Genomic DNA, 115,343 nt, shown 5'->3' on the forward strand with positions numbered 1-115,343 from the left:
TGGAACCAGCCGTGGCTGCGCTACGGCGTCGCGAACGCGGCCGGCGTGCAGACCGTCGACACGGAGATCGCGTTGCCCGCGCCGTCGATGATGCACGACATCGCGATCACCGCGACGCACAGCATCGTGTTCGACCTGAACGTCGCGTATGACTTCTCGATGCTGTCGCGCGGCCACCGGATGCCGCTGCGCTGGCACGACGAGCGTCGCGCGCGCATCGGCGTCGTGCCGCGCCGCGGCGGCGACATGCGCTGGTTCGACATCGCGCCGTGCTTCATCCAGCACGTCGTCAACGCGTACGACATCGATTGCCCGGCGATCGTGCTCGACGTCGTCCGCTATCCGTGGTTCCTGCGCGTCGCGCGCGACGGCCGCGGGTTCGACGCCAATCCGGTTGGCGTGCTGTGGCGCTATACGATCGATCTCGTCGCGGGGACCGTCGCCGAGCAACCGCTCGACGACGCCGGCATCGAGCTGCCCCGGATCAACGAGAGCCGCACCGGCCGCCGCCACCGGTTCCTGTATGCGGCAGAACAGCCGACCCACGTCGAATTGCGCGGCGTCGTCCGCTATGACGTCGACGGCGGCTCGACGCAGCGCTACCGGGTGCCGCCCGGCGACCAGAACAGCGAGCCGGTGTTCGTCCCGCGCCCGGGCGCGATCGATGAGGACGACGGGTGGCTCCTCGCCTGCGTGTATCGCCATGCAACGGATACGAGCGACGTCGTGATCCTCGACGGCCGGTCGATCGACGACGGGCCAATCGCGACCGTGCACCTGCCGCGACGCATCCCGGCGGGTTTTCACGGCGCTTGGCTGCCGGGCAACGGCTGAGCGGGATCGATGCGGCGAACCCGCGCCGTTCGCCGCCTGCAATCTTCGCTTCACATTCATTCCAACAATTACTAGAATGTTGGCATGAGAGACGCCAAAGACCATCTGTACCTCCAGGTTTCGCGCATCGGCAAGGCGATGTCGAGCCCGAAGCGGCTCGAACTGATCGAGCTGCTGTGCCAGGGCGAAAAAACCGTCGAGATGCTCGCGTCGCAGGCCGACATCAGCGTGAAGCTCGCCAGCGCCCATCTGAAGGAGCTGCGTCAGGCGCGCATGGTGGACAGCCGCAAGGAAGGCAAATATGTGCTCTACCGCCTCGCCGGCGACAGCGTCGCGAACCTGTGGGTCGCGTTGCGCGCCGAGGCGGAAGAACGTCTCGTCGAGCTGCAAATGGCGCTCGGCGCGATCGTCGAGCATCGCGACGCACTGCACGGAATGAACCGGCGCGACATCCTGAAAAAGGCGGCGGCGGGCGAGATCGTCGTTCTCGACGTGCGCCCTTCGAGCGAGTACAGCGTGCGCCGCCTGCCTCACGCGCGCTCGCTTCCGCTCGCGGAGCTCAGGAAGCGGCTCGGCGAATTGCCGAAGGACGTGCCCGTCGTCGCGTACTGCCGGGGGCCGTTCTGCCTGATGGCCAAGGACGCGGTCGAACTGCTGCGCCGGCGCGGATACCAGGCGTTCCACTTGACCGACGGCGTCGCGGAATGGCGCGCCCGAGGCCTTCCCCTCGAAGAATGACGAGGATGCGATGAAGACCCTGCTGATTCTCAACGATGCCCCTTACGGCACCGAGCGCGCTTACAACGGCGTCCGGCTGGCGGGCGCGCTGTCGAGAGGCGGCCACGAAGTCAGGATCTTCCTCGTCGGAGACGCCGTCGCCGCCGCGCACAAAGGGCAAAAGGTGCCGGCGGGTTTCTACAACCTCGAAGTGATGCTGGGAGCCGTCATTCGAAGCGGCGGAGCCGTCGGCGTTTGCGGGACGTGCATGAATGCAAGGGGCCTGGCGGTCGACGACCTCGTCGCCGGAGCGCACCGAAGCTCGATGGACGAACTGGCCGAATGGTCCGTGTGGGCCGACAAGGCACTGGTGTTCTGAGCCTCGCGCAACGACGAAAACCGTCATCACCGAGCCCGGATCGCTCGGCCATCGTGATAACAGACATGGACAGCAAACAGCATTGGGAAGCGGTGTATCGCACGAAGGCGGCCGACGCGCTCAGTTGGTATCGCCCGCACCTGGACACCTCGCTCCGCTTGATCGACCGATTCGCCCCCGGCCTCGGCGCGAACATCATCGACGTGGGCGGCGGCGAGTCGACCCTGGTCGACGATGTGCTCGCGCGCGGCTACGAGCACGTGACGGTGGCCGACGTGTCGAGCGTCGCGCTCGACGTCGCGCGACGCCGGCTCGGCGACGCCGCGTCGCGCGTCCAGTGGATGGACGCCGACATCACGCAGGCGGATCTGCCAGCGAACGAATACGACGTATGGCACGACCGCGCCGTGTTCCACTTCCTCACCGAGCGCGCGGCGCGACGCGCATACGTCGAGCGGCTGTCGGCGTCGCTGAAATCCGGCGGCTGCGTCGTCATCGCCACGTTCGGGCCGGCGGGTCCCGCGCGCTGCAGCGGCCTCGACGTCGTCCGATACGGCCCGGACGAACTGTCGCGGGAATTGGGCGCCGGCTTCGCGTTGGTCGAAGCCTCGTACGAGACGCACCGCACGCCGGCCGACGCCGCCCAGCAGTTTCTCTATTGCGTGTTTCGCAAGGCCTGAAGACGGCCACGCCGCCGGCATCGTCACTCGACCGTCACCGACTTCGCGAGATTGCGGGGCTTGTCGATGTCGGTCCCCCGCGCGAGCGCCGCATGAAACGCCAGCAGTTGCATCGGGATCGCATGCAGGATCGGCGACAGCGGACCGTAGTACTCGGTGAGGCGAATCACGTCGATGCCCGGCGCGCTCGCGAGCCCGCAGTCGACGTCGGCGAACACGAAGAGCCTGCCGTTGCGCGCGCTCACCTCGTGCATGTTCGAGCGCAGCTTCTCGAGCAGCCGGTCGTTCGGCGCAACCGCGATGACGGGCATCTCGTCGCTCACGAGCGCGAGCGGGCCGTGCTTCAACTCTCCCGCCGCGTACGCCTCCGCGTGGATGTACGAAATCTCCTTCATCTTCAGCGCGCCTTCGAGCGCGATCGGATAGTGCATCCCGCGGCCGAGGAACAGCATGTTCTCGCGCCGCGCGAGCCGCTCGGACCACGCGATGATCTGCGGCTCGAGCGCGAGCACCTTGCTCATCGCATCGGGCAGATGGCGCAGCGCATGCAGGTGCCGCTTCTCGTCCTCGTCGGGCAACCGTGCGCGCACCTGCGCGAGCGCGAGCGTCAGCAGGAACAGCGCGACCAACTGCGTCGTGAACGCCTTCGTCGACGCGACGCCGACCTCGATGCCCGCCCGCGTGATGAAGCTCGACGCGCATTCGCGCACGAGCGCGCTCGTCGGCACGTTGCAGATCGCGAGCGTGTTCAGCATGTCGAGCCGCTTCGCCGCGTGCACCGCGCCGAGCACGTCGGCCGTCTCGCCGCTTTGCGACACCGCGACGACGAGCGTCTGCGGATTCGGCACGCAGTCGCGATAGCGGAACTCGCTCGCGATCTCGACGTTCGCCGGCAAGCCGGCGATGCTCTCGATCCAGTATTTCGCGGTGAGCGCCGCGTGGTAGCTGCCGCCGCACGCGAGCAGCAGCACCGAATCCGCCGCGTTCAGCGCGCGCCACGCGCGGTCGCCGAACAGCTCGGGCATGATCGACGTGACGTCGAGCAGCGTGTCGGCAACCGCGCGCGGCTGCTCGAAAATCTCCTTTTGCATGTAGCAGCGATAGCCGCCGAGATCCGCCGCCCCGCCGTGCGCGGCGATCGTGTGCACCGCCCGCTCGACGCGCTGCCCGCTCGCGTCGACGATCCAGTGGCGATGCAACTGGATGTCGGCGACGTCGCCGTTCTCGAGATACGCGATCCGGTCGGTGACGTTCGACAGCGCGATCGCGTCGGACGCGAGAAAGTGCTCGCCGTCGCCGATGCCGACGACAAGCGGCATCCCGTCGCGCGCGCCGACGATCCGGTGCGGCTCGTCGCGGCACATCACCGCGATCGCATAGCTGCCGCGCAGCCGCGCAACCGCGCGCCGCACAGCGTCGAACAGGTCGCCGTCGTACAGATGATCGACGAGATGCGCGATCGCCTCGCTGTCGGTCTGGCTCGCGAACGCGTAGCCGTGTTGCTCGAGATCCGCGCGCAGCGCTTCGTAGTTCTCGATGATGCCGTTGTGCGACAGCGCGATCCGCGCGCGGGTTTCGTCCGGCGCAGCGACGCCCGGCGAAGCGACGCCCGGCGCAGCGACGCCCGGCGAAAAATGCGGATGCGCGTTGGCGGTCACGGGCGCGCCGTGCGTCGCCCAGCGCGTGTGCGCGATGCCCGCATAGCCCGACAGCGCGCGGGCCGAGATCTCGCGCTGCAGCGTCGCGACGCGATCGACGCTGCGCGCCCGGACGAGCCGCCGGTCCTGATAGACGACCACGCCGCACGAATCGTAGCCGCGATATTCGAGCCGCTTCAAACCGTCCACCAGGTTGGGCACGACGTCGCGCCGCGCCACCGCGCCGACAATTCCACACATATCGCTCTCCGTAAAACGATCCGCTCGGGGATCGATGAACGCGATGGTAGAATCGCCTGAATGGAATTTAATTTCAAAAATTTTAGTGTTTTGAAATTTATATGGCATTAACCATTGATATGAAATTAAATTTCAGACCGACATCGCAGGAGAACCGCTTGGCCGCCGCCCATCTCGACGAACTGGACCTTCGCATCCTCGCCGCGCTGCAGGCCGACGCCTCGATCTCGAACGTGGAGCTCGCCGAACGCGCGTTGTCGTCGCCGCCCACCTGCATGCGGCGCGTGCGCAAGCTGACGGAGGCCGGGATCATCGAGCGCCGGATCGCCGTCCTCGATCGCGGCAAGATCGGCGCGACCGTCACCGCGATCATCGAGGTCGGCCTCGATCGGCAGACGGCCGAGGACTACGACGCGTTCGAGACGTACGTCTGCGCGCAGCCCGAAGTGACGCAGTGCTATCGCGTGTCGCCCGGACCCGACTTCGTCGTCGTCGCGGACCTCGCCGACATGCCCGCGTACGACGAATTCGCGCGCCGGCTGTTCACGCACGCGTCGAACGTCCGCAACGTGAGAACGTTCTTCTCGACGCATCGCGCGAAATTCGAGGCGAACGCGCCGGTGAGCGTCACGCTCGGCAAGCGGGCGGGCGGCTGACGGCGTCGATCGGACGGGGTCGCTCGCGCCGGCGGGCCGTCGCTCATCGACGATGCGGTTCTGCCGCGCGTCATCCCCGCCTTCGCCTTCAATCACGATCGCATCACAAACGGCCAGCCCCACGCGCCGAACGCATCGACGTCACGCTAACGGCGCCGCCCCGCCCGCGCGCGCGACGCCTCGCCGCCCGCCGCGGCAATCACCTCGGCAAGCCGCCGCGCCGCCGCATCCATCTGCTCGCGGCTGAATCCGCCGAAGCCGAGGACGAGGCCGGGGCGCGCCGTGCCCGGCGCGAACATCGGCGACACCGCGCGAACCGCGACGCCCGCCTGCGCGGCCATCGCCACGACGCGCAGGTCGTCGACGCCCGCCGCGAGCCAGAGCACCGCATGCATGCCCTGATCGCCCGGCTGCAGCCACGCGAGATCGTCGGGCAGCAGCCTGCCGACCGTATCGATCAGTTGCGCGCGATGCTCCGCATACACGCCTCGCACGCGGCGGATGTGGCGATCGAAATGCCCGTCGGCGATGAAGGCCGCGAGCACGTGCTGGTCCGCGGTCGGCGCGTGGCGATCCATCAGCACGCGCGCGCCGCGAAACGCGTCGACCAGTTCGTCCGGCGCGACCAGATAACCGAGCCGCAACGACGGAAACAGGATCTTGCTGAACGTGCCGAGATAGACGACGCGGTCCGGATCGAGCCCCTGGAGCGACGGAAACGGATAGCCCCCGAAGCGCAGTTCGCTGTCGTAATCGTCCTCGATCACCCATGCGCCGTCCGTGCGCGCCCACGCGAGCAGCGCGCTGCGCCGCGCCATGCTCATCGGCATGCCGAGCGGATACTGATGCGACGGCGTGACGAACGCGGCGCGCGCATCGCGCGCGAGCCGGATGCCCGCGTCGACGTCGATGCCCTCCGCGTCGACCGGCACGCGCACCATCGCATCGCGCCGCCCCGCGCATTCGAGAATCGCGGTAATGCCGCGATACGCGGGATTTTCGACCCACGCGCGATCGTGCGCGCCCAGCAGCACCTGGCACGCGAGAAAGAGCCCCTGCTGCGTGCCGCTCGTGACGATGATCTGATCGGGCTCGCAATGCACGGAGCGCGACTTGCGCACATAGTCGGCGATCGCTTCGCGCAGCGGCAGCACGCCCTGCGGCTCCGCATAGCCCATCGGCGCGGCGGCTCCCTTCGCCCGCAGGCGGTTGCCGAGGCGGCGCCACACGTCGTCGGGCGCCGTCGCGCCGACCGGCACCGAAATCGCGAACGGCACCGGCGGCAAGGGCTCGAACTCCCGCGCGACGCGCGCATACGCGGCAGCCGGCTGCGGCAGGGCCGAACGCGCCGCCGACGTCTCGCGGCGGCGCGCGGCGCGCGGCGCTTCGCGAGCGATTCGCGAATGCGACGGCTCGGCGAGCGCATGCGCGACGCGGGTCCCGACGCCGCCTTGCGACTCCAGAAACCCTTCCGCGATCAACTGCTCGTAGGCGTCGACCACCGTGCCGCGCGCGATCCGCAGCGACGCGGCGAGAAACCGCGTGGACGGCAGCGCGTCGCCCGGCTCGACCTCGCCGTCGCGAACGGCGTCCCGCAGCGCTTGCGCCAACTGCCGGCTCAGGTTGCCGGCCGCTCGGTCGAGCGTGCCGAGCGACGGAATCTCGATGATGCGGGCGCGTCTCGCCATAATTCCGGTTCACCAGAAACTGTTCAAACTGGCTCTACAGAATAAACCAGTTCGAGACGACAATGGCCGCATCGTTCAACCCCGACTTCAACCCCCGACTTCAACCCCGATACGCTGCGCGAACGCAGCCCGACCGTGGAGCCGCCATGTACGTCCCCGCCCATTTCGACGAACGCCGCACCGACGTCCTGCACGCGCTGATCGCGCGACACCCGCTCGGCATCCTGATCACGCACGGCGCCGGCGGACTCGACGCGAATCACATTCCGTTCGAGCTCGCGCCGGGCGACGGACCGCTCGGCGCGCTGCGCGCGCACGTCGCGCGCGCGAACCCCGTCTGGCAGCACGTGTCGAGCGGCGACGAGGTTCTCGTCGTGTTCCGCGCGGGCGACGCCTACATCTCGCCGAACTGGTATCCGAGCAAGCACGAATTCCACCGGCAGGTGCCGACGTGGAACTACGTTGTCGTCCATGCGCACGGACGGATCGCCGTTCGCGACGACGAGCCGTTCGTGCGCGGCGTGGTCGCGCGCCTCACGCGCACCCATGAGGCGACGCAGCCCGTGCCGTGGCAAATCGGCGACGCGCCGAAGGACTACATCGACACGATGCTGCAGTCGATTGTCGGCCTGCAGATCGACATCACGCGGCTCGTCGGCAAATGGAAGATCGGGCAGAACAAGGAGGCGCGCGACATCCGCGGCGCGGGCGAAGCGCTGAAGGCGTGCGGCAACGATACGATCGGCGACCTGATGCTCGCGAAGGCCGACGAGAAACCGGAATAGGCGCGACGACGGCGGCGACACCGGATTCGTTTCGTTCGGAATCCGGAACTCTGGCGTCGCGCGCGATGCCGGGATCGTCGTTTCCGGCAGACGAACCGTGCGCCGGCGATCCGGCGGCGCGCCGCGTCGATCGTCGGCAGCGGCTTCCCGAAATCGCAACAACGAGGGAACAGGTTCGAACGGGCATCGTAATCGACGCCCTCATGCTCGATCGGCGCCCACTCATCACCCACATCGCGATGCAAGTCGCTAATGACTGGTTCCATAACCTCGTACGGAACAATACTCCCGGTGCGATCCTGTATTTCATCGTTTGAATCGTAGGGACCACCCCAGACAAATACATATTCCTTGTCTTTGCCATCCCAAGGAGCTTGATTCGCAGTATCTTCGTAGCGATCGAAAAACCGACGCAGCATCGCCGCCTACTGCAGTTCCGGGGACGCGGAGGCAAACCACTCATCGCCTGGCTCGAAGTGACTTAGCTCAACGTTTTCGGCTTCCGGCGGGAGATCGAGATTTCGGTAGTCCATGTCCGTCTCATTCGTCCAGTCGGCCAGACTTACATTTCGTTGGCAATTAGTGTCCTCGATGGTAAGCATCGTGGTCTGTCCCATCGTGCTTCAAAAGGCTGGATATGCTTGTGATCGCGTGACCAAGTAACGGTCGCTCAACCTGATATCCACTCGATTGCACGACGAGGATCGGATAGAGGCGTGTACGCATCGCGTTCACGCGACGGCCACATCGCTTGGTCCAATGGAATCGTTCTCTGCCAGATACCGCGTCTGGTCGCAGTAAATCCCGCGCTGCTCGTAGAGCGCGCACGGCCACGACGTGAAAGCCGCGACCGAATCATGCACATATTCGGCCAACAGTTGATCGACAGCCGCCACCGGCGCGCCCGGCGCATCCCATGCCGAGAGGGTCATTTGCTCGTAGGGCGTCAAGGAGCGCGGCATCGGCGGATAGCTCTGGGGACCAGCGCGACGTTCAACCGGATGACGCAGGAATTCGATGTGCCGTATGAGTCGCTTCTGCTCGCGTAAAAGCTGCTTTGCTTGCTCTTCCGGGTCTTTCGGCACGTCGTAGACCCACTCGTTCGACTGGCAGGCGGGATGATCCGCGTCGGTTCCCGCTGGCACTGCCTTACAAAATGAATCGCTGAATTTCGCGTACCTATTCCCCAGCACGCGAGCATCCGCATTGTTATGAGCCAAGACGCCACGCCACCAAAAATTAAGGTAACGATGCGGCTGGATCAGCGCTTCGAGCGTGTCGCCGGATGCGGACGGCAGGGCGGCCATATAGTCACTGTACAGCTTTACGACTCGCGCGTCGTCACGCAAATCGAAGTCCGCCCTGAAATCTACCTTCATCTGATCAAGAGGCGTCAAAGGCACTCCCGCGCGCAAGGCTTCGGCGAACATATGGCGCAGTGGAATCAACGACAGATCTTGGTGCCGCCCCTGCTCATCTGGTCCATATCCGCCTCCGACATCGGAATGCACGCCGGGGTACACGACCTCCTCGCAATTATCGGGGTAAGTCTTGTCGACGCGCACCGAATCGAGCGGAAACGCCTGCCGCACCTCGTGCGCGGCAACATAATGCACACAACGCTCGACCTCTGCCGGAATCGCCAACTCCGACGCCCAGTCGAGATGCAAGGCCGGACCACCCACCGAAGCGACTGTATCGAATAGCCCGATAAAGTTGATGCGCAACGGCACACGCACGCCGCTCGGGGAGGTCCAATACAGCTTACCCCCGTCTTTCGTGCATTTTTCCTTGACGAATCGTCGAGCAAATGCACGCGCTTCTGTTGCTCCCCGAGAAAACCCAAAGACCGCCAAAGTGATTTCGCGCATGTGCGCCCATGATCCCGGTCCCCATATAACGTGCAATTGCCGAGAGAATTCCGCAAGCGCAAACTTGATGCGTAAATCACCGCCCACACCCAACCCTAGCCCAAGCGTTCCCCCGTCGTCATCTTTTAACTGGTCGGTATAGCCCACAACCTTGGGGAACCGGAACGGCGTTCCGACGCCCGGAATATAGACAGCAGCGGAATCTTGAGCCAAGGAGTTCTTTGTGACTTGAAAAAGCTTAACCACGTTCGTGTGCTTCTTGAGTGGAAGATCACGCTCCATGTTGTTGTTGGTGCCATCGAAGAAAAACGACAGCGCTGGATAAAGCCGGCATGCGATCGCGTCGTCACGATCGGCCGGACATTGCCGAACGGCGAGCCTCATGCCACCATCGATCGCCACACGTTTAAGCTCTTCGTTTGTAATAGGTGTAGCAGCTTGTCGAACCGACATGATTACTCCCCCTCAATTGACGTTACTTGGCAGCGCATGCTGGTGGGCTCGATGCAAATGCCAATATAACGGTATTGAGATCCCGCAGAATGACGCAGAGGTACGCATCGGTTTTGTACGGATCAGGATCTTGATGAGGCCCTCCAGATGGAAAGTGAATCTGAACACTATGTTTCTCCCGTTGCTGCGTGACGACCTTAGTCTTCGGGTCTTCTTCGGTTCCCCATTCCCAAGTCACAGTAACAGGTTTGCTCCAGTCTCCCCCACCCGGGAAACAGCAAACAGAATTCATCCCTCCCGAACGACTATCAACCACACCCGCCCAATATTTGTCAACAAATATATTTAATGCGTAGCGATCGGAATGATTGATCGGCACCATTGAAAGCGGCTGTCCTCGACCTGCAAACGGATCATCAGGCAAGAGGTTGGAACCAGCGCAGGCCGTTAGCGTAAAGACGGCGAAACCCGCAGCCAAAGCTGTGTGCCGAAACTTAGCAAAGGTCATCTTGTACGTCCCTGTCTACAAATGCCGTGATTATGCTTGCAGCCGATCGTTCGCAGCCGGCAACAACAACGTCAACAACGCAGCACCTTCAGACGTTGCGTCAAACGCTTCTCCATGCCGTGCGGCCAGTGCGCAGTATTCCATCCATGCGCCCGTTCCCTCAATGCCGCGCTGTCGAGCGCGATTGATCTGCCGACAGATAAACCCATATCGCTCACGCTCCGGCATGTCGGCAAGTAAACTCGGCGCACGTTCTGCAAAATGCAGCAACACGCCGTCCGGCACACTGGCATCAATCAAAGCATCCACCTGCCCCTGATCGAGCTTGAACGGCGGCTTGAGCGTCGCGGCGGAGGCCGGCATCCGATCCTGACGCCAGTCGATCTGACGCAGCGTGCCTTCGCGATCCCAATACGTCCACCTCAGGATCGGCGTGAGCCATGCCTGACGCTGCGCGTCGGACAACACCGGCCCCTTCACGAACAGCGTCTCGTCTTCCGCCGAACCGACCAGCGTCGCCAGTATCGCCGGATCCCAATACGCGAGCACGATCGGTTCGCCATCCGGCAAGCGCACGCGCAGAAACGACTTCAGATGCTCCGCGAGCGCTGCAAGCGGCAATGGCGATGCGAGCAGCGTCGCGCACGGCGATGACGGTCCATGTCGTTCCAGCCATGCGCGCGCCGATTCAAAGTTGCTTGGGGGGATATAGACGAGGTGCGGCGAAACGGCCCGCACGTCCGCTCCGCCGTCCATCAGGCACGCGACATGATCCGACCGGACCGACAATGCACCGGGCAGACTGCCGTTCTGCAACGGGTCGACGAGCACATATAGGTGCGCCCCTAACGAATCGGCCTCGCCGAACACGGTTTGCGTATCCATCAGCCCCCCGTCGACACGAACGCCGATCGCCCCGCCGCGCGTTTCATCATGCACGGCACGCACACCGCATCCGGCTGCGTCGGCATCGGATACGGCATGCCGGCCGGGCCCGAGAAGCTGTGCATGCTGCCCTTGATGTCTATCTTGCCCGGCGCATGGATCTGGATGTCCCCGTCCTTCAGGCGGATGTACGCCTGCCCCGACGTGATCAGTATCTCCTTGTCCGCCGCGATCTCGATGCGCTCCGTCGCCGACACGATCCGCACCGTCTTCTGGCCGATCAGATCGATCGTCTCGCGATGCGACTCGATTTGAACCGCGTCCTTCGCGAACAGCTTGATCCCGTCCTGCGCGAACACGCTCACCTTCTCGCCCGCGCTTGCCACGAACGACTTCCCCGTCGCGACGAACGCGTTTTGACCCGCGACGACGTTCACGTGCCGATCCGCCGACGTGTGCAGCGACTGAAACGTCGTCAGGCCCATGCCGCCCGCGCTGCCGAGCAGCATCGCCGGCACCTTGAAGCCGTTCGCGCTGCCCGTGCCGCCGCCCGACGTGCGCCCGCCGCTCAAGCCCGGCTCGACTGGCTGCCGCGTCGCGTCGGTCAGTTCCGTGAGCGCGTCGTGACCCGCTTTCAGACTCTCCGCGCGATGCTGCTCGCTCAGCGACGACTGCTGCGCGAGCACCTCGGCCGCGTCCTTCAGTTGATCGCGCGCCGCGTCCACGTCCAGTTGCTCGGCGTCATGGCGGGTCGAGTGCGTGCCGATGTACAGGCCGCGATTCGCGCGGACCGCGCCGTATTGGTCGGCATGCAACGTGAAGCCCGAGCCGAGATAGCGGCCGCGCGTATTGCCCCGCTGAACGATCCCGTAGCCGAGCGTCAGATGACTGTAGTCGCCCCGCGTCTTGCTCAGCAGACGCGCGCGCACCTGTCCGGTCGCATCGTCGAGCTGCATCTCGCTGTAACCGCCGCCGCCTCCGTATTCGCGCGACTGGAAGCCCGACAGCAGCCCGTCCGAATGCCACATCGGCGGCGTCGCCCCGCCCGGCGCGCGCGATACGATATACGGGCGGTCGCAGTCGCCGCCGACGAAATCGACATAGACGGTCTCGCCGCGACGCGGCACGTGTACGCCGCCGTACTGCTGCCCGGTGTCCGACTGCGCGACCAGCAACGGCGGCGACGTCTCGAACGCGTCGGGCGGACTCTGCCTGTCCCAATGGAATCGCGCGCGCACGCGGTTCAGCGGATCGGTCCAGACCTCCTCGCCGTTCGGCGTGACCACCGTCGCCATCTCGACCGACATGGACGGCTTGCGATGCTCGAACGGGCTGCGGTATTCGATGTCGGTGCGCTGCGCGTCCACTTCGATGACGTAGAGGCCCGTCGCGCCGTCCTGCGGATGCGGCGCAACCGCGAACGCCGGGCCCTCACCCGAGCGCGCCCGCTCGATGTCCGATTGCAGGCTGTACGGGAAATGCAGGCCCGAGCGGGCGATCGGCACGTTGTTCTCGATCGTCCAGCGGGCCGCGACGGCGACGAATTCCCGCTCCTTCGGATCGGCTTCGGCGTGCGCCGGATGATCGTTCAGCACGAACCGGCCGCCGACATCGACCCAGCGCGAGCCGCCGACGCCGGCGTACCGCCTCGAGCGCGACTCGTATTCCTCCGCTCGAATGCGCGCCCACGCAACGCCTCGATCCGAGTCCGGATACCGGTACGCACCCGCGCTATAGTCTTCGAGCGGCGGATACGGAATCGCCTTCTGCTCCTGCGTGCGCCAGTTCGTCTGCTCGACATAGCGGGTCGTTTGCACCGACTGCCGGACCTCGAAGGGCGTCGCCGGGCGCTGGTAGTCGCCGGAACGCGAGGCGACGTGCACGCTGTTCAACTGGCGCAGCGTTGCCCATTGCGTCAAGCCGTCGAACTCGTCGCCGGCATGGCCTCGATAGAAGTCGAGCGGCTTGGCGTCCGGCAGCGCCTCGACGCGATCGACGATCCTGAGCATCGTCTTCTGCTCGCGACCGTCGTGGGTCCAGTAGCCATAGAGCCCTTCGTCTTCCATGATCCGGTTGACGAAGTGCCAGTCGGTTTCGCTCTGCCGGCAATACGAACGCTTCGCGAGCGCCCCGCTCAGCGCGAACCGGAATGCGCCCTGAAGCTGCGGATAGCGATTGAATACGTCGGACAGGATGTCCTGCGCATCGCGGTCGAGCCAGAAATGCTCGTCGCGGCGATGCCGGAGAAAGTGCAGCGCCGACGAAAAGCCGATTTGCCACGACGTCAGGCCGCCGTCGGCCCCGAGCCGGCGCACGGTATGCACATAGCCGTGGATCGGCCGGTAGTCGGCATTCAGGTCGAGCACGCCGCGCGGCTGCTGGAGCCACAGCGTCACGGGCTGCGCGATCAGCGCGTCGGGATTCAGGTCGTCGCGCGTGGTCGCGGCGTCGATTGTCCACGTGTAATCGCGGCCGAGCCTGGCGTCGCCGACCGCGCGCAACGGAATCAGCGTGTTCGCGCCGAGCGGCGTGTCGAGCTTCAGCAGCCGCTCGCGCTGCAACAGCCCGCGATGAATCGCCTCGAAGACCGGCGCAAACGCCGCCTCCTGCGGCCCGCGTGGCCCCAACGTCATGGTTCAAATCCTTTTTTTTCTCAGGTTCGCCGGAATGGGGCGCGTCGCGCCCCTTGTTGTCAGGCGATCGAGCGCAGTATCGGTACCGGCGAACCGCCATCTTTGGCGAATAAGGATACCAAATCCGCTGGGGAAAACTTGAAAGCAGCCAGCCTCCGGCGCGCCGGCCAAGTCCGGCTAACCAAAATGGACAGATATTTTGCGAATATTCCTCTACTTTTCACGCTAGAAAGATTGATACGTCAGGTCTTTCCGATTTCATTGTCCGCCGCGTCACCCGGCTGCCGGCTTTCTTGACCGGACGAGCCGGGGCGCCGTGTCTCACATTGCGCCCAATCCCGCCGCGGCGATCGACGCCGCCCACCCGAGCAGCGCGACGCCGAGCGGCGCGCTCAGCCGCCGGCCGTGCGGCAGGTTCTTCTCGGCCGACATCGCCGCGCCGATCGCGAGCATCCAGCCGACGCTGCCCGCGCCCACCACAAACATCAGACACATCAGCATCCAGCAGCACCCGACGCAAAAGAGCCCGTGGCGCATGCCGAGCGCGAAGCTGTCCCGCCGCGGATGCCTGCCCCGCCACTGCTCGCTCACGAACATCAGCGGCGAGCGGCACTTGTCGAGGCAGCGATACTTGAGCGGGCTGAACTGATAGCCGCCCGCGAGCGTCAGCACGATCGCGCCGACGAGCCATCCATGCCACGCGAGCCACGGCGTGCGCCGTGCGAGCGCGTGCAGGCCGGCGTCGCCGGCATGGACGACGAGCCCGAACGCACTCCATGCCGCGAGATAGCCGAGCACGACGAGCAGCATCAGCCGGCTGCGGTCCACCCGCGCGGCCGTCAGGCGCTCGAACGTTCGCAGCAGCGGCAGCACGGTCGGCAGCATCATCGCGACGATCATCAGCAGCCACGCGGCGACGTGCAGCACTGCCGGCACGATCGCGCCCCCTGCCGGAATCAGCCGGCACAACCCGGCGAGATTCGTCGCGGACCAGTCGACAGGATGAAGAAAACGCGCATACGGGCTGCTGCCCCACATCCACAACGCGCCCCATGCCGCGACGATCGACGCGATCGCGAGCGGCACGAACACGCGGCGCGACGAAGTCGCGTTCATGACGATGCGCGCTTCGTGGATGCGCAACGGCGCTTCGCGCCGATACGCATTACGAATTGAACGTGAAGAAACCCTGGATCGCGTTCTGTCCGCTCAGGTCGAGATCGATGCCGAGCTTCTGTTCCTGCATGCGGAACGTGCTGGCCTTGCCGACGAACGCGGGCGATCCGGGGATCGTCGAGAAGATGCTCTCGACGAGCTTCGTCGGTTCGCCGGTCGGCCCCAGGTACGGTTCGAGCTCGGCGTAGGTGGTGTTGCCCACCTTCAGCGTGCCCCGGCCGTCGCGCACGTCGAAATCGATCTGCGCGCGCTCGATCGCGACGATGTCGCCGAAGAGCTTCGAGAAATCGGCGAGCGGCCCGCCGCGTTCGCCGCGATAGACGCTGGCGAGCGCATCGAATTGCGCATCGGTCGCGCGTTCGTCGATGAAGATGATCACCCGCCAGTTGCCCTGCAGGATGTTGCCCGGCACGAACGCGGCAAACGCGACCGTCAGCCCCGACACGTCGACGTCGTCGATCCTGCCCTTGTCGTAGTGGTAGGCGACCGTCGCCCGGCACGTGCCGTTGTCGGGGTCCTCGCCGATCCAGCACGGGCAAAGCACCTTGCAATCGCACACTTCGAGTATGCGTCCCTCCAGGCTGTAGCTCATGATGACCTCCACCGCGACGAACATACCGGATTCGAGCCGGTCCATCGGTTAACTATATTCACGCCGCCCCGGCGTGGCGGCCCCTTCGCGACCCATGAAAACCCTAGGGTCTTTTACATGCGAAACGCGGTTCGCCGCGTTTCCGTCGACGTGCGTCGAATGGTTGCGCGATCGAATGGCGCGCCGAAACGATGCGGCCGGCTGCTCGCGAATGTTTCATCACCAATTTCGCGGCCCGCCTGTGCTGCTCGCCGCTGCACAATCGGCCACGTCGGCTACCCGTCCGAGTGCATGAAACCGATCCGACCGTATTGTCAAACGAAAGGCGACGCCTATACTCACGTCAGACAACACACGACGCATAGCGAAACGAGGCGGCGCGAGACCCAACGCGCCAGACGGTTCACCGCCCGGCGCGCCGCCAATTTCCCACTTCGATCCAGACAGCGTTGCGGAGGCCACCGTGAGCACCGTCTACACAGCCCATGAATCGCCGCGTGCGATCGGCATAATCGCCCGGATCTACACCGCGTGCCTGCTGATCGGCTTCGCGCTCGTGCCCGCGTTCCTGATCGCCTACGTGCGATTCTTCGTCGATCCGCGGCTGATCTTCGAAAATCATCAGTTCCACGAACTGGCGATCGCCGCCGCGACGCTCGAGGGCCTGTTCGTCACCTACGTGACGTGGCGCTGCTATCTGTCGTCGGGCGAGCCGCTGCTGCGCTGGCTCACGCTCGGCTTCCTCGGCTTCGCGTTGATCTACTCGCTGCATGGCGCGTTCACCGGCATGGCGCACCGGAACATCTGGCTGTTCCTGCTGTACGGGCCCGCGTCGCGCCTCGTGATGTCGCTCCTGCTGCTCGTCGGGCAACTGTCGTACTTCCGGGACGCCGATCCGCCCGAGCAGCGCACGCGGTTCTCGACGTGGCTGCCGTGGATCGTCGGCTTCGTGCTCGTCTGCTTCGCGGTCGCCGCCATCTCGTACTCGCCGATCGCCGGCCATCCGTGGACGCGCACCTCGATGGAAGGCGGCGCGATGATCGTGTCGCTCATCAACGTCGCGCTGCTGCTCGCGCGGCGCATCCGCTCGCCGCTGATGCTCGTCTACGCCATCTCGGTGACGTCGTTCGCGCTGTCGTCGATCGCATTCATTCTCGGCAAGCCGTGGAATCATATGTGGTGGCTCGCGCATGCGATCTTCGCGGGCGGCTTCTTCATGCTGAGTTTCGGCGTCGTCCAGGCGCTGATGACGACTCGCTCGTTCGCGACCGTCTACAGCCAGCAGGATCTGATGGCGCGGCTCGCCGAATCGATGGCGCGCACCGAAGGCGCGCTGCAGGAGCTCAAGCGCACCAATCAGAAACTCGAGCACCTCGCGACCACCGATCCGCTGACGGGCGCGTCGAACCGGCGCAAGTTCATCGAGCAGATGCAGGCGGAAATCGCGCGCGCGAAGCGCGACGGCACCGCGTTCTCGCTGCTCGCGCTCGATCTCGACAACTTCAAGACGATCAACGACAACTACGGCCATCAGGTCGGCGACGTCGTGCTGCGCAATTTCGTGCGCCAATGCCTCGCGGCGATCCGCCCCTACGACCACATCGCGCGCGTCGGCGGCGAGGAGTTCATGGTGCTGCTGCCGCGCATGCTCGCCGACACGGCGAGCGGCATCGCGGAGCGCGTGCGGACCACGATCGCGAACGCGCCGTTCGGCATCGACGGCAAGCATACGCCCGTGACCGTGAGCATCGGCGTGTCGCAATACGGGCGCGACGGCGACACCGTCGACGAAATCCTGAGCGCCGCCGACAAGCTGCTCTATCGCGCGAAAAACGAGGGTCGCAATCGCGTGGTCTCGTCGTAGGCGGCAGGACGGACGCGAAGTACGCATCGTCGACGATTCGATCGGCAGCGTGCATGCCGACGCATCGCTCGCGCGCACCCGGCAACGCCGCGTGCGCACGTTCGAGTTCGTTTGAGCGGCGCGACAGCCGATTCCGGCCCAACTTCCGGGCGGCATCGCGCGCCGCCCACGTTGCGCACGCCACGCGGTTTGCGCGATTTTTTCATCGAACGAAGCACTCTATACGCCGAATCGTCGCGCCGCATTCCTGGAATGCCCGTCATGTTACAAACGAAGTCGCGCTCTGCGGCCTGCTCGACGCGAGCATCGCATACACGAACAACCAGTCGGGCAAGAGCGCATGAGCAGCACGCGCTCTATCGCTGCGCAGCCGTCATCGGAAATCTCCCATACCCCGCTTGCTTTTCCACTGGCGGCGCTTTCGTGTAACGCGGCTTCAGCGATGCGACCTTGATTTATCAAGGTTTTTTCGACCGATCGGGAATTTCGAGGAATAGTTGATGGTGCCGGGGACCGGACTCGAACCGGCAAGCCAGTTAAGGCGGCGGATTTTCGTCACACTGCTTCTTTCGAAGCCGGCGCCGCGCGGCGCCGTTCGTGCGCTGGACTATGCCTTCGCCATTGCGCGCGAGCCTTGCTGCCGCTCATGCGCGTTAGGCGCCCCCCGTCTAGTCTCTACACCTTCCCCGCCGCCGCGCTCTCGGCCGCTTCGGGGCTTGGCTCGGCGTTGCCTCGGCGCATCGCGCGCCAGGGGTTTCGCCGAATTTGAAGGGTTCTGCACCGGCCGTTTCCGGCCGGGCACTCAATCGTTTAAGTCCGCTATGTTTACCAATTTCATCACCCCGGCAAGGGCGGACGCGATTCTACCACTGCTCGCGCGCGCCCTTCCGATTTGCCCCTGAAAATGCAGCCCGAGCACGCTCGATCCGGCGTCGCCCGAAGCCGCCGCTCATTCTCCAGACATCGCCGCCGACGACCGCCATCGCCGCCGTCATCAGTTCTTCATCGACGCCCCCGATAATCCCGTCGACGAAAACGTTTACACGCATCCGCCTCCCGCCTCATGACGCCGACCATCAAAGACGTCGCCGCGCTCGCCGGCTTTTCGATCGCAACCGTGTCGCGTGCGATCAACGCGCCGCACACGGTCCATCCCGCGACGCTCGAAAAGATTCACGCGGCAATCGGCGCGCTGCGCTTCCGCCCGAATCCGCTCGGCCGGCAACTGCGCAGCGACCGCACGCAATTGATCGGCGTCGTGCTGCCGACGCTCGCGAATCCGGTGTTCGCCGAATGCCTGCAAGGCGTCGACGAGCTCGCGACGCAAGCCGGCTTCAAGCTGATCGTGATGTCGACCGAATACGACGCGGCGCGAGAGCGTCATGCGATCGAGACGCTGCGCGCGCAGCGCGTCGAAGGGCTGATGCTGACCGTCGCCGACGCCGACGCGCACCCGCTCCTCGACGAGCTCGACCGCGACGGCCCGCTCTACGTGCTGATGCACAACGACACGCCGCATCGTCCGTCGGTCGCGGTCGACAACCGCCGCGCCGCGTACGACGGCGTGCGGATGCTGATCGAGCGCGGCCATCGGCGCGTGCTGATGCTCGCGGGCTCGCTCGACGCGTCGGACCGCGCGCGCCTGCGCGTGCGCGGCTATGCGCAGGCGCTCGGCGAGCACGGGCTCGAACCGCTGCCCGCGCTCGAGCTCGATTTCAACGCGCCGGCGCTGCCGCACGCGATGCTCGCGCATCTGACCACGCGCGCATCGCGGCCGACCGCGCTCTTCTGCAGCAACGACTGGCTCGCGATGGTCGTGATCCGCGGGCTGCGCGACGCGCGCCTCGCGGTGCCCGACGACATGTCGGTGCTCGGCTTCGACGGCCTCGCGGTCGGCGAGCTGCTCGCGCCGCCGCTCGCGAGCGTCGCGACGCCGAATCGCGAGATCGGCCGCGCCGCATGGCGGCGTCTTGCCGAGCGCATCGCCGGCAAGCGCCATGCGCAACCCGCGCTGACCTTGCCGCACGCGGTGCGCGATGGCGCGACCGTCACGCCGCCGCGCGATGCTCACAGTGCGCGCGCGTCGCGCATCGCGTGAAACCCGCTTTCGCCCGCTTTTGCCCTCTTCGCCCCTTTCGCTTCGCCCATCCAAGGAGACCTGTCGTGACCGTCCGCCGTTCACCTCTGCCGCGCGCGCCGTTCGCCGCCGCGCGCCGCGCGTGCGCCGCCGTGCTGCTCCCCGTCGCGTCGCTCGCGCTGTCGCTCGGCGCATCCGCCGCGCACGCGGAAGACACCGCGATCTGCTACAACTGCCCGCCCGAATGGGCCGACTGGGCCGCGCAGATCGCGGCGATCAAGCAGAAGACCGGCATTCGCGTGCCGTTCGACAACAAGAACTCCGGCCAGGCAATCGCGCAGTTGATCGCCGAGCAGAAGAGCCCCGTCGCGGACGTCGTCTATCTCGGCGTGTCGTCGGCGTTCCAGGCGAAGGACAAGGGCGTCGTCGCGCCGTACAAGCCCGCGCACTGGAACGACATCCCGGCGAACCTGAAGGATGCGCAGGGCTACTGGTTCGCGATCCACTCTGGCACGCTCGGCTTCTTCGTCAACAAGGACGCGCTCGACGGCAAGCCTGTGCCGCGCTCGTGGGCCGATCTGCTGAAACCCGAGTACAAGGGGATGGTCGGCTATCTCGATCCGTCCAGCGCGTTCGTCGGCTACGCGGGCGCCATCGCGGTGAACCAGGCGCTCGGCGGAAGCTTCGACAATTTCCAGCCGGCGCTCGACTGGTTCCGCAAGCTGAAGGCGAACCAGCCGATCGTGCCGAAGCAGACCGCGTACGCGCGCGTGCTGTCCGGCGAAATTCCGATCCTGCTCGACTACGACTTCGACGCGTATCGCGCGAAGTACAAGGACCATGCGAACGTCGAATTCGTGATTCCGAAGGAAGGCACGATCGCGGTGCCGTACGTGATGAGCCTCGTGAAGGGCGCGCCGCACGACGCGAACGGCAAGAAGGTGCTCGACTTCGTGCTGTCCGACGAAGGCCAGAAGCTGTGGGCGAACGCGTATCTGCGGCCGGTGCGCGCGCAAACGCTTAGCGCCGACGTCGCCGCGAAGTTCCTGCCGGCGGGCGAATACGCGCGGGCGAAGAGCGTCGACTTCGGCAAGCTCGCGGCCGGCCAGCAGGCGTTCGGCAAGCAGTATCTGCAAGTGATGCAATAAGCCATGCGCCAGGCGGCGCGCGCTTCGCCGTTCGCCGCCCGTCATCCTCATCCGCACGAGTCGATCCCACGATGTCCGATCTCACGTTCCCGTCGCGCTGGCGCATCGCGCTCGTCGCGCCCGCGCTCGCCGTGTTCGTCGCGTTCTGGCTGCTGCCGATGGTCTCGCTCGTGCGGGTGTCGGCGAACGGCGCGTTCGTCGACACCTATCTCGCGCTGCTGTCGAACCCGCGCTACATGAAGAGCCTCGCGTCGACGGTCGCACTGTCCGCGGCCGTCACGCTCGCGACGCTCGCGCTGTCGACGATCGCGGGCCTCTTGCTCGCGCGCCGCACGTTCGCGGGCAAGCGCACGCTGATCGCGCTGCTCACGTTTCCGCTCGCGTTTCCGGGCGTCGTCGTCGGCTTCATGGTGATCATGCTCGCCGGGCGGCAGGGCTTGATCGGCATGCTGTCGCAAAAGCTCGCCGGCGATCGCTGGGTGTTCGCGTATTCGGTCGCGGGCCTGTTCGTCGGCTATCTGTATTTCTCGATTCCGCGCGTAATCGTCACCGTCATCGCGGCGGCGTCGAAGCTCGATCCGTCGCTCGAGGAGGCGGCGCGCTCGCTCGGCGCGTCGCGCTGGCACGTGCTGCGCGACATCGTGCTGCCCGCGCTCGCGCCGGGCCTCGTCGCCGCGGGCGCGATCTGCTTCGCGACCGCGATGGGCGCGTTCGGCACCGCGTTTACGCTCGCGACCGATCTCGACGTGCTGCCGATGACGATCTACACCGAGTTCACGCTGAACGCGAACATCGCGACGGCGGCCGGCTTGTCGATCGTGCTCGGGATCGTCACATGGGCGGTGCTGGCGCTCGCCCGGAACCTGACGGGCCAGGCGACGGCCGCATCCGCGTGAGCAGGACGCAACGACAGACGAATCGCCGCCGTTGCAAAGAAAAGGTCATCCGGCGCCCGGGCGAGACGCCGGAACCGCGCGCCTCGATCGCCCTCGCCGGCGCGGCGATTACTTCTTCGTCGACGACAACTGCCCCTTCGGGTTGGTCAGCCAGTTGTTCGCGTTGACGACGAGCGTATTGGCGTTGGTGAGCAGCGTGCCGAGCGCGCTGCTGTTGATCGTGAACGTGCCGCCCAACAGGTTGAACGTGCCGTCGATCAGGTTGTCGCCGCCGTGAATGCGCTTGCACTGCTCCATCGTTATCGTTTGCATCGATCACTCCCTCCTCGTAGACAACAAAAAAGAACGGGGCTGCCACTCTCGTTCCGTATGCAACCAGACCCTGGCCATCGACAATCGCCCCCGCAACGTGCCGCATGACGCGCCGTGTTCGAGCGTGCCGTCGTACGACGCGCGTGGCGTTCAGCCCGTTTGCCCGGACTCCTGAACACCATTCGGCGACTCAATATAGCGTAACGGCATGCGCGGCGACATCGGGAGAACCGGCGATTAGACGGATTGCTCGGCGCTCGGCGAGCGCGATGCGAACGACGGGACGCGCGCCCGCCGGAACGATTCCGCGCATCGCCATGCTTCGCGCCCCCGCCTGCGTGCCGCCGCGCCGTCATCAGTTCTTCATCGACACCGCCGATAATCCCGTCGACGAAAACGTTTACATCGCTTGCGCACGCCCATGACGCCCCCCCTGAAGGACGCAGCCCCGCTCGCCCGCCCCGCCGTCTCGGGCGGCTCCGACGAGCCGCCCGCGGTCCGCCGCCCGCGCCGCGCGCCGTTCGACTGGCTCGCCGCCGCGCAATGGGCAGTCACGCTCGCGCTGTGCGCGTTCCTGATCGTGCCCGTCGCGATGTCGGTGCTCGCCGGGCTCACGGTCAACTATTTCCGCGGGCCGTCGAGCGGGCTCACGCTGCGCTGGCTCGGCGAAGTGTGGGCGCAATATCACGGCTCGGTGTTCCTGTCGCTCGAAGTCGCGCTCGCGACGCTCGCCGTCACGCTCGTCGCGGGCGTGCCCGCCGGCTACGCGCTCGCGCGCAGCCGCAGCCGCGCCTCGCGCGTCATCGAAGAGGCGCTCGTGCTGCCCGTCGCGCTGCCGGGCCTCGCATCCGCGCTCGCGCTGCTCTCCGTCTACGGCGGCTTCGCCGCGTTGCGCACGAGCATGTGGTTCATCGTCGTCGGCCACGTGGTGTTCACGCTGCCGTTCATGGTCCGCGCGGTCGCGGCCGTCGCCGCGCGCGCCGATCTGCGCACGCTCGAAGAAGGCGCGGCGAGCCTCGGCGCATCGTTCGCCACGCGCTTTTCGACGATCGTGCTGCCGAACCTGCGCCCCGGCATCGTCGCGGGCGCGCTTGCGGTGCTCACGCTGTCGATCGGCGAATTCAACCTCACGTGGATGCTGCACACGCCCGACACGAAGACGCTGCCCGTCGGCCTCGCCGACACGTACGCGTCGCTGCGCCTCGAAATCGGCAGCGCGTACACGATCCTGTTCCTGCTGATGACGCTGCCGCTGCTCGTCGCGATGCAGCGGCTCGGCGTCGAGCCGGCCGGCGCGCGCGGCGACGCGCGCAAGCGCCGCTGATTTTCCGGCGACGTCGCGCTTTCGCCGTCTTTCGCCGCGCATTCGTTCCATCGCCGCCATTGTCGTTACCTTTATCGTTACCTTTTCCGCCGCCTCGCCGATGAAACTCGACTCCGTACCGATCACCCTGACCCGTTGCGCGAAGACCTTCCACGGCGCGCGAGTGCTGGAGCCGCTCGATCTCGCGATCCGCGCGGGCGAGACGCTCGTGCTGCTCGGCCCGTCCGGCTGCGGCAAGACGACGACGCTGCGCCTGATCGCCGGGCTCGACGTGCCCGATGCGGGCGGCGCGATCGCGTTCGGCGCCGACGACGTGACCGCGCTGCCGATCGAAAAGCGCGGCGTCGGCATGGTGTTCCAGAACTACGCGCTGTTTCCGAACCTGTCGGTGCGCGGCAATGTCGGCTATGGGCTGCGGATCCGCCGCACCGAGCCGCGCGTGCTGCGCGAGCGCGTCGACGAGTTGCTCGCGATGATGCGGCTCGCCGCGCACGCGGACAAGCCGGTCGACGCACTGTCGGGCGGCCAGCGCCAACGCGTGGCGCTTGCACGCGCGCTCGCGGCGCGCCCGCGCGTGCTGCTGCTCGACGAGCCGCTGACCGCGCTCGACGCGCAGTTGCGCGACGCGCTGCGCCGCGAGATGAACGCGCTCTTGCGCGCGCTCGGCGTGACGACGGTCTACGTGACGCACGACCAGGCCGAGGCGATGGAGCTCGGCGACCGGATCGTCGTGATGAGCGCGGGGAAGATCGAGCAGATCGGCGCGCCGCGCGACGTCTACTATCGGCCGGCGTCCCGCACGGTCGCGCGCTTCATCGGCACGCTGAACCGGCTCGAAGGCGTGTGGCGCGACGGCGCGCTCGTGACGACGGGCGGCGCGCTCGCCGTCGCGTCGCCGGCAAACGAGCTATTCTTTCGACCGGAGGACGCGCGCCTCGTCGATCCGTCTGATGCGCCGCTGCGCGGGGCGGTCGCGAACTGCGCGTTCCTCGGCGAGCGCACGCGCGTGACGATCGAGCACGCGGCGCCCGACGCGCTCGTCATCGACGTGCCGGGCCGCGTCGATCTCGCGCGCGGCACCGCGGTCGGCGTCGCGATCGCGGCCGAGGGGCTCCTCGCGCTCGCGTGACGCGTCGCGCGCGATGCGCACCGCGCACCGTGCGACGGCGCGAATACACGACACGAACCCCATACGTTCACAACGAGGAACGACGATGCTGCTTGCCCACATCAGCGATCTGCACATCAAGCGGCCGGGCGCGCTCGCGTATCGGCGCGTCGACACGGCCGCGCATCTCGCGCGCTGCGTCGCGCGGCTGAACGCGCTCGAGCCGCGCCCGGACGCGGTGCTCGTCACGGGCGACCTGACCGACTTCGGCGACGACGACGAATACGCGCATCTGAAATCGCTGCTCGCGCCGCTCGCGATGCCGTACTACCTCATCGTCGGCAATCACGACGATCGCGCGGCGCTGCGGCGCGCGTTCCCCTGGCGCGCGGAGCTGCAGTCGGGCGCGTTCGTCCAGTACGCGCTCGATCTCGGGCCGCTGCGCGTGATCGCGCTCGATTCGCAGATTCCGGGCGCGAGCGGCGGCACGCTGTGCGACGCGCGGCTCGCGTGGCTCGCCGGCCAGCTCGACGCCGCGCGCGATCGCCCCGTGATCGTCGCGCTCCATCATCCTCCGTTCGCGTGCGGCATCGGCCACATGGATGCGATGCGGCTCGCCCCGGACGCGTCGAGCCGGCTCGATGCGCTGCTGCGCCGCTTTCCGAACGTCGAGCGCGTGCTGTGCGGGCACGTGCATCGAACGATGTTCGCGCGCTTCGGCGGCACGATCGCATCGGCCGTGCCCGCGCCCGCGCATCAGGTCACGTTCGATCTGCGCGACGGCGGGCCATCGTCGTTCTCGATGGAGCCGCCCGCGTTCGCCGTGCATCGCTATGCGCCGGGCGCCGGGCTCGCATCGCATCACGTGTACGTCGATGCGAGCGACGGGCCGCATCCGTTCTTCGAGCCGACGGGGGCGCTGATCGATTGATCGATCGGGAGGCTACACGACCGCGCGACGCCGCGCATCGCCCCGGTCGCGCGACACATGCTCGCGCGCCCCTCGCCCCCGTTCATCATCCAGGCGAACCGGTGCGGCGCGAGCCGTCCGCTTCACGCCGCATGTCGCGTTCAGCGCGCGCCGCTCGTCCGGTCGATGACCGCGAGCAAACCGGCGAGCGCCTGCTTGCACGCGCCGGCCTGCGGCCTGTCGGCGCGCAGCGCGGCGAGCGCGCGATCGATCGCGTCATCGACCGCATGCCAGTCGGCCGCCGCGCGCGGCTTGAGCGACGGCTCCGCATCGTCCCACGACGTTTCCAGATCCTTGATGCGCGCCTTCGCGCCGGCGAGATCGCCCTTGTCGACGAGCTTCGCGACGTCGGCGGCGATCGCGCGGAACGACGACAGATCGCCGAGCTTCGAGACGGTCGCGGCTTCGGCCACGCTCGGCGCGACGCCCGCCGGCGACACGGCGCCGATGCCGAATGCGGCGGCCGCCAGCGCGGGCGCGACGGCGAATGCAATGAGCTTGCGCTTGATCATGTCAAATCTCCTGGTGGTGAATGCGAACAAAACGGTTGAATGCGACGTCGGCTTCGACTTGCGTCCACGTCCGCGTCCGTCTCAGCGTCCGCGCGCCGGCGCGCCCGGCCGGCCCGCGCGCGCGGCGGCGACGCTCAGCCCCGCGACGAGCCCGACGATCACCGCGAGAAACACGGCGCTCGTCCTGATCGTGCCGAGCCCGAGGCCGCCGTACGCTTGCGCCTGCGACAGGAAATCGCCAAGCGACGCGCCGAGCGGACGCGTGAGGATGTACGCGAGCCAGAACGCGAGCACGCGGTTCATCCCGCCGAGCGCGGCCGCCGCGACGAGCGCGATCGCGCCGCCGAACGCGACGATCCCGAGCCGGAATCCGAGGCCGAGCGCCTCGGTCGCGAGATCGCCCGCCGCCGTGCCGAGCGCGAACGTCAACAGGATCGCGGCCCAGTAGAACGCCTCGCGGCGCGGCGTGACGATCGTGTGGATCGACAGCGTCCGCTCGCTGCGATACCAGAGCGCGAACGTCGCCGCGAGCGCGGCGGCAAAGAGCGGCGTGCTGACGTAGAGGCTGACGCCGAGGCCGTCGGTCAGCGCATCGGTGATCTGCGTGCCGACGATGCTGACGAGGACGATGTTCAGCCAGTAGATCCAGGGCACATACGCACGCGCGCGCAATTGCAGCGCGAGCGCGCACACCAGCAGGCCGGCCATCAGCGCGCCCGTGACGGCCGCGCCGAGCCCGACGTGGACGGCGAGATAGTCGGCGCCGGTCTCCCCGACCGTCGTCGACATGATCTTGACGACCCAGAACGCGAGCGTGACTTCCGGGACTTTGTTGAGCATGCCTGCGGCGGCAGGCGAACGGGCTGGCTGGTTCAATCGGGCTCTCCTTGTCGCACCGGTTGCGAGGAGCGAGCCGGATTCCGGCAACGGCGGTGCGGCGCATGACGAACGCTCCCACGACTCGCTCGGACGCCACTATGCAAGCGCGCGGCTTAAGGCGAAATTAACGGGGCGCAACGGGGCGCAACGGGGGCGTAAGGGGGCGACGCACGACGAGCGGCGAACGAGCCGCCCGCGAGCAGAATTTCGAGGGGTCCGGTATGATCGGCGCTCGCGGCATTTCTCCTCCCCTGTTTCGATCGACGACCGGACGGCGCGCGCACCGTGCGCGCCGCACTTCGCCCACACGCACCATGTCCTCGCAGCCTCGCCACTCCGCCGGCGCGACCGGCCACTACTCGCGCAGCCTGTTGCTGCTGCTCGCGACGATCGCCGGCGTATCGGTCGCGAACATCTATTACAACCAGCCGCTCCTCGACAGCTTCCGCGCGTCGTTTCCAGGCAGCGCGTCGTGGATCGGCGTCGTGCCCACCGCGACGCAGCTCGGCTACGCGACGGGCATGTTCGTGCTCGCGCCGCTCGGCGATCGCTTCGACCGGCGCACGCTGATCCTGTTGCAGATCGCCGGGCTGTCCGCCGCGCTGATCGCGGCCGCGGCCGCGCCGACGCTCGCCGTGCTCGCGGCCGCGAGCCTCGCGATCGGCATCCTCGCGACGATCGCGCAGCAGGCGGTGCCGTTCGCCGCCGAGATCGCGCCGCCCGCGGAGCGAGGGCAGGCGGTCGGCACCGTGATGAGCGGCCTGTTGCTCGGCATCCTGCTCGCGCGCACGGCGGCGGGCTTCGTCGCCGAATACTTCGGCTGGCGCGCGGTGTTCGGCGCGTCGGTCGCGGCGCTCGCCGCGCTCGCGGCCGTGATCGTCGCGCGCCTGCCGCGCAGCTCGCCGACGTCGACGCTGCCCTACGGCAAGCTGCTCGCGTCGATGTGGCACCTTGCACGGGAGTTGCGCGGGCTGCGCGAGGCGTCGATGACGGGCGCCGCGATCTTCGCCGCGTTCAGCGCGTTCTGGCCGGTGCTCACGCTGCTGCTCGCGGGCGCGCCGTTCCATCTCGGCCCGCAGGCGGCCGGCCTCTTCGGGATCGTCGGCGCAGCGGGCGCGCTCGCCGCGCCGTACGCGGGCCGCTTCGCCGACAAGCGCGGGCCGCGCGCGATCATCTCGCTCGCGATCGCGCTGATCGCCGTCTCGTTCGTGATCTTCGCGCTGTCGGGCACGAGCATCGTCGGGCTCGTGATCGGCGTGATCGTGCTCGACGTCGGCGTGCAGGCCGCGCAGATCTCGAACCAGTCGCGCATCTATGCGCTGAAGCCCGATGCGCGCAGCCGCGTGAACACTGTGTTCATGGTCTGCTATTTCATCGGCGGCGCGATCGGCTCGTCCGCGGGCGTCGCCGCGTGGCGCGCGACGGGCTGGCTCGGCATGTGCGCGGTCGCGCTGCTGTTCACGTGCGCCGCGGCATTCGTTCACTATCGCGGCGGCGCGCGATCGCGGTGAGCGCGGCCGCCGCTATTGCACCCGCTGGCGCGCCGGATCGAACACGAACGACAAGCCGACGCTGCCGAGAATCGCGACGGTCGCGATCACGGTCGCGAGCGTGACGGGCTCGCCGAGCAACAGCGCGCCGAGCGCGACCGCGACGACCGGATTCACGTACATGCAACTGCTCGCGATGATCGGGCTCGTATGGCGGATCAGGTAGCCGTACGCGACATACGCGGCCATCGTGCCCGCGAGCATCAGATAGACGAACGCGACGCCGGGCACGAACGCGACGCGCTCGATGCGCTCGCCGAGCAGCCACGCGATGCAGGTCGACGCCGCGCCGCCCAGGCCGATCTGCAGCGCGGTCGACAGGAACAGGTCGTGCGGCAGCGCGAGCCGCGCGGCGAGATGCGCGCCGCCCGCCCAGAAGAGCGCGCCCGCGAGCACGGTGATGCTGCCGAGCGTCGAGCCCGGCGACGACGGCCCGCCCGAGTTCAGCACGACGATCCCGATCATCCCGAGCGCGACGGCCGCCCATTCGCCGCCCGTGACGCGCCGCCCGGCGACCGACGCGATCACCGTCGCGAAGAGCGGCACCGTCGCGACCATCACCGCGGCCGAGCCGCTGCTGACGGTGCGCATCCCGAGCGCGATGAGGCCGGAGGACATCGTGACGAGCATCGTGCCGACGAGCGCCGCGTTGCCGATTTCCACGAGCGTCGGCCGCACCGGCCGGCGCCGCATCGCGAAGATGAACAGCCCGATGCCGGCGAGCAGGTTGCGCAGCCCGGACAGCAGCAGCGGCGGAAACGATTCGAGCGCGACGTGCAGCGCGAGGTATGTCGAGCCCCATGCGAAATAGATGAACGCGAGCGCGAGCACGACGCGGCCGCTGCGGCTTTGCGGCAGGCGGGGCGGATGGCGCGCGACGAAGGCGAGGAAACGGTCGAACGGCGTCATCGGTCAGCCCGCCCGCGCGAAGCGCCGCGCGGTCGAACGCCGCGCGATGCGGCTGCTGGCGAGCTGCGCCGAGGAAACCGGGATGACGGGAGACGATGGCGGGCGAAATGACAGGTCGGAGCGTGCGGCGGCGAACATGACCGAAGGGGACGAACGGGCTCGAAAACGGGACTCGGAAGCGGGACTCGGAAGCGGGACTCGAATGATGACGCGTGCGGCCGAGCGGCTGCTTGTCGTCAGCATTATGCATTAAGGAATGGAAAACGAATGCCTGCTCGAATCGAACGCGCAGCCAGTGACGTTTCGGCGCGACATTTCGCGCGCGGCCCACGCCACCCCGCACGCCCGCTTCACGAACCGCCGAACCAGTTGTACCCCTGGTCGACCCAATATCCGCCCGGATACGTGTTGGTCACGAATATCTCCATGATGTGCTTCGGATTCTTGTAGCCGAGCTTGGTCGGCATCCGCAGCTTCATCGGAAATCCGTATTCGGGCGGCAGCCGCCGGCCGTCGTATTCGAATGCGAGCAGCGTTTGCGGGTGCAGCGCGGTCGGCATGTCGATGCTCTCGTAATAGTCGTCCGCGCATTTGAAGCCGACGTATTTCGCGGTCGTGTCCGCGCCGGCGCGGCGCAGGAATTCGCGAAACGGCGCGCCGCCCCAGCGGCCGATCGCGCTCCAGCCCTCGACACAGATGTGCCGCGTGATCTGCTCCGCATGCGGCAGCGCGTACAGCTCCGGCAGCGTCCAGCTTCGCTTGCCGGTGACGAGGCCTGACACGGCGAGCCGAAAGTCGCCGGCGTCGACGCGCGGCACCTCGTCGATTCCGTAGAACGCGTTGAACGGGAACGGGCGCGTGATGTCGCTTTCCGTGTACGTCGGCGCGAGCCGCGTCGGGCCGAACAGCCACGCCTGCACGCGATCGTTCGCGCGCGACACCTTCTCGAGGAAGTCGTCGACCGACGCGTCGTCGCGCAGCGTGCAGCCCGTGAGCATCGCGAGGCCGCCGAGCGTTAGCACGCGCTTGCCGAACAGGCGCCGCGACGGCAGCGCGAGTTCCTTGCGCACGTCGATCAGGAGCGATGCGCGGTCGATCCGCGCGATGTCGTCCTTGGGCTTTTTCCTGTCGTTTTCGGACATGATGAGTGACTCCTTTTAGTGTACGCGCAGCATCGCGAGCAGCGAGCGCGGCACGAGCGCCGCCATCGCGACATGCACGACGAAGAACGCGACGAGAAACGCCATCGCCCAGAAGTGCACGACGCGCGCGCTGTCGTAGCCGCCGAGCAGCGCGCGCAGCAGCGGGAACTGCACCGATTTCCAGATCACGAGCCCGGACAGCACGAGCAGCACGAGATCGGCGATCGCCGCGACGTACGCGGCGCGCTGGACCGCGTTGTAGACGGACAGATCGTCGTGCGACAGCCGGCCGCGCAGCGCGTCGCGCAAGTCGCGCGCGATGCCCTTCACGCTCAGCGGCAGAAACTTGCGCGCAAAGCGCCCGGTCGCGATCGACATCGTCAGATAGAACACACCGTTGAAGAACAGCAGCCACATCGCGGCGAAGTGCCATTGCAGCGCGCCGCCGAGCCAGCCGCCGAGCGTCGCGCCGCGCGGGAACGTGAAGCCCGCGTAGATCGGCGACGCGTCGTAGATCCGCCAGCCCGACAACGCCATCGTCACCGCGGCGACCGCGTTGAGCCAGTGGCTCGCGCGCACCCATCGCGGGTGGATCGGCTTGCGCGGGCGGATGGCGGACGTGGTTGCGTGCGTCCCGGCGCGGCTCGCTGCTTCGGTGGTCGCCTGGGTCATTGCGGGGGGGCTCCGTTGGTCGTCGTGTGGGGGGGTTGCGCGGGGCAGCGCGTCGGTTGTTGCGTCGGTTGTTGCGTCGGTTGTTGCGTTCGTCGTCGTCGCGTTCATCGGCGGTGCCCTCCTTCGTTGATCGATGGCGCACGCACCGCTCAGCCGCACAGCGGCAAATCGAGCGCCTGCAGCACGTCGCCCGTCGCGGGGTCCTCGACGAACGCCGCGACGCCGTACCGTGCGGCGTCCGCCGCGCGCAGGTTCGCGGGCAGCGGCAGCGCGCGCCGCACGTCGAGCGTCGCGCCCGCATCGCCCGTCGCGGCGAGCGGCCCGATCCATTGACGCACGACGCGCTCGTGACGCAGCGTCGCGCCGCGGTTCTCGCCTGCGCGCACCGGCGATTCGATGCCGTTCTCGTACAGCACGAGATATGCGTCGAGCACGCGCGGCGCGCCGGCGCGCGGCGTCACGGACAGCGCGACGTCGAGCGCGTCCGCGTGCCGTGCGGCGGACAGCGCGATGCCCACGCGCGCGGGCTCGGCGGCCGTCGCGACGACGCGCCGCGCGAACGCGTCCGCATCGCGCCAATCGCGCAGCTCGCGGCCGCCGACCGCGATCTCCGGCGTATAGACGAAGCGGCCGCCGCCGCGCGCGGCGAGCGCGTGCTGCCGCTCGGTGAAGCGATGCTGCGCGAAGCGGTCGGTCCAGCCCAGGCCGTCCCAGTAATCGACGTGCAGCGCGAGCGGCACGACGCGCAGCGCGGCATGGTGCGCGGCCAGCCGCGCGAGCCAGTCGTCGGCGGGCGGGCAACTGCTGCAGCCCTCGCTCGTGTAGAGCTCGACGAGCGCCTGCCGCGCGTCGGGACTGCGGGCGACGCAGGCGCCGCCCGCCGCCGCTTGCGCGATGCTCGCCGTGGCAAGCACGAGCGTCGCCGCGACGGCGCGCATCGAAACGGAAAATGAAATCGACATATCGAAGCTCATCGGTCGAAGCCGGCGCGCGGGCGCGATGCTCGCCGCACGCCGGCGGGCACGACGCGCCCCGGCTTCCCGCGGCGCCACGCGCCGCGGGACGAAGGCCGCCCGAACAGCGCGCGGGCGACCGAGCCGTTCGCGTCATGAAAGACGCCGGGAACGGCGCCGCTCAGTTCGACATCGGGCTCATCTTGCCGGACGACATCGGCTTTTTCATCGCGTCCTTCGACATGTGATCCGCCTTCATGCCGCCCTTCGCCATGTGATCCTGCTTCTTGCCCATCCGGTCCTTCGACATCGCATCCTTCGACATCGCCATGCCGTCCTTCGACATCGCATCGTTCTGCGCATGGGCGAACGGCGCGGCAAACGCGAGACCGGCGACACAGGCGAAAGCAATCAGATTCCTTTTCATGGGATAGCTCCATCATTATTGGTTGAGGAGCCGAATAGTCGGAAGGCGGCGGCGGATATGACACCGACGCGCAAAAATTTTTCGGGACCGGCGATTGCGCCGGCGAGCGACGAAACGCGCTGTCCGCGCGGCGCGAGCGCGTGCGCGCCCGGTGCGGCTCGCCCCGCGCCGCCGCGGCGCAACATGGGCGGCCGGCCGCGCATGCACGCGCAATCGATCTGTCCCCTGTTGAAACCGTCGCAGACCCGGTGTATCGTGTGCGCTTGCTAACGCGGGGGTCCTGCATTGCGCTCGGTCAAGCGATCGTGCGAAGCGGGTGAGAAATACCCTTTGAACCTGATCTGGATAATGCCAGCGCAGGGAAGCGTCAGGGTTTCGCCGTTGTTCCACGTCAGAATCCCGTCGCGTCGCGAATCTCGTCTCCTGCTTAGCGCCCCACACCCGCTTTGCATGGGACCCGGGCCAGCGCCAGAGCGCCAGCTTGGGTCGACACAGGAGATCGCATGAACGCCAATCCCAAGTTCCTGTCGGCCGACGCCCGCGTCGACGCCGCCGCCGTCGCCCCGCTGCCGAATTCGCGCAAGGTCTACGTGACGGGCTCGCAACCCGACATTCGCGTGCCGATGCGTGAAATCACGCAAGCCGACACGCCGACGAGCTTCGGCGGCGAACAGAATCCGCCGATCTACGTCTACGACACGTCGGGCCCGTACACGGACCCGGACGCGAAGATCGACATCCGCGCGGGCCTGCCCGCACTGCGCCGGCGCTGGATCGACGCGCGCGGCGACACCGAGGCGCTCACGGGCCTCACGAGCGAGTACGGCCGCGAGCGCGCGGCGGACCCGGCGACGGCCGAGCTGCGCTTCCCCGATCTGCACCGTCATCCGCGCCGCGCGAAGGCCGGCAAGAACGTCACGCAGATGCACTACGCGCGTCAGGGCATCATCACGCCCGAGATGGAATTCATCGCGATCCGCGAGAACCAGCGCCGCGCCGAGTATCTGGAAAGCCTGAAGGCGAGCGGCCCGAACGGCGCGAAGCTCGCCGCGATGATGGGCCGCCAGCACGCGGGCCAGGCGTTCGGCGCCGCCGCGTTCGGCGCGAACGCGCCCGGCACGGACATGCTGGCCGGAATCACGCCGGAGTTCGTGCGCGACGAAGTCGCGCGCGGCCGCGCGATCATCCCCGCGAACATCAACCACCCGGAAACCGAGCCGATGATCATCGGCCGCAACTTCCTCGTGAAGATCAACGCGAACATCGGCAACTCGGCCGTCACGTCGTCGATCGGCGAGGAGGTCGACAAGATGACGTGGGCGATCCGCTGGGGCGGCGACACGGTGATGGACCTGTCGACCGGCAAGCACATCCATGAAACGCGCGAGTGGATCATCCGCAACAGCCCGGTGCCGATCGGCACGGTGCCGATCTACCAGGCGCTGGAAAAGGTCAACGGCCGCGCCGAGGACCTGACCTGGGAAATCTTCCGCGACACGCTGATCGAGCAGGCCGAGCAAGGCGTCGACTACTTCACGATCCACGCGGGCGTGCGCCTGCAGTACGTGCCGCTCACCGCGAACCGGATGACGGGCATCGTGTCGCGCGGCGGCTCGATCATGGCGAAGTGGTGCCTCGCGCACCACAAGGAAAGCTTCCTGTACGAGCACTTCGAAGAGATCTGCGAAATCATGAAGGCGTACGACGTGAGCTTCTCGCTCGGCGATGGCCTGCGCCCCGGCTCGATCTACGACGCGAACGACGAAGCGCAGTTGGGCGAGCTGCAGACGCTCGGCGAGCTCACGCAGATCGCGTGGAAGCATGACGTGCAGGTGATGATCGAGGGGCCCGGCCACGTGCCGATGCAGTTGATCAAGGAAAACATGGATCTGCAGCTCGACTGGTGCAAGGAAGCGCCGTTCTACACGCTCGGGCCGCTCACCACCGACATCGCGCCGGGCTACGACCACATCACGTCGGGCATCGGCGCCGCGATGATCGGCTGGTTCGGCACCGCGATGCTGTGCTACGTGACGCCGAAGGAGCACCTCGGCCTGCCGAACAAGGACGACGTGAAGGAAGGCATCATCACGTACAAGCTCGCCGCGCACGCGGCCGACCTCGCGAAGGGCCATCCGGGCGCGCAGGTGCGCGACAACGCGCTGTCGAAGGCGCGCTTCGAGTTCCGCTGGGAAGACCAGTTCAACTTGGGCCTCGACCCGGACAAGGCGCGCGAATTCCACGACGAAACGCTGCCGAAGGATTCGGCGAAGGTCGCGCACTTCTGCTCGATGTGCGGCCCGCACTTCTGCTCGATGAAGATCACGCAGGACGTGCGCGAGTTCGCCGCGCAGCAGGGCATGTCGGAAAACGACGCGCTGAGGAAAGGGATGGAAGTGAAGGCGGTCGAGTTCGTGAAGAGCGGCTCGGAGATCTATCATCGCCAGTGATCGGCGCACGCATCTCGCCCCGGAAAAGCCCGCCTCGCGCGGGCTTTTTTGCGCGCGCGCAACGGCGCGGCGACGCCCGCCGGGAGGGCGAAACAATTGATTACGAAAGCGATGGGGCTCTAACAAGTCCTTACAGCGCAAAACGGACCGCCCGCGTAGATTTTGAACATGGGCGTCGCGTCCGGCGCGCGCCCATGCGTCTCTTTCACCTGAGGATTGAACAATGAAATCGATTCGGCGTATTGGGGTGTGCGCAATGCTCATCGCGACGGTCGCGAGCCTGTCGGCTTGCGACACGATGACGACCCGACAACGTAACGCAGCAATCGGCGCGGGCATCGGCGGCGTCGCCGGCGCGGCGATCGGCGGCAATGCCCTGTCGACGATCGGCGGCGCGGCCGCGGGCGGCCTCGTAGGCAGCCAGGTCGGCAAGTAAGCCCGCGACTCGGGCGCGCCGCGCAATGCTGCGCCGCGCCGCCCTTGGATGCGGACGATGTGCGGCGCGTTCGCCGCGGCGCGCATCGTCCGGCCGTCTTGCGCAACCGCGCGCGGCATGATTGATGCAACGATTGCGCCGCGATCGTGCGGCGGAAATGATCCGTTACCGTTTCACACAGCGTTTCACACGGGAGCGGTCTAAGCTCGCAAGCATCGAATCCTGCCCCGCACGCACGACTGCGGAATCATCATGAACAAGACCCTTGTCGCCGCCGCGCTCGCGAGCGTCGCGCTCGCCGGCTGTTATTACCCGTACGGCTATTACCCGGCGACCGGCTACTACCCGGCGCCCGTCGAAACCGCCCCCGTGTACGTCGCGCCCGCCTACCCCGCGTATTACTATCCGGCGCCGTCCCTGTCGCTCAATTTCGGCTACTGGAGCGGCGGCGGCCGCGGCTACTGGCGCCATCACTGATCCGTCGCCGCTCGCGCTCGCGCTCGCGCGGCCCGGCCGGCGCGCGCATTCCCGAATCTTGCTGTTTCATCGCGGGCTGAAACGTCGCGCGATAACGCGGTGTAAGATGCTTGGCCGATCCTCCTTCGACCACCCAGTGTCCGATCCTCGATGAACATCAAGAACGCCTTCCTGCTGATCGTCCTCGCCGCGCTGTGGGGCGCATCGTTTCTCTTCATTCGCGTCGGCGTCACCGAGTTCGGCGTCGCGCCGCTGATGGCGCTGCGCGTCGGCATCGGCGCCGTCTTCCTCGTCGCGCTGATGCTCACGCGCTACTCGCCGCGCGAGCTCGTCGCGCTGCTGCGCAAGCACGCATGGCCGCTCTTCGTCGTCGGCCTGCTCAATTCCGCCGCGCCGTTCTGCCTGTTCGCGTTCGCCGAGCTCACGCTGTCGGCGGGCGTCACGTCGGTCATCAACGCGACGACGCCGCTCTGGGGCGCGCTCGTCGCCTATCTGTGGCTCAAGGATTCGCTGTCGCTGCCGCGCGCGCTCGGCCTCGTGATCGGCTTCGCGGGCGTGCTCACGCTCGTCTGGGACCAGGTGTTCTCGCCGCACGGCGCGAATCCGGCGTCGCCCGCGACGGCCGCGCTCGCCGCCGCCGCCGCGCTCGGCGCGACGCTGCTGTACGGCATCGCCGCGAACTTCACGAAGCGCAAGCTCACGGGCGTCGATCCGCTCGTGAACGCGACGGGCAGCATGGTCGGCGCGACGATCCTGCTGCTGCCGTTCGCGCTCGCGACCTGGCCCGCCGCGCCCGTCTCGACGCACGCATGGGGCTCGGTGCTCGCGCTCGGCATCGCCTGCACGGGCGTCGCCTATTTCATCTTCTTTTACCTGATCGCGCACATCGGGCCGGCGCGCGCGATCACCGTCACGTTCGTGATCCCGGTGTTCGGCATCCTGTGGGGCGCGCTCTTTCTCGGCGAGCATGTGTCGTTCGCGATGCTCGAAGGCTGCGCGATCGTGCTGCTCGGCACCGCGCTCGCAACCGGCGTGATCAGACGGATTCCCGGCGTCCGGCCCCAGCGGAACGAGGCGGCCTGACGGCGGGCGGCGGGCGGCGCGGCGACGGGTTCGGCGCATCGTCGGCAAGCCTCGCGCACAGTCACTTTTTTCGCCGGCCATTTGCACATCGATCGCGCCGCCCGGTGAGGCAGGCGGCGCACAATGCCGACGACTGCGCAATCCGTCGCATACGCAGCGGGCTCGCCCGCGAATCTGAACCGACTGGTGAGTCGGAATTGCTTCGATCGACGCGCGCACTGCGCTGCGTCGCGGCTCGGCGGGCGCGCCGCACCGATCGTTGCGGCGCGGCATCCGCTTTTCATCCGCCACGCGACATTGCGACACCGGATTTAAGCGTATCCCCGATGCGCAAGACGCATCGACATTCGTTACACTCGATTAAATTCCCCACCGGAGGCAGAAATGACGCGTTTCGTCTTTCGCCGTGTGGTCCTCATCAGCGCTCGCGCGCCCGTCCGCCGCGCGAGGCGCGCCCTTTGCCGCTCGTCGCGGCGACGCTGACACCATGCCGAAAACGCAGGGGCTCTCCCCCGAAAGCCTGATTTCGCAGTTCGCACGCTGCGACGAAGGCTGGCGTGTGCAATATCACGACGTCACGCTGGCGAGCGCCTTTCAGCCGATCATCTCGATCACGCACAAGCGCGTCGTCGGCTACGAGGCGCTCGTGCGCGCGACCGACGCGAACGGCGCGCCGATTTCGCCGGACACGCTGTTCGCGCGCGCGCAGGCGCGCGGCGAGACGCTCCGGCTCGACCGGCTGGCCCGCTGCCTGCACGCCGCGAACTTCGCCGCGCAGGACACGGGCTCGTGCTGGCTGTTCCTGAACGTGCTGCCGCAGATGTTCGACGCCGACATCGCGCCGCGCGCGTTCATCGAGGCGCTCTGCGCGCACTTCGCGCTGCCGCCGACGCGCGTCGTGCTCGAGGTGATCGAGCAGCCGTCGCGCAACGAGGTCGCGCTCGCCCGCACGCTCGACATGATCCAGCACGGCGACTTCCTGATCGCGGTCGACGATTTCGGCACCGGCTTCTCGAACTTCGACCGCATCTGGCAGATCAAGCCCGACATCGTGAAGCTCGACCGCTCGATCCTCGAGCGCTCGCTCGCGGCGAGCGACGCGCACCGGATCGTCCATCATCTCGTCACGATGCTGCATCACGCGGGCACGATGGTGCTCGCGGAAGGCGTCGAAAGCGAAGACGCGCTGCAGATCCTGATGGATGCCGACGTCGACTTCGTGCAGGGTTTCTGCTTCGGCCAGCCCGATCCGTCGCTCGAGCGCGCGGGCCGCGCCGCGCCGGCGCGCATCGAGGCCGCGTGGCAGCGCTTCGCCGAGCGCGTGAAGGCGCGGCACGGTGACGTCGTGCCCCCCGGCTTCGACACGATCGAGCGCATCGTGCTCGCGGGCGCCGCCGACTATGCGCAGACCCGGGATTTGCGCGGCGCCGCGCAGCGGCTGCTGACGAACCCGATCGTGCGGCGCGTGTTCGTTGCGGAAGCGAACGGCGAGCAAGTGGAGCCGTCGGTCACGACCGAGACGCCGGACGCGCCGGACGCGCCGAGCGCGACGACACGGCGGCTCGCGCCGCTGCTGCCGGAGCTGCATTGCAACTGGTCGCGGCGCGCGTACTTCCAGCGCGCGGTCGCGGCGCCCGGACGCGTCGCGCTGATGGGGCCGCACTTCTCGCTGACGGACGGCCGCGACTGCTACACGGCCGCCGTCGCGATCCCTCTCGGGACGACGCTGAAGGTGTTCTGCGTCGACTTCGATTTTTCGTCATACGGGGACGAGCGGTAGGGGCGGGGGAAGCGCGACGGGAAGCGGCGGCGCGTTGGCCGACGCCTCGGCCCGGGGGCTGCTCGTCAGGCGAGCGGTTCCCGCACGCGAAGCGGACGGGCGAGCAGGCGCGCGGCATCGACGTGCGCGTTTCTGCGTTTCTGCGTTTCCGTGTTTCTCCGCTTCCGCGCCGCCGTCACGCCAGGCGCAGTTGTTATCGTCCGAGCGGCACCAACCGCACGCCTCCCCCGCGCCGCATGCACCGCACACGCACGAGCAAACGCGGCGGGCCGGCCGTTCATTCGACGATCCTGCCGCGCCCGGATTTCACCTCGCTGCGCCGGCTCTTCTCGGCAAGCCGGCGCTCCTTCGACGCGCGCGTAGGCCGCGTCGAGATCCGCTTGCGCGGCGCGACGCCTGCGCTGCGAATCAGCGTGTCGAGCCGCGCGAGCGCGGCCGCGCGGTTCTTTTCCTGCGTGCGGTACTCCTGCGCCTTGATGACGACGACGCCTTCGCGCGTGATCCGCTGATCGGCGCGCGCGAGGAGCCGCGCCTTCACGTCGTCGGGCAGCGACGACGTGCGAATGTCGAAGCGCAGATGAATCGCGCTCGACACCTTGTTGACGTTCTGCCCGCCCGCGCCTTGCGCGCGAACCGCCGTCAGCTCGACCTCGTCCGGCGAGAATGCGTAGCGCAGCGTCATCGCGCGCCCTCCTGCCGGACGCGCAGCGCATCGGCGATCCGCGCGGCGAGGCCGGAGTCGCGCGCCGTGCGCGTCGCGATCGCAAGCGCGAGCACCGAGCGCGAGCCGATCACCTGCACGCGCGAGCGAGCGCGCGTGATCGCGGTATAGACGAGTTCGCGCGACAGCACGCGGTTGAACGACGCGGGCAGGATCAGCGCCGCGTCGTCGAACTCCGAGCCCTGCGATTTGTGGACGGTCAGCGCGAACGCCGTGTCGTGCGGCGGCAGCGCGGCGGGCGCCACCGCGCGCGCGCGGCCGTCCGCGCCGCGGAACCAGACGCGCAGCGCCCCGCGCGCGTCGGGCAGCGCAATGCCGATGTCGCCGTTGAAGAGTCCGAGCGCGTAATCGTTGCGCGTCACCATCACGGGCCGCCCGGCGAACCAGTGCGCGCCGAGCGCGAGCGGCACGCGCACCGCGCGGCGCACCTCGGCCGCGACGAGCGCATTGACCTCGTCCGCGCCGCGCGCGCCCGTGCGCGTCGCGCAGAGCACGCGAAAGCGGTTGAGCACGTCGAAGAGCGGCAACGGATCGGGATCGGGCGCCGCGAGCGCGTCGCGCAGCGCGGCCGCGTAGCCGGCGAAGCCTTGCGCGAGTTGCTCGACCGTCGCGGCCGACAGCGTCGCGCCGCCGTCGTCGCGGAAGCGCGCGGCCGCGTCGTCGGCCGTCGACAACGCATCGAGCGCGTCCTGCACGGCGCCGCGGCGGATCGCGAGCGACAGTCTGCCGATCGGCGAATCGAGGCCGAAGCGATAGTTGCGCTCGAGCCAGACGACGCAGTCGGTCAACGGCGCGGCGGAGGGAACGTCCGGTGACGCGGCCCCGGCCGGGAGCGCCGACGTCGACGCTTGCGGTTCGATATCCGCCTCGGTGCGGGCAGCCGGCGCGCGGCCGGCAGGCGTGCGTGCGCCCGCGCCGGCTGCCGTTGCAGTCGCGGGGCACTGCTCGCCAGATCCGGCATCCGTCGAAGCGCGTTCGGGCGACGAAAAGACCGCATTGTCGAGCCACTCGAGCTCGCCCGCTTCGATCCATGCGGCCGGCTCGGCGGAAGACGCGTCCCACGGCAAATCGGCGGGGATGGCTTCGCCGGCCTGCGCATGCATGTGCGTGGCAGTCTCGATGCCGGGCGCGTCCGGCGAATCCGGCCGGGCACGCGCGGGGAGCGCGTCACGCCGGCTGCGCGTGACGTCGGGCGATGCGCGGCCGTCCCGGTGATCGAGGTTCGGCCTCTCGACGCCCGGCATATCGACGCCCGATTCGTCCACGCCGAACGCGTCTTCATCGTCGAACGCGAACAGCGACCCCTGCGCATCGTCGACGCCCCGTTTCGAGTCTCGCCCGCCGCCGCGCCGGCCCGTGCGCGGCGCCGGCGCGCGCTGAGCGGCGGCTTCCGGCGCAACCTTCGCCGCGGCAACGGCAGCCGTCGATCGCGCGGCGGGCGCCGCCGCGCCGGCCGCCCCGCGCGCCGTCGCGCCGCTAGCGACCGAAGCCGCGCGTGCGTCCGGGCTCACGCCCGCGTTCGCCGCATCGGCCGCATCAAGAACAAATCCGTCCGGCAGCGCCGCCACGAACTCGGCCTCGCCGATGCCGAGCGCGCGCGCAATCGTCGCGCACGTCGCCGAGCTGAATCCGGGACGCGCGCTCAGCTCGGCAAACACCGCGCCCGCCTCGACGGCCGCGAGCTGATCCTTGTCGCCGAGCAGCACGAGGCGCGCGTTCGGCGCGAGCGCGTCGAGCAGGTGCGCGGCGAGCGCGACGTCGATCATCGACGCCTCGTCGACGACGACGAGATCGTACGGCAGCGGGTTGTCGCGGTGATGTGCGAAGCGCCCGCCCGGGCCGCCGCCCAGCAGCCGGTGCAGCGTATAGGACGTGCGCGGCAGACGCGTCGCGAGCTCGGCCGGCAGGCTGCCGGCGCGCGCGTGCAGCGCCTCCTGCATCCGCTGCGCCGCCTTGCCGGTCGGCGCGGCGAGCGCGATCCGCAAGTCCGGGTGCGCGTCGAGCAGGCACGCAATCACGCCGACGACCGTCGTCGTCTTGCCGGTGCCCGGCCCGCCGCTCACGATCGTCACGCGGCCCGTAAGCGCGACGAGCGCCGCGACGCGCTGCCAGTCGACGCCCCGCTCCTTCTGCGGCCCGAAATAGCGGACGAGCCGCTCGCCGAGCGCATCGGGCGCGAGTTCGCCGGCGCCGCCCGCCGCCGCGCCGCCGGACCGGGCGCGCGCGACGAGCGCGTTCGCGAGCCGCGTCTCGTAGTCGAAGTAGCGCGCGAGATACAGCCGGCCGTCGCGATCGACGACGAGCGGACACTCGGCGCCGCGCGCGATGCCGTCGAACGCGGTCACGCCGCTCGCGGCGAGCGCGTCGCGCACGTCGGCGAACGGCTCGTCGTAGCGTTGCGCGAGCGCGCGCAGCGACATGCAGACGTGCCCCGCCGCCGTTGCGCGGCTCGCGGCGAACGCAGCGCGCGCCGCCCAGCGCGCGGCCGCGGCGCTCGCGCCGACGCGGCGCGACAACATCCCGATCCGGCGCGCGAAGCCTTCGGCGAGCGCGAGCCCGAAATCGGCCGGCTCGGGCAGACGGTCCGCCAGGCCGCCCGTCCATGCGAAACGTTCGTCGACCACGCTCATGCGTCCCCCCCGCGCATCAGCGCGTCGAGCGCCTCGATCAGCGCGCGCGCGGGCCGCCGCGCATGCACGCCCGCGCTCGCGCCGCCGCTTCGCCAATCGGGGCGCACGCCGCGCACGAACAGGTACAGGTAGCCCGCGATGTGCGCGTCGTAGTCGTAGCCGCGCATCCGCACGCGCAAATAGCGGTGCAGCGCGACCGTATAGAGCAGCGCCTGCAGGTGATACGCGTGGTGCGCCATCGCGGCGTCGAGCGCTTGCTCGCCGTATGCTTCGGGCGTCGTGCCGAGATGATTCGATTTCCAGTCGACGATCCAGAAGCGGCCGTCGTGCTCGACGATCATGTCGATGAATCCTTTGACGAATCCGGCAAGCGTGCCCGCTTCGAGCGCGACGTCCGGATAGCCGTGCGCGGCGAGCAAGCGCCGCAATGCGTTGAAATCGAGCGCGGGCGCGGGGAACAGGAACGCCATTTCCGTCAGCCGCCGCGCCGGGTCGAGTGCCGCGAGGCGCATGCCCGGCACGAGCTCCGTTGCCGCGAGATCGGCGACGAGCCGCGTCATCATCGCGGGAAGCCGCTCGGCCAGCGCGAGCTCCGCCTCGACCGGGCGCTCGTGCAGCGCGCGCAGCGCGGCGGGCGGCCACGTCGACGCATCGGCGAAATTGCTCAGCTCGAGCAGCCGGTGCAGGCATTCGCCCGCCGCCGCGCCGCGCGGAAACGCGAGGATGTCGTCTTCGGCGGGCTCGCGCGGCGCGGCGGCGGGCGCTGGCGCGATCGCAGCGGCCGCGTCCGGCAGCTCGAGCGCGTCCGCGCCGAGCGCGGCGGCAAGCGCGTCGTGATCGGGGCGCATCTCGTCGTCGGCCGCGCGCGCGACGCCGCTCTCGTCGCGCGCGATCGCCGACGCGAGCGAGCTGAAGCTCGCGATCCGCCACGCGTCGCGCAGCCCGCGCGTCGCGCGCCGCGCGGCTCGCGTCGCACCCGCGTCGTGCCCGGCCGCGAGCGGCTCGCGATGCGCGGGCACCGGCAGCGCGCCGAGCGTCACCGGGCCGCCCGCGAGCGCCTGCCAGCGCTCGGCGAGCTCCGCGTCTTCGGGCGGCTCCTTCAGCCACGCATCGAAATCGCGGCCCGCGCCCGCGACGAGCCAGTTCAGCACGCTGCGCCGCGCCTCCTTCGTCGAGCGCGACGACTGATAGGTCCCCGCGACCAGATAGCACCGATAGACGGCGCGCGTGAGCGCGACGTAGACGAGCCGCGCGCGCTCCGCCGCCTGCTCGCGCACCGCCTCGCGCGACGCGCGCTCGGCCGCTTCCTCATCGCAACCGTAATGCAGCACCGCGCCGCCCGATTCGTCGTGGTACTCGCGCGCGTCGGGCAAGCCGGAGCCGGCCGGCTCGCGCAGCCCGCCATCGTTCAGGAACGGGCAGAACACAATCGCGTATTCGAGCCCCTTCGACTTGTGAACGGTGACGATCTGCACGAGGTTGCGGTCGGATTCGAGCCGCAACTGCGCGTCGTCCCCACCGCCTTCGAGGCGCTGCGCGGCAAGCCAGCGCAGCGTCGGCGCAATGCCCGGCTGCGCGGACGCGCGCGCCTGCGTCAGCTCGGCGAGATGATTGACGTCGGTCACGCGCCGCTCGCCGTCCGGCCCCGCCATCAGCCGCTCGGCGATGCGCAGTTCGTTCACGAGCGTGCGCCACATCACCGCGAAGCCGCGCTCGCGCCATAACAGCCGGTAGCGCGAGAAGCGCTCGACCCAGCCCATCGCGTCGGCGTCCGCCGCAGGGAGCGCCGTCGCGCTCGCCGATGCGGCGCGCGCGCGGCCGTCATTTCCGCCCGCATCGCCCGAGGCGTCTTCGATGCCAGCCGGATCCGCGTCGCCCTGCTCGAGCCGCCAGAGCGCCGCCGCATCGAGCCCGAACCAGTCGGACGCGAGCGCCGAGCGCAGGCGCCGCAGGTCGCCCGGCGCGTCGATGGCCGCCAGCACGCGCTCGAGCTGCTCGGCGTCGAGCGTCGCGAACACCGACGCCTGCGCGAGCTCGACGCTGCCGATCCCCCACGCGGCCAGCACGCGCTTCACGAGGCTGCCCTGCCGGTGCGTCTGCACGAGCACCGCGATGTCGGACGCGGCGAGCGGCGCGCCGCCGAGCGTCGCCGCATGCTCGCGCGCGCCGCGCATCAGCCGCGCGATCTCCGCCGCGCACGCATGCGCCGCGTGCCGCTGCGCGTCGCGCTTCGTCAGCGCGTCATCGCCGGCGGGCAGCGTCCAGACGCGGAAGTCGCCCGCGCCGGCGAGCGGATCGGCTGCGTCGACGAGCGGCGCGCGCACGCGCGAGCCGGCGCGCACCGGCTCGTAATCGAGCCCGTCGAGCACGAACGCGCGCGGGTTCGCGCTGAACACACGGTTGCACGCATCGACGATCGCGGGCGTCGAGCGCTGGTTCACCGCGAGCGTGTAGCGCGCGGACGCCCGCGCGCGCGCGGCGAGATACGTGTGCAGATCCGCCGCGCGGAAGCTGTAGATCGCCTGCTTCGGATCGCCGACGAGGAAGAGCGGGCCGGCGGGCGCGAAGATCGTGTCGAAGATCGCGAACTGCAGCGGGTCCGTATCCTGGAATTCGTCGATGAGCGCGGCCGGATAGCGCGCGCGCAGCGTCTCGCGCAACCACGGATGCGCGTCGAGCGCGCGATACAGGTTCGCGAGCAGATCGTCGAACGACACGACGCGGCGCGTGCGCTTGCGCAGCGCGAGCTCGGCGGGCGCGGTGTCGAGCCATTGCTCGACGAGCGACAGCCAGCGCGCGCGCTGCGCGGCCTCGACCGCGGCGACGGCCGCCTCGAGCGCCTGCGCGACGTCGAAGAACGCGTGGCGCGGCGTCGCGCCGCCCTTTTTCGTCGCTTTCTCGAGCGCGGACTGCGTGAGCTTGAGCGCCGCGCGCGGCAGCGCGGCCACCGCGCTCGCCTGCTCGAAGTGGCGCGCCCACGCGTCGAGCGCCTCGCTCACCGCGTCCGGCTTGTGCGAGCGCTGATTCAATGACGATTGCACGTCGGCAAGCAGCGTGTCGAGCACGCCGCGCTCGTCGCGCCAGATCGCGGCCGCCGTATCGAAGTGCGCGCGCGCGGTGCTTTCCGCGCCGTCGTCTGCCGCGTGCAGTCCGTCCCAGCGCAATCGCGCAAGCGGCTTCTTCAGCCGCCGCGCGAGCTGCGCGTCGAGCGCCGCGGGCCCCGCGCCATATTCGACGAGCCACTCGGCGAACGCGGGATAGGCCGCCGCGACCGGTTCGACGCGCGTTCGCCAGAAGTCGGCGGCCAGCTCGAAGCGCAGCGCGCCGTCGTCCGCCTCCATCTCGAACGCGAACGGCATCGCCGCCGCGAACGGCGCTTCCTGCAGCGCCCGCTGACAGAACGCGTGGATCGTATGGATCGCCGCCTGATCGAATGCGCGCAGCGCGCGGCGCACGCGCTTCGCAGCCGTTTCCGGATCGAGGCCGCGCTCGGGCGCAAGCGTCGTCTCGAACAGGCGCGCGACGAACGGATCGCCGCCGTCGTCGCCCGTGTCGAGTGCATGCGCGAGTTGCGCGAGGCGAGCGCGAATCCGTTCGTGCAGCTCGGCCGTCGCCGCCTTCGTGAACGTGACGACGAGAATCTCGTCCGCGCCGAGATCCTTTTCGAGCAACAGGCGCACGTACAGCGCGCAGATGTTCCACGTCTTGCCGGTGCCCGCGGACGCCTCGATCTGGTTCACGCCGTCGAGCGGGCATGCGAAGACGTCGAGCTCGCTCGACGGCGGGCCGGATTGCGCGGCATGGCTCATGACGCCCTCCGCAGATGCTCGACGAGCGGATCGAACACGAGATGCGCGAGCGCGCCGAACGGTTCGTCGAGCGACGGATTCGCGCCGCGCCACGCGAGCGCGAGCGCCGCGTCGTCGGCCTCACTCGCGACGCGATCGTTGATCCACACGCCCGCCGCCTTCGATTCGCTCTCCGATACGAGCGCCCACGCACTCCTCGGGAAAAACGCGAGCGGCATCCGGCGCCCCGCGCGGAACAGCGCGGCGAGCGGCGCGAGCTGCTTGAGCGGCGCGGCGACGGGCGCGAATTCGAACGTGTCGCCGGAGCCGAGCCACAGCGTGCGGCGCGGCCCGTCGGGATCGATCGTGCAATAGACGAGATGCGCGAGCCACGCGGACAGATAATCGCGCGCGCCCGGCCGCGCGTAGCGGTAGATCACCTGCCCCGCAGCCGTCAGCCGCGCGAGCGCGCCGTGCAGGCGCAATGGCTCGCGCGCCGCCGCCGCGGCGAGCGCGGCGTCGTGTTCGCCGAACCACGGTGCATCGCCCGCCACGGGCCACGCGGGCGCGATGTCGAACGCGAACGGCACGCGCGCCGCGCCATCGGCGAGCGCGCGCCGCACGTTGCCCGCGAGCTGCGCGAGCGCGTCGAGCTCACGGTCGCGCCGCACCGCGCCCGTCGCGCCGCCCGGCACTTCGGGGCTCGCGTCGGCGACGCGCAGCGCATGCTCGAACGCGGCCGCATCGGCCGTCTCGATCAAGAGCGGCAGCACGCGCTCGGCAAGCGCGTCGCTGCCCGCGTAATCGAGCTCGAACGGCTCGGTATCGACGAGCTCCGCCTGCGCGTCCGAGAGCGCGATGCCGAGCCGCGCGCGCAGCAGCGAGCGCGCCGGGTGGCGCCAGAAGCGCTCGAAATCGGCGAAGGCGACGGGCTCCGCGGGCTCGGCCGGCAGCGGTTCCGAAAAGAACGCGGACGCCTCCTCCCGCCCGCCTTCGGCGAGCAGGCGCGCGAGCGTCGCGCGCGACGCGTCGTACGTAAAGAGCGCGCCGCCCGGCGCAAAGTAGTCGGCCGAGAACGGCTGCAGCGGATGCTCGATCACGAACGCGCGGCGCGCGGCGTCGACCGCGGCGGGCGACGCGTCCGGCCCGGCCGCCGCCGTCGCCAGATGGTCGAGCAGTTCGTCGACGAGCGCGGCGGGCGGCAACGGCGCGTTGTCGCGGATGCTGCGGCCCGTGTACGCGATCAGCAGGCGCTCGCGCGCGGCGAGCAGCAGGTCGAGGAACAAATTGCGCTCGTCGTCGCGCCGCTGGCGGTCGCCGAGCTTCGCGAACACGGCCATCAGATCGAACTCGTCCGCGCGCGCAAGGCTCGGCAGCACGCCGTCGTCCATCCCGATCAGGCACACGATGCGATACGGCAGCCCGCGCAGGCTCGTCAGCGACGAGAACGTGACGCCGCCCCACGGCACGCCGCCGCGCGCCGGATCGTCGAGCGCGGCCGCGAGGCCCGCGCGCACGACGGCGGCCGGCAACTCGGCGCCGCCCGCGCCTTCCGCCATCGCGGCGAGCATCGCGTCGAGCGCGTCGCGCACGGCGGATAGCGCGTCGGCGAACGCCGGCCCCGAATCGAAGAAGCGCGCGAGCGCGTCGGCGAACACGTCGCCCCAGCCTTGCGGCGTCAAGTCGCGGGCGATGCGTTGCGCGAAACCGTCGAGGTCGTCGGTGAAGCGCGCGAGCCGGCCGAGCAGCTCGGCCTCGCCGCCTTCCGCGCCCGCGATCGGCAGCCACGCCGAAACAGGCGCCGCGCCGTCGGGCATCGCGTAGCCGAGGAAGAGCCGCGTGAGCGCATCGGCGAACGTGTGGCGCGGCGCGGGCACGGCGGCGTTCGGCGGCTCCTGCGCGTCGGGCGCGAGCCCGCGCCGCGCGCCCGACGCCGCGAGCCACGTCTGCACGGTTTCGAGCGCCGTCGCGTCGATTCCGTAGCGCGCGGCGATCGCGTCGGCGCGCAGCCACTCGACGAGCTCCGGCGCGCCGACGTTGCGCTCGGGCAGCGCGAGCCAGTCGAGCAGCACGCGCGCGACGGGATTCGCCTGCGATGGCGGCAGGCCGGTGATCCGGTACGGAATGCGCGCGGCGTCGGCGCCCGAAGACGTGCCGAACACCGCGTCGATGAGCGGCCCCGCCGCCGCGAGATCCGGCATCGCGACGAGCACGTCCGACGGCGCGAGGCTCGGGTCCGCGTCGAACCACGCGAGGAGGCGGTCATGCAGCACCTCGAGCTGACGCGCGAGGCTATGGCACACGTGCACTTCGACGCCGCGCTCGGCGGGCGGCGCGCCGAGCGCATCCTCGGGCTGCAGATCGAGGATCGCGTTCTGCACGCGCGCGAGCCACGTCGGCGCGGCGTTCTCCGCGTAGCGCGACGCATCGCTCGCCGCCGCGCTCTCGGTCAGCTCGTGCAGCATGTGCAGTTGCGCCTGCGTCTGCCTGCCCCATTCGGCGAGGAGCGGATGGCCAACCTGCTGATAGTCGAGCTGGTCCGCCGCGTCGAGCGACTCGGCGCGCGCGGCCGTGACGATGTCGAACCAGAATTCGCGGCACGGATTGAGCGCATAGATGCGCACGTCGATCCAGCGCGACAGCTCGCGCAACAGCGCGATGTGCAGCGGCGGCATCGTCGGCAGCGCGAACACGCTGACCGCATCCGGCCACTTCGCTTGCGCGCGCGCGATCACGTCGGGATCGAAGGCGCCGGCCTCGCGCAGGAACCGGTGCGCGGGCGGCATCCCGCTGTCGGACAGCTCCGCGAGCAGCGCGCGCCAGAGCGCGGCCTGCCACGCCTCGTCGTCGCGCGCGGCCTCGCCGCCGTGACGCGGCGCGCCTTCGAGCGCGAAGATCGATTCGCCGTCCCGCCACTGCGCGAGCCACTCCGGACGATACGTCAGGTAGTGGTCGAACACCGTCGCGATCCGGTGCGCGAGCTCGTGGCGCATCGGCGCATCGGCCGCGGCCAGATAGGCGGCGAGCCGCGGCGAGCCGCGCCACGGCGCCGCGCCTGCGTCCGACAGCAGCCGGTAGCAGCGCCACACGAGACGATCGGGCGCGAACGGCGAATGCGCGGGCACCGTCAGCACTTCGCCGATCTGCGCCCACAGCCATTGCGCGAGATAGCTGAAGCGCACGTTCGCGCATACGCCGTGCCGCTTCGCGACGTCGAGCTCGAGCCGCCGGCGCAGCGCCGCGCTCGGCACGATCACTTGCTGCGCGGCCCAGGGGCCCGCGCCGTCCGACGCGAACGCAAGATCGTCGAGCAGCGCGTCGGCCAGCGTTTCGTGGCGGTTCGAGTAGAAGAGATGGAGCATGAAACCAGGTGAAGGACGCCGGGCGGACGCCCGGCCAGTCGAGGAGCCAAGGATAGCAAAGGGCGGCGGGCGCGAGAACCTGGCCGATCGGCCGATCCGGCGCGCGCCGCGATCGCGCGGCCCGTCTTGCGCCCGCGCGGCGGTCGGAGTCCGAACGCCGCACGCCCTGCCCCGAAACGCGGCTTTCGCGACGCGGAAATACGATAGACTCGTCGCCAACCAGAACACCCCGACGCCCCGTCGCCAGCTCACTCGCCCATCGATGCGCTATTCGGTCGAAATCAGGAAGTTTTTCTACAGCCAGTATTTCTTCGGCGGCCTACGGATCGCGCTCGGCGTGTCGCTGCCCGCCGTGCTGAGCCTCATCGTGCTGCACGACCGCGAGCTCGGCTTCACGATCGCCACGGGCGCGCTCGGCGCATGCGTCGTCGACATGCCGGGCCCGCTCAAGTACAAGCACAACGAAATGCTCGCGTGCAGCGTGATCGGCTTTTTCTCCGCGCTCGCCACCGGGCTCGCGACGCCGCACATCTTCGCGCTGTGGCTCACGATCGTGCCGCTCACGTTCGCGCTGTCGCTCATCGTCGTCTACGGCAACCGCTGGCCGCAGATCAGCTTCGCGACGCTGTTCATGATGGTGATGACGCTCGAGGAGAAATTCACGCCGCTGCAGGCGCTCGTCAACGCATCGTGGATTCTCGCGGGCGGGCTCTGGTACACGTACTGGGCGACGATCGTGTCGCGCTGGCAGGCGCGCCGCATCGAGCAGCAGGCGCTCGCCGAAAGCCTCTTCGCGTGCGCGTCGTACCTGCTCGCGCGCGCGGACTTCTACGATCTCGACGCGGACCTCGACGAGTGCTACCGCAATCTCGTCGCGAGGCAGATCACCGCGGTGGAGACGCAGGAAACCGCGCGCGACATCGTGCTGCGCAACCTGCCGAAGCTGCGCCGCGGCAAGCTCGACCCGGGCCGCACGATGATGTTCAACCTGTTCATCAACAGCGTCGACCTGCACGAGATGTTCGTCGGCGCGCACACCGATTACCCGCTCGTGCGCAGCACGTTCGGCGGCTCGGACCTGATGATCTTCTACCGCGACCTGATCCGCAAGGCGGCCGCCGATCTGGAGGAGATCGGCTTCGCCGTGCTCGAGAACCGGCTGCCGCATTCGCGGATCAGCGTGAAGGCCGAATTGCGCGCGATCGAATACGAGATCGAGCTGATGCGCAAGAAGCAGTTCGCGGCGACGAACCCGGAAGCGTACGCGGCCGTGCTCGCGACATTCCGCCGGATCTGGAGCGCGACGCGCCTCATCGACAAGATGCGCCGCAACCTGTCGGGCAGCGCCGACGCGCAGCAGACCGAACTGAAGATCGACAAGGCGCTCACGCGCTTCCTGCAGAAGCGCCGGATGTCGCCGCTGCTCATCTTCTCGAACCTGAACATGGGGTCGCCGAGCTTCCGGCACGCGCTGCGCGTGACGATCGCGGTCGCGGTCGGCTTCTGGCTCGGGCGCCTGCTGCCGCTCACGAACGCGTACTGGATCGTGATGACGAGCATCATCATCCTGAAGCCCGGCTATTCGCTGACGAAGCAGCGCAACGTGCAGCGTATCGTCGGCACGCTGATCGGCTGCGCGGCGAGTCTCGCGCTGATCTACACGGTGCGCGAGCCGCACGTGCTGATCGCGTTCATGTTCGCGTCGATGGTGATGAGCTACAGCCTGCTGCTTTTCAACTACGCGGCGAGCGTCGTGTTCACGTCGTCGTACGTGCTGCTGCTCTTCCATCTGCTCGCGCCCGGCAACATGCGGATCATCGGCGAGCGCGCGATCGACACCGTCGTCGGCTGCATGATCGCGATCGCCGCGAGCCGGCTCTTCCCGTACTGGGAATACCGCGCGATCGGCAAGCTCGTCGCCGACGTGCTCGCGACGACGCGCAAGTACTTCGAGGCGACGTGGCGCGCGGGCCGCGGCAAGACGGCGGCCGCCGTGCCCGTGGCCGTGCCCGTGGCCGACGGCGCGGCGGCCGTGCCGGCGGTCGCGGCCGTCGTCGACGCGGCGGCCCCCGGCCTCGACGGCGACTATCAATACCGGCTCGCGCGCAAGAACGTGCACATCGCGTTCGCGAACCTCGGCCAGGCGTTCCAGCGGATGATGCTCGAGCCGAAGGCGCACCAGAAGTTCGTGCCGGAGTTGAACGACCTGCTCGTGCAGACCCACGTGCTCGGCGCGCAGATCACCGCCGCCGCGCCGCTGTTGCGCCACGCGTGCGAGCAGGCCAATCCGCCCGCGCTCGAGCGCGGGATGGCCGCCGTGCGCGAGCATCTGGAGCGGGCCGAGGCCGGCGCGCCGCCGCCGCCGAACCAGGCCGACGCAACCCGGCAACTGACGCGCGAGCTCGATTCGATGGTCGTCGACGCCGAACGCTCGGACGCGAGCGCCGATCTCACGCACGACCTGAAGGTGCTCGCGCACCAGTGCAAGCAGATGCTCGCGTCGTCGCTGCTGATCCGCAAGGACGCGAGCGTGATCCGGCTGCCCGAGTGAGTCGCCCGCGTCACCCTTTCCTTTCCACCGTTTCGCGCCGCGCACGTACTCAGGGATTCCCTGACTACTGCCCGCGCGCGTCGATTGGTATGATCCATTCCGCGCCAAGTTGTCTATACAACTTTTCGGGCGCGAGCGCCGGGCCTGCTCGTCCGGCCGACGACACCAATCATTCGGAGACACGATGAAGAACTTGCAGCGCCATCTGAGCGCGCGGCACATCCGCTTTCTCGCGCTCGGCTCGGCGATCGGCACGGGCCTCTTCTACGGCTCGGCGTCCGCGATCCGGCTGGCGGGCCCCGCCGTCATCCTCGCGTACATCGTCGGCGGCGCGGCCGTCTACATGGTGATGCGCGCGCTCGGCGAAATGGCGGTGCGCGAGCCCGTGCCCGGCTCGTTCGGCCACTACGCGACCGAGAACCTCGGCCCGTTCGCGGGCTTCGTCACCGGCTGGACCTACACGCTCGAGATGGTGATCGTCGCGATCGCCGACATCACCGCGTTCGGCATCTACATGGGCTTCTGGTTTCCGGACGTCCCGCAGTGGATCTGGGTGCTCGCGATCGTCACGATCATCTGCGGGCTCAACCTGTGCCACGTGAAGGTGTTCGGCGAGCTGGAGTTCTGGCTGTCGATCGTCAAGGTGGGCGCGATCGTCGCGATGATCGGCGGCGGCGCCGCGATCCTCTTCACCGGGATGACGCTCGGCAGCGGCGGCGCGCCGTCGCTCGCGAACCTGTGGTCGCACGGCGGCTTCTTGCCGAACGGCGTGGGCGGCCTTGTCGCGTCGCTGTCGGTCGTGATCTTCGCGTACGGCGGGATCGAGGTGATCGGCATGAGCGCGGGCGAGGCGAAGGAGCCCGAGCGCGTCATTCCGCGCGCGATCAACGCGGTGCCGATGCGCATCCTGCTCTTCTACGTGCTGACGATGGTCGTGCTGATGTCGATCTTTCCGTGGACGGGCGTCGGCGCGAACGGCAGCCCGTTCGTGCAGATCTTCTCGGCGCTCGGCGTGCGCTCCGCGGCCGAGATCCTGAACCTCGTCGTGATCAGCGCGGCGATCTCCGCGATCAACAGCGACATCTTCGGCGCGGGCCGGATGATGTACGGAATGGCGCTGCAGGGCCAGGCGCCGCGCGCGCTCGCGGCGATGTCCGCGCGCGGCGTGCCGTGGGTCACGGTGCTCGTGATGGCGGGCGCGCTGCTCGTCGGCGTCGTGCTCAACTACCTGATGCCGAAGGACGTGTTCCTGATGGTCGCCGCGATCGCGACGTTCGCGACCGTGTGGGTCTGGCTGATGATCCTGCTGTCGCAGGTCGCGATGCGCCGCCGGCTCTCGGCGGCCGAGACCGCCGCGCTGAAATTCAAGGTGCCGTTCTGGCCGATCGGGCCGGCGCTCACGATCGCGTTCATGGCGTTCGTGATCGCGATGCTCGGCTACTTCGACGACACGCGCGTCGCGCTCTTCGTCGGCGCCGCGTGGCTCGCGATGCTCGCGCTCGTGTTCTACACGCGGGTCCGGCCGCGGCTCGCCGCCGTCGCGCGCTGACGCGGCAGACGGGCGCGGCATGCGCACGCCCCGGGAGCGCTGGCGCGCCGCTTGCGGGCGCCGGCGCGGCCGCGCCGCCCGCGTTCGCGCGCGATCAGCCGTGCGCGGACGCGGCGCTCGCCGACGACGACGCGTGCGGATGCGCTTCGTCGTATTCGTGCTTCTGCGAAATCGCGTTGTACAGGATCGTGCCGATCACGAGCGCGATGACCACGACGATCAGAATCGCCACGCCGAATACCGGATTCTTCTTGCTGCGGGGATCGTTCATCGCCTGTTGCGCTCCGTCAAAAATTCGTCAAGCCGGCATTCTACGCGCAACCGCATCGCCATCGCGGCGCGCGGCGCGCCGCCTGCGCCCGGTGCCCGTCGCCCGGTGCCCGTCGCCCGATTCATCAGTCTTTTTGCGAGCGATTCGCATTTGCGAATCATTCCCGAATCATTCTCATTTCGCATTACAATTCGAATCTTTCGTTTTGTAATGTTCGCTCCGTGATGGCCGCGCGGCCTGCCTGACGGAGCGGCCCGCCCACCGCACGTCTTTCGCCGGAGCCCCCCATGTTCGTCAAGCAAGCCCGCCCGCTGCTGCGCGCGCTCGCGTTCGCGCTCGCCGTCGCCGCCCCCGCCGCGCACGCGGCGAACGAAGTCAACCTGTACACGACCCGCGAGCCCAAGCTGATCCAGCCGCTCGTCGACGCGTTCACGAAGCAAAGCGGCATCGCCGTCCACACGGTGTTCGTCAAGGACGGCCTGCTGGAGCGCGTGAAGGCGGAAGGCGCGCGCTCGCCCGCCGACGTGCTGATGACGGTCGACATCGGCAACCTGCTCGACCTCGTCGACGGCGGGCTCACGCAAGCCGTGCGCTCGGCGTCGCTCGACGGCGCGATCCCCGCGAACCTGCGCGGCGCGGCCGGCGACTGGTACGCACTGTCGCTGCGCGACCGCGTGCTGTACGTCGACAAGAACCTGAAGCTCGACGCGATCACGTACGAGTCGCTCGCCGATCCGGCATGGAAAGGCAAGGTCTGCATCCGCTCCGGCCAGCATCCGTACAACACCGCGCTCGTCGCCGCGATGATCGCGCACGACGGCGAAGCGGCGACCGAGCGGTGGCTGCGCGGCGTGAAGGCAAATCTCGCGCGCAAGGCGACGGGTGGCGACCGCGACGTCGCGCGCGACATCCTCGGCGGCATCTGCGACGTCGGGCTCGCGAACGCGTACTACGCCGGCCACATGAAGCACGCGGCGCCCGGCACCGATGCGCGCCGGTGGGGCGACGCGATCAAGGTCGTGCGCCCGACGTTCGCGAACGCGAAGAGCGGCGGCACGCACGTGAACGTGAGCGGCGCGGCCGTCGCGAAGCACGCGCCGAACAGGGACAACGCAGTGAAGCTGCTCGAATACCTCGCGTCGCCGCCCGCGCAGGCGCTGTACGCGCAGGCGAACTACGAATATCCGGTGCGCGCGGGCGTCACGCTCGATCCGGTGATCGCCGGCTTCGGGCCGCTCAAGGTCGATCCGCTGCCGCTCGCCGAGATCGCGAAGTACCGCAAGCGCGCAAGCCAGCTCATCGACAAGGTCGGCTTTGACAACTGACGTCGACGCGCCGCTCGCGCGCCGCCCGCGCCTTTTGCGCGTCGCCGCGCGCGGCTGGCTCGCGGGCGCGGTGGCGATCGCCGCCGTCGTCGGCACGCCGCTCGCCGCGCTCGCGTGCGCGGCGCTCGGCGCCGACCTGTCGCACTGGCGGCATCTGGCCGCATTCGTGCTGCCGCAAGCGGCCGCGAACACGCTCGCGCTGCTCGCGGGCGTCGGCGCGATCGTCACGTGCGTCGGCACGGGCGCCGCCTGGCTCGTCACCGCCTACGACTTCCCCGGACGCCGCACGCTCGCGTGGGCGCTGCTGTTGCCGCTCGCGGTGCCGTCGTACATCGTCGCATTCGCGTATCTCGACCTGCTGCACCCAATCGGGCCCGTGCAGTCCGCGCTGCGCTGGGCGCTCGGCTTCGACAGCCCGCGCGAATTCCGCCTGCCCGATCTGCGCTCGCTGCCGGGCGCGATCGTCGTGCTCGGCTTCGTGCTGTATCCGTATGTTTATCTGTGCACGCGCGCGATGTTCGTCACGCAATCGGCGAGCCTCGTCGAAGCCGCGCGCACGCTCGGCGCGGGCCGCATCGAAACCTTCTTTCGCGTCGTATTGCCGCTCGCGCGGCCGGCGATCGCGGTCGGCGCGAGCCTCGCGCTCCTCGAAACGCTGAACGACGTCGGCGCGTCCGAATTCCTCGGCGTGCAGACGCTCACCGTGTCCGTCTACACGACGTGGGTCACGCGCTCGGACCTCGCGAGCGCCGCGCAGATCGCGCTCGCGATGCTCGCGATCGTGCTCGGCGCGCTCGCGCTCGAACGCTACGGCCGCCGCCGCGAGCGCTATGCGCACGGCCGCCGGATGCGCGCGATCGAGCCGCGGCGGCTGCGCGGCGCGGCCGCCGCCGGCGCGGCGGCGCTCGGCTGGCTGCCCGTCGCCGTCGGCTTCGGCGCGCCCGCCGCGTATCTCGTCCACGAAACCGCGAAGCGCCTGCACCTCGTCGGCGGCGTATCGGCCCAGTTGCTCGCGAGCCTCGCGAACACGCTCGCCGTCGCGCTCGCCGCAACCGTCGTCACGCTCGGGGGCGGCATCGTCGTCGCGTGGGCAACGCGCCGCGCGCGCGACAGCGCGCGGTTCCAGCCGAGCCGCGTCTGCGCGCGGCTCGCGAGCATCGGCTACGCGGTGCCGGGCACCGTGCTCGCGATCGGCCTGCTCGCACCGCTCGCGCTCGCCGATCGCGCGATCGCCGCCGCGCTCGAGCGCGACGCGCTCGTGCTGATGGGCTCGGCCGCCGCGCTCGTGATCGCGTATGCGATCCGCTTCCTCGCGATTCCCGCGGGCAGCGTCGAGGCCGGTCTCGCGCGCATTCCGGCGTCGTTCGAACAGGCGTCGCGCACGCTCGGCGAATCGGCCGGCATGACGCTCTGGCGCGTGCACCTGCCGCTGTTGCGCCCGGCGCTCGGCGCGAGCGCGCTGCTCGTGTTCGTCGATGCGATGAAGGAGCTGCCCGCGACGCTGCTGCTGCGCCCGCTCAACTTCGACACGCTCGCGACCTGGCTCTACGCGGAAGCCGCGCGCGGCACCTACGAGGAAGGCGCGGTCGCGGCGCTCGCGATCGTCGTCGCGGGCCTCGTGCCCGTGATCGTGCTTGCGCGCACCCAACTGAAATCCGGATCCTGACATGCCCGCCATGCTGCTCGAACTGAACGCCGTCACGCTCGCCTACGACACGCCGCGCGGCCGGCGCACGATCGTCGATCGACTGAACCTCGCGCTCGAGCGCGGCGCGATCGGCTGCCTGCTCGGCGCGTCCGGCTGCGGCAAGACGACGGTGCTGCGCGCGATCGCGGGCTTCGAGCCGGTGCGCGCGGGCGAGATCGTGCTCGCGGGCGCCGCGCTCGCGAGCCGCGACGCCGACGTGCCGCCCGAGAAGCGCCGCGTCGGGATGATGTTTCAGGACTACGCGCTGTTTCCGCACTTGTCTGCGCAGCAGAACGTCGAATTCGGGCTGCGCCGCACGCCGAAGACGTCGCGCCGCGCGCGCGCCGGGCAGATGCTCGAGCTCGTCGGCCTGACCGACGCGGCGAACGCGTACCCGCACGAGTTGTCCGGCGGCCAGCAGCAGCGGATCGCGCTCGCCCGCGCGCTCGCGCCGTCGCCGGAGCTGCTGCTGCTCGACGAGCCGTTCTCGAATCTCGACGTCGACACCCGCGAGCGGCTCGCGTTCGAAGTGCGCGACATCCTGAAGGCGGCGGGCCACACGGCGCTCTTCGTCACGCACAACCAGGCGGAAGCGTTCGCGCTCGCGGACCGCATCGGCGTGATCGACGACGGCCGGCTCGCGCAATGGGATACGCCGTACAACCTCTATCACCGCCCGGCGAACGCGTTCGTCGCGGATTTCGTGCGGCGCGACGCGCTCGCCGACGAGCGCCGGCGCGCGCTCGAGCGCGGGCGCTGAGCCCCGCGCGCCGGGCGCAGCGCGCCCGCCCGGTTCGATCAGCCCGCGCCGCCGTCGCGCACCGGCAGCGCGGTCGAATACTTGATCTGCTCCATCGCGAACGACGAGCTCACGTCGAAGAGCGGCACCGAGCGGATCAGCTTCTTGTAGATGCGGTCGTAGTCGTCGATGTCGGCGACGACTACGCGCAGCAGATAATCCGTCTCCCCGCTCATCCGGTAGACCTCGACGACTTCCGGCATGTCGCGCACCACCTGCGTGAAGCGTGCCGCCCACTCCTCGGTGTGCTGGTTCGTGCGCACGGCGACGAACACCGTCGTCCCCACGCCGAGCTTGCGCGGGTCGCACAGCGCGACCTGCGCGCGAATCGCGCCCGTCTCCTTGAGCCGCTGAATCCGCTTCCAGCACGGCGTCTGCGACAGATTCACCCGCTGCGCGAGTTCGGCGATCGGCAGCGTCGCGTCCTCCTGCAGCAGTTCGAGCAACTTACGATCGATCGCGTCCATTTCCCCAGTCCCTAGCGAATAGAAAATTATTCTATTCATTATCCGCATGAGGGAACAATATGGAATCCGTTTCTCCAGGTCGACCGGTATAAATACGTACCGACCCGCGCAAGTCGCCGCGGGCAATGGACGACCGAGTCAACGATGAATCACGCCGCCTCCTCCCCCCCGCATGCACCGGATACGCATCCGAAGCCGCGCGAGCGCGCCGCGCCGGCGCCGACGCCGATCGCGCGTTTTTGCGCGCGGCTCGACGCCGCATTCGACGCGCTCGCCAACGAAGCCGCGCCGTCGCGGCATCCGGCGTTCGCGCGCGAACTGCGCGCCGCGCTCGCCGAAGCCGCCGCGGCGCCCGACCTCCTCACGCCCGCCCAGCGCGAGAGCGGCGCGGAGGGCTATCGCCGCCACCTGCTCGCCGCCGATCCGGCCGGCCGCTATGCGGTCGTGTCGCTCGTCTGGGAGCCGGGCCAATGGAGCCCGGTGCACGGCCATCATGCGTGGTGCGGCTACGCGGTGCTCGAAGGCGGGCTCACCGAGATCGTCTACCGCTGGAGCGACGCGGCCTGCTGCGCGATCGACGCGCGCAAGCGCGCGCGGCCGACGGGCGCGGTGTCGTATGTGCGCGCGGGGCGCGAGGCGATCCACCGGCTCGGGCATGCGGGCGCGAAGCCCGACGCGCCCGCGATCTCGCTGCACGTGTACGGCGTCGCCGGCGAGCAGGTGGCGACGCACGTGAACGACGTCGTCGCGGTCGACGCCGGCGCGTATGCGTGACGAGCCCGCGCTTGCCGGCGCTCGCGCGAGCACTGCGGCGGCGCGCCCCACGCGGCGCCGCGCCGCCTGATAGACTCCGGCGCGTCCTTCACGAAGCGATCCCCCAGCCCCACGGCGCACACCATCGACATCCTGGCCATCTCGGGCAGCCTGCGCGCTGCGTCGACCAACACCGCCCTGCTGCCAGCGGCCGCCGCGCTGGCGCCCGTCGGCATGCGCGTCGCGCTGTTCCAGCGGCTCGGCGAATTCCCGCTGTTCAATCCGGATGTCGAGCATCCGATGCCGGAACCGGTCCAGGCGTTTCGCGACCGGCTGAACGCGGCCGCCGGCGTGCTGATCGCGAGTCCCGAGTATGCGCACGGCGTGACGGGCGTGATGAAGAACACGCTCGACTGGAGCGTCGGCTGCGAAGCGATGGTGTACAAGCCGGTTGCGGTGTTCAACGCGTCGCCGCGCGCGGCGCACGCGGACGCGGCGCGCTAATTCCGCGCCGCGGCGCGCGAGCGTGCTCGAACAGGCCCGAGCCCGGCTTCGCCGCGCACGCGCGGGCGGGGCGGCGAACCGGGCACAGCATGCGCGTCACGCGCCTTGCGCGCCCCGCTTGCCCGCCGCATCCGCGCGGACATCGGCATGCGGTCCGACGCGGCCGTCGCCCGCTTCGGCACTCGTCTCGGCGCGCCCGGCCCGCCCTTCTCCGCCGCGCGTCGCGTCACCGACAGCCGCGACGCCGCCCGCCGCCGTCGTATAGACATGCATTCGCGGCAACGGAATCTCGATCCCGGCATCGTCCATCCGCTGCTTGATCCGCGCATTGAACGCGCGCATCACCGTCGATTGCTGCTGCGGGCGCGTGCGGATCTGCCCCTTGACGACCATCCAGTTCGGCTCGAAGCGATCGAGCCCCCAGACCTCGACTCCGCCGAGCATCGACCGGCGCACCGCGGCGTCGCTCCACAGATCTGCGCCCGCGTCGCGCACGATCCGCAGCACCCGGTCGAGATCCGCGGAGAACGGCGCGCGCACTTCGAACACCGCGTAGCCGTAGTCGCGCGACAGGTTCTTGACGATCTTGATCTGCGAGAACGGAATCGAATGGAGCGCGCCCTGCCCGTCGCGCAGCCGCACGGTGCGGATCGTCAGATGCTCGACGGTGCCCGCGTGGCCGCCGTCGACATCGATCCAGTCACCGACCGAGATCGTGTCCTCGACGATGATGAAAAGCCCGGTGATCAGATCGGACACGAGCGACTGCGCGCCGAAGCCGACCGCGAGCCCGATCACGCCCGCGCCGGCGAGGAGCGGCGTCACGTTGATGCCGAGGTTCGCCGCGGTGACGATCGCGGCGACGGTGACGATCGTCACGAACGCAACGTTGCGCACGAGCGGCAGCATCGTGCGCGCGCGCACGCTCGGGTTGCGCCCCTTGCCGCGCGACGACGACGAGCCGAGCGCCTCGAGAATCGCGGTGTCGACGACGATCCACGCGAGCCACGCGACGAACAGCGTGACGACGATCGCCGTCACGGCCTGCGCGATCCCGCGCGCGGCGACGCTGTGCTCGGCGATCCGCGCGAGCGAAATGCCCCACAGGTGCGACGTCAGCTCGATGTAGCCGAGCCAGATGAAGAGCGTCGCGAGCGAGCCCGCGAAACGCACGAGCCGCGCGACGTACGCGGAGCGGTGGCGCCGCGTGTGGCGAGCCGGCTGCGGCCGCGTGACGCGCAGCGCGACGGCCGACAGGAAGAACGCGAGCACGAGCAGCAGCGCGCTCGCGATCGAGATACGCAGCATGTCGTTCGACGAACGACTGCCGAGCAGCGTGCCCGCGACCGACGCGATCACGAGCAGCAGCACGGGTGCGGGCCAGAGCGCGGCCGCGAAGTCGATCATCTCGGTGGTCGCGCGTTGGCCCGTGCGCTGCGCGTGGCTGCGGTTGCGGATCAGATGGGCGACGGGCCGCCGGTACGCGAGCGCGAAGCACGCGCAGAGCACGGCGGCCGTCATGCTCGACATCGTCGACACGAGGCTCGACAGATCGACGCCGAGTTGCCACGTGACGTCGCGCTCGAGCGCCGCGTCGCCGAGCGCGCTGAACGCGCCGATCAGGCGCAGCAGCCGCCACGAGCGCGTGATCAGCACGCGCCCCGCCGCGCGCCGGTGCCCCGCGCTGAAGAGCGCGAACATGATGAGGCACAGCGCCGCGAACACCGAGCCCGACACGATCGCGTAAGCAGCGACGAGCGCGAGCGTGCGGCCAAGCGAATCGGGCAAGCCGCGCGCGATCGCGAGCACGGCCGCGAACGATACGACCCAGGGCCCGACGCGCCGCAGCGCGAAAATCAGCATCCCCTTCGCACTCGGATTCGGATCGAGCTTGACCGCGATGCCGAGGCGCGCCCAGATCCGATGCTGCCCCCAGATCAGCGCCGCCGCGCACGCGAGCCAGCCGGCCAGCATCAGCACGAGATCGAGCAGGATTCGCGCGGGCGGCTGCGGCCCCGCGCCGCTCGCGAGCCCGTACAGTTCGCCGCCCGCCGCGCGAAGGCGCGCGGACCAGTAGTGCAGCGGCGTGTCGCGCTCGCGCAGGCTCGCTTCGACGGACGCCATGCCGGACGCGATCGCGCCAAGAAGCCCCGTGCCCTTCGCGTCGGACGCCGCCGTTGCGGCGGACGCAGGTTGTGGGGCCTGCGCTGCCTTTGCGACGTCGCGCAGTTGCTTGAGTTGGGCGACGAGCTGCGTGCGCTGCCGGTCGTTGTCGAGCATCCGGATGACGGCGTCGAACGAACGCGCAATCTCGGCTGCGCTCGCCGGCGACGGCGCGGACGCCGGCGCGCCCGATGCCGCCGCTGCCGCCACCGCGCCCGACGCCGGCGCGGCGGCGTCCGGCGCGGCGGCGGGCACGATCAGCTTCTGGAACGCGGCAAGGCCCGAATTGGCCGCGGCCCGCGCGGCGTGCGGCGCAACGGCGAGGGCGAAGCCGGCGAGAACGATCGCCAGCGCGGCGCCGCGAGCGAAGAGCAGGCGAGGCGAAATCGGCATGCGATCGTACGAGTGGTGACGACGATCGCCAGTGTAGCCCCAACGGGCGCCCGCGCCGCGATCAGTAAGCGGCCGTCGCGATCTGCCGGACGAAGCGGTTCTGCTCGATCTCGTCGACGAACGCGATCGCATAGTCCTCGGCCGAGATCTTGCTGTTGCCTTGCGCATCGACGATCAGCCTGCCCGCGCCGGTGCGGAACCGGCCGGTGCGCTCGCCGGGCGCGATCAGCGCGGCGGGCGAGAAGAACGTCCAGTCGAGGTCCTGCACGGTCGACAGGTAGTCGTACGCGTCGCGGTGCGCGAGCGCGACGGCCCTGTACGCGTCCGGAAAGCCCTCGGTATCGACGAGCTGCCTGCCGGGCGCCACTTCGAGCGTGCCCGCGCCGCCCACGACGACGACGCGCGTCACGCCCGCCTTGCGCGCCCCGTCGACGAGCGCCTTCGCGACCGCGACGACCTTCGACGCATCCTCCTGCTTCGGCCCGTAGGCGCTCGCGACGACGTCCTGGCCTTCGAGCGCGGCGGCGATGCTCGCCGGATCGAACAGGTCGGCCGCTTTCGAGGCAACGTTCTCGGCGCTCGCCGCCGGATTGCGCGACAGCGCCGTCACCCGATGGCCGCGGCGCGCCGCTTCGGCCGCGATCCGCGAGCCGATCATGCCGGTTGCGCCGAACAGGGCGATGTTCAAAGTACGTTGCGTCATGTCGATTCTCCTGGTTGGCGAATATGTAACTCAAATAATTACATATTCATTCGAAAAAAGAGGGATCCACGATCCCCATCATAGTCAACTCGACCCGGCAGCGGCGCGATCACGCCGCGCGCCGGCGGCCGAATGCGCTCAACCGCTCGCCTGTTGCCCCCGGCCCGGCTGCCCGGACGCTTCCGAGCGCAGCACGTCGGCCGTCACGTCGGCGAGCGTGCGCGTTGCGAGCGACGCCTCCATCGCTCGCTGCGCGTCGCCGATGTAGCCGGTCAGCACGCCCTGGATGTGCCGCCCGACGAGGCACGCCGGATTCGGCGCCTCGCGGTGCAGCGCGAACAGTTGCGCATCGTCGACCGCGCGGCAGACGTCGAGCAGCGTGATGCACGACGGCTCGCGCGCCAGCAGCGCGCCGCCGCCCGCGCCGAGCTGCGACGTCGTGAGCCCCGCCGCCGCCAGCATCGACAACAGACGGCGAATCAGCGCCGGGTTCGTGTTCACGCTGCCCGCGATCATGTCCGACGACAGCGGCACGCCTTCCTGCAACGACAACAGCGCGAGCACGTGGACGGCAAATGCGAACCGGCTGCTCGTATTCATGATTCACCTGCGGCGGCATGCATTCGCACCCCGCCTTGACGACAATATGTAACCATCATAATTACATTTAGGCGGACAGGCAAGCGGATTTATTGACTCGCCGCGGCGCCGCTCGCGGCGGACGCGCCGAGCGCGGCCGTCTGGCTCCACTGCTGCAGCTTGCGGCCGGCCGCCTCGAGGCTCGTGCCGGCCGCGGCGGCCGCCTGCCCGAGCACGGCGGACGCGGCGCCCTGCGCGGCGGCCGACACCGAGCTCGCCGTGACGGGCGGCACGGCGGACGCCGCCGATGCGACGCCCTGCTTCGCCGCCTGGATCTGCTGATTGACGAAGCTCGCGACCTGATCGAGCTGCCGAGTCGTCTGCTGGGCCGCGTGGGCGGCGGCGCTTGCCGCGTTGTCGGGCGGCGCGCTCGCCTCCTCCGGCTTCTTGCAGCCGGCAAGCGCGGCGGCGACGGCGGCCGCGAGCGCGACGGCGCGCAGCCGACGGCGGCGGCCGGCGCGGGAGAGATTGGCGGTTGCGTGGGCGATCTCGATCGTCATGGCGAATGGCGCGGCAAAGCGGCTCCGAGTGGCGAAAGGGCCATGATACGACGCGCCGGCGCGCCCTCGGCGGCTTCCGGTTCTTTTTTACATGTCGTTGCCGCACCGGTAGCGGCGCGCGCGGCGCTCCGCCCGGACGGCATCCTCCCGCGAAATCCACGCTGGCGCGCACGGCGCGAGACGTCCGCCAATCCGTACAAAATCAATTCAAAAAACTTTCATTTATGAAAATTACACTTTCATCTTGTTTTCATCGCCGTCCGCCGCGCCCGCCGCCGGCGCGCCGTCGATTTCCGTCGCCCACAACAACTGGATTTCCCATGCCCACGCTGCCCAATCCCTCCCGCCGCCATGCCCTGAAGATCCTCGTCGGCGCGCCGATGCTGCCGCTCTCCGGCGTCGCGCTCCCCGCCCTGCTGTCCGGCTGCGGCGGCGACGACAACGTCGCCGCCGGCTTCGCAGCGGCCGCGTTCTCGTCGATGGCCGCGCCGACGCTCGCCGACCCGGCCGCGATGGCGACGACGACCGTCGGCTCGACACTGTCGGTCTCGTTTACCGACGGCTCGACGCGCAACTACAAGCTCGCGTACCGGCCATTCTTCGTGACGGGCGATCGCGTGCCCGACGGCAAAGGCGGCACGATCCTCGCGGGCGGCTATTACGACGCCAACAACCAGCCGATCATCGATCGCTCGGTTCCGGGCCGGGAGCGCCAGTTCTATTCCGACTGCCCGGACGGCAGCTCGCTCCTCACGCTCGAGAACGCGAGCGTAGCGGGCGTGAAAGGTAGAACGGTATTCGCCGTCGTGCAGTTCGAATACACGACGCGCGACCTGGCAAGCGCATCGCAATACGGCCGGCTGCCGTCGCCGATCGCCGTGCTGACGCTCGACCAGGATCCGGCGACGGGCGCGCTCAAGCTCGTCAAGTACCACAACGTCGACACGTCGGCCGCGCACGGCCTCTGGATCACGTGCGGCGCGAGCCTGTCGCCGTGGAACACGCATCTGTCGAGCGAGGAGTACGAGCCGGACGCGACAAAGGCCGCGAGCGACGCTCAATTCAAGGCGTTCAGCAAGAACACGTTCGGCAGCGAGACGGCCGCGAACCCCTATCACTACGGCCATCTGCCGGAAGTCACGGTGAACCCGGACGGCACGGGCTCGATCCGCAAGCACTACTGCCTCGGCCGGATCTCGCACGAACTCGTGCAGGTGATGCCGGACCAGCGCACGGTGCTGATGGGCGACGACGCGACGAACGGCGGCCTCTTCATGTTCATCGCCGACAAGGCGGCCGACCTGTCGGCGGGCACGCTGTACGTCGCGAAATGGACGCAGACGTCGTCGGCGGGCGCAGGCGCGGCAACGCTCACGTGGATCAATCTCGGCCACGCGACGAGCGCGGAGATCGAGGCGCTCGCGAACCAGTTGAAGGCGGCCGACATCATGGACGTCGCGACGAAGGACCCGGGCGACGCGTCGTTTGCGAAGATCAACTTCAGCGGCGCGTTCAACTGGGTCCGCATCAAGCCCGGCATGACGAAGGCCGCGGCGTTCCTCGAGACGCACCGTTATGCCGCATACGCGGGCGGCAGCATGGGCTTCACGAAGCTCGAAGGCACGACGGTCAACGCGAAGGACAAGGTGCTGTATTCGGCGATGTCGTACATCCAGAAGTCGATGGTTCGCGGCAACGCGGCCGCGTCGCCGGACATCGCGCTCGATCGCGCGATCAACGCGGGCGCGGTGTACGCGCTCAACATGCGCGGCGGCCAGCGCGACACGTCGGGCGCCGCGATCGCGAGCGACTGGGTGCCTGTCGACATGAGCGCGCCCGCGGCGCTCGTCGGCGAGGATCTCGCCGCGGCCGACGCGCTCGGCAACATTGCGCACCCGGACAAGATCGCGAATCCGGACAACCTGAAGTTCTCGGAAAAGCTGCGCACCCTCTTCATCGGCGAGGATTCGGGGATGCACGTGAACAACTTCCTGTGGGCGTACCACGTCGACACGAAGCAGCTCTCGCGCGTGCTGTCGTGCCCGGCGGGCGCGGAATCAACGGGCCTGCACGCGGTCGACGAGATCAACGGCTGGACCTACGTGATGAGCAACCTCCAGCACGTCGGCGACTGGGAATCGCCGCTGCACGACAAGGTGAAGGGCGCGCTCGATCAGCTCGTGCGCGCGAACTACAAGGACCGCTTCGGTGCGAGCGTCGGCTATCTGACGGCAGAGCCCACGGCGATCCAGCTCAAGAAGGCGTGATACCGGATTTTCTTCGTCGTCACGGCTGATTCGCCGGCGCCTGGCGCCGGATTGGCGCGATGCCCTCGTGGCGTCGCGCTTTTTTTATGCGCGCTTGCCGCGCGCCGCCCATTCAATCCCAATATATGGGAACACCCTTCGGGCTGCGAACAGGTAAAAAAAAGCGCCACGGAGACCGTGGCGCTAAAAAAGTTCTAGCCATTCCGAGGGCCGTGCTAGAACCTGAGAGACTGCATCGAACGTCGTTCCCATCTAAACTAGCGAAACAACGTTTCGAAATTAGGAGACATTTTTTCCGTTTCCGAACGACAAGTCAAGCGAAAAATACATGCCTCCATCTCATTTTCGGCGCTGCACGATCCGACATTTCCCTAATAAACTCGGGGTAATCCAGTAAATATTGCGCATTGCGAAAGAAAGTGGCAAGCCGCGCATACTTTCTCGACATTCGTCTTACAATTGATAAGAATCTGAAATCAAGTTTCGAAAAAAGAGAGATTCCCGTGACGACACGCTCCAACGCCCAAGCCCTCTCCCGAGAACGGGAAGCCACCACCGACGAAATAACGGCCCTCGCGCGCGGTTTGGCAGTCCTGCGCCGCATCGCGATCTCCGATGCTCCGGTCAGCAACCGCGAACTGGCAGAATTGACAGGCATCCCGAAGCCAACCGTGTCGCGCATCACGGCGACGCTCGTCAGCGCGGGCTTCCTGTTCCAGTTGCCCGACAGCGAGCGCTTCGTGCTGACGGCGTCGGTGCTCGAGCTCAGCAACGGCTTCTTGCGCAACTTCGACATCCGTGCACGCTCGCGGCCGTTCCTCGTCGAACTCGCCGAAAAGACATCGCTGTCCGTCCACCTCGCGGTGCGCGACCGCCTCGACATGGTCGCGATCGACGTGATCCGCCCCCGCTCGGCCGTGCTCGTCACGCGGCTCGAAACGGGCTCGCGGATGGACGTCGCGCGCACGGCGGTCGGCCGCGCGTACCTCGCCGCGCTCGAGGACGGCCCGCGCCGCGAGCTGATCGGCGCGCTGCAGGCGGCGGCGGGCGACGACTGGCCGTTCGTCGTGTCGCGGCTGAATGCCGCGCTCGCCGACATCGCCCAACACGGCTACGCGATCGCGATCGGCGAATGGCGCGAGGAACTGAACGCGATCGCAGCGGGCTTCGTCGCGCCGACGGGCCAATGCTACGCGGTCAACTGCGGCGGCTCCGCGCACCAGTGCACGCCCGACTTCCTGCGCTCGGTCGCGGTGCCTGCGCTGCGCGAGTGCATCGCGAAGATCACGCGCGAGATCGGCGGCGCCGCGTGGCCGAATCTCGCACGTTGACATGGATGGCGCAGTGCCGCGACAGACCGCGCCGCGCACGCGGGCCCGCGTCATCGCCGCATGTCATCGCCCGTTCATCTGTAACGATCGTAATTCGCGGAAAGATAGGGTGCTGGACTGTAACCGTCGTAGGGACGTAGCATCATGCAACCCCGCGCCACAACCGGCGCGCCCCGCTCTTTTCTCTTTTGCGTCGCGGCCGGGCCGCAAGCCGGCCCGGTCGCGACGACCGCGAACGCGGCCCGTGCGCGCCTGTCGTATGCACTGCACGCCGACCTCCAGATCGAACCGATGGACAATCAAGAAAAGCCCACGCCCCGCTCTTCCGCTCACCCGCCGTCCGGTCCCAGCCCGCGCCGCCCCCGCCGCAAGCTGATCGCGCTCGGCGCGCTCGCGGCCGTCGTGATCGGCGGCGCGCTGTGGTGGCATCCGTGGAAGAGCGGCGGCAGCCCGAGCGCCGAGAGCCAGCCAGGCGGCGCGCGCAAGCGCGGCGGCCCCGCCGCGCTCGCGAACCTGCCGCAGCCCGTCCAGGTCGCCGCCGCCGTGCGCGGCGAGATGCCCGTCGTCCTCAACGCGCTCGGCACCGTCACGCCGCTCGCGAACGTGACCGTCAGGACCCAGTTGTCCGGCTATCTGCAATCGGTGTCGTTCCAGGAAGGCCAGATCGTGAAGAAGGGCGACGTGCTCGCGCAAGTCGATCCGCGCCCGTACCAGATCTCGCTCGCGAACGCGCAGGGCGCGCTCGCGCGCGACGAGGCGCTCCTCGCGACCGCGCGCCTCGACCTGAAGCGCTACCAGACGCTCGTCGCGCAGGATTCGATCGCGAAGCAGACGGCCGACACGCAGGCGTCGCTCGTCAAGCAGTACGAAGGCACCGTGCAGATCGACCGCGCGGCGATCGATTCCGCGAAGCTCAATCTCACGTACGCGCGGATCACGGCGCCCGTGACGGGCCGCGTCGGCCTGCGTCAGGTCGATCCGGGCAACTACGTGACGCCGTCGGACACGAACGGCATCGTCGTCATCACGCAATTGCAGCCGATGAGCGTGATCTTCACGACGTCCGAAGACAACCTGCCCGCGATCCTCAAGCAGATGAGCGCCGGCGGCAGGCTGTCGGTCACCGCGTACAACCGCAACAACACGACGCCGCTCGAGACGGGCGCGCTCGACACGCTCGACAACCAGATCGACACGACGACGGGCACCGTGAAGCTGCGCGCGACGTTCGAGAACAGGAACAGCCTGCTGTTCCCGAATCAGTTCGTCAACGCGCGCCTCCTCGTCGACACGATCCGCGACGCGACGATCGTGCCGACGTCGGCCGTGCTCACGGGCTCGATCGGCCAGTTCGTCTACGTCGTGAAGCCGGACAACACGGTGAGCGTGCGCAAGGTGAAGCCCGGCCCCGTCGACGGCGAGCGCACGAGCATCGTCGAGGGGCTCGCCGTCGGCGAGCGCGTCGTGACGGACGGCTCCGACCGGCTGCGCGAAGGCTCGGCGATCACGATCCCGGCCAACCAGCCGAAGCAGGCGTCGGGCGCGAAAGGCGCATCGGCCGCGTCGGGCGCGCACGGCGGGCGCCGCCACGGCGGCGCGTCGCAGGCCCAGTCGCAATGACGCCGGCTGACCAATGAATCCGTCCCGCGTCTTCATTCTTCGTCCGGTCGGCACCGCGCTCCTGATGGCGGCGATCATGCTCGCCGGCCTCGTCGCGCTGCGCTTTCTGCCGCTCGCCGCGCTGCCCGAGGTCGACTATCCGACGATCCAGGTCCAGACCTTCTATCCGGGCGCGAGCCCCGAGGTGATGACGTCGTCCGTCACCGCGCCGCTCGAGCGGCAGTTCGGGCAGATGCCGTCGCTCAACCAGATGTCGTCGCAGAGCTCGGCGGGCGCGTCCGTGATCACGCTGCAGTTCAGCCTCGACCTGCCGCTCGACGTCGCCGAGCAGGAAGTGCAGGCGGCCATCAACGCGGCGGGCAACCTGCTGCCGTCGGACCTTCCCGCGCCGCCCATCTACGCGAAGGTCAATCCGGCCGACGCGCCCGTGATCACGCTCGCCGTCACGTCGAAGACGCTGCCGCTCACGCAGGTGCAGGATCTCGCGGACACGCGGCTCGCGATGAAGATCTCGCAGGTGTCGGGCGTCGGCCTCGTCAGCCTGTCGGGCGGCAACCGGCCGGCCGTGCGGATCCAGGCGAACCCGCTCGCGCTCGCGTCCTACGGCCTGAACCTCGACGACCTGCGCACGACGATCTCGAACCTGAACGTCAACACGCCGAAGGGCAACTTCGACGGCCCGACGCGTGCGTACACGATCAACGCGAACGACCAGTTGACGAGCGCCGACCAGTACCACGACGCCGTCGTCGCGTACAAGAGCGGCCGGCCGGTGATGCTCACCGACGTCGCGAAGATCGTCGCCGGCTCGGAGAACACGAAGCTCGGCGCGTGGGTCGACGCCGAGCCCGCGATCATCCTGAACGTGCAGCGGCAGCCGGGCGCGAACGTGATCCAGACGGTCGACAACATCAAGGCGATCCTGCCGAAGCTGCAGGAATCGCTGCCCGCCGCGCTCGACGTGCAGATCGTCACCGACCGCACGACGATGATCCGCGCCGCCGTGCGCGACGTGCAGTTCGAGCTCGGGCTCGCGGTCGCGCTCGTCGTGCTCGTGATGTACCTGTTCCTCGCGAACGTCTACGCGACGATCATCCCGAGCCTGTCGGTGCCGCTGTCGCTGATCGGCACGCTCGCCGTGATGTACCTGTCGGGCTTTTCGCTGAACAACCTGTCGCTGATGGCGCTCACGATCGCCACGGGCTTCGTCGTCGACGACGCGATCGTGATGATCGAGAACATCGCGCGCTACGTCGAGGAAGGCGATTCGGCGCTCGAGGCGGCGCTGAAGGGCTCGAAGCAGATCGGCTTCACGATCATCTCGCTGACGGTGTCGCTGATCGCCGTGCTGATTCCGCTCCTCTTCATGGGCGACGTCGTCGGGCGGCTGTTCCACGAGTTCGCGATCACGCTCGCGGTGACGATCGTGATCTCGGCCATCGTGTCGCTCACGCTCGTGCCGATGATGTGCGCGAAGCTGTTGCGCCACACGCCGCCGCCCGAAAGCCACCGCTTCGAGGCGAAGGTGCACGCGCTGATCGACCGGGTGATCGCGCGCTACGGGCTCGCGCTGCAGTGGGTGCTCGACCGGCGGCGCTCGACGCTCGTCGTCGCGGTGCTCACGCTCGCGCTCACCGCCCTCCTCTACGTCGTGATTCCGAAGGGCTTCTTCCCGACGCAGGACACGGGCGTGATCCAGGCGATCACGCAGGCGCCGCAGTCGGTGTCGTACGGCGCGATGGCCGAGCGCCAGCAGGCGCTCGCCGCCGAGATCCTGAAGCATCCGGACGTCGTGAGCCTCACGTCGTTCATCGGCGTCGACGGCTCAAACATCACGCTCAACAGCGGCCGGATGCTGATCAACCTGAAGCCGCGCGACGAGCGCAGCGAATCGGCGAGCGACGTGATCCGCTCGCTGCAGCGGCAGGTGGCGAACGTCACGGGCATCTCGCTGTACATGCAGCCGGTGCAGGATCTGACGATCGACTCGACGGTCAGCCCGACGCAGTACCAGTTCATGCTGACGAGCCCGAACCCGGACGAGTTCGCGACCTGGGTGCCGAAGCTCGTCGACCGGCTGAAGAAGGAGCCGTCCCTCGCCGACGTCGCGACCGATCTGCAGAACAACGGCAAGTCGGTCTACATCGAGATCGACCGCGCGAGCGCCGCGCGCTTCGGCATCACGCCCGCGACCGTCGACAACGCGCTCTACGACGCGTACGGCCAGCGGATCGTGTCGACGATCTTCACGCAGTCGAACCAGTACCGCGTGATCCTCGAAGCGGAGCCGCGGATGCAGCACTACACCGATTCGCTGAACGGCATCTACCTGCCGTCGGCAGGCGGCGGCCAGGTGCCGCTCTCCACGATCGCGACGTTCCACGAGCGGCCCGCGCCGCTCCTCGTGACGCACCTGTCGCAGTTCCCGGCGACGACGATCTCGTTCAACCTCGCGCCGGGCGCGTCGCTCGGCGAGGCGGTGAAGGCGATCGACGCGGCCGAGCGGGAAATCGGCCTGCCGGCGTCTTTCCAGACGCGCTTCCAGGGCGCGGCGCTCGCGTTCCAGGCGTCGCTGTCGAACCAACTGTTCCTGATCCTCGCCGCGATCGTCACGATGTACATCGTGCTCGGCGTGCTGTACGAGAGCTACATCCACCCGATCACGATCCTGTCGACGCTGCCGTCGGCGGGCGTCGGCGCGCTGCTCGCGCTGATGATCACCGGGCACGACCTCGACATCATCGGGATCATCGGCATCGTGCTGCTGATCGGCATCGTGAAGAAGAACGCGATCATGATGATCGACTTCGCGCTCGAGGCGGAGCGCGTCGAGGGCAAGCCGCCGCGCGAGGCGATCTACCAGGCGTGCCTGCTGCGCTTTCGGCCGATCCTGATGACGACGCTCGCCGCGCTGCTCGGCGCCGTGCCGCTCATCGTCGGCTCGGGCGCGGGCTCCGAGCTGCGCCAGCCGCTCGGCATCGCGATCGCGGGCGGGCTCATCGTGTCGCAGGTGCTCACGCTCTTCACGACGCCCGTGATCTACCTCGGCTTCGACGCGCTCGCGCGCCGCATCCGCGGCTTCTTCGAGCGTTCCGGCCGCCCGGCCGCGCATCCGGACGCGTAAATGAACCTGTCGCGCCCGTTCATCACCCGCCCCGTCGCGACGACGCTGCTCGCGCTCGGGATCGCGCTCGCCGGCCTGTTCGCGTTCGTCAAGCTGCCCGTCTCGCCGCTGCCGCAGGTCGATTTCCCGACGATCCTCGTGCAGGCGTCGCTGCCCGGCGCGAGCCCGGAGACCGTCGCGACCAGCGTGACGAGCCCGCTCGAGCGGCATCTGGGCTCGATCGCGGACGTCGCCGAAATGACCTCGATGAGCTCGGTCGGCAACGCGCGGATCGTGCTCCAGTTCAACCTGAACCGCGACATCGACGGCGCCGCGCGCGACGTGCAGGCCGCGATCAACGCCGCGCGCGCGGATCTGCCCGCGAGCCTGAAGAGCAACCCGACGTACCGCAAGGTCAACCCGGCCGATTCGCCGATCATGGTCGTGTCGCTCACGTCGAAGACGGCGTCGCCCGCGAAGCTGTACGACGCCGCGTCGACGGTGCTGCAGCAGTCGCTGTCGCAGGTCGACGGGATCGGCCAGGTCAGCCTGAGCGGCTCGGCGAACCCGGCCGTGCGCGTCGAGCTCGAGCCGCAGGCGCTGTTCCACTACGGGATCGGCCTCGAGGACGTGCGCGCCGCGCTCGCGTCCGCGAACGCGAACAGCCCGAAGGGCGCGATCGAGTCCGGCCCGCACCACTATCAGCTATACACGAACGACCAGGCGTCGAAGGCCTCGCAATACAAGGATCTCGTGATCGCGTACCGCAACGGCGCGGCCGTAAGCCTCTCGGACGTGTCGAGCGTCGTCGACTCGGTCGAGGATCTGCGCAATCTCGGCCTCATGAACGGCGAGCGCGCGGTGCTCGTAATCCTGTACCGGTCGCCCGGCGCGAACATCATCGACACGATCGAGCGCGTGAAGGCCGCGCTGCCGCAACTGACGGCCGCGCTGCCCGCCGACATCCAGGTCACGCCGGTGCTCGACCGCTCGCGCACGATCCGCGCATCGCTCGCCGACACCGAGCACACGCTGCTCATCGCGGTGAGCCTCGTCGTGATGGTCGTGTTCCTGTTCCTGCGCAACTGGCGCGCGACGCTGATCCCGAGCGTCGCGGTGCCGATCTCGATCATCGGCACGTTCGGCGCGATGTATCTGCTCGGCTTCTCGCTGAACAACCTGTCGCTGATGGCGCTCATCGTCGCGACGGGCTTCGTCGTCGACGACGCGATCGTCGTGCTCGAGAACATCGCGCGCCACATCGAGAACGGCACGCCGCGGCTGCAGGCCGCATTCGACGGCGCGCGCGAGGTCGGCTTCACGGTGCTGTCGATCAGCCTGTCGCTCGTCGCGGTGTTTCTGCCGATCCTCCTGATGGGCGGCATCGTCGGGCGCCTGTTCCGCGAATTCGCGCTCACGCTGTCGCTCGCGATCGCCGTGTCGCTCGTCGTGTCGCTCACGCTCACGCCGATGATGTGCGCGCGCCTGCTGCCCGAAACGCACGACCCGCGCGACGAGGGCCGCGTCGCGCGCTGGCTCGAGCGCGGCTTCGAGCGGATGCAGCGCGGCTACGAGCGCACGCTGTCGTGGGCGCTGCGCCATCCGCTCACGATCCTGATGACGCTCGTCGCGACGATCGCGCTCAACATCGCGCTGTACATCGTCGTGCCGAAGGGCTTCTTCCCGCAGCAGGACACGGGCCTCATGATCGGCGGCATCCAGGCCGACCAGACGACCTCGTTCCAGGCGATGAAGCTCAAGTTCACCGAGATGATGCGCATCGTCCGCGCGAATCCGAACGTCGCAAACGTCGCGGGCTTCACGGGCGGCGCGCAGACGAACTCGGGCTTCATGTTCGTCGCGCTGAAGGACAAGCCGCAGCGCAAGCTGTCGGCCGATCAGGTGATCCAGCAACTGCGGCCGCAGCTCGCCGGCGTCGCGGGCGCGCGCACGTTCCTGCAGGCCGCGCAGGACATCCGCGCGGGCGGCCGGCAGAGCAACGCGCAGTATCAGTTCACGCTGCTCGGCGACTCGACGGCCGAGCTGTACAAGTGGGGGCCGATCCTCACGGAGGCGCTGCAAAAGCGCCCCGAGCTCGCCGACGTGAACTCCGACCAGCAGCAAGGCGGCCTCGAGGCGATGGTGACGATCGACCGCGCGACCGCCGCGCGCCTCGGCATCAAGCCGGCGCAGATCGACAACACGCTGTACGACGCGTTCGGCCAGCGCCAGGTGTCGACGATCTACAACCCGCTCAACCAGTACCACGTCGTGATGGAGGTCGCGCCGCAGTACTGGCAGAGCCCGGAGATGCTCAAGCAGATCTACGTCAGCACATCGGGCGGCAGCGCGAGCGGCGCGCAGACGACGAACGCGGCGGCGGGCACCTACGTCGCGACCTCGACGCGCGCGTCGACGGCCGGCGCGGCCGCGCAGAGCGCCGCCGCGATCGCCGCCGATTCGGCGCGCAACCAGGCGCTCAACTCGATCGCGTCGAGCGGCAAGTCGAGCGCGTCGTCGGGCGCGGCGGTGTCGACGTCGAAATCGACGATGGTGCCGCTCTCCGCGATCGCGAGCTTCGGGCCGAGCACGACGCCGCTCGCGGTCAACCATCAGGGCCTGTTCGTCGCGACGACGATTTCGTTCAACCTGCCGCCCGGCGTGTCGCTGTCGAAGGCGACGCAGGTGATCTACCAGACGATGGCCGAGGTCGGCGTGCCGCCGACGATCCAGGGCAGCTTCCAGGGCACCGCGCAGGCGTTCCAGGAGTCGCTGAAGGATCAGCCGATCCTGATCCTCGCCGCGCTCGCGGCCGTCTACATCGTGCTCGGGATTCTGTACGAGAGCTACATCCATCCGGTCACGATCCTGTCGACGCTGCCGTCGGCGGGCGTCGGCGCGCTGCTCGGCCTGCTGCTCTTCAAGACCGAGTTCAGCATCATCGCGCTGATCGGCGTGATCCTGCTCATCGGCATCGTGAAGAAGAACGCGATCATGATGGTCGACTTCGCGATCGACGCGTCGCGGCAAGGCAAGTCGTCGTTCGACGCGATTCACGAAGCATGCCTGCTGCGCTTCCGGCCGATCATGATGACGACGATGGCGGCGCTGCTCGGCGCGCTGCCGCTCGTGTTCGGCCACGGCGACGGCGCGGAGATGCGCGCGCCGCTCGGGATCGCGATCGCGGGCGGGCTCATCGTGTCGCAGATGCTGACGCTCTATACGACGCCCGTCGTCTATCTGTACATGGACCGGCTGCGCGTGTGGGCCGAGAAGCGCCGGAATCGCCGGTCGTCGGGCGGCGCGGCGGTCGCGAGCGAGTGACGCGGGCGATGCCGCCGTGTCACAAATGCTTACGCCTGATACGAAGCCCATCGCCTATTCATAAATGACGGGCAACGATGCGCGCGTGTGCGCGGCGAAAGCCTCACCCGCCATTGACGAACAGGCGGCGCACCGCCCGCGAGCGCCGCCCGCAGCCGCGATCGGCCGGGTCCGGGCGCGCGCCGCCATGTGCGCGAGGCCGCCTTCGCGCGCCGGACCTTGATCCGAATCTCGTTTCGGCACCACCGATCGGACGCGAATTCGGCATACACTTGGACGTTCGACGTCAGCCCCTCGTCTGGAGGGCGCCATTGACGCAGCGCAATGCAAGGAGCGGTTTCATGTCGATGAAGGTACTGCTGATTGGCGCGTCCGGCCGCACGGGCCGCGCGCTCGCGGACCTGCTGCTCAAGCAGCAGGATTTCGAGGTCACGGCGCTCGTGCGCCGGCCGGATTTTGCGCTGCCGGGCGCGAAAGTCGTCGTTGCCGATCTGACGGGCGACTTCTCGTCCGCGTTCGACGGCATCACGCACGCGATCTACGCGGCGGGCTCCGCCGAGTCGGAAGGCGCGACCGAAGAGGAACAGATCGACCGCGACGCCGTCGCACGCGCGGCCGACTATGCGAAGGCGCACAACGTGCAGAAGCTCGTCGTGATCAGCTCGCTCACCGCGTACTGGCCGCAGCGCAGCCCCGAGTTCCTGCGCCACTACTCGCAGATGAAGCGCGAGGGCGACGACCGCGTGATCGCGTCGGGCATCGACTACGTGATCCTGCGCCCAGGCCCGCTCACCGACGATCCGGGCGTCGGCAAGATCGCGCTCACCGAGGAGCGGCTCGACAACGCGCCGCCCGTCGCGCGCCAGGACGTCGCTTGGGCGGCGATCGAGGCGATCAAGCTCGGCATCTCGAAGAAGATGGTCGGCTTCGTCGGCGGCGGCGTGCCGATCGAGCAGGCGCTGCGCGCATAAGCGGGCGCGCGGCGGGTTTGCCGGCGCCCGCGCGCCGGACCTTCGCCGCCCAGGCCGCATCAAGGCCGCATCAAGGCTGCCGGTGCGACGCCGCCCACGCCTTCACCGCGTTCAGCGTGTTCTCGACGTGCTTGTCGGGCGACAGGCTCGTGTACTCGTAGAGCACCTTCCCGTCCGGCGAAATCACGTACGACACGCGGTTCGCCTTCGAGATCGCCGGCAGCTTCGCGTCGTACTCGCGGATGATCTTCGCGTCCGGATCGGCGGCGACCGGGAACTTGCTGCGGCATTCGCTGACCGAAAACTTCGTCAGCGTGCCGATGTCGTCCGCCGACACGCCGATCACCGTCGCGCCATACTGTTTGTAAGCGTCGACCGCATCGGCGAACGCATGCGCCTCGATCGTGCAGCCGGTCGTGAACGCGGCCGGATAGAAGTACAGCACGACGGGGCCTTTCTTCAGCGCGTCGGCGAGCGAATACGTGTAAGTCTTGCCGCCGAGCGACGCCTGCGCGCTGAAGTCGGGCGCCGCGTCGCCCACCTTCAGTACCGCGTGCGCCGCAACCGCGTACAGCGCGAAGAGCGCGGCAGCCGCGCCTGATGCCAGTTTTCGATTCATCTGAGTCCTCGTCTTCGAATGTCCATATGTTCAACAGGGTTTAGCGCCCGGCAAGCCGTCCGATCGCGTTCGCATCCCGAACTGACGCACGTGACGAAATGCGCCAGTTCCTTTCTTCCCTGACACTAAAGAATCGGCACAATGCGCCGTTATTGCGTCCGGACACCGGTTCCAGCCCCTTCACGCCAGCGAGATACATGGAAGCCATCAGGAACAAAACGCCCCGCAAGGGCTCCTGGCGCGCCGCACTTCACAAGCTCCGCCGCTTCGCTTGGTCGGGCGGCGCGCTGATGCCCGCGCGCGCCGGCACGCCGCGCGCCGACGATACGGTCCGAAGCTGGCTGGAGCAAACCGTCGGCGCGGTCGATTTCCTCGCCCACGTGGACCGCGATCTGCGCTTCCTGTACGTGTCGGACGCAAGCCTGCGCTTCATCGGCTATCACCGCGACTATCTGCACACGCTGACGCTGCGCGACCTGATCCCCGAGCAGGATACCGCGGCGCTCGACGGCCTGCTCGCGCGCGCGTCGGCGACGGGCGACGTCGAGAAGGCGACGCTGTGCCTCGTGAAATCGCTGACCTACCCGCTCGACGTCGAGGTGCGCGCGGTGAAAAGCCGCCACCACGGCGTCGACGGCTTCGCGATCGCCGCGTTCGACGTGTCGTCGTGGCGGGCGATCGAGGCGCGGCTCACGTACGAGCTGCACCACGATCCGATGACGGGGCTCGACAACCTGTCGGCGCTCTTGCCCGCGCTGATGCGCGCGCAGAAGATGGCCGACGAAGGCGGCGGCTGCACGGCGCTCCTGCTGCTCGATCTCGACGATTACCAGCGGATCAACCGCGCGCTCGGCTACGACGCGGGCGACGCGCTGCTGCGCGACACCGCGCAGCGGCTGCAGCGGCTCGCGACGCGCGGCGAGCGGCTCGCGCGCGTCGCGAGCGACAAGTTCGCGGTGATGCTGAGCGCGCCCACGCGCATCGCCGCGATCGACGCGGCCGAAGCGCTCGCGCGCCAGTTGCAGACGGCCGTCCAGCAGCCATACGCGTATGACGGCCAGGCGGTGCACCTGTCGGCGAGCGTCGGCATCGCGATCGACCCGGACGCGCGCACCGCGTCGAAGCACGCGCAGCACCACAGTCCGTTGTTGCGGCGCGCGGACCGCGCGCTCGCGCAGGCGAAGGCGGCGGGCGGCAACGCGCTCGCGTTCCATCAGCCGACCGACGATCCGGCCGACGCCGAGCGCCTGAAGCTCGAGGCCGATCTCTACAACGGCGTGCGCAACGGCGAGTTCTCGCTGCATTTCCAGCCGATCACGAAGAGCCACACGGGCGCCGTCGTCGGCGTCGAGGCGCTGATCCGCTGGCACCACCCGGTGCACGGGCTCGTCGCGCCCGCGACGTTCATTCCGCTCGCCGAATCGATCGGCCTCATCAACTATCTCGGCAACTGGGTGCTGAAAGCCGCGTGCATGCAGCTCGTGTCGTGGGACCGGCAGGGGATCGCGCTGCAGTACGTGGCCGTCAACGTGTCGCCGCAGCAGTTCCGCGACCCGCGCTTCACGCAGAGCGTGCGCGACGCGATCAAGCTGACGGGCATCGATCCGCGCCGCATCGTCCTCGAAATCACCGAGAGCCTGCTGATGCACGATCCGAACCATGCGAAGACGCTGCTCGAGGAAGTGACCGAGCTCGGCATCCGGTTCGCGGTCGACGATTTCGGCACCGGCTATTCGAGCCTCGCTTACCTGCAGAGCTTCCCGCTCGCGAAGCTGAAGATCGACCGCAGTTTCGTCGAAAATCTGTTGACGTCGAGAAACGACCGCGCGATCGTGTCAGCGGTCGTCGGCCTCGCGCAGACGCTCGAGCTCGAGCTCGTCGCGGAGGGCGTCGAGACCGAGGCGCAGCGCACGCTGCTGACCGAGATGGGCTGCAACCACATTCAAGGCTGGCTCGTCTGCCAGGCGCTGCCGTCGGACGAACTCGCGCAACGCTTCGAGGCGCAGGAGCTCTATCTGCACGCAGCCGCATGACGCACGCAGCCGGCTTTCTCAATCACTGATTCGTATGTCAATCACCGCACAACTGCCGCGAACGGCGCTGCTCGACAAGCTCTGGGCCCGGATGAACGAGCGCGGCGATTTCCCGCTGCTGTCGGACGCGCTGCGCGCGACGATGGCCGCGATGAAGAGCGACGATCTCGACTTCACCGCGCTCGTGCGCGTCGTGCTGTCGGACTTCGCGCTGACGCAGAAGGTGCTGCGGCTCGCGAATTCGGCGATGTACATGGCGTTCGGCGGCAACATCACGACCGTCACGCGCGCGCTGATGGTGCTCGGCATGGACGCCGTCGGCCATCTCGTCGTCGGGCTCAAGCTCGTCGACCACTTTCATCACAGCGCGCCGCGCCGCATCGACGCGAAGCTCGAACTGAACCGCGCGCTGCTCTCGGGCTGCGTCGCGCGCAAGCTGACCGAGCACGTCGATCTTCGCGCGGGCGAGGAAGCGGTCGTCTGCACGCTGATGCGGCAGGTCGGCAAGCTGCTCGTCGTCTGCTATCTCGACGCGGAGTGGGAAGAGATCCGCCGGCGCGCGGCCGAGCACGACGACGACGACGAAGCCGCGTGCCGCGCGGTGCTCGGCGTGGACTACGACGAGATCGGCCTCGAGGCGGCCTCGCGCTGGCGGCTGCCGGAGCTGATCCGCGCGGGCATGACGCGCTTCGACGCCAACGACAGCGCAACGCAGGACGTCCAGTGGCTGCGCGCGGTCAGCCACTGCTCGACCGACGTCGCGACCGCGCTCACGTCGATGCACGCGCAGCAGCGCGACGCGCGGATCGCGGCGCTCGCGCACCGCTTTCACGGCGTGCTCGGCACCAGCGCCGACGAGCTCGCCGAGATCGCCGCGTCGCTGTCGCGCGAGGAGACGAGCGACACGGTGATGCGCGAGATCGTCGAGCTGCGCGCGAGCGCGGACGAGATCGCGCGCGGCGCATCGACCCCGCAGGCGTGCCTCGAGGCGGGCCTCGCGGATCTGCGTGCGCTGCCGTCCGAGCACGTGCTCGGCCCGGTGCTCGCGCTTGCATCCGAAAGCGTGCTCGCGGGCCTCGCGTTCACGCGCACCGTGATGTTCGTGCGGCATGACGACGGCGTGTTCGCCGCGCGTCTCGGCTTCGGGCCGGACGTCGACGCGGCGCTCGAGCAGTTGCGCTTTCACGAGACGTTCGAGCCGGATGTGTTTCATCTCGCGATCACGAACTCGGTCGGCATCTTCATCGAGAACGCACACGATCCGAAGATGGTCAAGCGGCTGCCCGCGTGGTATCTGGACGCGTTCGACGATGCGCGCGCGTTCGTGCTGCTGCCCGTCGCCGCGGAGCAGACCACGGTCGCGTTGCTGTACGGCGACTGGGCAGTCGGCCAGCCGGCGCGCAAGATCTCGCAGCAGGAAATGGGCGTGCTCAACGAGCTCGCGGCCGAGCTCGGACGCTTCTTTCACGGCGCGCAGGGCGACGGCCGGTAACGCGCGCGATCGCGCTCGGCCGACGGGCGATCATGCCTCGCCGCCGCCCCGCCCTCTCCGATCGACGCCCAACAGGAACGGCAAACGGACGCCTTCCCGTTTGCCGTTCCTGTTCGCACCGGCGCGGTCGATCGCACGGCACCCTCCGCCGCGCTCCGGCGCTGCGCGGCCTCCACGGCCCGCGCCGAAGCGCAACCGAGGCCGCGCCCCGCTACGGCCGCCCCGCGTAATACCGCGCGGCCGCCGCGATCTCGGCGGGCGTCATCTGCCGCGCGACGTTGCGCATCTGCTCGCTGATGTCGTTGTGCCGCGCGCCCACCGCGAACGCCTGCAACTGCGCGTTGATGTAGACCTCCGGCTCGCCTTCGAGCCTCGGCCCGCCGACCTTGTTGTCCATTCCGCCATGACACGACGCGCACGGCGCGATGTTGCGCATCGGCGCGCCGCTCGCGACGATCTTCGGCGGCGTCGCGGCGAGCGGCGTCACGGTGCGCGGCAGATATGAGTAGAACGCGGCGAGATCGCGCATGTCCTGGTCGGTCAGATTCGTGACCATCGGCGCCATCACCGCGTTGGTGCGCGCGCCCGTCTGAAAGTCCTTCAACTGCTTGTAGATGACGGCCGCGTACTGGCCCGCGAGGTTCGGCGAATTCGCGTCGCTCATCCCGCGCGCGCCGTGGCACATCGTGCAGCGCATCGCGAGCGTCGCGCCGCGGCCGATCGACAGGCTGTCCGCGCCCACCATCATCTGCGGCGTGACGACGACCGTGCTCGTCTTGACGGCCGAAGGCGCCGGCGCCTGCTGCGACGGCAGCCACGCGCGCGGCACGCCGGCCGCGCTGCAGATCGCGTTCCAGATGCCCTGGAACTGCGCGTCCTTCTGCACCGACGGCAGCCAGACGAAGCCGATCAGCACCGACGCGGCCACCGCGAACAGCGTGAGCCCGACGCTGACCGTAAACCAGCGGTTGCGAATCGAAAACAGACGTTCCGTGCTCATCGCTGCGCCCCCATGTAGATCGCCGGCACCGACGGTTGCTTGAGCGACATCAACTGCGCGATCGGATAGCCGTAGTTGACGACCGTGAGGCCGATCATCAGCGCGATCCACAGCCCGAAGCTGTTGAGCGCGACGGGCAGCGTCTTCGGCTCGTGGACGGCCGAGCTGAACGTGAACTCGGCCGGCTTGACCTTCGCGCCGCGATGGCTGCGTATCAGCACGACGAAGAACAGCACGGCCGACGCGACGAGGATCAGCGCGCCGACGACCGACATGATCACCCACGCCGCCTGCGGCGCGAGCGCCGGATCGCTGTAGTCGTAATAGGCCATCCGGCGCGGCATGCCGAGGATGCCGACGTAGTGCCACGGGAACGTCGTGACGATCATCCCGACGAACCACAGCCAGAGCTGCGTCTTCACGAGCCGCAGGCTGCCGAGCGCGCGGCCCGTCAGGTGCGGCCACAGTTCGTACGCGATCGCGAAGTACATGATGACGACGGCGCCGCCGAAGATCAGGTGGAAGTGCCCCGTGATCCACTGCGTGTTGTGGATCGTCGAATCGAGCTGATAGCTCATGTTGATGAGCCCGCCCGCGCCGCCGAAGCCGAGCATCACGAACGAGAACGCGACGGCGAGCATCATCGGTTCATGCCACGGCAGCGCGCGCAGCCAGCCGAACGCGCCCTTGCCGCCGCGCAGGCGCGCGGCGATCTCCACCGACGCGCATACCGTGAACACCGTGAGGAGCGTCGGCACCGCGACGAGCGCGGTGAACACCGATTGCAGGAACTTGAAGCCCGAGCCGACCTGCGGATCGGCGAACAGGTGGTGCACGCCGATCGGCATCGCGCCGACGAGGAACAGGATGAACGAGATGCGCGCCATCCCGTCGCTGTACAGCTTGCCGCCGATCGCGCGCGGCACGAGCGTGTAGTACGCGATGTACGCGGGAATCAGCCAGAAGTAGACGATCGCGTGCAGCGTCCACGAGAAGAACACGCGCGCGAGGCCCGCGTCGATCGTCGAGCGGAGCCCGACCGCGACGGGCAGGATCTGGAACAGGATCTCGATCGCGGCGCCGACCGCGGTCCAGCCCCACAGATACGCGCCCGCGACGTTCGCGAACATCGCGAGCGGAATCGGCGTGCCGGGATTGCTCTTCTTCCACGCATAGAGGTTCACCGACATCAGCGCGACCCAGATCCACGAGCCGACGACGACGAGCACGACGCCGAGGTAATAGAACGGATTGCCGATCATCGGCGGATAGAACGTGTAGAGCACCGACGACAGGCCGAGCGACACGGGCGTCATCGCGACGACCGAGCCGACGGCGATCAGCCAGAAGCCCGTCCACGCCCAGCGGCGGCCGACGAGCGGCATCTTGAGCGCGAGCTCGCTGATCGCGTAGCCGAAGCCCATCGCGATCAGCGTCGGGAACACGTAGCCCATCACGGAGCCGTGCGCCGTCACCGAACGGTAGTAGAGCTCGGGATTGCCGAGCCACGGATGCAGCGGGCTGCGCGCGAGCATCTGCCACGCGCCGAGCAACAGCGCGACGCCGAAGACCGCGAACGCGAGCCAGAAATGGGCGAGCACCAGTCGATTATTCTTTAACACAGCTCAGTCTCCGGGCGCTGGACGCCAGTTTGTCGAATTCCGCACGGTCAATGACCTTGACGTGCGCCCACATCCCCTCGTGGCCCGTGCCGCAATACTCGTGGCACGGCATCAGGTGATCCCTCGGCGTGTCGAAGGTCGTCCTGAACGTTGCGACGTAGCCGGGCTCGAGCATCGAATTGATGTTGGTATCGGTGATGAGAAAGCCGTGCACGACGTCCGCGCTCGTCGCGCGGAACGTGACGGGCGTATTCGCCGGCACGAGAATGCACTGCGGCGTGAACGAGTACTGCTGGCCGATCACGCGCACCGTGACCGAGCCGTCCGGCTCGCGCGCGGTGCCGAGATTGCTCTCGACGAATTCGCCGGAGACGTGCAGCGTCGTCGGATCGATCGTCTCGACGCGCGACGGCGGCATCATCGCCCAGTGCAGGCCGGTGTACACCATCATGGCGACGAGGACGATCATCAGGCCGACGGCCAGGATCGCCCACCTGCGCTCGATCCGGGCCGCGAACTGCGCGCCGTCGAGACGGTCTGGCATAGGTTGTTTGGACATGGGAGCCGCTTTTTATTGGATCACGCCGCGAGGCAGGAAGACGAGAAAGTAAAAGGCGAACCACAGCGCGATCACGATCGCGGTCGCGGTGCCGGCGAGCGCGAGCGCGCCGCGCGGCCCCGACCGGACGATCTCGTCGACCGCGTCGTCGTGCGGTTCGGGGTCGCCCCCGTGTCGTTGGGAAGTGTCGCTCATGATGTCCTCAATAGAGCGGAGCGGAGCGCAGCACGTTGGCTTCCTTCACGGAAACCGGCGTGCCGCGGTTGCCCCAGGCGGTGCGAATGAACGTCGTCACGGCGGCCACCTCGTCGTCCGACAGCGACTGGGCGAAAGGCGGCATGCCGTAGGGCTCGGGATTCTTCGCGGTGCCGGGCGCATAGCCGCCGTTCAGCACCATGCGGATCGGATTCACCGCGGACGTCATCTGGATCGACTGGTTGCCCGCGAGCGGCGGGAACGCCGGCGTCTTGCCGCGCCCCGTCTTGCCGTGGCAGCTCGCGCACTGCGTGTCGTAGATCTTCGCGCCGATCTTGTAGAGGCGCGCCTGCTCCGATGCGGCCATCGTCGTCTTCGGCGCGGACTCGGCCTCGCTGCCGCGCTGCGGCAGCGACTTCAGATAGACGGACATCGCGCGCACGTCGTCGTCCGACAGGTACTGCAGGCTGTCGTAGACGACCTCGGCCATCGGCCCGTACACCGCGCCGCGATGCGACGCGCCCGCCTGCAGCAGGCCCGTGATGTCGGCGATGCTCCAGTCGCCGAGCCCTGCTTCCCGGTTCGACGTGAGCGACGGCGCATACCACGCCTGCATCGGGATCAGCCCGCCTTCGAACGCGTTCGACTCGGAGCTGCCGCCGAGCGCGTTGATCGCGGTGTGGCACATCGAGCAGTGGCCGAGCCCCTGCACCAGATACGCGCCGCGGTTCCATTCGGCCGATTTCGCGTGGTCCGGCTGATACTCGCCTTCCTTGAAGTACAGCGTGCGCCAGCCGATCAGCAACTGCCGGTTGTTGTACGGAAAACGCATGTCGTGCGGCCGGTTCGCGAGCTTCACGGGCGGCACCGAGCGCAGGTACGCAAAGATCGCGTCCGAATCCGCGCGCGTGACCTTCGTGTACGCGGCGAACGGCATCGCCGGATACAGCAGCGAGCCGTCGCGCGAACGGCCGGTGTGCATCATCGCGTAGAACTCGTCGGCCGTCCATTTGCCGATGCCCGCGTCGTTGTCGGGCGTGATGTTCGGCGAGTACAGCGTGCCGAACGGCGTCGGCATCGCGCGGCCGCCCGCGAAGAGCTTCTCGCCCGGCACCGTGTGGCACGCGACGCAGTCGCCCGCGCGGGCGAGGTACTCACCGCGCTTGAGGGTCGCCGCGTCCGCGGCGGGTTGCGCGTGTGCGGCGGATGCGGCGAGCGTCGCCGCGAGCAGCCCGAGCGCGGCATTCGCGCACGCGCTGCGGAGTTTGACGATCCAATGCTTGTGCACCGAGGCCTCCATTAACGCGGTTCGCTACCGCATGCGAGCGGCATGTCGAGCGAGCCCGCGGGGGCGGGCGACGGGTTCGCGGGCGCGGGCTGCGAAGCGAGCCACGCGGAGATGGCGGTCACGTCCGTGTCGGTGAGGCGCGACGCGACCTGCTGCATGCAGTCGGGCGCATACGACGTGCGCGTGCCGTAGCGCCATGCGCCGAGCTGCGCGCTCAGGTATTCGGCATGCAGGCCGAGCAGCCCCGGCACGGCGGGCTCCATGCCCGTGAGCGACGCGCCGTGGCACGACGCGCACGCGGGAACCTTGTGCGACGGATCGCCCGACTGGACGAGCTGCCGCCCCCGCTCTAGCACTGCCGGCGCGGCGGCGGGCGCCGCGATCGTCGGGAACGGCGGCCGCCGGCTCGCGAAGTGATCGGCGATCTTGCGCAGGTACGCGTCGGGCAGATACGCGAGCAGGTAGTTCATCGGCGGATACTTGCGCCGGCCGTCGCGGAACGCGACGAGCTGGTTGTACAGATAGCCGGCGGGCTTGCCGGACAGGCGCGGGAAGTAGTCGTTCGACGTCCCCTCGCCCTGCCGGCCGTGGCAGGCGGCGCAGGCGAGCACGCGCGCCTCCATCGTGTCGGGCGCGCGCTCGGCCTGCGGTTCCTGGGATAGCGCCGTCTGGCTCAGCAAGCCGCACAGTACGGCGAGTACAGCGGTGGGTCTCGAGGTCACTGTCATCCTCTCCGGGAAGGCGTGCAGTTCCCGCCAGCGACGCGAGCCGCCCCTGCGGCTCGTGAGGTAAGCGGGTACGCCCGGCACCATCGCTTTCATTGGTCTCATGGGAACTTGTTGTTCAGATTTTCAATGTCGCGAAAATCTCATGAGCGCCGTTGCTTTGCGTTGATTCATGTCAATCCAATACTTCTTTACATTGGTAGTCGATTGGCCGAGCGATCGCAAATCTCATGTCTTCTGGAATTTAGCCGGTCGCGGGAAAAGCGCAATGTTTCACGGCGCGCCGCGCGGCATTTCGATTTTTCTCTTATGCGGCAATGCGTTACGCGCGCCAAACGCGCACGTGCCGGGAGCGTCGCGGCAAATGAAACGCGGCGCTTTCGGCCGCGTGAGCGGCCCCGTTCGTGACGTGCGTCAAATTCGCACGGCGCGGCGCGAACCACCGCGCTCGATCACGATATCGAGCGAGCCTGCGGGTGCGGTGCTCAATCGGTCGCGCACGTCGTCGATCGCCGACGGGTCGACGCGCTTGCCGTCGATCTCGACGAGCACGTCGCCGTTCTCGAGACCGTAGCGGCCGAGGTCCTCCGGCCGGTTGTGGAACAGCTCGACGCGGCCGTCGACGAAGCGGATCGCGATCGTGCGCAGCGGCCGGGAATCGTCCTGCGTGAAGCCGCTCGCGTCGTAGCAGAACTCCATCGTGCTCGGCACGAACATGTAGCGGTCGAGCCGCGCGAGAAAGTTCATCCCGAGCATGTCGCCGCCGCCTTCGGCGACGCGCAGGCTGCCGACCGGCCGGCCGTCGAACGACAGCCCGCTCACGAAATGGTCGCGCGACTGGCCGACGCCGTTCGCCGACATGCTCGGCACCGCGCCGCCGAGCGGCGTCGCGGCCTTGCGGCTCGCGAGGTACGCGAGCGTCGGCGCGGACGCGATCGAATAGCGCGCGCCGGTATCGAAGCGGAACATCGCCCACTGATCGCGGAAGTCGACGCTCACGGCGGGCGACTGACCGAAGCTGTCCTGGTACGGGACGCAATGCGCGAAACGCTGCCCGGCGGGCGGATGGCGCCAGACGGTCAGCGTGCCGCTGCGATTGTCGGCGACCCAGCTCAACTGGCGAAAGATCTCGATGCCGACGATGCCGTCGATCTGCGTGCCGAACACCTGCGACAGCAACGACAGATCGAGGCCGAGCCAAGGATAGAAGCTCGGCACCTCGTAGCTGCCGAGCGCGATCGGCAGCGGCTGCCACAGGCGCACGCGCGCTTGCGGCAGCACGCCGTCCGCGGTCGTCAGGCCCTTTTCGAGCATCGTCCGGTACGCGATCGGAATCTGATCGTCGGTCGACGGCTGCGTGATCGACTGCGCGAGCCGATTGTCGATCGCCGTGTGGCTCGCGCCCGTGTCGACGAGAAAGTGATAGGTCTTGCCCGCGATCGCGACGGGCACGACGAACCCGCTCTTCGGCTTGAACGATACGCTCAGCACGGGCGTGGCGCCGCCGCGCTGCGGCTCGGCGCGCTCGCCGCAACCCGCCGCGAGCAACGCGGCGAAGCAGACGAGCGCGACGGCCGCCGACGCGCGCGGCGCGCGGCGGCGGAAGGCGGAGGCGGCGCGACTCGGCGCCGGCGTCGAAGCGAATGCGTGTCGAACCATGGATGACGGATGCGTGATGCGAAGTGAAGGTGGACGGAGATTGCGTGAGGCGACGGATCGCGACGAATCGCTTCGGATGCCGCCTGCCGCGCCGCGCGGGCAACGCGCGTCCGCTCGATGAAAACCATATGTAAGGATCGACGATTCTATAGAAACGCGCCGCCGCGCGTTGTCGACTTTTGTTCGCCGGCTTGCGCGGGTTCTCCGTATCGAAGCCGGCATTTGACGCGTGCGGCAACGCGTCGTGACGTTCGATGCGCGGACAGACGCACATTCGACGCCGCCACGAGTTCGATCGATATCGGTCGCTATGGGCCCCGCATGTTCGCCCGCGCCCGCGTCGCGCGCAAATTCCCTTGCGCGAAATCGATAGCAGAACAAAGTTGAAGCCGGCCATTGACCCCGTCCGCGCGCGCCGACGATGATGGCAGCGGATGCGCGACGTGGCCGCGCAATCGCGGATTACGCCGCGGCGCGCCGCACCGCGCGCAAGAACCGCATCGACCGACAAAGCCACATGACCGCTCACGACACGCCCCGCACCACCCCTTCCCCATCCGCGCGCGACGGCGCGCGACGCTCGCTGCTGAAAGCCGCAGGCGCTGCCGCACTTGCCGCGCCACTGTTGGGCGGCCTCGCCGCGCTATCGGCGAGCGGCGCCGCACACGCGCAACGCAGCGCGAAGACGCTGCGTATCGGCTATCAGAAGTACGGCAACTTCGTCGTGCTGAAAGCGCGCGGCTCGCTCGAGAAGCGGCTCGCCGATCAGCATGTGTCGGTCCAGTGGATCGAGTTTCCGGGCGGCCCGCAACTGCTCGAAGGCCTGAACGCCGGCGCGATCGACGTCGGCACGGTCGGCGAGACGCCGCCTGTGTTCGCGCTCGCCGGCGGTGTCGATTTCGTCTACGTCGGCAGCGAGCCGCCCGCGCCGCAGGGCGAAGCGATCGTCGTGCCGCACGATTCGCCGATTCGCGCCGTCGCCGATCTGCGCGGCAGGAAGATCGCGCTCAACAAGGGCTCGAACGTTCATTATCTGCTCGTCAACGCGCTGCAGCGCGCGAAGGTCGATTACCGCGACGTCACGCCCGTCTATCTCGCGCCCGCCGACGCGCGCGCGGCCTTCGCGCAGCGCGGCGTCGACGCCTGGGTGATTTGGGATCCTTATCTTGCGGCGATCGAGCGTCAGGCGAACGCGCGCGCGATCGCAAACGGCAAAGGGCTCGTGAACAACACGCAGTACTATCTCGCGAGCCGGAAGTTCGCCGAAGCCGAGCCGCAACTCGTGCGCGCGCTGCTCGACGAAGTCGGCGCGGTCGATCGCTGGGCGCGCGCGAACATCGCCACGGTCGCCGCGCAACTATCGCCGCTCGTCGGCCTCGACACGGGCACGCTCGAGCATGCGTTGAAACGCGCGAGCTACGGCGTTCAACCGATCGACGATGCGACGCTCGCGTATCAGCAGCAGATCGCCGATACGTTCGCCGCCCTCAAGCTGATTCCGCGCAAGATCGACGTTGCCGCCGCGCGCTGGCAAGCGGCATAGGCGCTCGCGCATCGCAATCTCGCGGGCAAAGCGCCGAGCCTCGGCCGGCTGTCGCGGGCGAGCCGCTGACGATCAATCGGTTGCTCTCGGGCGGCCGATCACGGCACTACCGCAACGACGGATTCCCCGGCGCGCGCGACACGCGTGCCGTCCGTCAATTCGCACTGCCCTCGCCAAGTTCGGGCGCGCGATCGTCCCTGCCTGCCTCGATCACGCCACCGACGACGGATGCGCACCAGGATTCAGGGCTGCTCCAGAACACGTTGTGCTGAAACCGGCGGCGCGCCCGCGCATGTGGCTTCGCACCGATCGGGCCGATCCGCTCGCGCGACTCGACCTGTCGCCCGCATCCCCGCAACCGCTCGACGATCGCGGCAAGCGTGCCGTCCGCAGACCATTCGTCGAAACGACGGCGGCAAGTCGGCGACGACGGATAGCGGCGCGGCAATGCGGCCCAGCATTCGCCGGTCGCGAGCACCCACAGCACTGCGTTCACGACCGCGCGCGCCTGCGCCCGCGGTCGGCCGCAACGCGTGTTGCGCGCCGGCTGGGCGGAGAGCAATTCCTCGATACGCGCCCATTCGTCATCGCTCAACTCTTCGAACTGCATCGTCGGCCCTCTTCGAGAAATCGGCGCGAACGCGCACGCACGCGGCATGCACGACGCCGATGAAACGTGTGTCGACCGCGGCAAGCGGCGTCATGCCGACGCCGAATGAAACGCCCACCACGTACTGGCGAAAAGCCGCACGATACACGAACCCTCTTCCCCGGATAAATACATTGTTGTTCTAAGTAAATCTCAGGATTCCGACTCGATTCCGCGGCGGGACGCAGTTGGGCGAACACGTTCGTTCGCGCGCTCCGGATTCGGCGATCCGTTCGAGCGCCGCCGGCGCGGGACGATTCGATTGGTGCGCAATATTACACGCGGGCCGCGAGAAATCCAACGCTGTCAAAATCGACAGGGTGCGGCGGCGCATCAACCGCGCGGCAGACATCGCACGCGAACCCCACGCCGGCGGCCCGCGCGTCGCATCATGCGCTGCGAAGCAGCCGGCTGCGCGTAAATGCGCGGTTGCCGCTCAGCTTGTCGAGAAACGCATCGGACGGCACGCGGTCGAGATCGGTCACCACGTAGCCGATATCGCCGCGCGTTTGCAGATGTTGCGCGACGACGTTCGCGCCCTCTTGCGCGAGCAGCGTGTTGAGCCCCGCGAGCACGCCCGGCGTATTGCCGTGCACGTTCAAGAGCCGCGCAGCCGACGTGCATTCGCCCGGGCTCACCTGCGGGAAATTGACGGCGCCCGCGGTATCGCCTCGCGTCAGGAATGCGACGAGCTTCGACGACACCTCCGCGCCGATGTTCTCCTGCGCTTCCTGCGTACTGCCGCCGATATGCGGCGTGAGGATCACGTTCGGCAGCCCTTGCAGCACGGATTCGAAGCGGTCCGCATTGCTCTTCGGCTCGCGCGGGAACACGTCGATCGCCGCGCCGCTCAGGCGCTTCTGCACGAGCGCATCGCGCAGCGCATCGATATCGACGACGGTGCCGCGCGACGCATTGATCAGGATTGCATTCGATTTGAACTGCGCGAGGGCGCTCGCGTCGATCATGTTGTGCGTCGAGGCGTTCGCGGGCACGTGCAGCGTGACGACGTCCGCGATCGCGATCGCTTCGCCGAGCGAGCGCGCCGGCTGAGCGGAACCGAGCGACAGCTTCGCTTGCACGTCGTAATAGACGACCTTCATGCCGAGCGCCTCGGCAAGCACGCCGACTTGCGCGCCGATATTGCCGTAGCCGATGATCGCGATCGTCTTGCCGCGCGCCTCGAACGATCCGCCCGCGCCTTTCGCCCATTCTCCCGCATGCGCGAGGACGCTCTTCTCCGGTACGCGCCGCAGCAGCAGGATCGCCTCGGCGATCACGAGTTCCGCGACCGATCGCGTATTCGAGAACGGCGCGTTGAACACCGGAATGCCGTGATGCGCGGCAGCCGGCAAATCGACTTGCGACGTGCCGATGCAGAAGCATCCGATCGCGAGCAGATGGCGCGCGGCGTCGATCTCGTCGCGCATCAGATGCGTCGCGGAGCGAATGCCGACCAATTGATGCTGCTGCAGCGCGCGCCGCAGTTCGTCGCCGGCGAGCGCGCCCTTGCGCCGCTCGATGTCGACGTTCGCGTCGGCGAAATGCCGGGACGCGCTGTCGTGAATGTTTTCGAGGAGGAGAACGGAAGTCATGTTGTCCAGCGTGATGGTCGAATCGAAGCGGAAGCCGGAAATCCCGGCGAGGTACGCGAGCGCCGCTATGCGGCGTTCGCGCCGATCGCACGGCACGCGATGCATGCCGCGTTGCCGTTCAAAAATCGTATGCCTGGCGGGAGCGCAGCACAAGCCGGCCGGCACGTCCTGCTGTGCGTGGGGAATTGCGACTTGATATCGCTGAAGGAATGCCTGCGTAGTGTCGCAAAATTGCGTCGGCACATGCGAACATCCCTGCTGCCAGCAGGTGTACCCGCATTGCGCGATGCGCGCCCGGAAGGCGCGTTTCACATCCGGCGCCGGCCGCTCGGCGACGTGCCGGTCCAGCGCCGGAACGCACGGCTGAAGTTGGCTCGATCCGTATAGCCGACGCGCGCCGCGATCTCCTCGACCGTCAGTTGCGTACCCTCGAGCAGGCGCAGCGCATCGCGCAGCCGGATCTCGTCGAGCAGCGCCGAATACGTCGTGCCGTAGTCGCTCAGCTTGCGCTTGAGCGTGCGCTCGGAGAGATGCAACTCGCGCGCGAGCGCATCGAGCGACGGATAGCCGTCGCTGCCGCGGATCAGCAGATTGCGCACGCGCTCGACGATGCTCTCCGCATAGCCGAGCCGCGCGAGTTCCGCCTCGCACTGCTGGACGATCATCTGCGCCGTGTGCGCGTTCGCGGTCTTGATCGGCTCGTCGAGCAGCGCGGCCTCGCAACGGATCTGATTGGCGGACGCACCGAAATGGCAGCGCGGCAGACGGTCACGATAGCGCGCGAAATAAGGCGGCTCGGGCCACTCGAAGCATAGCTCGGCGTTCGACTTCATCGTCTTGTCATGCGACGGTGTCAGCAGCGAGTTGAACAGGATCGCCGTCTCGACCATGAAGTTCTCGACGGCGAACTGCCGCAGCCTGCCGAGCGGAAACGCTTCGAGGATGTCGATCTGCACTGTATGCTCGAGTTCCGTCAGCCGCACCGAAAAGAACGGCACGCGCGTCGGCAGATAACGGATGCCGAGCTGGATCGCCTCGCCGAGCGTGGCGCAGCTCATCAGGCCGAAGCCGATGAGTCCCGATTTCGTCAGGCTGCTTCGCAAGCCGATCTCGACCGCGATCGACGGATCGTTCGTCATCCCGATCAAATTGAACACGATTGCCGCCTGCTGCAACGGCGTGATGCGCGCGTCCGGCTCCTCGAGCTTCGCGCGCGTGACACCCGTGTTCGCGAGAAGGTCCGCATCGGCGATGCCGCGCTCTTCCGCGAGCATCAGCATGAAGAGCGCGTAGGCGGACGATACGGTCGCCTTGTTCAATTGCCTCGTGGGGTCCGGAACGGACATGGCCATGCTTCGACTCCGTGCAGTGACCGGCCGATTATAGCGACGGATGGCCTCAGATGACACATCGCAATGCCGCAAATTGGCCTCAAATGACTCGCTCTTTGGCACGACCGGCTATCACGGCGAAGATGCGGACGGCTCTAAGATGATCTCATCGGCAAACCGCCGATTTCAGGGAACGGATTCGAACAATGAACAAGACTTTGCGCTTCAAGAATGACGCGGAGAAGGTCGCGTATGTCCGCAACGAGGTCAACGCCGCGAGCGATGCGCTGCGCGCGCAATATCCGTTGCTCGACCATCAGAATCTGATCGGCGCGGCCGTGATGGCGCTGTGCGTCGCGACGCTGCTCGGCGGCGCGTATCTGTACGCGACGGGCATGATCGCGTGGTACATCGCGCTGCCGATCGCGACGCTCGCGACATCGCTGATCCACGAGCTCGAGCATGATCTGATCCACTTGATGTACTTCAAGAAGACGCCGTGGGCTTATCACCTGATGATGACGCTCTGCTGGCTCACCCGGCCCGGCACGATCAATCCGTGGACGCGCCGCCGGATGCATCTGCACCATCACAAGGTGTCGGGCGGCGAATCCGATCTCGAAGAGTACGGAATCACCAATGGCGAGCGCTGGGGCCTGAAGCGTCTGCTGATGCTCGCGGACGGCATGCTCGCCGTCGCGCTGCGACCGCTCGGCATGCGCCGCAAAGTGTTGCAGTACGTCGCCGCGCAGCCCGCGCAGGAACGCGCCGATCGGGTGCGGCTGCGCATCGAGCAGCTCATGTCGTACATGCCGGTCGGCCACGTCTACTACGTGCTGTGGCATGCGTTCATCGCCTATCACGTCGGACTCTTCACACTGCACGCGCTCGGCTACCAGCCGGACGTGCCGGCGCTCGCCCAGCAGGCGATGCATGTCGTCGACTTCCTCGCGGTGACATGGCTCGGGCCGAACTTCGTGCGCAGCTTCTGCATCAACTTCATCAGCTCGAACATGCACTACTACGGCGACATCGATTCGCGCAACGTCATTCAGCAGACGCAAGTGCTGAATCCGTGGTGGCTGCTCCCGGTGCAATTGTTCTGCTTCAACTTCGGCAGCACGCATGCGATTCACCACTTCGTCGTGCGCGATCCGTTCTACATTCGGCAATTGACCGCGAAGCGGGCGCACGCGGCAATGCGCGCGGTCGGCGTGCGCTTCAACGACATCGGCACGTTCCGACGCGCGAACCGCTGGAACGAGACGCGCGTCGCGTGATGCGCACGGACGGCGACACGAGGCCGAGTCGTCGCGCCTCGTCGCGCCGTCATCGGTCTGCTCGTCGATCGCTCGAAAAAGAACGCTGCCGGACAATTGTTCGGCAGCGTTCTTTTCGCCATGCGGCGCGCACCCGGCGCGCACAGGTTTGTCGCTACAGCAGCGGACAATCCGTCACGTGCGTCCCTCGCTCGACGCACAACCGCTCGTAGTCACGCAGATAAGCGCGCTCGTCGTCGGTGAGCAGTTCGACATCGACAAGATCCCAGTCGTAGCCGACGGTGACGAGGTTCTCGAACTCCATCATGCCCGGCTCCCGTTCGCTCGGGTGGATCACGACGATGTTCTCGATGCGCACGCCGCCCTTGCCCGGCAAATAGATGCCCGGCTCCACCGAAATCACGGCGTTCGGCACGAGGCCATATTGGGCGCCCAGGTTGAACCGCACGCCGCCTTCGTGCACGTGAATACCGATCCCGTGCCCGGTGCCGTGGTTGTAGTCGTAGCCGTGCTCGCGGCAGACGCCGCGCACGGCGGCGTCGACGTCCGCGCCCGTCGCCGCTTCCGGAAAGCGCGTAACGAGCCCCTTGATGCACGCCTTCAGCGCGACCGTGTAGATCTCGCGCTGCCACGGCTGCGGCCGCGTATCGGCGCGCGTGCGGCGCAACACGACGCGCGTGCAGTCGGTCGCGAAACCGCCGTCGAAGTAAGCGCCGCTATCGAGCAGCACCAGTTCGCCTTCAGTCAGATCGACGTCGGGGCTCACCGCCGTATAGTGCGCGGACGCGCTGTTCGCCCCGTTCGCCGCGACCGTCGTGAAGCTCAGCGCCACGGCCGAACGCGCGGCGTATGCGTCGCTGATCACGTGCGCGAGATCGTATTCGGAGTGCCGCTTGCCAGGCTCGCCCGTCTTCGCCCAGCGCATCGCCTCGGCAATCGCCTCGGAACTGCGCGCGAACGCGTCGCGGAACTGGCCGAGCACCTCCGGCGTCTTGCTCACGCGCATTGCTTCCACCGGGTTGTAGTCGACATGACGGGCGTCGGGCCATACGCTGCGCACCGTGTCGGGTAGCGCGCAGTTGACCGCCTGGAAACCGTAGCATATGTGCTCGACGTCGAATTGCGCGAGAAAGTGCTCGAGCGCGGCGGCGTCGTTGCGGATCACGTGCAGCGCCGGATACGAGTCGATCTGTACCGGACAGCGATCGAAGCCCTCCGGCAAGAACAGCGCGACCGCTTCGCCGACGACGAACAGAAAGCCGACATGCGACGAGGCATACGGCAGATGGTAGCCGCGACTGTTCAACAGATAGCTCAGATCGTCCGCTGCGCAGGTCACGAACGCGACCTTCGCGCGCGGTCCGCCGAGATGCTCGCCAATCCGCTTGTTCAGCGTCGCGATGTTCTCCGCGATGCCGACGCCCGTCACCGATCGCGGCAACTCGAAGATCGGTCGCTCGACGCGCCAGCCTGGCAGCGCGATCGCCTTGTCGATCTCGCGGCCGGCGAGGCTCGACCATTGCAACCCGGCGCGCTCCGTTTGCGCAAACAGGCACGCGCGCTGAGCGACGCTCATGCGCGGCGCATCGTAGCCGACGCGGCCGATGTCGGCCGCATGGGTCGCGAGCCAGTCTCCAATCGCCGGCCACATCGCAACGTTGAGCCCCAGTTTCTCGACGCGCACGAGTGCCGGATCGCACTGATTCTCCGCCTGCAGATGGTAGCGGCCGTCGACGAACAACACGAATTGCGGCGTGCCGATCCGCTTCGCGGCCGCCACGCTCAGAAACACACCGGAGCCGACCGACCCGTCGAATCCGGACAACGCGTAGCGCGGATTATTGCAGCGCGGCAACCATTCCGAGATGTACTCGTCCTGCGACGTGATCACGAGCGCGTCGAGTTGCAACGCGTCGATCAGGCGCGACAGGCCCGCGTGCGTGTCGACAACCGATGCGTTGTATCGTGCGAGGTCGGTGAAACTGTATTTCAGTCGGTCGATCATCGGATGTCCAGATTGATGTCAATAAGCGCACGCAGCCGTTTGTTGGCGGCCGGCTGCAGAAAAAACTACCTTTCGCCCCAAATTGCGTCAAGCTTAAATTTTCGTCGCGCTTAAACAAATGCAACCTTCAGTCAGAACGGACGATCGACGTCGGCATGCGCCCATGTTTCGCCGATGTTTCGCCCATGTGCCGCGCGAATCCGCCCGTCACGCGTCTGCGGAGCCATGCGATGCGCGTCGCGCCCCGGAAACGCGATACCTGCCGTACAAGCCAGTTACCGTTGTGGGCATGGGCCGCTGCAGACGGTTAGCAGTTCGACGCTTCTCGTCGCCACGGCCTCTACGAAGCGCGCTCCCCGATCGATCCGCCGGTCGGCTGCATGACGCGGCGAGCGGGTCGGCATGCTCGTCACGGCGATTGCGGCACGGTCGTGAAGGCCCCTCCGCTGCTTGTCCGGTGTAGCTGCCCGGCAAAGACATCGCGCGAGCGATATCGATACCGTCGGCACCTCACCTGCGGCGGCGCAGACGTTCAACCGAGCCCGAACGGATCGTCAATGCTTTTTGCCGGTTGCGTGAACCAGCGCGGACCGTCGGCCGTGATGTATGCGTGATCCTCGTGACGAATTCCGAATTCGTTCGGAACGCAAAGCATCGGCTCGATACTGAAGCACATGCCCTCGTCGAGTACTGTTCGATCGCCTCCGACGAGATAGGGCCATTCGTGGATGTCGAGCCCGATTCCGTGGCCCGTTCGATGCGGTAGACCCGGCAGCGCATAATCCGGACCATAGCCGACGGATTTCAGATAGTCGCGGACCGCGCGATCGCCCTCTTCAGCCGCCATGCCGGCCCTCACGCGTTCGAAGGCGACGCGTTGCGCCTGCTTCTCGTGCGCCCAGACTTCGCGCTGACGCGCGCTCGCCTCGCCGAACACATATGTGCGCGTGATGTCGGAGTGGTAGTCGTACAGTTGGCAGCCCGTATCGATCAGTACCATGTCGTTGCGCTCGAGCCGCTTCGGATGCTTGACGCCATGAGGATACGCAGTATCGGGCCCAAACAGCACGATGCAGAATGTCGATCCGCGCCGCGCGCCCACCGCTCGATGTGCGGTGTCGGTGAAATCGAGCACCTCGTCGGCACTGATGCCCTCTCTCAAGATCGCGGCCACCGCTTGATGAACGCGCAGCGTCATGTCGTTCGCGCGCTGCATCAGCGCGAGCTCGGCTGCCGATTTGCGGATCCGGCACGCGCGCGTGATCTCCATTGCGCTGCGAATCCGCAGTGCCGACGCTCGTTCGCGAATGCCCTCATACATGAAATATGGCGCGGATTCGTCGAATCCGAGCGTGCCGGCACCGATCCCGAGACGCTCTACGACGTTCGCGAGTAGCCGATACGGATCCTCGTCTTCGTTCCAGCAATGGATGTCGCCGGGAATCTGCATCATGCCTGTGAACGTGCCGCGTTCGAACGCCGGCAGGACGTATTGCAACGGTCCGGATGCGGGAATCAACGCCCCTGTCAGGCGTTCGCTGCGACGCCACGCGACGCCGGTGAAATACAGCAGGTTCGTCCCCGATTCGATATAAATCGCATCGATCCCCTGCTGTCTCATCGACGCTCGTGCCCGTTCGATTCGTGCTGTGTACTCAGCGGGCTGAATCGGCGCGACGCCATTCGCCATGTTCTCGAGTTTCGCCAGTTCCGCTGCGGGGGTCGATCCGCCGATGCCGATAGCCATGTCTCGTTTCCGATCGCATCAAGATTCGCAAAATGATCCGCGCCAGGAGCCAGCTACCGACACTACCCATGACCGAAACGTGCAGCCAACGGCATTTCGTTCCAAAGGGATGCGCGCGGGATCCGCTGGCGTGGATTGACACTGTCGGATCAAGTGCTTGGAAGAGCGTGCGGCTGTAATCGATTCGGCAGTCTGCTCAATGGCCATCTGGGTCGGGCACTCGACGCCGGCTCTTTGGTGACTGAGATGAATCTAGATCACATGAAAATTTCGGTCAAGCTTAAATTTAAGTATAGCGAAAATTTCTGCCATGACCGGGCGGACTGTAATCCTGTAGATGGGCAAGCAATCGCCCAAGGCGACAGAACCACTCACGCGAAGGAATGGAGGAATGCCCGGTCGACATTCGCCAGCCGATGCTCGAATCCGGACGAACACAAGGCTGGCGTGAGGAGTGATGAGAGAGCGCAATGCGCGCGTTGTTTTTTGTTGAGGCTGGGGTAAAAGGCGAAACCCCCGCCTGTGAGGGGCGGGGGTTTCAAGAGGAGGAGCCTGACGATTACCTACTTTCACACGGGGATCCGCACTATCATCGGCGTGGAGTCGTTTCACGGTCCTGTTCGGGATGGGAAGGGGTGGGACCGACTCGCTATGGTCATCAGGCAAAGAGGGTTGTTGCGTTGCTTGGCAGCGCAACCAATCTTGGAAGAAGCAGTAATTTTGGGTTGTGAGGTTGTATCTCACACATACGCGGTACTTCAACCGCTGTACGTCGAGTGCCTTGCACTCGACGCTCGATATCCGTAAGCGCTGAAGCGCTAACGGCTATCGAGACAGACTTGTTATAGGATCAAGCCTTACGGGCAATTAGTATCGGTTAGCTGAACGCATTACTGCGCTTACACACCCGACCTATCAACGTCCTGGTCTCGAACGACCCTTCAAGGGGATCAAGTCCCCGGGGAAGTCTCATCTTAAGGCGAGTTTCCCGCTTAGATGCTTTCAGCGGTTATCTCTTCCGAACATAGCTACCCGGCGATGCGACTGGCGTCACAACCGGTACACCAGAGGTTCGTCCACTCCGGTCCTCTCGTACTAGGAGCAGCCCCCTTCAAACTTCCAACGCCCACGGCAGATAGGGACCAAACTGTCTCACGACGTTTTAAACCCAGCTCACGTACCTCTTTAAATGGCGAACAGCCATACCCTTGGGACCGGCTACAGCCCCAGGATGAGATGAGCCGACATCGAGGTGCCAAACACCGCCGTCGATATGAACTCTTGGGCGGTATCAGCCTGTTATCCCCAGAGTACCTTTTATCCGTTGAGCGATGGCCCTTCCATACAGAACCACCGGATCACTATGACCTGCTTTCGCACCTGCTCGACTTGTCGGTCTCGCAGTTAAGCACGCTTATGCCATTGCACTATCAGCACGATTTCCGACCGTACCTAGCGTACCTTCGTACTCCTCCGTTACGCTTTGGGAGGAGACCGCCCCAGTCAAACTGCCTACCATGCACTGTCCCCGACCCGGATCACGGGCCAAGGTTAGAACCTCAAACAAACCAGGGTGGTATTTCAAGGACGGCTCCACCGAAACTAGCGTTCCGGTTTCATAGCCTCCCACCTATCCTACACAGATCGGTTCAAAGTCCAATGCAAAGCTACAGTAAAGGTTCATGGGGTCTTTCCGTCTAGCCGCGGGTAGATTGCATCATCACAAACACTTCAACTTCGCTGAGTCTCGGGAGGAGACAGTGTGGCCATCGTTACGCCATTCGTGCAGGTCGGAACTTACCCGACAAGGAATTTCGCTACCTTAGGACCGTTATAGTTACGGCCGCCGTTTACCGGGACTTCAATCAAGAGCTTGCACCCCATCATTTAATCTTCCGGCACCGGGCAGGCGTCACACCCTATACGTCCACTTTCGTGTTTGCAGAGTGCTGTGTTTTTATTAAACAGTCGCAGCCACCAGTTTATTGCAACCCCTTCACCCTCTGCGCGCAGGCGCATCAAGCTACCAGGGCGTACCTTATCCCGAAGTTACGGTACCAATTTGCCGAGTTCCTTCTCCCGAGTTCTCTCAAGCGCCTTAGAATACTCATCTCGCCCACCTGTGTCGGTTTGCGGTACGGTCATCGTTAGACTGAAGCTTAGAGGCTTTTCTTGGAACCACTTCCAATTGCTTCGCTCCCGAAGGAGCTCGCGCCACACCCTTGAATCCTGCGCCCGGATTTGCCTAAGCGCCTTCTCCAATGCAGCGACCGGGACTTCCAACACCCGGACAACCTTCCGCGATCCGTCCCCCCATCGCATCTAACGACGGTGCAGGAATATTGACCTGCTTCCCATCAGCTACGCATTTCTGCCTCGCCTTAGGGGCCGACTCACCCTACGCCGATGAACGTTGCGTAGGAAACCTTGGGCTTACGGCGAGGGGGCCTTTCACCCCCTTTATCGCTACTCATGTCAGCATTCGCACTTCCGATACCTCCAGCACACCTTACAGTGCACCTTCGCAGGCTTACGGAACGCTCTCCTACCATGCGAGCAAAGCTCGCATCCGCAGCTTCGGTATATGGCTTAGCCCCGTTACATCTTCCGCGCAGGACGACTCGATCAGTGAGCTATTACGCTTTCTTTAAAGGGTGGCTGCTTCTAAGCCAACCTCCTGACTGTTTTAGCCTTCCCACTTCGTTTCCCACTTAGCCATATTTGGGGACCTTAGCTGGCGGTCTGGGTTGTTTCCCTCTTGACACCGGACGTTAGCACCCGATGTCTGTCTCCCGTGATTGCACTCTTCGGTATTCGGAGTTTGCTATGGCGGGGTAATCTGCAATAGACCCCCCAACCATGACAGTGCTCTACCCCGAAGGTGAGACACGAGGCACTACCTAAATAGTTTTCGGAGAGAACCAGCTATTTCCAGGTTTGTTTAGCCTTTCACCCCTATCCACAGCTCATCCCCTAACTTTTCAACGTTAGTGGGTTCGGACCTCCAGTACGTGTTACCGCACCTTCATCCTGGCCATGGATAGATCACCTGGTTTCGGGTCTACGCCCAGCAACTGAACGCCCTATTCGGACTCGCTTTCGCTACGCCTGCCCTATTCGGTTAAGCTTGCTACTGAACGTAAGTCGCTGACCCATTATACAAAAGGTACGCCGTCACCCCCGAAGAGGCTCCGACTGTTTGTATGCATGCGGTTTCAGGATCTATTTCACTCCCCTCCCGGGGTTCTTTTCGCCTTTCCCTCACGGTACTGGTTCACTATCGGTCGATCACGAGTATTTAGCCTTGGAGGATGGTCCCCCCATCTTCAGACAGGATTTCACGTGTCCCGCCCTACTTGTCGTACACCTAGTTCTTTCATACTGTTTTCGCCTACAGGGCTATCACCTGCTATGGCCGCACTTTCCAGAGCGTTCGGCTAACAATACAAATAAAGAGTACAGGCTCTTCCCATTTCGCTCGCCACTACTTTGGGAATCTCGGTTGATTTCTTTTCCTGCGGTTACTTAGATGTTTCAGTTCACCGCGTTCGCCTCACATGACCTATGTATTCAGTCATGGATACTCCAAAAGGAGTGGGTTTCCCCATTCGGACATCTACGGATCAAAGCTCGTTTGCCAGCTCCCCGTAGCTTTTCGCAGGCTACCGCGTCCTTCATCGCCTGTGATCGCCAAGGCATCCACCACATGCACTTGTTCGCTTGACCCTATAACGAGTCTGTCTCATGTCGGCCATCGTTAGCGCTTTAGCGCTTACGATGGCCCCATCCCCGAATGGGGATGACAGCCGCTACAGGTTGAGTTCTCGCGTTGTGCCGTATTCCAATTTGATGTCGACCAGTGTTAGCGCTTTAGCGCTTACTCTGGTCCCACTCCCGTAGGGAGCCGAACATGAAGTTCGAATCATCTTGAGATACATCGATACAATCACAACCCGGATAACTTCCACGTCCATCTCAAAGACGCTTCCGCTATCCAAATTACTTGCTTCTTCCAGATTGTTAAAGAACGACAGCCGATACAGTTGCCTGCATCACTCTGACTGGCTCAATCGCCAATGACAAAGATTCGACTCAAGTCGAACGCTTGTCATTGAAGATTGTGGTGGAGGCAGACGGGATCGAACCGACGACCCCCTGCTTGCAAAGCAGGTGCTCTCCCAGCTGAGCTATGCCCCCGTACAGAGACACTCAGGTTCCCTTCTCGCCAGACAATTGGTGGGTCTGGTTGGATTCGAACCAACGACCCCCGCCTTATCAAGACGGTGCTCTAACCGACTGAGCTACAGACCCCTGAGTCTGTCCTGATTCACAGCCGATAAGCGTGAGCGCTCAACTTCGCGGATTTAAGCTCGAGAAAGGAGGTGATCCAGCCGCACCTTCCGATACGGCTACCTTGTTACGACTTCACCCCAGTCATGAATCCTACCGTGGTGACCGTCCTCCTTGCGGTTAGACTAGCCACTTCTGGTAAAACCCACTCCCATGGTGTGACGGGCGGTGTGTACAAGACCCGGGAACGTATTCACCGCGGCATGCTGATCCGCGATTACTAGCGATTCCAGCTTCATGCACTCGAGTTGCAGAGTGCAATCCGGACTACGATCGGTTTTCTGGGATTGGCTCCCCCTCGCGGGTTGGCGACCCTCTGTTCCGACCATTGTATGACGTGTGAAGCCCTACCCATAAGGGCCATGAGGACTTGACGTCATCCCCACCTTCCTCCGGTTTGTCACCGGCAGTCTCCTTAGAGTGCTCTTGCGTAGCAACTAAGGACAAGGGTTGCGCTCGTTGCGGGACTTAACCCAACATCTCACGACACGAGCTGACGACAGCCATGCAGCACCTGTGCGCCGGTTCTCTTTCGAGCACTCCCGCCTCTCAGCAGGATTCCGACCATGTCAAGGGTAGGTAAGGTTTTTCGCGTTGCATCGAATTAATCCACATCATCCACCGCTTGTGCGGGTCCCCGTCAATTCCTTTGAGTTTTAATCTTGCGACCGTACTCCCCAGGCGGTCAACTTCACGCGTTAGCTACGTTACTAAGGAAATGAATCCCCAACAACTAGTTGACATCGTTTAGGGCGTGGACTACCAGGGTATCTAATCCTGTTTGCTCCCCACGCTTTCGTGCATGAGCGTCAGTATTGGCCCAGGGGGCTGCCTTCGCCATCGGTATTCCTCCACATCTCTACGCATTTCACTGCTACACGTGGAATTCTACCCCCCTCTGCCATACTCTAGCCCGCCAGTCACCAATGCAGTTCCCAGGTTGAGCCCGGGGATTTCACATCGGTCTTAGCGAACCGCCTGCGCACGCTTTACGCCCAGTAATTCCGATTAACGCTCGCACCCTACGTATTACCGCGGCTGCTGGCACGTAGTTAGCCGGTGCTTATTCTTCCGGTACCGTCATCCACCCCGGTTATTCGCCAGAATGATTTCTTTCCGGACAAAAGTGCTTTACAACCCGAAGGCCTTCTTCACACACGCGGCATTGCTGGATCAGGCTTGCGCCCATTGTCCAAAATTCCCCACTGCTGCCTCCCGTAGGAGTCTGGGCCGTGTCTCAGTCCCAGTGTGGCTGGTCGTCCTCTCAGACCAGCTACTGATCGTCGCCTTGGTAGGCCTTTACCCCACCAACTAGCTAATCAGCCATCGGCCAACCCTATAGCGCGAGGCCCGAAGGTCCCCCGCTTTCATCCTCAGATCGTATGCGGTATTAATCCGGCTTTCGCCGGGCTATCCCCCACTACAGGACATGTTCCGATGTATTACTCACCCGTTCGCCACTCGCCGCCAGACCGAAGTCCGCGCTGCCGTTCGACTTGCATGTGTAAGGCATGCCGCCAGCGTTCAATCTGAGCCAGGATCAAACTCTTCAGTTCAATGCCTGTTACTGTTTTCGGTTGTTTCCAACCGGTCGCTCACTCAAAGCTGACAGGTCGTGAATTGCTTCACAAACCTGACTTACTTTAGTGTGAGACTCTTGATACTTTTGCTCGCGATCCGAAGATCGTCCGCCACATCAAGCGCCCACACTTATCGGCTGTTCATTGTTAAAGAGCACATCTGCGAGAAGATTTCACTACTTGACACCGTCTTCTCAGCAGCGCTGCGTTGTTAGCAGCAGAGAAATGAAATTATGATCACTTATTCGCAGCGCGTCAACAACTTTTTTACCTCCACGCCACCGAAACTGCGTCATCGCCGTCTCGCGCTCCCGCCCGTCCTCGCGGTCGACCGTACTGCCTGAGCTCAAGACTTCCCACTCCCCCCTTCGCGCCGCGTTCGCCGTAGCGCGAAAGAGGCGTGATTTTAGGCATAAGCTTCGTACCCCGCAAGAGGGTTTCGAAAATTTTTTTGCTCCCCTATATATTCACACTTCGAACGCGCTCGCCTATCTTCCATAAGGAAGACTACCGGAAGGTCGGCAAACCGCTGAACAAACGCGGAACGGACTAAAATGACAGGTTCCTCGCATCCAACCATGTCAATCTATGCGCCAGCGAACCGCTAAACGCCTCCCCCCCGATGCCGACAAACTGGTCGGTCTGTCGCTCGCGCTGTTTGCGTCCGGCAGCCGCGTCGAAGATCGCTTCTGGGAAGCCAAGCTCGACGCCTTGCTCGCAAAGATCGTCCGCAACGGCAACCAGACCACGCTCGACGCCGCGCTCGATCATCTCCAGCAGAATCACCCGGACGCCTACGGCGCTCTCGCCGACATGGCCGAGACGCACAGCGAGTCCCTGTCCGTCGAGCATGACGGCAAGCCGTACGAAGCGCTCCTCGTCGCGATCCCCGTGCTCGCGTGGACCCGGTACATGATTCCGTCCGGCGCGCTCAAGACCGAGATCGCCGACGTGTTGCGCACCCATTTGCAAGCGCACGTGCTCGCGCAAGGCACGCTCGTCGCGATGGCGCCCTTTCTCTACAGCATCGATCAACTGCCGCGCCATCACGTCGAAACTTACCGCCTCGCGCAACAGCTCGCGCACGCGGCGCTCGGCAACCATCCGGTCAAGCTCAACTACGGCGACCTGCCCGAGACGTCGCCGATCCTGGCTGATCCGCGCTTCCTGCTCGCCGTCGTCGCCGCGCCCGCCGGCGCCCCGCTCTTCCGCTGGCAGGAAGAAGAGCACGGCTCGCGCATCGAGCGCGGCCAATGCCTCGAGCAGTGGGCCGCACAGGGCGGCGTCAACTTGTCCGCCGCGCTCCCCGGCTGCGAATTCGAGTGCCTGCTGCCCGACGCGTACTACTCCGCGTGCCGCGACGCCGACGAGCGAATCCGTCCGCACACCGTGCGCACCGCGATCCGCTATCTGTTCGACACGATCGGCGCCGCGCCGCAGGAGTTGAGAGCCGTGATCGCGGGCTTCGGCGAGCGGCGGATCGACGAATATCGCGTCGCCTTCACTCGCCGCGGCAACAACGACGTCATCTACGGGGTCGTCTGGCCGCTCTACGGCCGCGAGAACGGCGAGGCATCGATTGACGAGGCGACGCTCGAAGCCGAGGCCCCCGCCGACGGCCCGCTCGAAGAGATCGCCTCGCTGCTGAAGGAAGCGGGCGTGACCGACATCCGCCGCCACGCCGGCCGCTTCGAACCCGAATATTGCGACGATTGCGGCGTCCCGTTGTACGCGGACCCGCTCGGCGAGATCGTCCATGCGGAGATGCCGGAGGACGCGACGCCCGCGCAGCCGCACTTCCACTAAAGCCTGCCCGGCGCCGCGCCGCCGGGCGCAAGCGCTCCGTCGAAGGCCGCCCCGAGCTCCCGCTCGGGGCGGCCTTCGCGCTTTCGCTTGTCCGAATTTTTCTTATGACTTTCAGCTAGGCCGACATCCTGTAATGTCTTTGTCATTATTGCGGAGATGGCACTCGTCGTTTTCTCGATCAATCGGATAAGCGGAGGCATAACATGAGGTTTCTGGTGCTCAACTCGAACGCGGAGCGTCGCGACGGCTTGAAAACCCTGCTGCGTCAAATCGACCGACACGCCGGCTACAACGACGCCAAGGACTGGCGGCAGGCGCAACGGCTCATCAAGCTGCAAAGCTTCGACTTGATCGCGGTCGACTGGCAGGACATCAAGCGGCTCGGCGATCTGCGTGCGCTTTGCCAGGCTTGCGCGCCCACGCCCGTCGCCGCACTCACCGACGACGCCTCGCCCGAGCACGCGCAAGCGCTCTTCGACGCCGGCGTGCTCGGCGTCATTCCGCGCTCCACGCGCCCGCACCTCATCGTCCGCGCGCTCGAAATGGTGCTGCTCGGCGGGCACTACGTGCCGCCGAGCGCGCTCAATCTCACCGAGCCGGCCGCGCGCGTTAGGGACGGCCGCGTCGAAGCGATCATCAGCCAGTTGCCGCGCAGAAAGCGCTCGCCGTGCAGTTTGCTGTCGCCGCGCCAGGCGCAAATCATGCGGTTCGTCCACATGGGCAGCACCAACAAGATGATCGCGCGCACGCTCGGCATCAGCGAAGGCACGGTCAAGATCCATCTGGCCAGCATCTTCCAGCAGTTGGGTGCGACAAATCGCGCCGCCGCGGTCGCGATCTACAACGGCTGGCTGCCGCCGCATCTCGAAGTGCTGCTGTCCGCACGCGAGACTTCGCCCAAACCCGTACACGGCGCGCCCGGCCCCGTGCCGCTGCGCCCGGCGAAAGCCCGCCACCCGTACCCGCTCGCAGCCGAAAACGAATCGTCTGCCCAGCCACTCATCGCAGCCGAACCGGACGCGCTGTTCAAGGCGAACGAATAGCCGGTAAAACCCGCGTAGAGGGTGAATCCATTCCCATCTTTTGTATTCAACGAGTAATATAAAAACATGGGTTTCCTCTACACGCCGCTTCCGTTCTGGATTGCTGTCGGTGGCTGGATCGCCGCCGTGGGCCTGCTCGCCCTCGCGCTGTGGAAACGCCCGTTCGGCCGCCTGCAGGACGCGACGCTGCAACACGTGTGGCTCGCGCTCGTGACCACGATCACGGTGCTGTGGGCATCCAACGCTTGGCTCGACGACGGCCTCGTCATGCATCTCCTCGGCGCGACGCTGCTTGTCACGCTGTTCGACTGGACCCTCGCGCTCGTCGGGATGGCGGCCGTGATCGGCGTCGCGGCGATCGTGTTCGATGCGACGTGGCAAGGCGTCGGACTCACCTATCTCGTCTATGGCGCACTGCCCGTCGCCGTATCGACGCTGCTGCAACGCGCCGCGCTCGCATGGCTGCCGCACAACCTGCCCGCGCTCATCGTCGGCCAGGGCTTCGTGTCGCCTGCGATTGCGGTGGGCGTCGTCGCGGCGGCAGCGGCCGGCGTGCAGATTGCGCTCGCCGAGGGCACGCTCGTCGTCGTGCCGTCCGGCTATGCGCTGAACGCATTGCTGCTCGCCCTCGGCGAGGCGTGGTTCACCGGCATGGCGACCGCGCTGATCGCGGTCTACCGGCCCGCGTGGGTCACGACCTCCGACGTGCGCCGCTATCGTCTCGGCGGGCCGCGCGCGTGAGCGCGGCCGTCTGACCGCCTGATCGCCGGCGCGAACGCACGCGCACGCCCCGGCCATACGGGCAATCGCTCTACTGCGACGCCGAAAAATTACGCTAAGATGGAACCCTGCTCTTCATCGGGCATCTCATGTGCCTGGTGTCTCTATCGCGCTTATCTCATACCTCCAGATGGACAGCTTTCCCGCCTCGCATCGCCTGCTCGGCGCGCTCGGCAAGCTGACGGCCTGTGTCGCGGGCCTGTCGCTCACGTTCGCCGCGCCCGCGTTCGCCGACTTGCTCGATCAACGCACCGAACTCGTCAACAAGTACGTCAACGAAATGCATGCCGATCCGCTCGTCGCGGATTGCGCCGCGCACGGCAACTTCATCGCCAGCACGTCGAGCGCTTTCGATCACGTCGAGTTTCCCCCGAACGCATTCGACACCGGAAGCGCATCGATCACGCCCTGGAACGATTCGTTCGACGAAGGCAAGCAGCGCGTGAAGGTCGACAACATCGTGACCGTCGAGGGCCTCGGCGTGCGCGGCAGCGGCGGCGAGCCGGAGCATCTGAAATTCCGCTGCGGCTACGTCGGCACGCAAATGCTCGCGTTCAGTTGGAACGATCCGGTGCCGCCCGCGAAGCCGCGTGTCGAGCGCGCGACATCGTCGAAGAAGAAACTGCGCGCGCACTCGGGCAAAAGCAAGGTCAGCGCGAAAGCAACGGGCAAGAGCAGCAAGCGCGCGGCATCGACGAAAAAATCGAGCACGACGAAGAAAGCCGTGAAGAAACGCTCGGCGCGCAAGTCGTGACGCGTCCGGTCGGACGCCGGGGCGGACATCGGATCGAGCCGGCCTCGACGGACGCGGCCCACGCGTAGAACGCGCCGTCATCGGCCCATCTGCTCATCCGCATACCGACCCATCGGCCCATCGGCCGGATGCAAAAAAGCCGGAGCGCAACGATGCGGCTCCGGCTTTTTCATGCGCGCCCGATCCGCGCATCCGCCGCACCGGGGCGAGCGCTCAGGCGGCGCTCAAGCGAAAGCCCGCACGTGCTCGAGGATCGCGCCCAACATCGCCGCACCGAGCGACGCGCTGCGCGCGCCGTTCCAGCCGACGTGCTCGTCGGGCAGATTCGCGTTGTCCTTGAACGGCATCTCGAGCGTCAGCGACAAGCAGCCGAACCGGTGGCCAATGTACTTCGACGCGAGCTTGAGCGCATCTTCCCTGTACTTGCCGGGCGGATAGCCGCGCTCGTCCTGAAAATCAGGGCTCGCGCGCTTGAACGCCTCGATGAACGCGTGCTGCTCGACGCGCTGCTGCTCGGTGAAGCCCGGCAGCATCTCCGAGCCGGCCGCGAACACGTACGGCAGATCCTCGTCGCCGTGGATGTCGAAGAACAGATCGCAGCCGATCGCATGAATCGCGTCGCGCACGGCGAGCACTTCGGGGCTGCGCCCGGCGTCCGGCTCCATCCATTCGCGATTCAGGTTCGCGCCTGCCGCGTTCGTGCGCAGGTTGCCGTGCACGCTGCCGTCCGGATTCATGTTCGACACGATGTAGAACGTCGCGTGATCGTACAGCTTGCGCGCGACCGGATCGCCCGACCAGTCGCCCCAGCCGGCGAGCCGCTTCACGAGCCCTTCGACGAACCATTCCGCCATCGACTCGCCCGGATGCTGGCGCGCGATGATCCACACCTTCTTCTTCGCGACGCCCGCTTCGTCGGGCGTGCCGAGCACGACGAGCGACATCGGCCGCCCTTCGACCGTACGGCCCAGCTCGACAACGCTCGCTTGCGGCATCTGCTGGACCGCGCCGAGAAACTCCGAATGGCGCTCTTCGCTGTACGGCTCGAAATACGCGTAATGGATGCTGTCGAAATCGGGCGTATGGTCGATCGTCAGCACCTGGCCGTCGTAGGACGTCGGCACGCGGAACCAGTTGACCCGGTCGTAGCTCGCGACCGCGCGGTAGTCGCGCCAGCCCGCCGGATACGCGCAGTCGTTCGCGTTCTCGAACGTCATCACGCAACGCTCGCCGCGCGCGCCCGTCAGCCGGAAGTAGAACCACTGCGCGAACTCGGCGCGATTGTCGCCGCGCACGCGCAGCCGGATCGCGTCCGCGCGCTCGCACGACACCACGTCGATCGCGCCCGCGTCGAAATTGCTCGTAATCGAGAGAGTCATTGCATCTCCTGGTTGCGGCGGCCGCACCGGGCCGCTGGATATGCCGGTCGCCGTCCGCTCAAGCGCCGACACGGCGGCGAAACACGTAGGTATCGTCGTTCGACGCCGCTTCGTCGAACGCATAGCCTTCCGATGCGAAATCCTTCAGCGCGTCGGGCGAGCCGATCCGCCCTTCGACGACGTAGCGCGCCATCAGTCCGCGCGCGCGCTTCGCATGGAAGCTGATGATCTTGTAGCGGCCGTCCTTCCAGTCCTCGAACACCGGCGTGACGACGCGCGCGTCTAGCAGCTTCGGCTTCACCGACTTGAAGTACTCGGCCGACGCGCAATTGACGAGCACGCGCGAGGCGCCGCCGCGCGTCTTCAGCTCGGCGTTCAGCGCGTGCGTGATCCGCTCGCCCCAGAACGCGTACAGATCCTTGCCGCGCGCGTTCGCGAAACGCGTGCCCATTTCGAGCCGGTAAGGCTGCAGCAGGTCGAGCGGCCGCAGCAGCCCGTAGAGCCCCGACAGCACGCGAACGTGCCGCTGCGCGTAGTCGAGATCGTCGGACGACAGCGAGCGCGCGTCGAGGCCCTCGTAGACGTCGCCGTTGAATGCGAGCACCGCCTGCTTCGCGTTCACCGGCGTCGACGTGCGCGACCAGTCCGCGTAGCGCTGGAAATTCAGGCGCGCGAGCGGATCGGAAATGCTCATCAGCGTGCCGATCTGCTGCGGCGACAGCCGGCGCAGCTCGTCGATCAGCGCGGCCGCGTCGTCGGCGAACTGAGGCAGCGTGTGGTGGGAAACGTGGGGCGGGGTTTCGTAGTCGAGCGATTTCGCCGGAGAGAGAACGATTATCATAGAGGCTCGCCGGCACGCCGTGCCGTGCAGTCAGACGAAAACCACCGATTGTAACGAATGCCCAGTTCCGACGCTCCCCGCGCCGGTCGCCGCGTAGTGCTCGATTCGAACGTCTGGATCGACATCCTCGTGTTCGACGACCCCGACGCCCGCCCGATCCGCGATGCCCTCGAAACGGGCGCCATCACGGCGCTCATCGACGTCCGCTGCCTGGTCGAGCTCGAGCGCGTGCTCGACTACCCGCAGTTCAGGGCGCGCGCGGTCGACAAGGCCGCCGCGCTCGCAACGGTCGCGCGCCTGTCGGAGCGCGTCGCGGAGCCCGATCGCGGAAATGCGCTGAACGGAACGGACCTGCGGCATGCGCCGCCCGCGCAAGCGGGCCGCGCGGGCCCGCCGTCGCCCGCCGGCCCGGCCACGCCTTCGCCCGACGACGACGCGCCGCCGCGCCCGCTGCCGAAGTGCCGCGACCGCGACGACCAGAAATTCCTCGAACTCGCGTATGCGGCGCGCGCCGACTGGCTCGTATCGAAGGATCGCGCGCTGTTGAAGCTCACGCGCCGCACCGAGCGCGACTTCGGTTTCCGGATCGCGCAGCCCGCGCCGTTCGCCGCCAGTGCGCTCGCGGCCGGCGCATCCGAGCCGGCGTAAGCGACGCGCCCGCCCAACCCCTTTTCGCGCAAGCCACGATGAACGCACCGCACGACATGCCTACGACGCCCACTCTCCTCTCGCGCCTGCCCGACGTCGGCACGACGATTTTCACGGTCATGAGCGCGCTCGCCGCGGAAAACGGCGCGGTCAATCTCGGCCAGGGCTTTCCCGATTTCGACTGCGATCCGCGCATCGTCGACGCGGTCGCGCACGCGATGCGCGACGGCCACAACCAGTATCCGCCGATGGCGGGCGTCGCGCCGCTGCGCGAAGCGATCGCCGACAAGATCGAGCAGCTTTACGGCCGCCGCTACGATGCCGCCACCGAGATCACCGTGACGGCGGGCGCGACGCAGGCGCTCCTGACGGCGATCCTGTGCGCGGTGCATCCGGGCGACGAGGTGATCGTGATCGAGCCGACCTACGACAGCTATCTGCCGTCGATCGAGCTGGCGGGCGCGACGCCCGTGTTCGTCACGCTGAACGCGCCCGACTACGCGATTCCGTTCGACACGCTCGCCGCGGCGATCACGCCGAAAACGCGCGCGATCCTGATCAACACGCCGCACAACCCGACGGGCACCGTCTGGCGCGAGGCGGACATGCGCGCGCTCGAGGACATCGTGCGCGGCACCAATCTGCTGATCGTGTCCGACGAGGTCTACGAGCACATGGTCTACGACGGCGCGCGGCACGAGAGCGTCGCCCGCTACCCGGAGCTCGCCGCGCGCAGCATCGTCGTGTCGAGCTTCGGCAAGACCTTCCACGTGACGGGCTGGAAGGTCGGCTACGTCGCCGCGCCCGCGCCGCTCATGGCCGAGTTCCGCAAGGTGCACCAGTTCAACGTGTTCACGGTCAACACGCCGATGCAGTTCGGCCTCGCCGAATATCTGCGCGATCCCGAGCCGTATCTGACGCTGCCCGCGTTCTATCAGAAGAAGCGCGACTTCTTCCGCGCGGGGCTTGCGAACACGCGCTTCGAGTTGTTGCCTTGCGCGGGCACGTATTTCCAGTGCGTCGATTATTCGGCGATCAGCGATCTGCCGGAAGCGGAGTTCGCGAAATGGCTGACGACCGAAATCGGCGTCGCCGCGATTCCGGTGTCGGCGTTCTATCACGAGCCGCATGAATCGGGCGTCGTGCGCTTCTGCTTCGCGAAGCGCGAAGACACCCTCGCCACCGCGCTCGAACGGCTCGCGCGCCTGTAGTCCCGAGCAACGCGGCGCGGGCGCGGGGCATCACGCCCGCCGCATCAACCCTGCTGCGCGAGCCCCGCGATGAACGCCTTGCGCTCATCTCTCACGCGCTTCGCAGCCGGCCGCTCTTCCTCGATGCGCTTCACGTATGCCTTCCAGTCGATCCCGGCGTCGGCGATGAAATCGCGGCCGTAGATCGCCTTCGTCGCGAGCGCGACGATCGGCAGATGGACGAACGCGGCGATGTCGGCAATGCAGAACGTATCGCCGAGCACGTAGGGCGAGAACTTCGCGAGCCGCTTGAAACCGTCGAGCGCGCGCGGCATGCGCTTCTCGACGTGCGCCTTCGTGCCGTCGCTCACCTTGCCGCCGAAGAACGCCTCCGGAAACAGCTCGCGCACGTTCCATTCGAGATACAGTTCGAGCACCGTCGTGATCTCGCGCGCCTTCGCCGCGTCGAACGGGTCGGCCGGGAAAATGCGCTTGTCCGAATGGATCGCGGCAAGATATTCGACGATCGCCTGCGATTCGCAGAGCGAGCCGTGTTCGGTCAGCAGAAACGGCACCTTGCCGAGCGGCATGTCGGCAAGTAGCGCGGGATCGTCGATCGGAAGCTTGACAAGCGTTTCGTCGAACGGAATATCGTGCTCGAGCAGGACGAACTTGACCTTGTTGTAATAATTGGACAACGGTGAGCCACAGAGCCGCAGCATCAAAGTCTCCTTCTTCATGGGAAAAGGGCCGCGCGCGATGTGTCCCGCGCGTCGGTCGGCGTAACGCCGAAAAGCACGTTCATGCTAGTCTAAAGCAACTTCGCAGCGCGCCGCGACGTTTGCGTCGCGACGCACGGGCGCGACGCACCGCTGCCGACGCCTGTCGAATTCAAGGAGACTCACTGCATGAGCGCAGAACTGCTCGCGTCGCGCCCGCCGGAAAGCGAGTCGACGCTCGTCCTCACGCTGTCCAACCCCGGCGCGCGCAATGCGCTGCATCCCGACATGTATGCCGCCGGCCTCGAAGCGCTGAACACGGCGGAACGCGATCCGTCGATCCGAGCGGTCGTGCTGACGGGCGCAGACCGCTTCTTCTGCGCGGGCGGCAACCTGAACCGGCTGCTCGACAATCGCGCGAAGGACCCGTCCGTGCAGGCGGCGAGCATCGATCTGCTCGGCGAGTGGGTCACCGCGATCAACACCGTGACGAAGCCCGTGATCGCGGCGGTCGAAGGCGCGGCCGCGGGCGCGGGCTTCTCGCTCGCGCTCGCGTGCGACCTGCTCGTCGCCGCCGACGACGCGAAGTTCGTGATGTCGTATGCGCGCGTCGCGCTCACGCCCGACGGCGGCGGCTCGTGGTTCCTCGCGCGCGCGCTGCCACGCGCGCTCGCGGCCGAGATCCTGTTCGAAGGCAAGCCGGCCGCCGCGACGCGGCTGCGCGAGCTCGGCGTCGTGAACCGGCTGACGAAGCCGGGCGCCGCGCGCGACGAGGCGATCGCCTGGGCCGACGAGATCGGCAGGATGTCGCCGAACGCGCTTGCGCGAATCAAATCGCTGATCGCCGACGCGCAGACGCAGCCGCTCGCCGCACATCTCGCCGCCGAGCGCGATCACTTCGTCGCGTCGCTGCATCACGCGGACGCGCTCGAAGGCATCACCGCGTTCCTCGACAAGCGCGCCCCTGTCTACAAACGCTGACGCCCACCCATGTCCTATCAATTGCCGAAACGCCGCCGCATCTATCTGATGCGGCATGGCGACGTCACCTACTTCGACGCGAACGGCCGCCCGTTCGACCAGGACGCCGTGCCGCTCAACGAGCGCGGCCGGATGCAGGCGGCCGCGGCCGGCCGCGTGTTCGCCGAACAGAACGTGCACTTCGACCGCGTGATCGCGAGCGGCCTGCCGCGCACGATCGAAACCGCGCAGCGCGTGCTCGCCGAGACCGGCCAGCCACTCGGCATCGACATCGAGCCCGCGTGGCGCGAAATTCGCGGCGGCTTCCTCGCCGACATTCCGCCCGAGGAGCAGGAAGCCGCGTTCCTGCGCGTGCTCGACGGCATCGTCGCCGAGCACACGCGCTTTCTCGGCGGCGAGACGATCGGCGAGCTGATCGACCGCGTGCTGCCGCCGCTCGCCGCGTTGCGCGCCGATCCGTCGTGGGACACGGTACTGCTCGTGCTGCACGGCGGCGTGAACTGTGCGCTGCTGTCGCATGCGACGGTGCCCGGGCACCGGCTCTTCATCGGCACGCTGTCGCAGTCCGCGGGCTGCATCAACGCGCTCGACGTCGGCGAGCGCGACGACGACTGGGTCGTGCGGCTCGTCAATTATTCGCCGCCCGAAGCGCTGCACCGCGACGTCCGCAACACGACGATGGAAGTGCTGTATCACCAGTTCTTGCAAAGCGCGCGAGAGTAGGCGCGTCGCGCGGATCCGGAGGAGACGATGGCAGCCGGGCACGATCCGAAATCCAGGCAGACCGATTACGCCGCATTCGAAGGCACGCGCCCCGTCGGCGACGCGCAGCGCTTCGACGTGGACGCGCTCGCCGCGTGGCTCGCGAAGCATGTCGACGGCTTCGCCGGCCCGCTTGCCGTCGAGCAGTTCAAGGGGGGCCAGTCGAATCCGACGTTCAAGCTCGTCACGCCCGCGCGCAGCTACGTACTGCGCGCGAAGCCCGCGCCCGCGGCGAAGCTGCTGCCGTCCGCGCACGCGATCGAGCGCGAGTATCGCGTGATGGCCGCGCTCGCCGGCACCGACGTGCCCGTCGCGCCGATGCTCGCGCTTGGCGACGACGAAAGCGTGATCGGCCGTGCGTTCTACGTGATGGCGTTCGTCGACGGCCGCGTGCTGTGGGATCCGTCGCTGCCCGGCATGACGCCCGCCGAGCGCGGCCGCCATTACGACGAGATGAACCGCGTGATCGCCGCGCTGCATTCGATCGATCCGCAGGCGGTCGGGCTCGCCGGTTACGGCAAGTCCGGCAACTATCTCGCGCGCCAGATCGCGCGCTGGAGCAAGCAGTATCTCGCGTCGGAAACCGAGCCGATCGATGCGATGCATCGGCTGATCGACTGGCTGCCTCGGCATCTGCCGCCCGAGTCCGAGAACGGCGCGCGCGTGTCGATCGTGCACGGCGACTATCGGCTCGACAATCTGATATTCGATCCGCACGCGCCGCGCGTGCTCGCGGTGCTCGACTGGGAACTGTCGACGCTCGGCGATCCGCTCGCCGATTTCGCGTACCACTGCATGGCGTGGCACGTCGCGCCCGAAAGCTTTCGCGGCATCGCCGGGCTCGATCTGCGCGCGCTCGGGATTCCCGACGAAGCGCATTACGTCGCGCGCTACTGCGAGCGCACGGGCCTCACGATGCCCGACAACTGGCATTTCTATCTCGCATACAACATGTTCCGGATCGCCGCGATCCTGCAGGGCATCATGAAGCGCGTCGTCGACAGCACCGCATCGAGCGCGCAG

At 67.3% G+C, this 115,343-nt stretch carries 86 protein-coding genes, 2 tRNA genes, 3 rRNA genes, 3 pseudogenes and 1 riboswitch (2 of these 95 running past the window's edge); of the genes and pseudogenes, 46 read left to right on the top strand and 48 right to left on the bottom strand.

Translation table 11 applies throughout. The features are described 5' to 3' along the window. The 4 genes and pseudogenes from WT16_RS02625 to WT16_RS02640 form a co-directional block, all read left to right on the top strand. Positions 1 to 834: pseudogene (locus tag WT16_RS02625) on the top strand (carotenoid oxygenase family protein) (it extends 488 nt beyond the left edge of the window). Between the two features lie 84 nt (positions 835 to 918). After that, a complete protein-coding gene (locus WT16_RS02630) occupies positions 919 to 1,572 on the top strand; it encodes a metalloregulator ArsR/SmtB family transcription factor (RefSeq protein ID WP_015601697.1) in 654 nt (217 codons plus the stop codon). Positions 1,573 to 1,582: 10 nt separating this feature from the next. Further along, positions 1,583 to 1,930, top strand: coding sequence for a DsrE family protein (locus WT16_RS02635; protein WP_006026301.1), 348 nt, complete (start codon positions 1,583 to 1,585; stop codon positions 1,928 to 1,930). A gap of 65 nt (positions 1,931 to 1,995) precedes the next feature. Continuing rightward, positions 1,996 to 2,610, top strand: a complete 615-nt coding sequence (locus tag WT16_RS02640; RefSeq protein ID WP_063532648.1) for a class I SAM-dependent methyltransferase — start codon at positions 1,996 to 1,998, stop codon at positions 2,608 to 2,610. A 23-nt stretch (positions 2,611 to 2,633) separates the two neighbouring features. Here the strand turns inward: WT16_RS02640 and glmS are convergent, their stop codons facing one another. Continuing rightward, positions 2,634 to 4,508, bottom strand: a complete 1,875-nt coding sequence (gene glmS, locus WT16_RS02645; RefSeq protein WP_063532649.1) for a glutamine--fructose-6-phosphate transaminase (isomerizing) — start codon at positions 4,506 to 4,508, stop codon at positions 2,634 to 2,636. 119 nt (positions 4,509 to 4,627) lie between these two features. Between glmS and WT16_RS02650 the strand changes: the two genes are divergently transcribed. Further along, on the top strand, positions 4,628 to 5,164 hold the full coding sequence (locus WT16_RS02650; protein ID WP_063532650.1) for an Lrp/AsnC family transcriptional regulator: 537 nt from the start codon (positions 4,628 to 4,630) through the stop codon (positions 5,162 to 5,164). Between the two features lie 146 nt (positions 5,165 to 5,310). Here WT16_RS02650 and WT16_RS02655 read toward each other — a convergent pair whose 3' ends face one another. Further along, a complete protein-coding gene (locus tag WT16_RS02655; RefSeq protein WP_063532651.1) occupies positions 5,311 to 6,852 on the bottom strand; it encodes a PLP-dependent aminotransferase family protein in 1,542 nt (513 codons plus the stop codon). Positions 6,853 to 6,998: 146 nt separating this feature from the next. Between WT16_RS02655 and WT16_RS02660 the strand changes: the two genes are divergently transcribed. After that, a complete protein-coding gene (locus WT16_RS02660) occupies positions 6,999 to 7,637 on the top strand; it encodes an FMN-binding negative transcriptional regulator (RefSeq protein WP_015601748.1) in 639 nt (212 codons plus the stop codon). A 731-nt stretch (positions 7,638 to 8,368) separates the two neighbouring features. Here WT16_RS02660 and WT16_RS30010 read toward each other — a convergent pair. The 6 genes from WT16_RS30010 to WT16_RS02700 all read right to left on the bottom strand — a co-directional run bounded on the left by WT16_RS30010 (position 8,369) and on the right by WT16_RS02700 (position 15,755). Continuing rightward, complete coding sequence (locus WT16_RS30010; protein ID WP_082874676.1) at positions 8,369 to 9,961, bottom strand: DUF2235 domain-containing protein; 1,593 nt, start codon at positions 9,959 to 9,961, stop codon at positions 8,369 to 8,371. Between the two features lie 22 nt (positions 9,962 to 9,983). Then, positions 9,984 to 10,469: a DUF3304 domain-containing protein gene (locus WT16_RS30015; RefSeq protein ID WP_082743528.1), complete on the bottom strand. Its 486-nt coding sequence runs from the start codon at positions 10,467 to 10,469 to the stop codon at positions 9,984 to 9,986. Positions 10,470 to 10,499: 30 nt separating this feature from the next. Then, complete coding sequence (locus tag WT16_RS02685) at positions 10,500 to 11,354, bottom strand: DUF4123 domain-containing protein (RefSeq protein WP_063532654.1); 855 nt, start codon at positions 11,352 to 11,354, stop codon at positions 10,500 to 10,502. Then, entirely contained in the window at positions 11,354 to 13,987 is a 2,634-nt protein-coding gene (locus tag WT16_RS02690; RefSeq protein WP_063532655.1) for a type VI secretion system Vgr family protein, read from the bottom strand. The genes WT16_RS02685 and WT16_RS02690 overlap by 1 nt, the downstream gene beginning before the upstream one ends. Before the next feature lie 321 nt (positions 13,988 to 14,308). Beyond that, entirely contained in the window at positions 14,309 to 15,103 is a 795-nt protein-coding gene (locus WT16_RS02695) for a DUF2182 domain-containing protein (RefSeq protein WP_063533039.1), read from the bottom strand. 49 nt (positions 15,104 to 15,152) lie between these two features. Continuing rightward, positions 15,153 to 15,755, bottom strand: coding sequence for a DUF1326 domain-containing protein (locus tag WT16_RS02700; RefSeq protein ID WP_063533040.1), 603 nt, complete (start codon positions 15,753 to 15,755; stop codon positions 15,153 to 15,155). Between the two features lie 463 nt (positions 15,756 to 16,218). On the opposite strand from WT16_RS02700, the gene WT16_RS02705 reads away from it, so the two are divergent. Next, entirely contained in the window at positions 16,219 to 17,619 is a 1,401-nt protein-coding gene (locus WT16_RS02705) for a diguanylate cyclase (protein WP_006026287.1), read from the top strand. 863 nt (positions 17,620 to 18,482) lie between these two features. On the opposite strand, the gene WT16_RS33415 is transcribed toward WT16_RS02705, so the two are convergent. Then, positions 18,483 to 18,668, bottom strand: coding sequence for a hypothetical protein (locus tag WT16_RS33415; RefSeq protein ID WP_063532656.1), 186 nt, complete (start codon positions 18,666 to 18,668; stop codon positions 18,483 to 18,485). 14 nt (positions 18,669 to 18,682) lie between these two features. Between WT16_RS33415 and WT16_RS02715 the strand changes: the two genes are divergently transcribed. The 3 genes from WT16_RS02715 (at position 18,683) to WT16_RS02725 (ending at position 21,740) form a co-directional block, all read left to right on the top strand. After that, positions 18,683 to 19,717, top strand: a complete 1,035-nt coding sequence (locus WT16_RS02715) for a LacI family DNA-binding transcriptional regulator (RefSeq protein WP_063532657.1) — start codon at positions 18,683 to 18,685, stop codon at positions 19,715 to 19,717. 65 nt (positions 19,718 to 19,782) lie between these two features. Beyond that, entirely contained in the window at positions 19,783 to 20,844 is a 1,062-nt protein-coding gene (locus WT16_RS02720; RefSeq protein ID WP_063532658.1) for an ABC transporter substrate-binding protein, read from the top strand. Between the two features lie 71 nt (positions 20,845 to 20,915). Then, the gene (locus WT16_RS02725) at positions 20,916 to 21,740 is read left to right on the top strand and encodes an ABC transporter permease (protein WP_006026284.1); all 825 of its coding nucleotides are present in this window, start codon (positions 20,916 to 20,918) and stop codon (positions 21,738 to 21,740) included. A 108-nt stretch (positions 21,741 to 21,848) separates the two neighbouring features. Here WT16_RS02725 and WT16_RS34280 read toward each other — a convergent pair whose 3' ends face one another. Next, positions 21,849 to 22,052 carry a hypothetical protein gene (locus tag WT16_RS34280; RefSeq protein WP_043282537.1) on the bottom strand — a complete coding sequence of 68 codons (204 nt, stop codon included), beginning with the start codon at positions 22,050 to 22,052 and terminating at the stop codon, positions 21,849 to 21,851. 421 nt (positions 22,053 to 22,473) lie between these two features. Between WT16_RS34280 and WT16_RS02735 the strand changes: the two genes are divergently transcribed. From WT16_RS02735 to WT16_RS02745, 3 genes are all read left to right on the top strand, one after another. Beyond that, positions 22,474 to 23,376: an ABC transporter permease subunit gene (locus tag WT16_RS02735; protein ID WP_063532659.1), complete on the top strand. Its 903-nt coding sequence runs from the start codon at positions 22,474 to 22,476 to the stop codon at positions 23,374 to 23,376. Between the two features lie 100 nt (positions 23,377 to 23,476). Then, positions 23,477 to 24,505, top strand: a complete 1,029-nt coding sequence (locus WT16_RS02740) for an ABC transporter ATP-binding protein (protein WP_059932726.1) — start codon at positions 23,477 to 23,479, stop codon at positions 24,503 to 24,505. 85 nt (positions 24,506 to 24,590) lie between these two features. Then, positions 24,591 to 25,415, top strand: coding sequence for a phosphodiesterase (locus WT16_RS02745; RefSeq protein WP_006026281.1), 825 nt, complete (start codon positions 24,591 to 24,593; stop codon positions 25,413 to 25,415). 140 nt (positions 25,416 to 25,555) lie between these two features. On the opposite strand, the gene WT16_RS02750 is transcribed toward WT16_RS02745, so the two are convergent. After that, complete coding sequence (locus WT16_RS02750; RefSeq protein WP_059932728.1) at positions 25,556 to 25,966, bottom strand: hypothetical protein; 411 nt, start codon at positions 25,964 to 25,966, stop codon at positions 25,556 to 25,558. An 81-nt stretch (positions 25,967 to 26,047) separates the two neighbouring features. Further along, complete coding sequence (locus tag WT16_RS02755) at positions 26,048 to 26,806, bottom strand: hypothetical protein (RefSeq protein ID WP_015600212.1); 759 nt, start codon at positions 26,804 to 26,806, stop codon at positions 26,048 to 26,050. Positions 26,807 to 27,159: 353 nt separating this feature from the next. Between WT16_RS02755 and WT16_RS02760 the strand changes: the two genes are divergently transcribed. Next, complete coding sequence (locus WT16_RS02760) at positions 27,160 to 28,356, top strand: MFS transporter (protein ID WP_009911866.1); 1,197 nt, start codon at positions 27,160 to 27,162, stop codon at positions 28,354 to 28,356. 12 nt (positions 28,357 to 28,368) lie between these two features. Here the strand turns inward: WT16_RS02760 and WT16_RS02765 are convergent, their stop codons facing one another. From WT16_RS02765 to WT16_RS02790, 5 genes are all read right to left on the bottom strand, one after another. Continuing rightward, the gene (locus WT16_RS02765; protein ID WP_006026277.1) at positions 28,369 to 29,304 is read right to left on the bottom strand and encodes an EamA family transporter; all 936 of its coding nucleotides are present in this window, start codon (positions 29,302 to 29,304) and stop codon (positions 28,369 to 28,371) included. A gap of 350 nt (positions 29,305 to 29,654) precedes the next feature. Next, positions 29,655 to 30,446, bottom strand: coding sequence for a molybdopterin-dependent oxidoreductase (locus tag WT16_RS02775; RefSeq protein ID WP_063532660.1), 792 nt, complete (start codon positions 30,444 to 30,446; stop codon positions 29,655 to 29,657). A gap of 15 nt (positions 30,447 to 30,461) precedes the next feature. Next, positions 30,462 to 31,226 carry a cytochrome b/b6 domain-containing protein gene (locus tag WT16_RS02780; protein WP_063532661.1) on the bottom strand — a complete coding sequence of 255 codons (765 nt, stop codon included), beginning with the start codon at positions 31,224 to 31,226 and terminating at the stop codon, positions 30,462 to 30,464. A gap of 41 nt (positions 31,227 to 31,267) precedes the next feature. Then, on the bottom strand, positions 31,268 to 32,092 hold the full coding sequence (locus tag WT16_RS02785) for a DUF1223 domain-containing protein (protein WP_063532662.1): 825 nt from the start codon (positions 32,090 to 32,092) through the stop codon (positions 31,268 to 31,270). A gap of 160 nt (positions 32,093 to 32,252) precedes the next feature. Further along, positions 32,253 to 32,498: a pentapeptide MXKDX repeat protein gene (locus WT16_RS02790; protein WP_006026272.1), complete on the bottom strand. Its 246-nt coding sequence runs from the start codon at positions 32,496 to 32,498 to the stop codon at positions 32,253 to 32,255. A 263-nt stretch (positions 32,499 to 32,761) separates the two neighbouring features. Next, a riboswitch (TPP riboswitch) is annotated at positions 32,762 to 32,879 on the top strand. Between the two features lie 122 nt (positions 32,880 to 33,001). On the opposite strand from WT16_RS02790, the gene thiC reads away from it, so the two are divergent. The 5 genes from thiC to WT16_RS02820 all read left to right on the top strand — a co-directional run bounded on the left by thiC (position 33,002) and on the right by WT16_RS02820 (position 38,724). After that, on the top strand, positions 33,002 to 34,948 hold the full coding sequence (gene thiC / locus WT16_RS02795) for a phosphomethylpyrimidine synthase ThiC (RefSeq protein ID WP_063532663.1): 1,947 nt from the start codon (positions 33,002 to 33,004) through the stop codon (positions 34,946 to 34,948). A 223-nt stretch (positions 34,949 to 35,171) separates the two neighbouring features. Then, positions 35,172 to 35,384 carry a glycine zipper 2TM domain-containing protein gene (locus WT16_RS02800; protein ID WP_006026268.1) on the top strand — a complete coding sequence of 71 codons (213 nt, stop codon included), beginning with the start codon at positions 35,172 to 35,174 and terminating at the stop codon, positions 35,382 to 35,384. Positions 35,385 to 35,636: 252 nt separating this feature from the next. Next, positions 35,637 to 35,861, top strand: coding sequence for a hypothetical protein (locus WT16_RS02805; RefSeq protein WP_006026267.1), 225 nt, complete (start codon positions 35,637 to 35,639; stop codon positions 35,859 to 35,861). A gap of 150 nt (positions 35,862 to 36,011) precedes the next feature. Continuing rightward, entirely contained in the window at positions 36,012 to 36,944 is a 933-nt protein-coding gene (locus WT16_RS02810; protein WP_006026266.1) for a DMT family transporter, read from the top strand. A 487-nt stretch (positions 36,945 to 37,431) separates the two neighbouring features. Further along, a complete protein-coding gene (locus tag WT16_RS02820) occupies positions 37,432 to 38,724 on the top strand; it encodes an EAL domain-containing protein (protein WP_063532665.1) in 1,293 nt (430 codons plus the stop codon). Positions 38,725 to 39,001: 277 nt separating this feature from the next. On the opposite strand, the gene arfB is transcribed toward WT16_RS02820, so the two are convergent. From arfB to recC, 4 genes are read right to left on the bottom strand one after another with little or no spacing between them, the layout of a single operon-like run. Next, a complete protein-coding gene (arfB, locus tag WT16_RS02825) occupies positions 39,002 to 39,406 on the bottom strand; it encodes an alternative ribosome rescue aminoacyl-tRNA hydrolase ArfB (protein WP_006026263.1) in 405 nt (134 codons plus the stop codon). Then, the gene (locus WT16_RS02830; protein WP_063532666.1) at positions 39,403 to 42,075 is read right to left on the bottom strand and encodes an AAA family ATPase; all 2,673 of its coding nucleotides are present in this window, start codon (positions 42,073 to 42,075) and stop codon (positions 39,403 to 39,405) included. Before WT16_RS02830 ends, arfB begins: the two co-directional genes overlap by 4 nt. Then, positions 42,072 to 45,884, bottom strand: a complete 3,813-nt coding sequence (gene recB / locus WT16_RS02835) for an exodeoxyribonuclease V subunit beta (RefSeq protein WP_063532667.1) — start codon at positions 45,882 to 45,884, stop codon at positions 42,072 to 42,074. The genes WT16_RS02830 and recB overlap by 4 nt, the downstream gene beginning before the upstream one ends. After that, the gene (recC, locus tag WT16_RS02840) at positions 45,881 to 49,225 is read right to left on the bottom strand and encodes an exodeoxyribonuclease V subunit gamma (protein ID WP_063532668.1); all 3,345 of its coding nucleotides are present in this window, start codon (positions 49,223 to 49,225) and stop codon (positions 45,881 to 45,883) included. The genes recB and recC overlap by 4 nt, the downstream gene beginning before the upstream one ends. 262 nt (positions 49,226 to 49,487) lie before the next feature. Between recC and WT16_RS02845 the strand changes: the two genes are divergently transcribed. From WT16_RS02845 to WT16_RS02850, 3 genes are read left to right on the top strand one after another with little or no spacing between them, the layout of a single operon-like run. Further along, the gene (locus WT16_RS02845) at positions 49,488 to 51,776 is read left to right on the top strand and encodes an FUSC family membrane protein (RefSeq protein WP_063532669.1); all 2,289 of its coding nucleotides are present in this window, start codon (positions 49,488 to 49,490) and stop codon (positions 51,774 to 51,776) included. Continuing rightward, positions 51,773 to 51,964 carry a rod shape-determining protein MreB gene (locus tag WT16_RS30055; protein ID WP_075644861.1) on the top strand — a complete coding sequence of 64 codons (192 nt, stop codon included), beginning with the start codon at positions 51,773 to 51,775 and terminating at the stop codon, positions 51,962 to 51,964. Before WT16_RS02845 ends, WT16_RS30055 begins: the two co-directional genes overlap by 4 nt. After that, positions 51,961 to 53,325 carry an amino acid permease gene (locus tag WT16_RS02850; protein WP_063532670.1) on the top strand — a complete coding sequence of 455 codons (1,365 nt, stop codon included), beginning with the start codon at positions 51,961 to 51,963 and terminating at the stop codon, positions 53,323 to 53,325. Before WT16_RS30055 ends, WT16_RS02850 begins: the two co-directional genes overlap by 4 nt. Before the next feature lie 94 nt (positions 53,326 to 53,419). Here WT16_RS02850 and WT16_RS02855 read toward each other — a convergent pair whose 3' ends face one another. Beyond that, positions 53,420 to 53,596 carry a hypothetical protein gene (locus tag WT16_RS02855; protein ID WP_006026257.1) on the bottom strand — a complete coding sequence of 59 codons (177 nt, stop codon included), beginning with the start codon at positions 53,594 to 53,596 and terminating at the stop codon, positions 53,420 to 53,422. A 287-nt stretch (positions 53,597 to 53,883) separates the two neighbouring features. Between WT16_RS02855 and WT16_RS02860 the strand changes: the two genes are divergently transcribed. Genes WT16_RS02860 through WT16_RS02870 form a run of 3 tightly spaced genes read left to right on the top strand, consistent with a single transcriptional unit; the run spans position 53,884 to position 57,368 of the window. Then, a complete protein-coding gene (locus WT16_RS02860) occupies positions 53,884 to 54,921 on the top strand; it encodes a Fe(3+) ABC transporter substrate-binding protein (protein ID WP_063532671.1) in 1,038 nt (345 codons plus the stop codon). Then, entirely contained in the window at positions 54,911 to 56,587 is a 1,677-nt protein-coding gene (locus tag WT16_RS02865) for an iron ABC transporter permease (RefSeq protein WP_063532672.1), read from the top strand. The genes WT16_RS02860 and WT16_RS02865 overlap by 11 nt, the downstream gene beginning before the upstream one ends. A 10-nt stretch (positions 56,588 to 56,597) precedes the next feature. Then, positions 56,598 to 57,368, top strand: a complete 771-nt coding sequence (locus WT16_RS02870; protein WP_197486455.1) for an ABC transporter ATP-binding protein — start codon at positions 56,598 to 56,600, stop codon at positions 57,366 to 57,368. Between the two features lie 38 nt (positions 57,369 to 57,406). Here WT16_RS02870 and WT16_RS02875 read toward each other — a convergent pair whose 3' ends face one another. Further along, entirely contained in the window at positions 57,407 to 57,874 is a 468-nt protein-coding gene (locus WT16_RS02875) for an Lrp/AsnC family transcriptional regulator (RefSeq protein ID WP_009892050.1), read from the bottom strand. Between the two features lie 144 nt (positions 57,875 to 58,018). Between WT16_RS02875 and WT16_RS02880 the strand changes: the two genes are divergently transcribed. Then, positions 58,019 to 58,648 (top strand): cysteine dioxygenase family protein, encoded by a 630-nt coding sequence (locus WT16_RS02880; RefSeq protein ID WP_006026252.1) that lies wholly within the window; start codon positions 58,019 to 58,021, stop codon positions 58,646 to 58,648. A gap of 69 nt (positions 58,649 to 58,717) precedes the next feature. Beyond that, a pseudogene (locus WT16_RS02885) lies at positions 58,718 to 59,125 on the top strand (NADPH-dependent FMN reductase); the annotation flags it as partial. A gap of 102 nt (positions 59,126 to 59,227) precedes the next feature. Here the strand turns inward: WT16_RS02885 and WT16_RS02890 are convergent. The 4 genes from WT16_RS02890 to WT16_RS02905 all read right to left on the bottom strand — a co-directional run bounded on the left by WT16_RS02890 (position 59,228) and on the right by WT16_RS02905 (position 63,529). Beyond that, positions 59,228 to 61,687, bottom strand: coding sequence for a mechanosensitive ion channel domain-containing protein (locus tag WT16_RS02890; protein WP_197486448.1), 2,460 nt, complete (start codon positions 61,685 to 61,687; stop codon positions 59,228 to 59,230). A gap of 61 nt (positions 61,688 to 61,748) precedes the next feature. Then, positions 61,749 to 62,390 (bottom strand): NAD(P)H-binding protein, encoded by a 642-nt coding sequence (locus tag WT16_RS02895; RefSeq protein ID WP_063532674.1) that lies wholly within the window; start codon positions 62,388 to 62,390, stop codon positions 61,749 to 61,751. A 138-nt stretch (positions 62,391 to 62,528) separates the two neighbouring features. Beyond that, positions 62,529 to 62,990, bottom strand: coding sequence for an Rrf2 family transcriptional regulator (locus tag WT16_RS02900; protein ID WP_009911820.1), 462 nt, complete (start codon positions 62,988 to 62,990; stop codon positions 62,529 to 62,531). Between the two features lie 89 nt (positions 62,991 to 63,079). Continuing rightward, a complete protein-coding gene (locus WT16_RS02905) occupies positions 63,080 to 63,529 on the bottom strand; it encodes a hypothetical protein (protein WP_063532675.1) in 450 nt (149 codons plus the stop codon). A gap of 320 nt (positions 63,530 to 63,849) precedes the next feature. Here WT16_RS02905 and WT16_RS02910 point away from each other — a divergent pair, with 320 nt between their 5' ends. From WT16_RS02910 to WT16_RS02935, 6 genes are all read left to right on the top strand, one after another. Then, the gene (locus WT16_RS02910; protein ID WP_063532676.1) at positions 63,850 to 65,796 is read left to right on the top strand and encodes an alkaline phosphatase PhoX; all 1,947 of its coding nucleotides are present in this window, start codon (positions 63,850 to 63,852) and stop codon (positions 65,794 to 65,796) included. Positions 65,797 to 66,299: 503 nt separating this feature from the next. Then, positions 66,300 to 67,127, top strand: a complete 828-nt coding sequence (locus WT16_RS02915; protein WP_063532677.1) for an IclR family transcriptional regulator — start codon at positions 66,300 to 66,302, stop codon at positions 67,125 to 67,127. A 291-nt stretch (positions 67,128 to 67,418) separates the two neighbouring features. After that, positions 67,419 to 68,747: an MdtA/MuxA family multidrug efflux RND transporter periplasmic adaptor subunit gene (locus WT16_RS02920; protein ID WP_063532678.1), complete on the top strand. Its 1,329-nt coding sequence runs from the start codon at positions 67,419 to 67,421 to the stop codon at positions 68,745 to 68,747. A 13-nt stretch (positions 68,748 to 68,760) separates the two neighbouring features. Further along, positions 68,761 to 71,871: an MdtB/MuxB family multidrug efflux RND transporter permease subunit gene (locus WT16_RS02925; protein ID WP_006029457.1), complete on the top strand. Its 3,111-nt coding sequence runs from the start codon at positions 68,761 to 68,763 to the stop codon at positions 71,869 to 71,871. Continuing rightward, on the top strand, positions 71,872 to 75,174 hold the full coding sequence (locus tag WT16_RS02930) for an efflux RND transporter permease subunit (protein ID WP_063532679.1): 3,303 nt from the start codon (positions 71,872 to 71,874) through the stop codon (positions 75,172 to 75,174). A 341-nt stretch (positions 75,175 to 75,515) separates the two neighbouring features. Continuing rightward, positions 75,516 to 76,145, top strand: a complete 630-nt coding sequence (locus WT16_RS02935; protein WP_015600710.1) for an SDR family oxidoreductase — start codon at positions 75,516 to 75,518, stop codon at positions 76,143 to 76,145. Positions 76,146 to 76,215: 70 nt separating this feature from the next. Here the strand turns inward: WT16_RS02935 and WT16_RS02940 are convergent, their stop codons facing one another. After that, entirely contained in the window at positions 76,216 to 76,764 is a 549-nt protein-coding gene (locus WT16_RS02940) for a peroxiredoxin (RefSeq protein WP_015600667.1), read from the bottom strand. A gap of 290 nt (positions 76,765 to 77,054) precedes the next feature. On the opposite strand from WT16_RS02940, the gene cdpA reads away from it, so the two are divergent. Then, positions 77,055 to 78,797 carry a cyclic di-GMP phosphodiesterase CdpA gene (cdpA, locus tag WT16_RS02945; protein WP_080595268.1) on the top strand — a complete coding sequence of 581 codons (1,743 nt, stop codon included), beginning with the start codon at positions 77,055 to 77,057 and terminating at the stop codon, positions 78,795 to 78,797. 34 nt (positions 78,798 to 78,831) lie between these two features. Further along, positions 78,832 to 80,289: an HDOD domain-containing protein gene (locus WT16_RS02950; RefSeq protein ID WP_063532680.1), complete on the top strand. Its 1,458-nt coding sequence runs from the start codon at positions 78,832 to 78,834 to the stop codon at positions 80,287 to 80,289. Positions 80,290 to 80,500: 211 nt separating this feature from the next. Here the strand turns inward: WT16_RS02950 and WT16_RS02955 are convergent, their stop codons facing one another. The 7 genes from WT16_RS02955 to WT16_RS02985 all read right to left on the bottom strand — a co-directional run bounded on the left by WT16_RS02955 (position 80,501) and on the right by WT16_RS02985 (position 87,337). Continuing rightward, positions 80,501 to 81,289: a c-type cytochrome gene (locus WT16_RS02955; protein ID WP_015600250.1), complete on the bottom strand. Its 789-nt coding sequence runs from the start codon at positions 81,287 to 81,289 to the stop codon at positions 80,501 to 80,503. Beyond that, entirely contained in the window at positions 81,286 to 82,911 is a 1,626-nt protein-coding gene (locus WT16_RS02960) for a b(o/a)3-type cytochrome-c oxidase subunit 1 (RefSeq protein WP_063532681.1), read from the bottom strand. Before WT16_RS02960 ends, WT16_RS02955 begins: the two co-directional genes overlap by 4 nt. After that, on the bottom strand, positions 82,898 to 83,455 hold the full coding sequence (locus WT16_RS02965; RefSeq protein ID WP_063532682.1) for a cytochrome C oxidase subunit II: 558 nt from the start codon (positions 83,453 to 83,455) through the stop codon (positions 82,898 to 82,900). Before WT16_RS02965 ends, WT16_RS02960 begins: the two co-directional genes overlap by 14 nt. Positions 83,456 to 83,482: 27 nt before the next feature. Continuing rightward, positions 83,483 to 83,665 carry a hypothetical protein gene (locus tag WT16_RS02970; protein ID WP_004526488.1) on the bottom strand — a complete coding sequence of 61 codons (183 nt, stop codon included), beginning with the start codon at positions 83,663 to 83,665 and terminating at the stop codon, positions 83,483 to 83,485. A 7-nt stretch (positions 83,666 to 83,672) separates the two neighbouring features. Next, the gene (locus tag WT16_RS02975; RefSeq protein ID WP_063532683.1) at positions 83,673 to 84,965 is read right to left on the bottom strand and encodes a cytochrome c; all 1,293 of its coding nucleotides are present in this window, start codon (positions 84,963 to 84,965) and stop codon (positions 83,673 to 83,675) included. Then, positions 84,965 to 85,681, bottom strand: coding sequence for a c-type cytochrome (locus WT16_RS02980; protein WP_063532684.1), 717 nt, complete (start codon positions 85,679 to 85,681; stop codon positions 84,965 to 84,967). Before WT16_RS02980 ends, WT16_RS02975 begins: the two co-directional genes overlap by 1 nt. A 411-nt stretch (positions 85,682 to 86,092) precedes the next feature. Further along, a complete protein-coding gene (locus tag WT16_RS02985; protein WP_006029445.1) occupies positions 86,093 to 87,337 on the bottom strand; it encodes an aspartyl protease family protein in 1,245 nt (414 codons plus the stop codon). Positions 87,338 to 87,854: 517 nt separating this feature from the next. On the opposite strand from WT16_RS02985, the gene WT16_RS02990 reads away from it, so the two are divergent. Next, a complete protein-coding gene (locus WT16_RS02990) occupies positions 87,855 to 88,880 on the top strand; it encodes a sulfonate ABC transporter substrate-binding protein (protein WP_063533041.1) in 1,026 nt (341 codons plus the stop codon). A gap of 154 nt (positions 88,881 to 89,034) precedes the next feature. Here the strand turns inward: WT16_RS02990 and WT16_RS02995 are convergent. The 3 genes and pseudogenes from WT16_RS02995 to WT16_RS03005 form a co-directional block, all read right to left on the bottom strand. Beyond that, positions 89,035 to 89,584 (bottom strand): annotated as a pseudogene (locus WT16_RS02995) (transposase). A gap of 334 nt (positions 89,585 to 89,918) precedes the next feature. Further along, entirely contained in the window at positions 89,919 to 91,193 is a 1,275-nt protein-coding gene (gene serA / locus WT16_RS03000) for a phosphoglycerate dehydrogenase (protein WP_041861891.1), read from the bottom strand. A 239-nt stretch (positions 91,194 to 91,432) separates the two neighbouring features. Next, positions 91,433 to 92,476, bottom strand: a complete 1,044-nt coding sequence (locus WT16_RS03005; protein WP_063532686.1) for an AraC family transcriptional regulator — start codon at positions 92,474 to 92,476, stop codon at positions 91,433 to 91,435. 185 nt (positions 92,477 to 92,661) lie between these two features. Here WT16_RS03005 and WT16_RS03010 point away from each other — a divergent pair, with 185 nt between their 5' ends. Beyond that, entirely contained in the window at positions 92,662 to 93,735 is a 1,074-nt protein-coding gene (locus WT16_RS03010; protein WP_006029440.1) for a fatty acid desaturase, read from the top strand. Between the two features lie 154 nt (positions 93,736 to 93,889). Here the strand turns inward: WT16_RS03010 and WT16_RS03015 are convergent, their stop codons facing one another. The 7 genes from WT16_RS03015 to WT16_RS03050 all read right to left on the bottom strand — a co-directional run bounded on the left by WT16_RS03015 (position 93,890) and on the right by WT16_RS03050 (position 103,393). Beyond that, complete coding sequence (locus WT16_RS03015) at positions 93,890 to 95,740, bottom strand: M24 family metallopeptidase (RefSeq protein ID WP_063532687.1); 1,851 nt, start codon at positions 95,738 to 95,740, stop codon at positions 93,890 to 93,892. A 532-nt stretch (positions 95,741 to 96,272) separates the two neighbouring features. Beyond that, positions 96,273 to 97,487, bottom strand: coding sequence for a Xaa-Pro peptidase family protein (locus WT16_RS03020; protein WP_063532688.1), 1,215 nt, complete (start codon positions 97,485 to 97,487; stop codon positions 96,273 to 96,275). A gap of 550 nt (positions 97,488 to 98,037) precedes the next feature. Continuing rightward, positions 98,038 to 98,150, bottom strand: a 5S ribosomal RNA gene (rrf, locus tag WT16_RS03025). Positions 98,151 to 98,333: 183 nt separating this feature from the next. Continuing rightward, positions 98,334 to 101,213 (bottom strand): 23S ribosomal RNA (locus WT16_RS03035). A gap of 395 nt (positions 101,214 to 101,608) precedes the next feature. Further along, positions 101,609 to 101,684 (bottom strand) — tRNA-Ala (locus tag WT16_RS03040). Between the two features lie 37 nt (positions 101,685 to 101,721). After that, a tRNA-Ile gene (locus WT16_RS03045) sits at positions 101,722 to 101,798 on the bottom strand. Positions 101,799 to 101,862: 64 nt separating this feature from the next. Next, positions 101,863 to 103,393: ribosomal RNA gene (locus WT16_RS03050) — 16S ribosomal RNA — on the bottom strand. Together the 16S, 23S and 5S rRNA genes with 2 tRNA genes alongside form the textbook arrangement of a ribosomal RNA operon. Before the next feature lie 612 nt (positions 103,394 to 104,005). Here WT16_RS03050 and WT16_RS03060 point away from each other — a divergent pair. The 4 genes from WT16_RS03060 (at position 104,006) to WT16_RS03075 (ending at position 107,800) form a co-directional block, all read left to right on the top strand. After that, positions 104,006 to 105,223 (top strand): DUF2863 family protein, encoded by a 1,218-nt coding sequence (locus tag WT16_RS03060; RefSeq protein ID WP_006025136.1) that lies wholly within the window; start codon positions 104,006 to 104,008, stop codon positions 105,221 to 105,223. Positions 105,224 to 105,426: 203 nt separating this feature from the next. Then, on the top strand, positions 105,427 to 106,266 hold the full coding sequence (locus WT16_RS03065) for a response regulator transcription factor (protein ID WP_059934748.1): 840 nt from the start codon (positions 105,427 to 105,429) through the stop codon (positions 106,264 to 106,266). Positions 106,267 to 106,332: 66 nt separating this feature from the next. Then, the gene (locus tag WT16_RS03070) at positions 106,333 to 107,007 is read left to right on the top strand and encodes an energy-coupling factor ABC transporter permease (protein WP_063532690.1); all 675 of its coding nucleotides are present in this window, start codon (positions 106,333 to 106,335) and stop codon (positions 107,005 to 107,007) included. Between the two features lie 169 nt (positions 107,008 to 107,176). Beyond that, positions 107,177 to 107,800: a hypothetical protein gene (locus WT16_RS03075; RefSeq protein WP_063532691.1), complete on the top strand. Its 624-nt coding sequence runs from the start codon at positions 107,177 to 107,179 to the stop codon at positions 107,798 to 107,800. Positions 107,801 to 108,024: 224 nt separating this feature from the next. On the opposite strand, the gene WT16_RS03080 is transcribed toward WT16_RS03075, so the two are convergent. Both WT16_RS03080 and yaaA read right to left on the bottom strand, forming a co-directional pair. Beyond that, positions 108,025 to 109,179 carry a M14-type cytosolic carboxypeptidase gene (locus WT16_RS03080; RefSeq protein WP_063532692.1) on the bottom strand — a complete coding sequence of 385 codons (1,155 nt, stop codon included), beginning with the start codon at positions 109,177 to 109,179 and terminating at the stop codon, positions 108,025 to 108,027. Positions 109,180 to 109,237: 58 nt separating this feature from the next. After that, the gene (gene yaaA / locus WT16_RS03085) at positions 109,238 to 110,020 is read right to left on the bottom strand and encodes a peroxide stress protein YaaA (RefSeq protein WP_063532693.1); all 783 of its coding nucleotides are present in this window, start codon (positions 110,018 to 110,020) and stop codon (positions 109,238 to 109,240) included. Positions 110,021 to 110,077: 57 nt separating this feature from the next. Between yaaA and WT16_RS03090 the strand changes: the two genes are divergently transcribed. Both WT16_RS03090 and WT16_RS03095 read left to right on the top strand, forming a co-directional pair. After that, positions 110,078 to 110,668: a PIN domain-containing protein gene (locus WT16_RS03090; RefSeq protein ID WP_059934744.1), complete on the top strand. Its 591-nt coding sequence runs from the start codon at positions 110,078 to 110,080 to the stop codon at positions 110,666 to 110,668. 38 nt (positions 110,669 to 110,706) lie between these two features. Further along, complete coding sequence (locus WT16_RS03095) at positions 110,707 to 111,879, top strand: pyridoxal phosphate-dependent aminotransferase (RefSeq protein ID WP_006025129.1); 1,173 nt, start codon at positions 110,707 to 110,709, stop codon at positions 111,877 to 111,879. Positions 111,880 to 111,923: 44 nt separating this feature from the next. On the opposite strand, the gene WT16_RS03100 is transcribed toward WT16_RS03095, so the two are convergent. Further along, entirely contained in the window at positions 111,924 to 112,580 is a 657-nt protein-coding gene (locus WT16_RS03100; protein WP_059934753.1) for a glutathione S-transferase, read from the bottom strand. A gap of 186 nt (positions 112,581 to 112,766) precedes the next feature. Between WT16_RS03100 and WT16_RS03105 the strand changes: the two genes are divergently transcribed. The 3 genes in view from WT16_RS03105 to WT16_RS03115 are tightly spaced (at most 27 nt apart) and all read left to right on the top strand, a layout consistent with a single transcriptional unit that may run on beyond the window. After that, positions 112,767 to 113,558, top strand: a complete 792-nt coding sequence (locus WT16_RS03105; RefSeq protein ID WP_063532694.1) for an enoyl-CoA hydratase — start codon at positions 112,767 to 112,769, stop codon at positions 113,556 to 113,558. Between the two features lie 9 nt (positions 113,559 to 113,567). Beyond that, on the top strand, positions 113,568 to 114,281 hold the full coding sequence (locus tag WT16_RS03110) for a histidine phosphatase family protein (protein ID WP_063532695.1): 714 nt from the start codon (positions 113,568 to 113,570) through the stop codon (positions 114,279 to 114,281). Between the two features lie 27 nt (positions 114,282 to 114,308). Then, positions 114,309 to 115,343, top strand: partial view of a phosphotransferase gene (locus WT16_RS03115; protein WP_063532696.1) — the 5' portion only. Its footprint extends 72 nt past the window's final position; 1,035 of the gene's 1,107 nt are visible here — the first part of the coding sequence; the start codon lies at positions 114,309 to 114,311; the stop codon falls past the right edge of the window.

It is taken from the genome of Burkholderia sp. MSMB1589WGS, assembly GCF_001636105.1.
GTDB lineage: Bacteria > Pseudomonadota > Gammaproteobacteria > Burkholderiales > Burkholderiaceae > Burkholderia > Burkholderia humptydooensis.

Bases quoted from the DNA above. Each gene is read 5' to 3' on its own strand.
- WT16_RS34280 (WP_043282537.1), bottom strand. From the start codon at position 22,052: ATGCAAACGATAACGATGGAGCAGTGCAAGCGCATTCACGGCGGCGAC.
- WT16_RS02875 (WP_009892050.1), bottom strand. From the start codon at position 57,874: ATGGACGCGATCGATCGTAAGTTGCTCGAACTGCTGCAGGAGGACGCG.
- WT16_RS02805 (WP_006026267.1), top strand. From the start codon at position 35,637: ATGAACAAGACCCTTGTCGCCGCCGCGCTCGCGAGCGTCGCGCTCGCC.
- WT16_RS02740 (WP_059932726.1), top strand. From the start codon at position 23,477: ATGAAACTCGACTCCGTACCGATCACCCTGACCCGTTGCGCGAAGACC.
- WT16_RS02830 (WP_063532666.1), bottom strand. From the start codon at position 42,075: ATGAGCGTGGTCGACGAACGTTTCGCATGGACGGGCGGCCTGGCGGAC.
- WT16_RS03065 (WP_059934748.1), top strand. From the start codon at position 105,427: ATGAGGTTTCTGGTGCTCAACTCGAACGCGGAGCGTCGCGACGGCTTG.
- WT16_RS02890 (WP_197486448.1), bottom strand. From the start codon at position 61,687: ATGCCGATTTCGCCTCGCCTGCTCTTCGCTCGCGGCGCCGCGCTGGCG.
- WT16_RS02940 (WP_015600667.1), bottom strand. From the start codon at position 76,764: ATGAATCGAAAACTGGCATCAGGCGCGGCTGCCGCGCTCTTCGCGCTG.
- WT16_RS02935 (WP_015600710.1), top strand. From the start codon at position 75,516: ATGTCGATGAAGGTACTGCTGATTGGCGCGTCCGGCCGCACGGGCCGC.
- WT16_RS02930 (WP_063532679.1), top strand. From the start codon at position 71,872: ATGAACCTGTCGCGCCCGTTCATCACCCGCCCCGTCGCGACGACGCTG.
- yaaA (WP_063532693.1), bottom strand. From the start codon at position 110,020: ATGATAATCGTTCTCTCTCCGGCGAAATCGCTCGACTACGAAACCCCG.
- recB (WP_063532667.1), bottom strand. From the start codon at position 45,884: ATGAGCCATGCCGCGCAATCCGGCCCGCCGTCGAGCGAGCTCGACGTC.
- WT16_RS02855 (WP_006026257.1), bottom strand. From the start codon at position 53,596: ATGAACGATCCCCGCAGCAAGAAGAATCCGGTATTCGGCGTGGCGATT.
- WT16_RS02860 (WP_063532671.1), top strand. From the start codon at position 53,884: ATGTTCGTCAAGCAAGCCCGCCCGCTGCTGCGCGCGCTCGCGTTCGCG.
- WT16_RS03110 (WP_063532695.1), top strand. From the start codon at position 113,568: ATGTCCTATCAATTGCCGAAACGCCGCCGCATCTATCTGATGCGGCAT.
- WT16_RS03100 (WP_059934753.1), bottom strand. From the start codon at position 112,580: ATGCTGCGGCTCTGTGGCTCACCGTTGTCCAATTATTACAACAAGGTC.
- WT16_RS02910 (WP_063532676.1), top strand. From the start codon at position 63,850: ATGCCCACGCTGCCCAATCCCTCCCGCCGCCATGCCCTGAAGATCCTC.
- WT16_RS02800 (WP_006026268.1), top strand. From the start codon at position 35,172: ATGAAATCGATTCGGCGTATTGGGGTGTGCGCAATGCTCATCGCGACG.
- WT16_RS02765 (WP_006026277.1), bottom strand. From the start codon at position 29,304: ATGACGCCGTTCGACCGTTTCCTCGCCTTCGTCGCGCGCCATCCGCCC.
- glmS (WP_063532649.1), bottom strand. From the start codon at position 4,508: ATGTGTGGAATTGTCGGCGCGGTGGCGCGGCGCGACGTCGTGCCCAAC.
- WT16_RS03090 (WP_059934744.1), top strand. From the start codon at position 110,078: ATGCCCAGTTCCGACGCTCCCCGCGCCGGTCGCCGCGTAGTGCTCGAT.
- WT16_RS02870 (WP_197486455.1), top strand. From the start codon at position 56,598: ATGCTGCTCGAACTGAACGCCGTCACGCTCGCCTACGACACGCCGCGC.
- arfB (WP_006026263.1), bottom strand. From the start codon at position 39,406: ATGACGCTGCGCTACGCATTCTCGCCGGACGAGGTCGAGCTGACGGCG.
- WT16_RS02900 (WP_009911820.1), bottom strand. From the start codon at position 62,990: ATGAATACGAGCAGCCGGTTCGCATTTGCCGTCCACGTGCTCGCGCTG.
- WT16_RS02700 (WP_063533040.1), bottom strand. From the start codon at position 15,755: ATGAGCTACAGCCTGGAGGGACGCATACTCGAAGTGTGCGATTGCAAG.
- WT16_RS30010 (WP_082874676.1), bottom strand. From the start codon at position 9,961: ATGTCGGTTCGACAAGCTGCTACACCTATTACAAACGAAGAGCTTAAA.
- WT16_RS03060 (WP_006025136.1), top strand. From the start codon at position 104,006: ATGCGCCAGCGAACCGCTAAACGCCTCCCCCCCGATGCCGACAAACTG.
- WT16_RS02750 (WP_059932728.1), bottom strand. From the start codon at position 25,966: ATGATCAAGCGCAAGCTCATTGCATTCGCCGTCGCGCCCGCGCTGGCG.
- WT16_RS02780 (WP_063532661.1), bottom strand. From the start codon at position 31,226: ATGAACGCGACGACGACGAACGCAACAACCGACGCAACAACCGACGCA.
- WT16_RS02790 (WP_006026272.1), bottom strand. From the start codon at position 32,498: ATGAAAAGGAATCTGATTGCTTTCGCCTGTGTCGCCGGTCTCGCGTTT.
- WT16_RS02695 (WP_063533039.1), bottom strand. From the start codon at position 15,103: ATGAACGCGACTTCGTCGCGCCGCGTGTTCGTGCCGCTCGCGATCGCG.
- WT16_RS02725 (WP_006026284.1), top strand. From the start codon at position 20,916: ATGTCCGATCTCACGTTCCCGTCGCGCTGGCGCATCGCGCTCGTCGCG.
- WT16_RS02655 (WP_063532651.1), bottom strand. From the start codon at position 6,852: ATGGCGAGACGCGCCCGCATCATCGAGATTCCGTCGCTCGGCACGCTC.
- WT16_RS02975 (WP_063532683.1), bottom strand. From the start codon at position 84,965: ATGGAGGCCTCGGTGCACAAGCATTGGATCGTCAAACTCCGCAGCGCG.
- WT16_RS02650 (WP_063532650.1), top strand. From the start codon at position 4,628: ATGAAATTAAATTTCAGACCGACATCGCAGGAGAACCGCTTGGCCGCC.
- thiC (WP_063532663.1), top strand. From the start codon at position 33,002: ATGAACGCCAATCCCAAGTTCCTGTCGGCCGACGCCCGCGTCGACGCC.
- WT16_RS02965 (WP_063532682.1), bottom strand. From the start codon at position 83,455: ATGCCAGACCGTCTCGACGGCGCGCAGTTCGCGGCCCGGATCGAGCGC.
- WT16_RS02955 (WP_015600250.1), bottom strand. From the start codon at position 81,289: ATGAGCACGGAACGTCTGTTTTCGATTCGCAACCGCTGGTTTACGGTC.
- WT16_RS33415 (WP_063532656.1), bottom strand. From the start codon at position 18,668: ATGCGTGTAAACGTTTTCGTCGACGGGATTATCGGGGGCGTCGATGAA.
- WT16_RS03015 (WP_063532687.1), bottom strand. From the start codon at position 95,740: ATGATCGACCGACTGAAATACAGTTTCACCGACCTCGCACGATACAAC.
- WT16_RS02640 (WP_063532648.1), top strand. From the start codon at position 1,996: ATGGACAGCAAACAGCATTGGGAAGCGGTGTATCGCACGAAGGCGGCC.
- WT16_RS03010 (WP_006029440.1), top strand. From the start codon at position 92,662: ATGAACAAGACTTTGCGCTTCAAGAATGACGCGGAGAAGGTCGCGTAT.
- WT16_RS03095 (WP_006025129.1), top strand. From the start codon at position 110,707: ATGAACGCACCGCACGACATGCCTACGACGCCCACTCTCCTCTCGCGC.
- WT16_RS02850 (WP_063532670.1), top strand. From the start codon at position 51,961: ATGAAGAACTTGCAGCGCCATCTGAGCGCGCGGCACATCCGCTTTCTC.
- WT16_RS02685 (WP_063532654.1), bottom strand. From the start codon at position 11,354: ATGGATACGCAAACCGTGTTCGGCGAGGCCGATTCGTTAGGGGCGCAC.
- WT16_RS02635 (WP_006026301.1), top strand. From the start codon at position 1,583: ATGAAGACCCTGCTGATTCTCAACGATGCCCCTTACGGCACCGAGCGC.
- cdpA (WP_080595268.1), top strand. From the start codon at position 77,055: ATGCCCGCGCGCGCCGGCACGCCGCGCGCCGACGATACGGTCCGAAGC.
- WT16_RS02630 (WP_015601697.1), top strand. From the start codon at position 919: ATGAGAGACGCCAAAGACCATCTGTACCTCCAGGTTTCGCGCATCGGC.
- WT16_RS02660 (WP_015601748.1), top strand. From the start codon at position 6,999: ATGTACGTCCCCGCCCATTTCGACGAACGCCGCACCGACGTCCTGCAC.
- WT16_RS02775 (WP_063532660.1), bottom strand. From the start codon at position 30,446: ATGTCCGAAAACGACAGGAAAAAGCCCAAGGACGACATCGCGCGGATC.
- WT16_RS02950 (WP_063532680.1), top strand. From the start codon at position 78,832: ATGTCAATCACCGCACAACTGCCGCGAACGGCGCTGCTCGACAAGCTC.
- WT16_RS02760 (WP_009911866.1), top strand. From the start codon at position 27,160: ATGTCCTCGCAGCCTCGCCACTCCGCCGGCGCGACCGGCCACTACTCG.
- WT16_RS02715 (WP_063532657.1), top strand. From the start codon at position 18,683: ATGACGCCGACCATCAAAGACGTCGCCGCGCTCGCCGGCTTTTCGATC.
- WT16_RS03080 (WP_063532692.1), bottom strand. From the start codon at position 109,179: ATGACTCTCTCGATTACGAGCAATTTCGACGCGGGCGCGATCGACGTG.
- WT16_RS02905 (WP_063532675.1), bottom strand. From the start codon at position 63,529: ATGACGATCGAGATCGCCCACGCAACCGCCAATCTCTCCCGCGCCGGC.
- WT16_RS02735 (WP_063532659.1), top strand. From the start codon at position 22,474: ATGACGCCCCCCCTGAAGGACGCAGCCCCGCTCGCCCGCCCCGCCGTC.
- WT16_RS02925 (WP_006029457.1), top strand. From the start codon at position 68,761: ATGAATCCGTCCCGCGTCTTCATTCTTCGTCCGGTCGGCACCGCGCTC.
- WT16_RS02985 (WP_006029445.1), bottom strand. From the start codon at position 87,337: ATGGTTCGACACGCATTCGCTTCGACGCCGGCGCCGAGTCGCGCCGCC.
- WT16_RS03005 (WP_063532686.1), bottom strand. From the start codon at position 92,476: ATGGCCATGTCCGTTCCGGACCCCACGAGGCAATTGAACAAGGCGACC.
- WT16_RS02970 (WP_004526488.1), bottom strand. From the start codon at position 83,665: ATGAGCGACACTTCCCAACGACACGGGGGCGACCCCGAACCGCACGAC.
- WT16_RS03070 (WP_063532690.1), top strand. From the start codon at position 106,333: ATGGGTTTCCTCTACACGCCGCTTCCGTTCTGGATTGCTGTCGGTGGC.
- WT16_RS02810 (WP_006026266.1), top strand. From the start codon at position 36,012: ATGAACATCAAGAACGCCTTCCTGCTGATCGTCCTCGCCGCGCTGTGG.
- WT16_RS02755 (WP_015600212.1), bottom strand. From the start codon at position 26,806: ATGCTCAACAAAGTCCCGGAAGTCACGCTCGCGTTCTGGGTCGTCAAG.
- WT16_RS02785 (WP_063532662.1), bottom strand. From the start codon at position 32,092: ATGAGCTTCGATATGTCGATTTCATTTTCCGTTTCGATGCGCGCCGTC.
- WT16_RS02895 (WP_063532674.1), bottom strand. From the start codon at position 62,390: ATGACGCAACGTACTTTGAACATCGCCCTGTTCGGCGCAACCGGCATG.
- WT16_RS02845 (WP_063532669.1), top strand. From the start codon at position 49,488: ATGCGCTATTCGGTCGAAATCAGGAAGTTTTTCTACAGCCAGTATTTC.
- WT16_RS02745 (WP_006026281.1), top strand. From the start codon at position 24,591: ATGCTGCTTGCCCACATCAGCGATCTGCACATCAAGCGGCCGGGCGCG.
- WT16_RS02920 (WP_063532678.1), top strand. From the start codon at position 67,419: ATGGACAATCAAGAAAAGCCCACGCCCCGCTCTTCCGCTCACCCGCCG.
- WT16_RS03020 (WP_063532688.1), bottom strand. From the start codon at position 97,487: ATGGCTATCGGCATCGGCGGATCGACCCCCGCAGCGGAACTGGCGAAA.
- WT16_RS02880 (WP_006026252.1), top strand. From the start codon at position 58,019: ATGAATCACGCCGCCTCCTCCCCCCCGCATGCACCGGATACGCATCCG.
- WT16_RS02990 (WP_063533041.1), top strand. From the start codon at position 87,855: ATGACCGCTCACGACACGCCCCGCACCACCCCTTCCCCATCCGCGCGC.
- recC (WP_063532668.1), bottom strand. From the start codon at position 49,225: ATGCTCCATCTCTTCTACTCGAACCGCCACGAAACGCTGGCCGACGCG.
- WT16_RS02980 (WP_063532684.1), bottom strand. From the start codon at position 85,681: ATGACAGTGACCTCGAGACCCACCGCTGTACTCGCCGTACTGTGCGGC.
- WT16_RS30015 (WP_082743528.1), bottom strand. From the start codon at position 10,469: ATGACCTTTGCTAAGTTTCGGCACACAGCTTTGGCTGCGGGTTTCGCC.
- WT16_RS02690 (WP_063532655.1), bottom strand. From the start codon at position 13,987: ATGACGTTGGGGCCACGCGGGCCGCAGGAGGCGGCGTTTGCGCCGGTC.
- WT16_RS02820 (WP_063532665.1), top strand. From the start codon at position 37,432: ATGCCGAAAACGCAGGGGCTCTCCCCCGAAAGCCTGATTTCGCAGTTC.
- WT16_RS03075 (WP_063532691.1), top strand. From the start codon at position 107,177: ATGGACAGCTTTCCCGCCTCGCATCGCCTGCTCGGCGCGCTCGGCAAG.
- WT16_RS03105 (WP_063532694.1), top strand. From the start codon at position 112,767: ATGAGCGCAGAACTGCTCGCGTCGCGCCCGCCGGAAAGCGAGTCGACG.